Genomic DNA, 92,195 nt, shown 5'->3' on the forward strand with positions numbered 1-92,195 from the left:
GCGGGAGGGATAAGCGCTGAAAGCATCTAAGCGCGAAGCCCGCCTCAAGATGAGATTTCCCAATTTAGTAAGACCCCTGGAAGAACACCAGGTTGATAGGCTCGGGGTGGAAGCGCGGCAACGCGTGCAGCTGACGAGTACTAATCGGTCGAGGGCTTATCCTAATAAGCACACAGGTATCGATGATGTTTATATCAGCAACTGTTTCGTTTCGCATCCGGTTTTCAAGGCGCAATTTTTAAACATAGGCATCCCGCGTGAATTCATCACGTGGGATGTTTTTTATTTGCGCAAACTAAGCGTTGAGGTTCCTTTCTACAAAGCAGCACAGGCGCAGTTTCCACCTTCCGCATGTCCTTGACAGCCCCCAGACGCCTCTGCTAATATTGCCTTTAATCATCGGCAGACAATCCCGGCAAGCGGCCGGTTAGGAGGGTATACACTGTGTGGCAGAACAAATTCGCCAAGGAAGGTCTCACATTCGACGACGTGCTGCTCGTTCCCCGGAAATCATCGACACTTCCGAGGGACGTCGACGTTTCCACAAGACTGAGCCCTACCATTAAGCTGAACATTCCGTTGATCAGCGCGGGCATGGACACGGTCACGGAATCGGCGTTGGCAATCGCGATCGCCAGAGAGGGCGGCATCGGTGTCATTCACAAAAACATGTCGGTCGCGCAGCAAGCGGAAGAGGTCGACCGCGTCAAAAGGTCGGAAAGCGGCGTCATCACGAACCCCTTCTCGTTGACACCGGATCACCACGTCTACGACGCGGAAGAGCTCATGGGCAAGTATCGGATCTCCGGCGTTCCAATCGTCAACGAAGAAGGCAAGCTGGTCGGGATTATCACCAATCGCGATTTGCGGTTTGTCCATGACTACTCCATTAAGATCAGCGAAGTCATGACACGCGACAATCTCGTCACCGCACCGGTGGGCACGACCCTCCAACAAGCTGAAGGGCTGCTGCAAAAACATAAGATCGAGAAGCTTCCGCTCGTGGATGAGACCAACACGCTGAAGGGCTTGATCACGATCAAGGATATCGAAAAAGCGATCCAGTTCCCGAACGCGGCCAAAGACAGTCAAGGCAGATTGCTTGTAGGTGCTGCCGTTGGCGTCTCGAAAGACACATTCGAACGCACCGAGGCAATTGTGAGCGCGGGAATCGATATGCTGGTTGTAGATTCCGCTCACGGTCACCACATGGATATCGTGACGATGGTACGAAAGCTGCGTGATACCTATCCGGACCTGCCGATCGTGGCCGGCAACGTCGCGACAGGTGAAGCTACCCGCGATTTGATCGAAGCTGGCGCCTCCATCGTAAAGGTGGGCATCGGCCCAGGTTCGATTTGCACGACCCGGATCGTAGCCGGTATCGGCGTTCCTCAAATTACGGCGATTTACGACTGCGCTTCTGTAGCGAGAGAATACAACGTTCCGATCATCGCGGACGGTGGAATTAAATTTTCCGGCGATATCACGAAGGCGATTGCTGCGGGAGCCAACGCAGTCATGTTGGGCAGCTTGCTTGCAGGGACGGAAGAAAGCCCGGGCGAGTCGGAAATTTTCCAAGGCCGCCGTTACAAATCCTATCGGGGAATGGGATCCATCGGCGCCATGAAGGAAGGCAGTAAGGACCGATATTTCCAGGAAAACGAAAGCAAACTGGTGCCTGAGGGTATTGAAGGGCGTGTGGCTTACAAAGGCCCCCTCAAGGACACCATTCACCAGCTTATCGGCGGGTTACGCTCGGGAATGGGGTACTGCGGAACCTCGACGATCGAAGAATTGAACAATGAAACCACGTTTGTACGGATTACAGGCGCTGGCCTTCGTGAAAGTCATCCACATGACGTCCAAATTACCAAGGAAGCACCGAACTATTCACTGTAGCCCCCAACACGATAAGCCGCAGGCCCGATCCGTCGCGCCTGCGGCTTTTTCATTTGGAAATAAAAACATCTTAATAAAAGCGCAAATTACTCCGTTAGACTTTATTTTAAGACGAATTCGTATGTTACAATAAAGTACGAAATTTATCGTAAAAAGGGAGAGAACGCGTTGAGCCGCCATCATTTGTTGTTCCGTCGTTTGCCTAATCTATCGAAACGGTTTCTGGCCATGATGCTTGTGCTGGGGTTGCTGTACTCCACGCTGCTCGCCGGAGTCGGAGCCGCAGAAGCCGCGCCTGCCGTCGATACTATTAATCTTCAGGGTAAAGCCGGTATTTTGATGGATGCGGAGTCGGGCCAAATCCTCTATCAAAAAGATGCGGAGACCCCTTATGCGCCGGCGAGCATGGCGAAAATGATGACGGAATATTTGGTTGAAAAGGCCGTCCAAGACGGAAAAATAAAATGGGATGAAGTCGTAACCGTGAAAGAAAATGCGGCCAAACAAATCGGCAGCCGTGTTTTTCTCGCGGTCGGCGACAAACATACAGTGAAGGAACTTTACGTAGCGATGGCCGTTGCATCCGCGAATGACGCCTCGGTGCAGCTGGCGGAGTTCATTGCCGGATCGGAAGAAGCGTTCGCGCAGCTTATGAACGAGACCGCAAAGAAACTGGGCATGAATAATTCGCATTTCATCAATGCCACCGGCCTCGATCGTGCTGATATGCCGGCGGATTACCGGCCGAAATCGATTGACGGAGAAACCAGGATGTCGGCGAAAGATTCCGCCATTTTGGCTTATCACATTTTGAAAGAGATGCCTGAGTTTTTGGACGTGGCAAAAATTCCGAGCCTGAAATTCCGGGAACGAGACACTACGGAGACGCCGAACTGGAACTGGATGCTCGAGTCCAACAAAAACGTGCCGAATTTCCGTAAGTTTGCCTATCCGGGTGTCGACGGCTTGAAGACCGGACACACGAGCAACGCGGGCAACTGCTTTACCGGAACCTCCCTTCGTAACGGCACACGTCTCATCGCGGTCGTGATGGGGGTACCGGGAGGGCTCCGCGACGGCAAACGGTTCTTGGAAACCGCGAAGCTGTTCGATTACGGCTTTAACAATTTCGGCAAGCAGACCATTGTTGAGGGCAAAGCAGCGGTCAAAGATCATGAGACGCTGAAAGTGAAAAAAGGGAAACAAACGAGCGTTCCGGTTATTACCGCGTCGGATGTGTCCATTCTTGCTCCTAAGGGAACAACAATCGAGATCACCGAAACGACAGTGAAGAGCAATCAAGAGCCGCTTATGGCACCGATTAAACAAGGCGATAAGGTCGGAACGGCAACCTTTAAGTATAATGACCCCTCCACAGGTGAAGCGAAGACGTTGACCGTGGATTTGCTGGCTGCCGAGGACGTGAAAAAGGGAAGCTGGTGGAGACTGATGTTCCGAGCGATCGGCGGCTTCTTCTCCGGGCTGTTCAACGGAGTCGTCAACCTGTTTTAATTCCGACCCGTAAGATTGCCTATTTCCATCCCTTGTTGTAAAATTTATGGTTAGTATCTTCGGGAGGCATAGAACTATGGAAACGGGAACTTCGAGAGTCAAACGCGGTATGGCGGAAATGCAAAAAGGCGGCGTCATTATGGACGTCATGAACGCCGAACAAGCCAAAATCGCAGAGGCCGCAGGCGCGACCGCCGTTATGGCGCTTGAGCGCGTGCCGGCCGATATCCGCGCTGCCGGCGGAGTAGCACGTATGGCGGATCCCACAATCGTGGAAGAAGTCATGGCGGTAGTCAGCATCCCCGTTATGGCCAAGGCGCGGATCGGACACTACGTGGAAGCGAAAGTGCTGGAAGCGCTCGGCGTCGATTACATCGACGAAAGTGAAGTGCTGACACCGGCGGATGAAGTTTTCCATATCAGCAAATCCGAGTTTACGGTACCGTTCGTATGCGGCGCCAAGGATTTGGGCGAAGCGCTTCGCCGCATTCAGGAAGGCGCATCGATGCTTCGCACGAAAGGCGAGCCGGGAACCGGCAACATCGTCGAAGCCGTTCGCCATATGCGGCTGATTATGGGTCAAATTCGCAAGGTGCAAAATTTGTCCAAGGACGAACTTTTCCATGAAGCTAAAACCCTGGGCGTACCTTACGAGCTGCTGCTTGGCGTGCACGAAACCGGGCGTTTGCCGGTCGTGAACTTCGCTGCCGGCGGCGTGGCCACTCCAGCCGACGCGGCGCTCATGATGCATCTTGGCGCGGACGGCGTGTTCGTGGGTTCCGGGATTTTCAAATCCGACAACCCGGAGAAATTCGCCCGTGCCATCGTGGAAGCGACCACGCACTATGACGATTACAGCCTCATCGCGCGCGTTTCCAAAAACTTGGGAACCCCGATGAAAGGTATCGAGATATCCAAGCTGGAAGCGTCCCAGCGCATGCAGGAGCGCGGAATCTAAGCCGCAGCGCCTGCCGAATCGCAAATTCATGCCATCGGGCGGCTTTCCGGCAGCGTTCAGCGCGCTTGACGGGGGGCCGCCCCGATTGGTTTCACTTGAAGTCGGAGGGAAGATCGGTTATGAACATCGGAGTGCTGGCGCTGCAAGGAGCGGTTGCCGAACATATCCGCAGTATCGGGTTGGCGGGCGGACAAGGTGTTGCGGTAAAGCAGCCCGAACAGCTGGATACCATCGACGGGCTCATCATTCCCGGCGGGGAGAGCACAACAATCGGCAAGTTGATGCGCAAGTACGGTTTTGTTGAAGCCATTCAGCAGTTTGCCAAAGCCGGAAAACCGCTGTTCGGTACTTGTGCAGGCTTGATCGTACTGGCGGAACGGCTGGACGGCGGGGAAGAGCCTCACCTTGGCCTGATGAATATGACCGTTGCCCGTAACGCGTTTGGACGTCAGCGTGAGAGCTTCGAGACGGACCTGGATGTGGCGGGTATCGAAACTCCTCTTCGGGCCGTATTCATCCGTGCTCCCCTGATTAAGGAAGTAGGCGGAAACGTAGAAGTACTCTCCACTTACAAAGGCGAGATTGTGGCCGCCAAGCAAGGAAACCTGCTTGCTTCGTCTTTTCATCCGGAATTGACCGACGATTACCGTTTGCACGGGCTGTTTATGGACATGGCCCGGCAAGCTCAATAAGGGGGAGCCCGACGTGTTGGATGTCAAACTGCTGCGAACCGACTATGACCGTGTGGCCCGCGCGCTTCAGAACCGCGGAGCTTCGCTGGAATTGATCGAGAAATTTCCATCGTATGATGCGGCCAGACGTGAGAAGCTGACCGAAAGCGACCAGCTCAAAAACCGACGTAACATCGTATCGCAGGAAGTGGCCAAGCTCAAAAAGAGCGGCGGCAATGCGGACGAACTGATCGCCGAGATGCGTGAAGTGAACGACCGAATCAAAGTTTTGGACGATGAGGTCAGGATTTTGGAAGCGGAAATGGACGTTATGTTGCTTTCGGTTCCGAACGTTCCGCATGAATCGGTGCCCGTCGGCGCTTCGGAGTCGGACAATATCGAGCTGCGCCGGGAAGGCACTCCCCGGAAGTTCGAGTTCGAACCGAAGCCTCATTGGGACTTGGGAGCCGAACTTGGCATTCTCGATTTCGAAGCGGCCGGCAAGGTGACCGGTTCGCGTTTTGTGTTCCTCAAAGGGCTTGGCGCTCGGCTTGAGCGGGCCTTGATCAATTTCATGATGGATCTTCATGCGGATCAGCACGGGTATGAGGAGATTTTGCCGCCGTATATCGTGAATCGCGACAGCTTGGTGGGCACGGGGCAGCTGCCCAAGTTTGCCGAGGATCTTTTCAAGCTCGAAGGTACGGACTATTTCTTGATCCCCACCGCGGAAGTGCCGGTGACCAACTTCCATCGTGAAGAAATATTGTCCGCCGGCGATTTGCCGGAACGGTTCGTGGCCTTCAGCGGATGTTTCCGTTCGGAAGCCGGCGCGGCCGGCCGGGATACCCGGGGACTGATTCGACAGCACCAATTTAACAAAATTGAGCTCGTACAGTTGGTTGCGCCTGAATCTTCATACGAAGTGCTGGAGCAATTGACCGGGCACGCCGAACGGGTGCTCCAATTGCTCGGATTGCCTTATCGTGTACTGGCGCTTTGTACCGGCGACATGGGCTTCGCTTCGGCGAAAACGTACGATCTCGAAGTGTGGATTCCGAGCGCCGGAACGTACCGGGAAATTTCCTCCTGCACCAACTTCGAAGATTTTCAAGCACGACGCGCCGGGATCCGGTATCGCCCCGAGAACGGCGCGAAGCCGGAATTCGTGCATACGCTGAACGGCTCCGGATTAGCCGTAGGCCGAACCGTAGCCGCCCTGTTGGAAAATTATCAACAAGCGGACGGCACAGTCGTGATTCCCGAGGTTCTTCGGCCGTATATGGGTGGATTAGAGGTAATCGCACCCAAGGGTTGATGCGGGTTGCCCGCATATGTTATGATTACGGGGCAGTGCCTGCCTATACAGGCTGGATACCGCTGCCCCTATACTTGGAGAGGTACCGAAGCGGTCACAACGGGGCGGTCTTGAAAACCGTTAGGGTGCAAGCCCACGTGGGTTCGAATCCCACCCTCTCCGCCATTACATACTAGAAGTCCGACGCATTGTATCGCTTCAGAGCGGTTCGATGTGTCTTTTTTATGTTCGACCGCCCCTTTGCATAAACCGTCCTGGGCGGGCCAACCTAACAGGGCGGAGGTGCACTTACCATGTCGAATGATCAGTTAAGCGTCCCACAGGATGAATTGGTGCAAGCTTGGAGGAAAGTTCTTCCTGAGCGGCTTCATGGCGGAGACCGTGCGGAAGTTTGGCCCGACGAAGCCGATCCGAAAGCGCTCCGCGTTCATATTCGCACGGCCGGGCGGCAGATGTTGGAGTTTGATTTCGCCGTGCGTTATGCCGACAGCCGGGAGATCGATATTTCTCTGACGGATGCGGAGAGAGACGGGCAGACCGTGGATGAAGGCCAGGATGTGATGCAGGCCTTGATCCATGATTACCGCCGCCATCTGCACGAGTGCGCCCAAGCTCTGCAAGATGTAACGCACGCGTAAAGGAGGCGAGTGACCCATGGCCGACGCCAACGGAATGGCCGATAAAAACTTGAGCAACGAAGTGCAGCAGCTGGCTCAAACGCCGGTAAATTCGCTCCACGCCAATCAACTCAACCAGCAGAAGAAGGACCGCCGTCATGAGAATGCCGTCAACCACGACGATCCGGTGGACCAACAGCATCCCAAATCTTAATTGGAGCTTGGAGGGGATCTTCAGCCGATGAAACCGCGAGCCGTATCCGTAGGCAGGCCAGGCGTCAGCCGCGCGCGCGACAGGGACGATAATAACGCGCCCGAGCCGCTGTCCGGGTCCAAAAAAGTGAAAAATCGCAATCATTCCCGTCACAACAACGGAGAAGGCTGACAGATGCCCGGCGAAAAGCCGGGTTTTTTCTTGCCGTGGGGCGACACGGCGATTGCTTGCTTGGTATAATGAACAGAAACACGCGAAAGGAGGCTGTCGCATGACAAGCCCGGCCAGATCGAGTGACATAGAGTTGCCCCAAGCGGTCATACGCCATCACAGGATGACACCGCTTGAAATCACGATGCGAATCGTATTCATCATTGTAGGCGCCGTGTTGGTTGGTTTCGCACTGGAAACGTTCCTGATTAACAATTCCATTGTAGACGGAGGCATTACCGGTATTTCCATCATGTCCTCCTATCTGTCCAGAATCCCGATCGGCGTTTTCTTATTCTTGTTAAACCTTCCGTTCCTCATCATCGGATACAAAACGATCGGCAAAACGTTCGCGTTGTCCACCCTTTTAGGCGTCACCGTTTTGTCCATCACCACGTCCGTACTTCATTCCTGGAAGCCGTTTACGAACGAAACCTTCCTCGCTGCCGTATTCGGCGGTATTTTACTGGGCGTAGGAACCGGGATCGTCATCCGGGCGGGAGGCTCGCTCGACGGAACGGAAATTGTGGCGATTCTGGTGAACAAGAAAACCCCTTTTTCCGTAGGCGAAACCGTTATGTTCATCAACTTCTTCATTCTCGGAAGCGCCGGCTTTGTCTATTCTCTAAATCGTGCGCTATATTCCCTCATTGCTTACTACATAGCGTTTAAAGCGATCGATCTGATTATCGAGGGATTCGACGAATCCAAGTCGGTCTGGATCATCAGCGACAATTCCAAGGAAGTCGGCAGCACGATCGTCGCCCGGCTGGGCAGAGGAGTTACTTATCTGAAAGGCGAGGGCGGTTACAGCGGGGATGATAAAACCGTCATTTTCTGCGTCATTACCCGGCTGGAGGAAGCCAAGCTGAAGTCGATCGTCAACGAGCTGGATCCCGGGGCTTTTTTGGCTGTCGGCAATATTCACGATGTGAAGGGCGGACGGTTTAAGAAGAAAGATATTCACTGATGTAAGGAAAAAATTGGTATGAAATTATAACATTAAATTAACCTAAAAAGGCTTTATGTCCCCTCAAAAGTAAGATACAATGAACGTTGTTTATCGTAATATCTTTCATTATGAGGGGAGTCATACACTCTTGGTTAAATCCAAAGTTTGGTTGTCGACGATCAGCTTGATGCTTACGGCGGCACTGTTGCTTGCTGGTTGTAACAGCAACAAATCGCCGAAAGAGGCGCTGCAATCCTCGATGACGAAGTCCGCCGAGATGAAGTCCTACAGCTTCCAAGGAAGCATGAAAGTGGAGGACTTGAAGATCCCGACGGCAGAAGGCGAGGATCCTGCCGCGACCGGCATGATCATGAGTATGCTGAAATCCGCCGATATTTCCTGGACGGGCGCATATAGAGCCGATCCGATGCAAGTGGAAATGAAGTTGAATGTAGCGCTCAAAGGCGACATGTCCATCAATGTGAACGTGCCGCTTGTGATGACGAAAGATAAAATGTGGTTCAAAATACCGAATACCCCGTTTTTCCCGGTTCCGGAAAAGCTGAAAGACAAGTTTGTTGAGGTGGACCTGAAGAAGCTGGCGGAAGAATCTGGCCAACCGCTCCCCAACTTGGATCCCGGCAAATCGCAGCAAATGGCAAACGATATGTTGGGCATCGTCTTTAAGCATGTAGACGAGAAGCAGTACTTGTCCGACGTGAAAGCAAAGGATGCAGGACTTCCGCAAGATGCAGACGTGAAACAGGTCATCCAATTTAAGCTGACCAAAGATCAAGTCGAGCCCTTCTTAAAAATGGTCATTGAGAAGATTGCACCTGAAGTGATCGATCTGTTCTCCAAAAACGAAGAATACCGCAAATTGCTGCAGCTGAAGCCTGAAGACTTGGATGCAGCCAAGAAGCAGCTCGAAACTGCCAAAGGCGAGGATTTGAGCAAGTCGATGGAAGAATTCAAGAAGACCGTAAAATCCCTTGAAGTGGTCTCGAACATCGGCATCGACAAGAAGGATTATCCGGCGTATACCGATATTCGTGCGAAAGCCGACTTCGATGTAGCAGGACAAACCGGTACGGCAGCAATCAAAGTCGTATCTGAAATGAAAGACATCAATAAAGACGTGAAATTGGAGTATCCGGACGGACCGAAAGATTCCGTGTCCATGGATGAATTCCAGCAAGAGATGGATACCGCGTTCGGCGGTTCCGGCCTCTAATTCCGTTCATATGCTTACCGCTCCCGCTGCAAATGCGGGAGCTTTTTTTATAGGAGGTTATGTGATGGACGGGGTTCGAGGATCTGCCACTGAAGAAGAACGGTGGAGCGCTAATGGAGAGCTGTCCGACCGCCATTAGGGAAATCATGTACATGTTGCGATCGGTTGCTACGGCTTGAGGTTAGGGTTTTACTTCGGAGCCAATGTTTCCGACCCGAAAGGTCTGTTAGAAGGCACTGGACGGCGGATGCGTCATGTCAAAGTAAGGACAGTACCGGAGGCTGGCACCGGCGAATTGGCAGACCTCATTCAACAGGCCTGGGTCGATGCAATGAGAGGGTAAATTTCCGCTTAAAAAGCAAAAAAATTGCGGCTCGACAGCCGCAATTCCTGATTATGTATGGTCGAGACGACAGGATTCGAACCTGCGACCTCTTGGTCCCGAACCAAGCGCTCTACCAAGCTGAGCCACGTCTCGAGGTTGCCGTTTCCGGTCAACGAATTAGATTATAGCACATCCGTTTTTAAAAGGGAAGTTACTTGAACGTATTGAATATGCGGTATTATATGGGATGCATAATTATACATTACCAGCGTGTTTATTGCAATGTAAGCGGTTAATTTTATTGCCAACATGAATGTTTCCTGTTAGAATTTAATCCATCTGATAAGCTCATGGGAGGGCAATATATGAAAAGATGGGGTCTTCTCGGACTAGCCGTTCTGCTAGTCCTGGCAATCGCCGCCTGCGGCAAGAAAGACGCGGGTGCCGGCGGCAAAGTTTACAAGTTTGCAACCGATGCGGCGTACTCGCCGATGGAAATGATGGACAAGGACAAAATTGTCGGCTTCGACGCCGATTTCCTCGATGCCGTCATGAAGGAAGCCGAACTCGATTACACGCTGACGAACACCGGATGGGATCCGATGCTCATCAGTGTGAAAGATGGCAAGGAATATGACGGGGGCATATCCTCTGTGTCGATCACGGAAGATCGAAAAAAGGATTACGATTATTCGATTCCTTACTTTGAATCCACGAACATGATCATGTCCAAGAAGGACAGCGGCGTTAAATCCGCACTCGACATCAAGGACAAGAAAGTCGCCGTTCAAACCGGAACGACGGCAGATATCATCATGAGCGAGCTGATGGGCAAAAACAACGGCAACCTCAAGCGGTTCGACAACAACACGCTGGCTTTCATGGATATGGACAAAGGCGGCGTGGACGCGGTTGTTGCCGACATCGCGATCGTGCGCGAGTACCTGAAGCAAAACCCGAACAAAAACTATGAAGGCACGCTCGACCCCGAGCACTTCTCTTCGGAGTTTTACGGCATTCTGCTGCCGAAGGGCAGCGAGCTGAAGGCGAAGCTGGATCCGGCCATCAAGAAAGTGCTGGAGAACGGCAAGTATGTGGAGATCTACAAAAAGTGGATGGGCGAAGAACCGAACGTACAGAACGTATTGAACGCAAAAGCATAACCGTTTCGCGTAAACATGCGTAGTGGCGGCCATTACGCATGTTTTTTGTCGCAATAAACGGCAGGAAGGAAGAACGAGATGAATTTTGAGCTTATTTATGAGTGGTCGGACCTGTTTTTGAAAGGAACGCTGATCACCATTGGAATATCCGTTGCCGGTATTTTGCTTGGAGCGATGCTTGGACTCGTGATAGCCCTCGGCAGAATGGCCCGGACGGTTTATGTACGATGGCCAACGGACGCGTATGTAAACTTTTTTCGCGGCACCCCTTTGCTCGTTCAAGTGCTGATTATTCACTTTGGCGTAGTCCCCGCGTTGTATGGATCCTCCAACGTTTATATTGCCGCCATTTTAGCTTTAACCCTCAATTCGGCTGCTTATTGTGCAGAGATTTACCGTGCGGGCATTCAATCGATCGACAAAGGCCAGCGGGAAGCCTCTTATTCGCTCGGTATGACGCATTTTCAAGCGATGCGTTTCGTCATTTTGCCGCAGGCCGTTAAACGAATGATTCCCGCGTTCGGCAATGAATTTATCGTCTTGGTGAAAGACTCCTCGATCGTATCGGTGATCGCCGCGCCCGAGCTGATGTACTGGGCAAGATCAATGGGCGCGGCCGCTTATAAAGTGTGGGAGCCTTATTTGACTGCAGCGCTTATTTATTTCATTCTGACGTACAGTCTGAATAAGCTATTGATTTATATAGAAAGGAAGACGGTGACGCAATGAACCCGATGATTCGAGTCAAGCAACTGTCCAAATCGTTCGGTTCCAACACCGTGCTCCGCGATATCGATCTCGAAGTGATGCCTAAAGAAGTGGTGGTGCTGATCGGTGCTTCCGGTTCCGGCAAATCGACCTTGCTCCGCTGCCTCAACGCTTTGGAGACGGCGGAAAAGGGCGAAATTTGGATAGAAGAAACACCTTTGCTGGCTAAAGATACCAATATCCCCAAGCTCAGAATGGAGATGGGGATGGTATTCCAGCAATTCAACCTGTTTCCGCACATGAAGGTTATCGATAACATCACGCTGGCACCCATTCGCGTCCGGGGCTGGACTCCCGAGCAAGCACGCGCCAAAGGGATGGAACTGCTGCGCAAGGTCGGCTTGGAAACGAAGGCGGACGCTTACCCCGCGTCGCTCTCGGGCGGCCAATCCCAGCGTGTGGCCATTGCGCGCGCGCTCGCGATGGAGCCGAAAATCATGCTGTTCGACGAACCGACGTCCGCTCTGGACCCCGAGATGGTGGGCGAGGTTCTCGCCGTCATGAAGACGCTGGCCAAGGAAGGCATGACGATGATCGTCGTGACCCACGAAATGGGTTTTGCCCGCGAGGTGGGCGACAGGATCATATTCCTCGATCAAGGCGTATTGCTTGAGCAAGGGACGCCGGAAGAAGTGTTCGGCAACCCTAGGAATGAACGAACCAAAGAATTTTTGTCCAAGGTGCTTGCTTAAATAAATGACGAAATCCCTCCTGTAGACCTTCTGCGGGAGGTTTTCTTTTGTTATTTTTCTGTTATACTTTATATATAACAGATGACACAATGGAGGGATTGATGTGTTCATCGAGATCGACATGCAGTCTGAGATTCCTCTCTATACGCAGCTTGCGGATCAATTGATTGAAGGCATTGCGTCCGGCCAGCTGAAGCCCGGTGATCCTTTGCCGTCGGTTCGCAGTCTGGGAGCCGATCTCGGTATCAATTTGCACACAGTCAATAAGGCCTATCAGACTTTGAAACAGGAAGGTTTTCTTGACATTCACCGGAAGCAGGGAGTCATCGTGCGGAGCGGCGGCATGCCGCCCATCACCGACGAATTCCTTCGCAGAATGGGCCGGCAGGTCAAGTCGTTGGCGGCAGAGGCCGCTATTCGCGGGATGAATGAAGAGGATTTCGTCCGGAAGTGCACGGAGACCTACCGCAGTACGATCAACTTCAGTGGAGGCGATGGCTCATGATAAGCTGGTTCATGTTAGGTGTCATCAATCTTGTGGTGATTCTGGCTTTGGCGCTTCATCCGTACATTGCGGCGAAAGCCGTATTGTTCGGGGTTTACGTACCGGAATCAGATCGCAGTGATCCGCTCGTAACGGGCATGAGGAGGCGGTTTGCCCTTTCGGTATTCTTCGCGGCTGTGCTCGGGGATGCGGCCGCGGCCCGGGTCGTCGTTGCATCCGGAGGATCCGACGAAGTTCTCATGCCGGTGTTGTTTGCCATTCAGATCCTGACTGTGGTGATCGCATACGTAAGGTTTCGTAAGGCGGCGCTTCAGCTGAAGAAGGATCGCGGCTGGGAATCACCGGCCCAGGCCGGAAAGCGAGTCGTGAACCTGCAGTTCCACGAAAGGTCAAAATCATTCAACAGCGCATGGTATGCCGTGCATCTCCTCATAGTAGCCGTCAGTGTGATAGGGGCCATCGTCATGTGGGACCGGATACCTGAGACGCTTGTCACCCACTACAATGGCCGATGGGAAGCTGACGGATGGTCGGAGAAGTCGACCGGATCCGTTTTCCAGTTTAATTTCATACAGCTCGGAATGATCGTCCTTTTCCTTCTTATTCATGCCACCGTCCGCCATGCCAAGCAAGTTCTCGATCCTGCCCAGCCGGAAAAATCGATGGCGCGTGAGATCCGGTTCCGCAAACAGAATGCTGTCTTCCTGTGGGCGTTAAGTTTAATGGTTGTGGCCTTGTTCTCGCTGATCCAAGGATCCATCCTCTATAATTGGAATCACGAAACGGTTATCGCTATTTCGATCATTTTTCCGGCGGCCGTCATCCTCTTCTTGATCCTGTTCATGATTTATTTATCGAAACAAGGTTGGGAAGGGCCGAACGATCCTGCTTTTTTGGAAGACAACAAGTGGAAAGCCGGCGGTCTGTTTTATTACAGCAAGGAAGATCCGGCCCTTCTTGTACCGAAACGGATCGGCCTCGGCTACACGATTAATTTTGCACATCCCATAGGCTGGGTGATCTTGGGGGTAATTCTCGCCGCGCCTCTGCTGATCGTGATCATCAGCTTGGCCAACTAAAAAAGTCTTGCCGCGAGCGCAATTCACTCCCACGCGGCAAGACTTTTGCTTAAAGATTACTCTTCCAACTCGACGTTATGGTAAACCTGCTGAACATCCTCTAAATCTTCCAGAGCATCGACGAGCTTTTCAAATTGAGCCTGCGCATCTTCCGGAAGCGTGACATACGTTTGGGGAAGCATGATGATTTCGGCTACCGTAAATTCGGTAATCCCCGCGTTGCGGAATGCTTCCTGCACAGCGTGAAACTGGTCTGGTGCGGCATATACGATGACGGCTTCCTCTTCCTCAAAGACGTCGCGCACGTCAGCATCAGCCTCAAGGAGCAGCTCTATGACGTCGTCCGCCGATTTCCCCGTGATGCCGAAAACGGCAGTCGCGTCGAACATGTAAGCGACAGATCCGTTCACACCCATACTGCCGCCGTTCTTATTAAACGCGGATCGCACGTCGGCGGCGGTACGGTTCACATTATTGGTCAGCGTATCGACGATCACCATCGAACCGTTCGGTCCGAAGCCTTCATAACGCAGTTCCGAGTAGTTGTCGTCCCCGCTGCCTTTCGCCTTCTCAAGGGCGCGGTCGATGATCGCTCTCGGCACGTTGTATGTTTTTGCGCGTTCAAGTACAACCTTAAGCGCCCGGTTGGATTCCGGATCCGGTTCGCCTTTCTTCGCGGCGACGTAGATTTCGACGCCGAACTTGGCATAGATGCGGCTCGTGTTGGCGTCCTTCGAAGCTTTTTTTGTTTTAATATTATTCCATTTGCGGCCCATGATACGCCCACTTTCGTTACAAAGTTTTCTCGGGGTCGGATAAGTTCGACACTCCTACTATCATAACATGAGTGCTGCCAAGACAAAAAGAACCGCATAAACGGTTCTCTCCTGTTTAAGTATGGCGCGCCCGATACGATTCGAACGTACGACCTGCAGTTTAGGAAACTGTCGCTCTATCCTGCTGAGCTACGGGCGCGCGGTGCGATAATCATTTTATCAGAAATTGCGTCTCGTGCAAAGTTGAAATCACTGGGAATGACGGCGTCAGGCATCTTCGCGCAGCTCTTCGATCAGATTGGCTTTGGCCATCTTGCGGAGCGGCCCTTGTACAGACAGCAGTCCGACCCCAAGTGCAAATACGCAGGCGATTAACGCGCCTCCCCAAGGGAAGACGAACGGGATACCCTCTATGCCGGTAAGCTGGCTGTAGAGGAAGTAGCTCAGACCGCCTCCCAGCAAAAGTCCCCAGAAGCCCCCGATCACGCCGAACCACGCGCCTTCGGCTGTTGCCATTCTTCGAATTTGACCCATCGTCATGCCGACCGCTTGAAGGAGACCCATCTCCCGTCGACGGAGCAGCAAGTTGGTTTGAACCGTGTTGATGATATTTAAGCTGCCGATGAGACCGATAACCGCCAGGAACCCATACACGAAAATTTGCATTTGCACGGCGAACTGACGCTGCTCTCGTTGCCGGTCCACAATGTTCACCAATTGCGCGCCGGGGATATCGGCCGTTATTTGCTCAAGAGCAATACGTACCGGTTCGGAGTCCGCTCCATCTTTCAAAGCCACTTGGACACCCATCAGCGCCGTGCCGAAAGGGTCGCCTGTGAGAGGAGGCGCGTCCAGGAGCTTCTGCATCATGTTTTTCGTCACGATGACCGTAAGAGCATCCTGTTCGTACGGCCTGTCAAAAGCGGATTCCGACAGGATGCCGAGGATTTTGACCTGTCGGGCGGTTTTCTCGTCCGTAGGATTGTCGCCCATCTGCAAAGTCAACGTGTCGCCGACCTTGTACCCCGTCAATTCGAAAACTTGCTTTTTTTTGTCGGACCTGAGGTAAGGTTTAACGGTTTGAATGAGGATGACGCCATCGCTTTCGTCCAACTTGGCCGCGTCTGCCGTTCCGGATTTCAGATAGGAAGCGGCTTTGCTCAACCTCGCATCGTCGTATAATTGCACATATGTGGAGACGGCGCGGCGTTGTTCTCCATTCCATTGGATATCGACAAAATGAATGTTCATCTTCTGCTCGAAATTTTCATTGACCATGGTGTCGGGGACGAGAGCGGAAACGACCCGCGTATTGTATCGTCCGTATACCGCTTCAACGCCAGGAAGCTGGGTGATCCGGTCTAACGTTTCCGAATTCAAGAAATCCGCCGCCTTGCCGCCTTGGGCGGTATCTTCCTGCGCGATAATACGCCCGCCGATTTCGAATGCGATTTTGTTGTTTGCCGTCGTATCGACCGTCAGCTTGAACGCTTCCTGGGTGAAGTAATGGAACACAATGAACAAAGTGACACTGACCACGATGGAAAAAGTGGTGATGCGGAATTTGGTCCGGTTACGGCGAATGTTGGTGGAAGCCATTTTTCCCTCGATCCCCAGCAAGCGAAGCGGGGAAGGCAAGCGGGCACGACGGTAGGACTCGCGGACGATGCTGCCTGCTCCTTTTACGGCATCCACCGGCGACACACGGGACGCTTTGCGGGCGGGCAGCCAAGCGGCCAAGTACACCGCGGCAATTCCGACGCCTACGCTTAAGCCCATAATCCACCAATGGAAAGTGAGCTGAAATTGCTCCATCTGCAGAATATGGAATCCGCCTTGAATCATGAGCCACAGCACCAGCCACAACGCGCCCCAGCCGAGCGCCAGGCCGAGCGGAATGCCGATTCCCGCCAGCACGGTGGCTTCCCGAAACACAAGACTGCGAATTTGACGCGGGGTGGCGCCGATCGTGCGCAATAATCCGAATTGACGGATCCGTTCCAGCACCGAAATATGAAAAGCGTTGTAGATGACGGCGATCGTTGATAATACGACCAATCCGACCAATGTGCCGAAAATTACCATGAGCGCGCGGTTTAAGCCGCTGTCCGGCGATTGGCCCATGAGCGCCAGCACCCGGGTATTCGTGCTGAAAGGATCGCCCAGCTTGGAGAATTCGTCCAAATGCGCGCCGATATCTGCCCCCGATTTCAGTGAAACGAACAGTTGATCGTGATACTCGGACTTCGCTCCGGGTGCAGGGGCGGACACCGGCAGCAGGCTGTAGGCACGAGAAGATCGCTCCATTTGCGTGAATTGCTCGTTTTTCAACAACCCGACCAAACGGTAAACATGCGGTTTCCCGTCCGCAGCGTTCAATGTGACTTGATCACCAAGCTTCGGTTTGCCGGGCAGCCGCTGGACGATCCATTCTTCCGCCGCCAGCTCGTCAGGAGATTCCGGCAGCCGGCCTGTGGAGAGATGAATCGGCGTCAGTTCGTAGGCGTCCTTGTTCACTTCATACACATAAATTTTGTATACGTCGTCCAGCTGAGTCTCCGAACCCATTCGAACAACCGCGACTTTGTCCACCAAAGCATGACCTTTCAGCTTGTCGTACAGCTTGGCCTCCGGCTTCGGGTAGCCGAAATGATATGCCCCTTGTTCATAGATTTGCTGATCCAGCATATTATCCTTGAGCGCCTGTCCCATGGTCAGGAGGGCGCTGATCAGCGCAACGGACAGCACGATGCCGAGCACCGTAAGCAGGGACCGTCGGCGCTGCTGCTTCAAATAACGCCCTGCCAGCACGCCATAGCCCCTCATACCCGTGTTCCTCCCCGAGTATCTTCAATGAGCCGTCCGTCCTGCAGCCGGATGACGCGATCGGCTTCGGCGGCCACGTTCATGTCGTGCGAGATAACGATGACCGTCTGATGAAATTGCTTCACCGCGAGCTTCAATAGCTCTAGTACTTCACGACCGTTCGCCGTGTCCAGATTGCCCGTCGGCTCGTCGGCGAGCACAATGGCGGGGCGATAAGCGAGTGCCCGTCCGATCGCGACGCGCTGCTGTTGTCCGCCGGACAGCTCGGAAGGAAGGTGTTTCCGCCGTGCGTCCAATCCGAGCGTACGGATCAGATCGTGAACATAGGCTTTGTCCGGCTGCCTATGATCGAGCAGCAGCGGCAGCTGAATGTTTTCCTCCACATTGAGCACGGGAATCAAATTATAGGATTGAAAAATAAAACCGATTTTGCGGCGGCGGAACACGGCTCTCTCTTTCTCTTTCAGCCCGTACAAATCTTCTCCGTCGATGTGGACATGTCCGGAGGTCGGCTTATCCAAGCCGCCGAGCAAATGCAGCAGCGTGCTTTTGCCGGAGCCGCTCGCGCCGACGACCGCCACGAATTCCCCTTGCCCAACGGCAAAGGATACGTCTTGTAACGCGTGGACCTGCGTACTGCCTTTACCGTATGTTTTGCCGAGTCCGTCTGCAGTAATGACGTTCATCTATCGTACCTCACCTTCAGATGGCCGATTTCCGGCTTTATGAGGACAGTATAGCGCGGCAATCTTACAAATCCCTTGTGTTCCGGCTTACAGAATCGTAAGAATTTCTTAAATTGTATCTGTGTCCGGCAGGGAATGGAGGGGCAGCGTCAACACGAAACGGGAGCCGCCCTCTTTCCGGGAAGACGCAGTCAGCATGCCGCCGTGTCTCTCGACAATCGTTTTGGCCAGTGGCAGCCCCAGCCCGACTCCGCTTCCTGCCCGTGAAGTGCGATAAAATTTTTTGAAAATGTGAGGCAGGTGCTTTTCATCGATTCCTGGTCCTTGATCTTGCACATAGAGCCGGAGGAAAACGGTCGTCGTTTCCCAGCCAATGGTCACTTCTCCGCCGCTCGGAGTGTGTTCCACCGCATTTTTGATTAAATTGGCGAGTGCTTCGGCTAGCCAGCGGGGATCGTGAGGCACCGGCCCATCCGCCGACAAAGCAGGTGGAATCACGGCGACATGCACACCGCGATTATCAGCCAGCCGCTTTACGGCCATTACCGATCTATCGACTGTGTCCTGTACGGGCACTGGGTTTAGGATGAGCTGCAGGGCATCCGCTTCCAGACGGGCGATTTTGAGGAGTGTCTGAATCAGCCATTCCATCCGGTCCAATTCCCGCCTGCACGTGTCCAAAAACTCGGAGGCCGACGCCTGATCCACATTCCCTTCGCGAAGCAGATCGAGATAAATGGTCAGCGAAGCCAGCGGCGTTTTTAACTGGTGCGAAATATCGGCTACCGTATCTTTGAGAAAATCTTTTTCCTGATGAAGCTGTCCGATGGTCTCCTGCAACCGAATCGCCAGCTCCTGAACGGCGTTCGCCAGGAGGCCCAGCTCGCCTTCCTCGTATAACCGGAACGCCATCGGACGGTTGTGTTTCACGGTATCTTCCAATGAAACGGCCAGTTTGCGGATATCCGCCGACTGTCTGTGATATTCTCGAAGAATCGCTGCCCCAAGCAGGCCAATCAAGAGGAAGAAGCCGGCGGCGAGTGCGATTACCGTACGCTCCGAGTAAGCGGATAAAACGGGAATGAACTGTGCCTCCAAATTGGGCGTCAGCCCGTACTGTTCCGCCAGTCGCTTTCCATTCTCCTTATCTTCGGGCGATAAGGATTCCGGATGCGCGAGAAGGCTTGCCCATTGGGCTGTCAACCCGGGATCGGCAGCCGACATTTTGCCGATCATGGCCGCTTGCTGTTCCAGCCATTGCCGCTTCAGGCGTTCGGAGGAATCCAGGGAGAACAGCCATATGAAAAGGGCGGCAGCGGCGAATGCGGCAGTGAGCAACAGAGCGAGCCGCCGGACCGCCGGATTCCTCCACAACCGACCAGCGTGTTGTTCTATCCGTTCCATCGGTAACCGGCTCCCCGTACGGTCGTGATCAACAGCGGATTTTGCGGATCGTCTTCGATCTTCTCGCGGAGGCGCCTTACATTTACCGCTACTGTATTATCATCCAGAATTTCCACGCCGTCCGGCCAAACCTTTTGAATGATATGATCTTTCGATAAGACCGCGCGAGGGTTGGCCAAAAAGAGAGACAGCAGCCTGAACTCCGTCAAGCTGAGCGGGATGTCCTGCCCGTCCTTTACGACCCTCAACTCTTTGGGATATAGCGTCAAGGACGAGTTCGGAAGCAGGTGCTGTTCCTGCTGAACGGCTCCGGGTACGGACCGCCTTCGCAATACGGCGTGAACCCGCGACAAAAATTCCCGCAGCCGGAATGGTTTGGTGATGTAATCGTCACCGCCCAGATCCAGGCCCCTCACCACATCCAATTCCTGATCGCTCGCTGTCAAAAAAATAATCGGAACGTCCGACGAGCGCCGGATTTCCGAGCACAAATCAAATCCGTTGCCATCCGGCAGCTGCACGTCAAGCAAAATAAGCCCGAACGTCTGCCGGGCAACGGCAGCGCGGGCTTCCGCGACAGAGCGGGCGCCGGTCGTCTCGAAGCCTTCTTGCCGCAGCGTGAATGCAATGCCGCGGTGCAAAGATTCGTCATCTTCGACCAGCAAAATTCTCTTGGTCATGGCGGGCTTATACCCCTTTCCAACCTAAATGAAACAAATATTTCTGAAAAGGTCTTTAATTTAGGTCATTTTACCCGAATTTTGCAAAAAAAATTGAAAAGAAAAGCAATGTTCTCGACAGCGTTCTACAATAAGCTCAGATTATTTGTCTTATAATGAAAGCATATAGACAAAGCTATCGCTGAATGGCGAAATCAAGGAAAGGAGCGGTCGGGAGAGCCGCATGGATACTGCCCAACTTGTTCATCGACTCCATATGCTTCAACGTCGGCTGTATGAAATGGCCGAAGACCTGGGAAATCTGACCGATCCGGAAATTGTAGCCGTGAGTGAAGAGGCGGACCGGCTTATCGTCCAACTTCAGCGTCTGCGCATGAAAGACGCGAGCGGTAGTCGAAAGCCATATTTGTCCACAGCAACTTCACTGTCGCCCCCTCAGCCGCCTGAAGAAATTCGTGAGCAGAGAGGCGCATTCGTCGTGAAGCACTCCTGAAGTCCAAGGGGACCGGTGATTAAACCGGTTGTCTTGGAGAAGGTCCATCAACGTACCGACACATCCCGCCTTGGGATCCGATGCGCCATATACGACACGTTCGACCCGGGATTGCAAAATCGCTCCCGCGCACATCGGACAAGGTTCCAGCGTGACATAAAGCGTGCAGTCCAGGAGCCTCCAAGCTTCAAGCCGTTCGCTCGCCATCCGAATGGCGATCATTTCCGCGTGAGCCGTCGGATCTTTTTGCGTCTCCCGCAAGTTATATCCGGTCCCCACCACTTGATCCCCTTGTACGACGACGGCACCGATCGGCACCTCGCCCAATTCTTCGGCGAGACGGGCTTGCCAGATCGCTTCCCGCATCCATCTCTCGTCTTCCAGCACGCAAAATCCCCTTTCTTGTCCACCGAACACGCATTCGTTGTTAACATGCTGTGCATAGTTTTGTGGATAACATCACCCTTGTCCACAGACTTATGCACACTTTTTATTTTAGCATGGGTATAAGTCTTTAATATTGTAACAGCTTGGAAAAGAAGTTCAAACCTTGGCAGGCGGGCGAATAGAGTAAAGAGTGGACAATCGCTCAACCAAGGAGGGGATCGGATGAACATCCGTCTTCCGTTCCGGAATCGCCCGGAAATGGGACCTGCCGGCAGAATGACTATTTTAGGAACTTCGCTTTGCGGCGCCGACACAATGAGGAAATACGCTTTAAGGCGAAACCCTGATGCTCCGGATGTGGCCGGCCTGTATGTAAACATCTCCGCCGCATATGGAGTCAGAGGAGATGTCGCCTATTGTCAGGCGATGCTGGATACCCGTACCTGGACGGCGCCCTCGGGGATACCGCCATGGAGGCCGTTTGCTCATACCGTATGGGGGGAAGGGAGAATCGCTTGGTCAGCGGATCGGCTCGAAAAGATGGTGAAGCTCCATATTCAGTACCTGCAAGCTTTCGCTTCCATGGAAGCGCCGGTGCGTGCGGAACCTTTGCCAGAATTACGAATGAAGAGGCTGATCGAGGCGGAATTGCGTGGAAGCGCCGTCTGCTGGGAAGACCTGAACGGCAAGTGGGTGGTGCCCGGTTCCCGTTATGGGCAAGATATCCTGGCGATTTGGCGCAATATGAGAGAGTGGCAGGAAGAGGAGGAAACGAAGGAGCGAAGGAAACAAGCATAAGAAGGAAAAAGGGTTGTCCTTAGGACAACCCTTCCGCGGCAAGCGATGTAATCCGGCTTTGAACTTCGGATAACTTCAACCTGGCCACATAACAATGCTTGCTGGTCGGTCCGGGATCTTCGGTGAAGTAAATTTTACCCCACTCCCGGTCGAGCTTCTTGATTTTGGACAAATTCACGATGTACACGCGGTCGGTGCGGTAAAAGCGGGGATCCGACAATTTTAAAGCCTGCCATAACCGGTCAAGGGAATACCATCCGGTAAATAACTCCTCTTCCAGAGTATGGGCGATAATCTGGTTTTGTTGGACGCAAAAGAACAGGATATCATCGGCGTGTATTGTCCGAAATCCTGCCTGTCCTTCCGAGTCGACCATCAGACTAAAATTGCCGTCCCAATCCATGCATTAACCCTCTTTAGCCTGGAGAAGTTCTTCCGGTACTTCAGGTTGGTGCCAGAAATAAGAGCAAGCTGTCAGTACCAGTCCGGATGCAAGAAGCAAAAGTCCGGACGCCGTGAATTGCAGCAACTTCTTTTTCATTTCCTCACCTCCTCCACTGGATAATGGTCAGGCACTGGATGAAAAAGCATATGCAAATGGTAGTCGATAAAATCAAAAGGTTGGATGCGATATACAGCATGGACAAATATTTGAGCAGCGGATAAAAACGTTTGGGAATTCGGTTCGTTCTTTCCATGTTGCAGGGTGCGAAAAAGAAGGCGATGACGATGCTGACGGAAGTTAAAATGTAAATCGTGGTGTCCGGAAGGTGAAGGAACGGAATGATGTTACTTAAAGCGACGGTCAGAAGCAAGCATCCGACACTGGAATCCAGGTGCCTTCCTCCGGAAATCATCCGAAGGGACAGGAAGGCGGCCAAAGCCAACACCGTGTTTGCAACATGGTCGAAGAAGTAGGCCGCCACAATCGATATCAATATCGTGGCGACGAGATTCAGGATGGACGCAATGGCGTAGCGCATTACTTCAACGCTAGCCGGATGCTCGGGATTGGCTTGCTTGATGTTGACGGCCAGTTTGCGGGAGATTGCGTCAATCAAGATCGGCCCTCTCCTTCCGAATCGCGAGATAGACGAGAATCGCAAACATAATGAAGTCGAGTCCGGCGAGGTAATAAATATCTCTCTTAATGAATGTGATAATCATAGCAACGAATAAGCCGCCCATGATGACGAGCATCACAATATTTTCGGCTTTCCAGCGGAATCTGTCAAAATTAAAAGCAAACCCGATTCCCTTGCGATAAAGATAGCCGGTAAGGATGAAGGTCACGGCGGCAAACAAAGTTTGCTGAATACGGGCGGTGGGACTGAAAGGGTCGATCTCGTGGAGCTGCAAAATGCCGAGGCCGGCACAAACTAACAGAATAATCGTTTGCAGCACAAAATTGCATATATTCCCGATGATGGACACGGCAAAGGACCAGATCAAAGGGATCTTAAGAACATAAAACGCGAAGATGGCAAAGTAAACCAACGTCACCAAGGAAAAATAATTGGACAAATCGAACTCGGATCGCAACACATAAGAGATGAATGAAAAAAAGAAGCTGGAGATTACAATGGCTAAAACGTACTGCCGGACCTCGTATCGAAACAGTCTGAGCAGCATGATATGTATGGCTGACGCTTCTAATACGGAGAAGACAAGGAACCAGAAGACTTCCATTGAAACTCTCCCACTCGCTGGATTAAGTTACCTAGGGTCTATTTCTAATATAGTACAGAAGTCGGAATAATGCCATATGAAAAGCGATGAAACTTGAAATAAATGCAAGCGAATTTACGAAAAAAACTCCCGGACGAGAGAATCCGGGAGTCGTCGTTTTACGGTTGACCGGTATTGCCGGCCGCCGGTGACGGATTCATATCGAGCAGCGTCACGCCGGGATTCGAGGTGTCGAGCGACGCTTGACCGTCCGAATTGCCGTCGGTGTATTTCCGCAGGATGGACACTTCCACCCGGCGGTTCTTCGCGCGTCCGGCTGCGGTAGCGTTCGTGTCAACGGGGCGGAACTCCCCGTAACCGGTGGCGCTGAACAACCTCGGATCGAACGCCTTATTCTCCAGCAGCACCTTCATGAAATTGATGGCCCGTTTAGAGCTGAGCTCCCAGTTGGAGGGGAACTCGGCCGTGTTGATCGGCTCGTTGTCGGTATGCCCGGTGACCAGCACCTCATAGTCGGGATACTGCTGCAGCATTTGTCCGATCGAAACAGCCAGCTTACGGGATTCCGGCTTCAAAGCCGCCGTGCCGGACGGGAACAATGCGTTGTCGCGAATCGTGATGAGCAGCTGTGAGCGATTAAGCTGCGTTTCCAGCTGGGTAGTAAGACCATTTTGTTTAATATACTTATCCAATTGCTGCTTGAGATGCTCGAGATCCTGTTGTTCCTTCTGGCGAAGCTCGGCCCTCTTGGTGGCGTTGTTGTTCAGGCGTTTGCGTTCGTCCGCTTTATCCTGCACAGCCCCCGTATCCACAATCGTCGATTTGTCGAAAATGCTGAATCCGTTGCTGAACGCGGTACGGAAAGCTTTGCTGAGCTCCGTCAGCTTGGACGTGTTCACCGAGCTTACCGCATACAGGACGATAAACAAGGCCAGCAGAAGCGTCATCAGGTCGGAATACGGGAGCAGCCAGGATTCGTCCGCATGCTCCTCATGGGGTTCATGCCGTTTCCCTTTGCTCACTGCCGGATTCCTCCTTCTCATTGAAAGCGGCGCGTTCAGAAGGGGTCAGGAACACCATCAGCTTCTGCTGGATGGCGATTGTCGACACCCCGGACTGGATGGAGAGAAGGCCTTCGACCATCATGAGCTTCAAGTCGGATTCTCGTTTGGACAACCTTTTCAGCTTGTTGGCCATGGGGTGCCACATGACGTAGCCGGTGAAAATACCGAGCAAAGTGGCCACGAAAGCGGCTGCGACGGCGTGCGCGAGCTTCTCCATGTCGTCGAGGTTTTGCAATGCGGCGATCAATCCGACGACGGCTCCGAGTACGCCCAGCGTCGGCGCGTACATGCCGGCCTGGGAGAAAATCAAGGCCCCGGAACGGTGACGTTCTTCGGTCGCGGCGACATCTTCGAGCAGCACGTCACGGACGAACTCTTGATCCTGGCCGTCGATGATCATGCGCATGCCGGACTTCAGGAAGTCATCCTCGATTTCCTCGACTCTCGCTTCCAAAGCGAGCAAGCCTTCGCGCCGGGTGATCGAAGCCCACTCCATGAACATCGTGATGAGCTGCTGCCTGGACATCAATTTGGGCTCGGAGAACAAAATTTTGAACAGCTTCGGCAGTTTCTTCAGGTCGCTCATGGGGAACGCCATGAACACGGAAGCCGCCGTACCCACGAGAATAATGACAATGGCCGCCGGGTTGGTCACCAGGGATGCGAGAGGCGCCTTCTTGAGAATCATCCCGACGATGAGAGAAAATACACCGAGAGCCAAACCGATAATAGTCGAATTTTTCATGCGTACACCTCAGCATTAAGTTGAAATCGGCGTGGCTGTCTGCCTCACATACCGACACTCTATCCCGTTTATCGACACTTCCCGTTCATTCTGTTAGAGCCCCGGGTTCTATTTTCATAAATTCGACATAACGGCATGCCGCCGTCTCGAAGCGGAATATAGACACCGTCTTTCATCCGTGATAAGATGGGCTCACAAATGAATACGGCGGAAAACAGGTGCTCGTAAGAGCTTAATAGAGAAGTTCGGTGCAAAACCGACGCGGTCCCGCCACTGACCATGGGGAGTCCCCGGAACAGCCACTGCAGCGTCCCACGCTTGCGGGAAGGCCCGGGAGACGATGAACCTGGAGCCAGGAGAACTGCCTGTTTTCGACAAACACCCGTTACCTACGAGGAATAGGGGAGGTGTGGCGGCAAGCCTGCGGAAGCTTCGGCGATTGTGATCGACCGGAACCTGCGGCTAAGCGGCCGGCTTATCGCGATCGGCGCCGGAATTCGGAGCGGCCGCGCAAGCCGCTGCCGCGATCGGGTCCAACCACACGGCATTCTCCTGTTACAGGGGGATGCTTTTTTTGTTTGCCGTGTTACATAGGGGAAAAGAGGAGTGTGGACGATGAAACGGGGAACAACGCGCAGCGCTTGGCTGCGGGGGATTATCGCAGGGATGCTCGCGCTTCAATTGGCCATCGGCACTTGGGCAGGCAGCGTATGGGCTGCCGACGCATCGGTGAATCCGCAGCCGGCCGATCCGGCGGCAGCAGCGCCGACGCGCGCGCAATTGGATGAAGCGCTCGGTGCGCTGCAGGCTTCGCTGGCGAATGCGAATCCGGTCAGCGACTGGGTGGCGCTCGGTTTGGCACGCTCGGGCAAATCCGTCGCGGACCGGTATTTGCCGCAGGCCGCGAAGAGCGCGGGTGACGGCAGCCTTCGGCTCGTTACCGATTATGCGCGGCTCGCGCTGGCGGTGAACGCGAACGGCGGAGACGCCCGCAAGGTTGGCCCCAATGGGCTGGATTTACTCGGCAAAATCGCGAATTTCGACAAAATGACCGCACAAGGACCGAACGCACCGGCATTCGCGCTGCTGGCGTTGGATGCGGGCAACTACCCGGCTCCCGGCTCGAAAGACCGTTGGACGAAGGATGCGCTGATCCAGTGGCTGGTCGATAACCGTACGGCCGACGGCGGATGGTCTTTGGTACCGGGCAAGAGCGATGTGGATATTACCGGCATTGTGCTGACTGCTCTCGCTCCTTACTATGATAAGAATGCTGCAGTCAAAGCCGCTGTCGATTCGGCGCTCGGCTGGTTATCCGGCGTGCAGAAGCCGAACGGAGGATTCGGCAGCCCGGAGTCGAGCGAAAGCTCTGTGCAGGTGCTGCTCGCGCTCACTTCCCTCGGGATCGATCCGGTTCAAGATGCGCGCTTTCTGAAGAACGGTAAATCCGCATTGACGCGGCTGATGGAATTCCGTCAGCCGAACGGGCAATTTGCCCACTTGCCGGGCGGCAAAGGCGACGGCTTGGCTTCGCTGTACGCCTTGCTTGGCTTGACCGCGGTAGAGCGGTGGATGGACGGCTTGCCGGGGCTGTATGCCGGTCAGCCTGCCGGTCAGCAGGTTCAAGTGACGGTGACCGGGCCGAACGGCAAGCTGGCGGAAGCCGCGGTGAATGGCCGGTCGGGCATGGAATTGTTTGTTGAAACGGTCAAGCGAAACCATGTCCCTTATGAGGTGGTGCGCGATCCGCAGTACGGAGCGTATCTTACCTCGGTATCGTCGTTCAAGAACGGCCAGTTCGGCGGGTATGACGGCTGGCAATATGCGGTGAAACGCGGCGGCCAGTGGTTGGCCATTACGCAAGGCTTGTCGGCCTTCGTTCCGCAAGCCGGCGATCAAGTGTTCATTTATTACGGCGGTACGACGGCACTCATTCATTCCATTAAGGTAGAACCTGCGGCTGCTCGTGAAGGACAGCCGATCCAGGTAACGATCGAGAAAGAAGTTTACGATTGGGATAGCGGCAAGGCGGATGTGAGTCCGGCGGAAGAAGCCCGCGTCAGCCTGGGCGGCGTTTCGGCCGTTACGGATAAGGAAGGTAAGGCTACCCTTCGAGACGTGCCGAAAGGGAAGCACACGCTGGTGGTCGACGGCTATCGGACCGGCGGCGCTCCCGCGTATGTGGCGGTCGAGCAGCCTTATACGGTTGCATCGTACGTCAAGCAAGTGTCCGTTCGGGTGGAAGGCGACCAACGGACGATCGCGGAAGGAACCGCTCGGGGCGGTACGGCTTTGGAGGCTTTGGAAGCCATGCTGAAAGCCAAACAAATCGGCTATGAAGTGAAGGAAACTTCCTTCGGCAAATATGTGTCGTCCATCGGCGGCATTCAAGCCGGCAAATTCGGCGGATACGACGGATGGCTGTTTGCCGTGAAGGACGGCGGCCAATGTATGGTACCGGCTGAAGGAATCGGAACTTTCCTGTTGGATGACGGGCAAGAGCTTGTCGTCTATTACGGCGATAACACGAAGCTGGCTGAGCCGGCAGCGGTAACGCCTCAGCAGCCGAAGCCGGGACAGCCGGTTACGGTGAAAGTCACCTATCGCGATATGAATTGGGAAACCGGGAAGCTTCAAGATCCGAAACCGCTGGCTGGCGTCAAGGTCTCGGCGGGCGGTGCGGCCGCTACGACCGACGCCGACGGAAATGCGAAGCTGAGCGCGCTGCCAGAAGGTGTTCACACGGTTTCCATAACGGGTTATACAGACGGAAAAGCGCCTTTGGTCGTTCGAACCGTCAGCAAGCTGACCGTTGCAGCGAGCTACAACGATCAAAACGCGGTCTCGGTTTGGGCGGCGGATTCGGTGCGCACAGCGCGCGCGGCCGGCATCTTGAATGGGCCTGCGGATTCGCTTACCGCATTTCAACCGAAAGAGGCCATTACACGCGCGGAATTCGTGGCCGCGCTGGTGCGGGCGATAGGGCTAAAGCCGGCTGCCGGATCGACTTTCGGGGATGTGTCGCCGAAAGCTTGGTACGCGAAGGAAATCGAAGCGGCGGCAAAAGCGGGCTTGGTTTCCGGCGTCGCTCCGGGCAAATTCGCACCGGATGCGAAGCTGACTCGGGAGCAGGCGGCGCAATTGCTGACGAAGGCATTAAAGCTTACGGCCGCAACGTCGACAGCACTGGTTGACGGGCAGCAAGTGTCCCGTGGAGCAATGCCCGCCGTTCAGGCCGTGTTGGATAGCGGCTGGATGACGGCCTATGAAGGCAAATTCGCGCCCAAGCAATCGATGACCCGGGAGCAGGCGGCAGTCGTAACGGTTAAAGTGCTGTTGAAGCCTGGCATTGGAAAACTGGGCGCATAAAGACAGGAATGAATAAAAAACGAGAGGAGGGAACGGTTGTGGCCAAACGTTGGCGTGCGATTGTGAAAGCGGCGGGAATGGGAGTGGTGTTCCTGTTCCTGATGTCGGCTTGCACGGAGCAGGGGCAAGTCCCCTCCGACGTGCCGCCGGCAACACCCGCTGTGCAAAGCGGTGGGGAATCTTCCGCCAGCCCGCATGAGACGAACCGTTCCCGAATTTCGGAACCGGGTCCTTCTCCTTCGGCTGTATCGCCGGACACTCCGCAGCCCGCGCAGTCTACGGCGACTGCATCTCCAAGCGAGCGGCCTTCCGATTCATCACCGGCCAGCGGAAGCGAGGCTTCCAAACCGAAGCCTGAGCCGTCTGCTTCGCCTTCGCCGGCGCCCAAACCGGCTTCGCCTTCGCCTGCCCCGGCCGCGAAGGAGATTACGCTGTCGGTGGCCGGCAACGCCGAGTGGGGAACCATCCTCACACCGGAAAAAGTCGCTTTGAAGACGAAAGATACCGTCGCCGACTTGTTAATTCGTACGCTTAAGGCGCATAAGCTGGCGTATGAGAAGCGGGGAAGCGGAGCTTTATTTTATGTGGTGGGCATTGATGGGCTTTATGAGTTCGACGACGGTCCGACAAGCGGGTGGAAGTACCGCGTGAACGGCAAGGAACCCGGAGAGGGTGCCGGATCCGTCGAACCGAAGCCGGGTGACCGAATCGAGTGGTTCTATACATCCGAGGATGCGGACGCCTTGTCCGGCGGCAAGGGGTCGGCGCCATGAACGAAGGCTTCGGCGTAAGGTCGCTTCATCCGTCGGTTATGCTTATGTACTATGCCGGAGGCATGACCTTCGGCATGTTGCTGTTTCATCCGGTCATTTTGCTGTGCGGTTGGGCGGCGTCTATCATCTTCAACCTTCACATGGACGGCGGGAAGGCATGGAAAAGATGGGCGGTACCCGCACTGTCGGCGCTGTTGTTTCTGCTGGTCCTCAATCCGCTCGTGTCCCACCGCGGGCGGACCGTGCTGTTTTATTGGGGGGATATTCCGATCACGCTGGAGTCCGTCGTTTACGGGGTGACCATGGCGTGTTCGCTGATGAATCTGGTGACGCTTTTTATCTCTTACCGGATTTTGATAACCGAACATAAATTTCTGTATCTGTTCGCGCGGGTGTCTCCCAAGGCCGCTCTTCTCACCATGATGGCCTCCGGTCTGGTACCGCGGCTGCGCAGGCGGATGCAGGAGCTGATGATCGTGCAAAAAACGCGCGGGATCTCGGTCACGCAAGGGTCTCTCGTGCTTCGTGCGCGGCATGGAACCCGGCTGGTGGGCAATCTGTTGTCTTGGGCGCTCGAGGATGCCCTGCAGACCGCAGACTCCATGCAGGCGAGAGGATATGGCACCGGGCCGAGAAGCGCTTACCCGGCGTTCCGGTTTCGTGTTCGGGATGGAGCCGCCGCTGCGGGTTTACTGATCGCCGCCGCCGTTATATTCTTCTTGTGGTCGCGGGGGAATGGGTATTTAACGATTTATCCGAGGCTTGGATCCGTCTCTCTAAGCAACGGAGACATATCGGTGCTGGTGGTTTATATCTTGTTTTTGCTGCTGCCGCTGGGCTGGGAATGGAGGGACCGGAAAACATGGCAAGCGTTGAACTACAAAACCTGACTTTCCATTATCCGGACTTGCGGACCGCGGCGTTGTCGAATTTGAGCTTATCGGTGCGCGGCGGGGAATTTGTCGTGCTGGCCGGCCCGTCCGGCAGCGGCAAGTCGACTTTGCTCCGCCTGCTGAAGCGGGAAGTGTCGCCGGGCGGCCGGCTTTCCGGCTCCATCCTGCTCGACGGACGGCCGCTGGAAGCTTGGCCGGCACGCGAAGCTGCTTCCGCCGTCGGACTTGTTATGCAGCACCCGGACAATCAGCTGGTTGTGGACTCGGTGGAACATGAGCTCGCGTTCGGCATGGAAAACTTCGGCATGGAACGAAGCGCCATGCGCCGGCGTATGGCCGAGATCGCCGGGTTTTTCGGCCTGGAGCCGCTGTTGTCCCGGCGGACAGACGAGTTGTCCGGAGGGCAGAAGCAGACGGTCAATTTGGCTTCCGTGCTCATGCTCCAGCCGCAGCTGCTGCTGCTCGACGAGCCGCTGGCTCAGCTGGATCCGCTGGCGGCGCGGGATCTGCTCGGGATGATCAAGCGGTTGAACGACGAGTGGGGTATTACCGTCATTATGAGTGAACACCGGATCGACGATCTTCTGCCGCTTGCCGACCGCGTGGTGCGGCTCGAGCGGGGAGGATTGGCATTCGACGGCCCGCCCCGCGGGTTCGCCGAAGAGGCTTGGCGGCGTCAGGAGCCGTCGTGGGTGGAGGCGCTCCCGGCCGTCACGCGCTGGGCGCTTTCGCAGCCGCATAGCGAGACGATAAGGGACAGCGGCCCGCCCCCTTTGTCCGTCAAAGAAGCCAGGCAGCTTCTCGACCGGGGACACCTCGCGGCCGAATCCGGGTCAACCCGGCAAAGCCCTTCATCCGCTGCAGCCCGAAAACCGCTTTTGCAGGCCGATGGTGTCTTCTTCGCCTACGACAAGCGTTCGCCCGCGGTGATGAGCGGGCTTGAATGGACGATTCGGCAAGGGGACCGGATCGCCTTGTTCGGCGGCAACGGCAGCGGCAAATCAACGCTGCTGCGCTTGCTGGCAGGACTTTTTCCGCCGCAGCGGGGCGAGGTGCTGCTGGAAGGCGTGAAGCTGAAACGCTTGCCTGAAGCAGAGCGCTATACGCGTATCGGTTATTTGGCGCAAAATCCGCTGCTGCATTTTGCTTACGACACGCTGGAAGAAGATTTGTTTCAGGCGGCGAGAAGGGCCGAATGCCCCGACCCGGCGGCTGAAGTGCGGAGATCGGCCGAGCGGTTCGGCCTGCAAAGGTTACTGGATCGTCATCCGCACGATTTGAGCGGAGGCGAGCGTCAGCTCGGCGCCCTGGCCATGGCGCTGTTCGGGCGGCCTCAGCTTCTGCTGCTGGATGAGCCGACCAAAGGCGTCGATGCGGCGGCCAAAACGCGGCTCGCGGCCCACTTGCGCACGGTCCACGAGTCCGGCACCACGATGGTCATCGCCACGCACGACGTGGAGTTCTCCGCCGCATACGCCAATCGCTGCTCGCTGTTGTTCCAAGGGGAAATCGTGGCGGACGAAGAGCCCGAAACCTTTTTCCAAGGCAACCTGTTTTACGCCACGCCGCTGCACCGGCTGCTCAATTCCCTTACGTCTTCTCCTGCAGAGGAGGCGGATGTGCGATGAAAAACGCGATCCGCCGCCGTGTGGACGCCAAGCTGCTGGTGCTGCCGATTGCCGTCATCTACCTGTATGTGGCTTTTACGGCACTGCAGCGTGGAAATTCGCTGCTGATCGGCATCGTGCTCGTGCTGTTGTCCATGGCGCCGTTCCTATGGCGATTCGAACGCCGCGAGCGCCAAGCGAGGGAACTGGTGCTCATGGCGGTCATGGCTGCCGTCGCCTCGGTGGGCCGCATTCCGTTCGCCGTCTTGCTGCCGAATTTCACGCCGGTAACTTTCATCGTCATCATATCCGGGGTTGTATTAGGCGCGGAAGCGGGCTGGATGGTCGGAGCCGTTACGGCGCTCGTTTCGAACTTTTTTCTCGGGCAAGGCCCATGGACCGCCTGGCAAATGTTCGGCTGGGGCATGGCCGGCTTCACCGCCGGACTGATGGCGCATCACCGACCGCTCTTCCGCAGACGCCTTCCGCTTCTCTTGTTCGGCGCCTGCTGGGGGTTCTTGTATGATTGGATTCAAAATATTACGCTTGCCATAGATATATGGGTAAGGGAGCAATCATGGGCTTCCATCGCCGCGATGTATGGCTTGGGATTGCCTTTCGATTTCATCCACGCAGCCGCCAATGTGTTTTTCCTCGGCGTATTCGGTCCTTCCTGGATCAAGCTGCTGGAACGGTATCGCCGGAAATACGGGGCGTTGGAGCGGGAGTCCGCCCGCTCATCCATCCGAATGGAGGAGGTCGGCTGATCATGGCCAAAGAACCGATTCTCACCGAGACGGAAATTGCGGAAGGCTTGCAAGCCTTGTCCGGCTGGCAGGCCGAGGAAGGCAAAACGATCGTGAAAAAATATTTGTTCCCGAGCTTCCCCGAAGCCATCACCTTCGTGAACAAGGTGGCGGACATTGCGGAACGTTTGAATCACCATCCGTTTATTTCGATCGATTACCGGCGCGTGACGCTTCGGCTCACGACATGGCACTCCGGCGGGCTGACGAGGCTGGACATGGAATCGGCCAAAGCTTACGATGAATAAAAAGCCGTTCGCCCGGCGCGACAGCTTGGAGGGGCTTATTTGATTCGTCGTTTTTTATCGTATTACCGACCTTATAAGAAACTTTTTCTGCTGGATTTTGCCTGCGCCGTGCTGGTCGCCTTGCTCGAGCTGGGCTTCCCGGTCGCCGTCCAATGGATCATCGATACCCTGCTGCCCGACAAGAACTGGTCGGCTATCGCCTGGGCCGGAGCCGGTCTTTTGGCGTTGTATTTGATCAGCATGGGTATGCAGTTTGTCGTAAACTATTGGGGCCATATGCTGGGCATCAACATCGAGACGGATATGCGTAAACAGCTTTTCCATCATGTACAGAAGCTTTCGTTCCGTTTTTTCGACAATACCAAAACCGGCCAAATCATGTCCCGGCTCACGAACGACTTGTTCGACCTCGGCGAGATGGCGCACCACGGACCCGAAGACTTGTTCATTGCGCTCATGACGCTGGCCGGCGCGTTCGGCATCATGTTCATGGTGAACTGGGAGCTTTCTCTCATTACGTTGGTCGCAGTCCCGATTCTCGCATGGCTCATCGTCTTCTTCAACGCCAAGCTGAACAAAGCGGACACGTATATGCTGGAGAGCATCGCCGACGTGAATGCCCGCGTGGAAGACACGATATCCGGGGTCCGCGTCGTGAAGTCGTTCGGCAACGAGGAGTTCGAGCTCCGGCGTTTCGAGGAGAACAACCGGAAATTCCGTTCGGCGAAGCTGAGATCGTATAAAACGATGTCGTTCAGCTGGTCCAGCATCTACATGCTCACACGCGTCATTTCGCTTCTCGTCCTTATCGGCGGAGCCTGGTATACGTACCAGGGAAAGCTCACCTACGGTGAACTGATAGGCTTTCTTTTATATGTGAACATCTTTTTGCGTCCGATCGAGAAAATCAACGTGCTGCTGGAGATGTATCCGAAAGGAATGGCGGGATTCCGGCGATTGTGCAGTTTGCTGGACACCGAGCCGGATGTGAAGGATTCGCCGGATGCGGTCGAGGTGCGAAACCTTAAGGGGAATATTGCGTTTCGCAGCGTGACGTTCGGCTATGAGAATCACGCGCATGTTCTGAAAAATATCAATTTGCATATACGGGCCGGTGAAACGTTAGCGCTTGTCGGGCCTTCCGGGGCAGGCAAGTCCACGTTGTGCAGCTTGATCCCGCGGTTTTACGAAATCGACGAAGGCGAAATCACGATCGACGGGATTGATATTCGCCGGATGACGCAGCATTCGCTGAGGAATCAGATCGGCATCGTGCAGCAGGACGTGTTCCTGTTTAACGGAACGATCCGGGAAAACATCGCGTACGGCAAATTGGACGCGACCGAGGAACAGATTTGGGAGGCGGCGCGGCAGGCGCATCTGGAGCCGATGCTGCAGGCTTTGCCGGACGGGCTAGACACCCTCATCGGCCAACGCGGCTTGAAGCTGTCCGGCGGGCAGCGCCAGCGGCTGTCGATTGCGCGGATCTTCTTGAAAAACCCGCCGATTCTCATCCTCGACGAAGCGACCTCGGCGCTCGACACCGAGACGGAGCTTGCGATCCAGCAAGCACTCGAGCGCTTGTCCCGCAATCGTACGACACTGATTATCGCACACCGGCTCGCCACGATCCGGCATGCGGACCGCATCGTCGTCGTGACCGAGGAAGGCATAGCGGAGGAAGGATCGCACGAAGCGCTGCTGGCCTCCGGCGGCGTCTACGCCCGCCTCAGTGCCGCGCAGTTCGGTACCGCATTGGTGCCTTAACAACGAAAAATCCGAAGCTCCGGCAACCGCCGCGAAGCTTCGGATTTTTCTTGTTTCCTCCAGTTAATCGGTATCGGACACCTTTCCAAAAAACGACAGCGCGTATAGAGCCGCAACACCTACAACGATGTAAACCACCTTGGAGCCGACTTCCGCGGAACCGCCGAAAATTTCGCTTACCACATCGTACTCGAACAATCCGACCGACAACCAGTTCAAGCCTCCGAGAATGACGAGAATCAGGCTGATCACATTGAGGGCCTTCATCGGGCAAACTGCCTCCTTCGCTTGGTGAAATCGCACTTTCGCCAAACCTTTCGGACATTCGCCGCCAAATCTTCGTTGTTCACTACAGTTGTATGTGCTGCGGCTTCCCGTTATTCCACGTGTACTCCGCTGTTCTCCGGTTCACCCTGCCATACCATACAGAGCACGCGGACGGCGCCGTGGCCTGCCTGCCGTTCATATTCGTCTTGGGCTCTGAAGCCCGCCTTTTCGTAAACGCGAATCGCACGCCTGTTCCAGGTTTCCACTTCCAGATCGATCTCCGCCCAAGGGCGCCGCTTCGCCGCTTCCCGTACCGCCAAAAGCGTCACTTCCTTGCCGTATCCGCGATCGCACAAGTCGGGCCTCAGTCCGAGCCCCAGACGGATCGCCCGGTCCAACGCGAACAATTGCACGTAGCCGGCAAGCTCGCCCCGCTCGTCCCGCACGGCGAGATACTGGGCTTTCCGGATATCCGGATCCGCGAACTCCTTCCGCTGGCGAACCATTTGCTCCCAAGCCGGCCAGCGGTATCGGTCGTAAGGCTCGGGATATAACCAGCCGCAAACCTGACGCCCGTCCTCTTCGGTCATGGGCGTCAGCCGGAATCGAGGCCGCTGTGGAAGACTGGGCGCCGGGTCTGTTAACCGTTTATCGTTCACCTCAGTCCGCCTCCTTCGCAGTATCTATCCTGATATTATCATGTTCCAAAACTCGAAAGCGGCCATTTTTCAATATTCTCGTGGTATGATAGGGAAGTTCATAAATGGGATTCGGATGAAAGGAGAACAATCGATGGCCCGGCTTGTCTTCTTGGGTTGTATCGTCTACTTGGTAACCGGGTTCGGACAGGTGGTACTCGGAACGGTAATGGAACCGATGGTTCACGCTTACGGCGTGCAGTACGGAGACGGCGGCCAGCTCGTCATGAATCAGTTCCTGGGCGGGATGGTTGGCATTATGTGCGCACCCTGGCTCATGGCCCGGATCGGTAAAAAAGGCATTATTTTGTCCATGCTCGCACTTATCGCGGTATGCGAAGCCGTCTATCTTTTGCAGCCTCCATGGTTGACTATGCTTCTAGTTTCTCCGCTGGCAGGATTAGGTCTCGGCACGGTGGAAGCGCTCGTCGGTTCTTTCGTGATCGCGGCGGCGGCCGGCAATGCGAATAAGGCGATGAGCCGGGTCGAGATCTTCTTCGGTCTCGGAGCGCTCCTGATGCCGTTCGTAGGTTCGCTGCTCATTTCTCTCGGCATTTGGAAGATCTCGTTCGCCTTGGTCAGTATATTGGCCGCGGCCGCATGGCTGCTCTGGCTGCTGTTTTGGCCGAGCCTTCTGGACAATCCGGTTGCACATGGGGAAGAGGAGCGTCATGAAGCTGCAAGCCCCATGCCCAAAGCGGCCAGAAGCCGCCTCGTGCTTTCGGTGTGCATGCTCTTTTTCCTCGTGTATGTCGGGCTGGAAATGAGCTTCATTCATTATCTTCCGTCTTTAATGGTTCAAAACAACCATTTGGCGGAATCCACCGCCTCATTGTCGATCAGTTTATTTTGGGCGACGATGACAATCGGGCGGATGGCGGCCGGACATGCGGCGGACCGGTGGGGCGGAGCGGCCTATTTGGTCGCGATGTGCTCGGCGAATGCGGTGCTGTTTGCGCTCATGGTCGGACTGGACGGAACGACGGCAACGTTCCTGCTGGCGGCCGGCTCCGGTTTGGTCATGTCCGGCATGTTCGCGATCGCGCTCGTGTTCGCCAACCGGACTGTTACCGGGCTGACTGAGCGGACCACCAGTCTTCTCATTGCCAGCGGCGGCGTAGGCGGCGCATTGTTCCCGAAGCTAACCGGCTGGTGTCTCGACCAGTTCGGCGCCTATGGTACGCGATGGCTGTTCGCCATTCTGGCTGTCGTGCTGCTGAGCGTGCTGGTATGGGCCTTATTGGCCGCTAAGCCGAGAAGAAGCCCTGTGTTACTGGTTACCGAAGGAACGCACGGTTAACAACATCTGCGGCAAGAGAGGTGATCGGTCCATGACCGCATATGAAAAGCCTGAACTGGACTCAACGGCAGTAGGTAAGCTGCTGGAGGAACTTTACGGTCATCCGGTGCAGGACCTGCAGTTGTTAACGGGGGGCAACCTGAGTGCTGTATATTCGTTCGGCATGGACGAAGAAGGGTGTGTGATCCGGTTCAGCGACTTGGCGGGGGCGTTTCGCACGGAGAGCTATATCTCACAGCTTCTTTGCTCTCAAGGCGTTCCCTATCCCCGGATGGTGAGCCTGGGGCAAGCCGGACATCTGGCATATGCCGTCTCGGAACGCGTACAGGGCCAAATGCTGGCGGAACTTCCCGTCGAGCGGAAAAAAGCCCTGCTGCCGGATTTGATCGAGCTCATTTCGCGAATCAATCACGTCAATCTGGGCGATACGAGCGGTTATGGATGGATTCAGGCGGACGGCAACGGAGTCTACGGCAGCTGGATGGAGTACTTGATTTCCTTTTATGGCGAAGATCAGACCGGGAACTTCTGGGGGAACTGGACCGAACTGTTCGATACCACATTTTTGGAGAAAGACGTATTTGACGAATGCTACGCCCGATTGATGGAGTTCGGCTCCTACAATGCTCCGCACCGTCATTTCGTACACAATGATTGCCACGCGTGGAATATCTTGTCGGATGGCCAAAAGATCACCGGTATTTTGGACGCCAACAGTGTATATGGGGATTTTCTGATCGATGTGTCGATCGCGGAGAACATCCTTTCCGGCGAAAATTTGGCGGGTCGCATTCGGGAGTATCAGGAGCGACAAGGCATCGAATTGCCGTTTTTTAAGGAAAGGATGCTGGGAGCCCGATACTACAAAGGGCTGGATGGGCTCCGGTTTTACGCTAAAATGGGCAGGAAACAGGACTACGACTATTTGCGTCATTTTCTGTTGAATTTAACGCGCTGAATGCTATGCGGAGTTTGTCCTGGCCAACCAGTCCTGAAAATCTTGAATACGATAGAATACCCCGTCCGGCTGAACGTCATATTGGGTGCTTTGCGAAACCGACAGCCATTGCACGGCAAAGGTGCGTACTCCGGCGTCTTTGCCGGCCTTGATGTCCGCGTTGCTGTCGCCCACGAATACCGCTTCCTCAGGGGATGCTCCCAGCTGCTTCAGCGCAGCCAACACGCCTTCCGGATCGGGTTTCGGCTGCTTCACGTCGTCCCCGGTAATGGCTGCATCGAAGAACGCCTTTAGCTTCAGAGCTTCAGCCGACAGCTGGAACGCTCTGTCGCTTTTCCCGGTCACGACGCCGATGAGGATGTCGTTTTTTTTCAGCTTAGCCAACAACTCGATCATCTCCGGGTGATCAGGCACCAAATCGGCATGGCTTTGTTTGTAAACCTCATAGTACTGTTCAACGGCCTCGGAAAATGCGAATCGGTTCTTCAAATATTTCCCCAGGATCCCCTCTTCCGTCGGTCCGAACATGGCCACAATTCGCTCTTCGGTTAGCGACATCCTGTCGTATTTCTCGAACACCGACCGGAACGCTTTAAACGAAGCGGGCAGCGTATCCGCCAACGTTCCGTCGAAGTCGAACAACACGGCTTTGACCGGCATTCCCCACACCCCCGTTTCTTTTTTCAATAAGCTCATTATACGATGAAAGTTGTTAAAAAACGCCGCTCCCCGCAATGTCACAGGGGAACGGCGTTTTTTCGGGACAAACTTACACGATGCCTTGAGAGAGCATGGCATTGGCGACCCTGAGGAATCCGGCGATGTTGGCACCGACCACCAGGTTGCCCGGATGGCCGTATTCTTCGGCTGCCATCACGCTGCTCTCATAGATGTTCTTCATGATTTGGTGCAGCTTCGCGTCCACTTCTTCGAACGACCAGGACAATCTCATGCTGTTCTGGGACATCTCCAGTGCGGATACCGCAACTCCGCCTGCGTTGGCCGCTTTGGCCGGTCCGAACAACACATGGTTGTTCAGGAACACTTCGATCGCTTCGAGGGTCGAGGGCATGTTGGCGCCTTCTCCAATCGCTTTGACTCCGTTGGCCACTAACGTTTTCGCGGCTTCCTCGTTAATTTCATTTTGCGTGGCGCAAGGCAGGGCGATATCGCATTTGATCGACCAGATGTCTTCGCACCCTTCGCTGTACACGGCGTGCGGATGCTCTTTCACATATTCGCTGATCCGATTGCGTTCGACTTCCTTAAGTCGTTTCACGGTTTTCAGGTTGATCCCGTCCGGATCGTAAACGTAGCCGTTGGAGTCGCTGCATGCGACGACTTTGGCGCCGAGCTGCTGCGCTTTCTCGATGGCGTAGATGGATACGTTGCCTGAGCCGGAAACGATCACCGTGCTATCCTCAAAGCTCAGCCCTTTGAACTTCAGCATTTCATTCACGAAATAAACGCAGCCGTAACCTGTCGCTTCCGTTCTCGTAAGGCTGCCGCCGTACCCAAGGCCTTTGCCCGTGAGAACGCCTGCCTCGTGGCCGCGAATCCGCTTATACTGGCCGAACATATAGCCGATTTCCCGGGCGCCCACGCCGATATCGCCGGCCGGCACATCGATATCCGGACCGATGTATTTGTACAGTTCGGTCATGAAGCTCTGCGTGAAGCGCATGATTTCGTTGTCCGACTTCCCTTTGGGATCGAAGTCGGATCCGCCCTTGCCGCCGCCAATGGGCTGCCCCGTCAAAGAGTTTTTGAAAATTTGCTCGAAGCCCAAAAACTTGATGATGCTCGCGTTGACGGATGGATGGAACCGGAGTCCGCCCTTGTATGGCCCGATCGCGCTGTTGAACTGAACCCGGTATCCCCGGTTCACTTGGACTTTGCCGCTGTCGTCCACCCAGGGGACCCGGAAGGTGATCGCCCGCTCAGGTTCGACGATGCGCTCCAGAATGCCGTGGTTCATGTATTTCGAATGCTTTTCAAACACCGGGATCAAGGAATCTAAAATTTCTTTCACGGCTTGGTGAAATTCGCTTTCATGCGGATTTCGCCGGATCACCGTATCGTAGACCGATTGAACATACTGTTTGGCTGTCTGCCCGGCGCTCGAAGTCGTCATGGTTTCCTGCACTCCTTTATCTTTTTCGGTTCGCACAATCTAGCGATAAGTTTGTATTAAAACATTTTACGGGAAACAGGGGGGGATAATCCAATTAATAAAATTTTATAGACCGATTAAATTACTTTATCGCTTTAAAGTGATATTCATGCAATGTAAAAAAGACCCTGCCACCGGCACGCGGCGACAGGATCTTAACCATACGATGAGAGGTTACAGCAATTCGCGGCGAAGCTCCTCCGGCGACTTAGGCGACAGATAGCCAAGCGGAATATCGAACACGGTTTTCGCGCCGGTCTGTCCTTCGCTGCTGAGGCGGACAACCGCTCTCGCATAAGCGACCAGTACGCTGGCCGTAAACTCGGGGTTGCTCTCCAGCTTCAGGCCAAACTCCACAATTTGTTTGGTGCCTTCGCCCGTAATGCCGCTGCGAATGACGAATCCGCCGTGAGGCATCCCTTGGTGGTCCGCTTTCAGCTCCGCCTCGGAAATAAAGTGCACGGTGGTGTCATAATCCGAGAAGTAGTTCGGCATGGAGACGATGGCCTGACGAATCTGTTCTTTGTCCGCGCCTTCTTCCGCGACGACGAAGCATTCGCGAAGGTGTTTGTCGCGGGTCGTCAAATCCGGCGTCTCGCCGTTACGAATGCGGTCGATCACACTTTGCACCGGAACGGTGTACTGCACGCCGGCTTTCACGCCCGGCACCCGGCGAATAGCGTCCGAATGCCCTTGGCTCACGCCTTTGCCCCAGAAGGTGTAATCTTTTCCTTGCGGTAAAATCGCTTCCGCGAGCAGCCGGTTGAGCGAGAATAGACCCGGATCCCAGCCGGTGGAAATGACACTCAGCGTGCCGCCTTGTTTGGCTGCTGCGTTCACGGTCTCGAAAAATTCAGGAATTTTCGCGTGCGTATCGAAGCTGTCCACCGTATTGAACGTTTTGGCGATGACCGGCGTCTGTTCCGGAAGATCCGTTGCGGAGCCTCCGCACAGGATCATGACATCGATTTTTCCCTTATATTGCTCGGCGGCCGATATATGCTCGAAGCGCACGCCGGATGCGGACTGCAGCTGATCCGGCTGCCTGCGGGTGAACACCGCAACCAGTTCGATGTCGGAGTTTTGCGCGATCGCTTTTTCCACGCCTTTGCCCAGGTTTCCGTAACCGACAATGCCGGCTTTGATTTTTTGTGCCAACGAAATTCCTCCTTCTATTTGCAGCACAACGATAGTTGGTGCCTATAAATATAAGTATAGAGATGTAATAGAGAATGTAAAATTTAATTTCTGAATGTCCTAGAACATGGCTGCTGTAATTCGGCAAAATGATCTTACAGCGCATAAGATGGCTGCTGACGACTCTGTAATTTGGCTCAATGTCGTTAGGGAAGACTAACCTCGAAAGCCCCAAATAAAAAGCCGATGCCCGCAGGCATCGGCCAGTGTCGCGTTAATTGATAAACTGCAAATGGACAAGCAAGCGCTTGAGAATCGATGCGCTTTGGCCGCGTGTCGCAAAGTCGGCGGCACGGAATTCATTCGGTTTCATGCCGGTCATAATCCCCGCTTGGACGACATTCGATACAGAATCCAGCGCGTAGGCGCTGATGGAGGACCGGTCCTTGAACACGCCCAACCGGGAGCGGTCCGCCTGATCGGCCAGCGGTTGGCCGGCAAAACGCGCCGCGTTATTGATCATCGCGGCCATCTGTTCCCGGGTGATTCGGTCATTGGGCCGGAAACGGCCGTCACTGAATCCTTGGACTAACCCGGCTTGCACGGCCGCGCCCACATATCCGGCGTACCAATCCGAAGCTTTAACGTCCTTGAAGGATGCTGCGGCCGATGTCTCGCGCAAGCCTAAAGCCTGTACGAGCATCGCGGCGAACTGCGCGCGCGTGACCGCTTGATTCGGTCCGAAGGACGTATTCGACAGTCCTTTCAGCAGCGATTTCGACGCGAGCAGTTCGATGTCATCGCGGGCCCAGTGAGTGCGGATGTCCGCGAATGACTTTTGCGCTAGCGCCACAGTGTAAATGCTGTTGCCGGTACGTTGAAGCGTCACGACCGTTTTGCCGCCCGATACGCTAAAGGTGGCGGGAACGAACGAGAAGCGGCCGGTATCCGGATCGTACATCACGACCGTGGCGCTCGACGGGTTTACCGCTTGTTCAAGCACAAGGGTTCTGGACACATAGGTACGGCCAAAATCACGGAGCTCTTCCGTTTTGCCGTTTCCTGCAACGGTGACCGTGTACTCGACAGGCGCGCCGACGAAATGGAGTCCGGCGTACGACCCATGCCCCTCCATTTCATCCAGCAGCCTGCCGCCCACTTGCGCGATTTGCACCTGAACGACAGCGTCCTTCAACGAGACGCCGAGTTTTTGAGCGATCGCGGCAAGGTCTATCGCGCGAACCGGTAATTCATAAGACGCGCTGTCGGATGTCACGGAGATTACCGCGTTCGCGTCCGCCCGAGCCCCTTTCACCAGTGCATCCGCCGCCAATTCGACGATGGCCGGCTGTCCGTCGGACAACGAGACCGGGATCCGGATTTTACCGGCCGACGCTTGCCGGGATTGCAGCGCTTCGAAGGCTTGGCCCAGCAGGCCTGCATCGATCTTCCACACGTTCGCGCCGTTGACCGCTTCCGGCGTCAATTGCTCGAAGATCACTTCCCGATCTCCAGCCGACTTGACTTGTGGTCCCGCTGGCGGAACCACTGTAGATCCGCCGGTCGGCGGAACAGCCGGAACGACCGGAACCGCCGCATTGCCGCCTGTCGAAGGAATAGCCGGAACGACCGGAACCGCAGGAACAGCTGGAACCGCGGCGGTCGGCGGTATGACCGCAGGCACAGGCGTAGAAGGCGGTAAAGCCGGCGGGCTGGTCGTGAAGCTTTGGATATCCGACATCCCCAGATGTCCGTTTGCATCCACACCGAGCACATAAAAATCGTACGACGTGGAAGCTGTCAATCCGCTCAACGCAATCGTCCCCGGCTTGCCGCCAGTCACGGAGAACCGGCCGGCGAAGGCGGCGGTGCGGCCGGCGCTGTCTTGTCCACGCATGATCTGGACGACACTCGGCGCTTTAGAGCCGGAAGGGACGGCCTCGTAATATAATGTCGCGGCTTCATCCCATTGTGAAGCATAGGTGAAACTGTCGGCTGTCGAAGCCAGCTTCGGTGCAGCCGCGATAGCGGGGCCTTTTCCCGCCAGGAACGGCATGCTGTAAGAAGAGCTAGCGGGCACGACGACGGAAATACCGGTTTCGGTTCCGTTGTGGCTTGTGCTTCCCGGCGGATGATAGCGGTCAAATATATCACCGTCATGGTAAAACGGGTCATCCGGAGAGATGTCGAAGCTCTCCAAGTCCACGCCTTTCGGATTGACATCATTCACGGCGTTGAAATGATTGCGGATGACATTGGAATCGATATGCCATATGGCGATGCCGCTCTGTGCGGTGTAATCGCGCAATCCTTGGTCGAATCCGCTTCTCGCGCCTTGCTGGCGGTTTTCGAGCAAGAAGTACTCGTCGGGATTCCCGGTTTTCACTTTGTAAATTTGATAGGCGCCGGGATTGGTCGTATCGAATGCTTTGAGAGTGGCCGAGACATCCGTACCGTAAGGCACCTCAACCGGCGAAGCGAATCCTAGAAATATTTTGGACCAGGCATCCAAATGTACGGGCGTCGTCCCGGCATATTCGCCCGGAATCGCGGACCAGTTGCCGGCCCCCATGACGCTGAAGCCGCCCACTCCGTTCGTATCCCCGCTGTTATTCGGATCGACGTCATACAAGTCGGGAAGATCCAGGTCGTGTCCCAATTCGTGCACAATGATCCCGATCGTCGCTTGATGTCTGCCCTGCAGCTCGCCGAATTGCGTATAGCTGCCGCCGCCGGCGGCGCTGAGCAGCTTCACTCCGTCGACTGTGGGAGAAGACGAGTCCGGCATCGCCCAATGATGTCCCCATACGCTCGGCAAGCTTGCGTTGTAGGAGGAATCCCGGTACGAGGCCTCTTGTCCGGCGATGATCGTCACAATGTGCAGTTCATCGGCCGAAATATAGCCGTTGTGGTTCGTATCGTAAGAAGAATAGTCGATTTGAGAATCCGCCGCTTTCAACGCATCCGCCACCAATTGACGGTTGAGCTGATTCGGATTGCCGCCCGTATTCGGGTGATTTTGATTGAGCGTCACCGTCACGATTCCGTCATTCGGCGTGCCGGCGGTCTCTTGAGCCGGTGTGAAGTAAAAGCGCTGCGCGGAGTTCTCCTTGTAATATTGATTCACGGTTTTGCCGGAATCGCCAAATACAAGCTGCCGCCATTGCGATTCGGCAGTGGACATGGAAACGTTGTTGAAGTTGACGAGCAGTACCAGCATCGGGTGAGGCTTCGAAAGACTTTGCGTCGTGCGGAGCTCTCCGTTGGCGTACGCCGCCGATTTGGACGGACGGTCTTCTTCGAGCGTCGATGCCTCTCTAAGCCGGCTGAAGTAGAGATGAAGCGGGGCCATATCGTCGGCAGACAATACGTGCGCAGGCCGCGGCTGAGCCGCGTATTTCACGGGACCGGCCGCGAGGCGGTTGTTTCTGATTTCGGCGTAATACCAATAACCGTCTTTGTTTTGGACAATGACCGCACCGTCTTGCGCCGCGGTCCAGTTGAATATGTCATCGCCTTGCTTTTCCGCTTGAAATACAGCTCCGTCAGGCTGAGTGTAAGCCGTGATGATCGGTGCGGCGGGAGCTGCCTTCGCGGAATGGCCGGTGAAGAAAAACAAGGCGGCAAAAGCGAGGCTTACCGCATAACCGGTATTTTTTTTTCTATTAAAATGCAAAAAAAGCAACCTCCATGTATGTGAAATAACCAAGGTGCGACGGGCTGCTGCGAATAGAACCGATTCCCTCCCTTTCATTGAAAATGGGCTGCATCTATAAATCTCTTATACTCGGTTGAAACTGAGAAGTTTTGGCAGACTTGCAAGGCTTATAAAATTTTAATGAAATAAGGCGGGGACGACAGCCGCACTAGCTGGTTTTCTGCTTCCGGCGTCCGGGTAATGAAGCACAAACGTAACATAAGGAGGCGCAATCGATGAATAAAATGACGGGCGACAAAATCCGTAACGAAGAGGACCGTGACGACAATTCTCCGGAGCAGGAACGGAAGATCAAGCAGGGACAGGATATCGAACCCCAAGCGGAAAAATGGGACGACGAGACGTCCGATCGCGAAGACCAAGAGAAATAACTTCATCGTAAACAGACTGCATCCGCGGATGCAGTCTCTTTCGTGTGCACGCTCATAATAGGGAGGAAGGGGGTGTAACCGCGCATGTGGGGAATTCAAAGCAAGTTCGCCGAAAATAAAATCATTTCGCCGGATGGCACGCCGATCAGCTTTTTCTCCTCGGGACAAGGTCCGGGTCTGCTCATCGTGCACGGTGCGCTCGGTACCTCCAGACACTATCTGCGTTTGGCGATGGCGCTTTCCGACACCTTCACCGTTCATGTCATGGATCGCCGGGGGCGCGGCAAAAGCGGGCCTCAAGGCGAAGCGTACGACATGGATAAGGAATGTGAGGACGCCGCGGCGATTCTGCAGGCGACCGGCACTTCCTTCTTGTTCGGCCACAGTTACGGGGGATTGGTCGTCCTCGAGACGGCGCTGGTGTACCCGGTGCGGAAAATCGCTTTGTACGAGCCCGGGTTATCCGTTCATCAATCCATTCCTCACGGCTGGTTAAAGGAATTCAGACAGGCTTTGGACCGTCGGGATTATCCCGAAGCGCTGCTCCTCTTCATCCATGGCCTGCGGCTGCTGTCTCCGTTCGATAAAATTCCGAAACCGCTTCTCCGGCTGTTTTTACGGTGGGCGATGACAGGCGGGGAAAGAAACGAGACCGTCCAGCTGTTACATTCGTTGGAATCGGAAATTCGTGAAGTGGCGCGTCTGGACTCGATGGAGGACAAATATCGGGGCGTCTCCGCACGCACCTTGGTCATGATCGGCAGCGACAGCCCCGCGTATATGATGTATGCCGCCAGTTCGGCGGCAAAGTCGGTACCGAACGCCACGCTTACCGAGCTGACGGGACTTGACCATATGGCCCCGGTGGCCAAAGATGTTCGAGAGCTGAGCCGGCACCTGAAAAATTTTTACATAGATGAGGATTCGGTTAAATCGTGTGATAACAAATAAAATCCAAAATAAAACCACACGATGACTTGTTTTCTGTTGGATATCGGCGTGGGATGTTGTTGACCATTCAAAAAGTAAGCGTTTATAATTTTGGTATCCCACAAGAAAACAACACCATCGTACAGGCCAACCGATCCCATGAGGAGGATGTCGAATGTTGAAAGTGTTGAGCAGGGGGAACAAATGGATAACCGTTGCTGCGGTTGTCGTACTGGCGCTGAGTGTCGCGGCGTGCGGCAAATCCGGCGACAAAGGCGGGAGCGGAGCATCGGGGGGTACCGAATCCATCGAGGAGCTTGTGTCCGCCGCACAGAAAGAAGGGCAAGTTGTCAGTGTGGGCATGCCCGATACGTGGGCCAACTGGAAAGACACTTGGGATCAACTGAACAACAAGTACAAACTCAAACATACCGATACCGATATGAGCAGCGCCGAAGAAATCACCAAGTTCGACGCCGAGAAAAACAAACCGACCGCGGATATCGGAGACGTCGGCATCGCCTTCGGAAACCTGGCGGTCCAGAAGGGTGTGACCCAGCCGTTCAAAACCCAATATTGGGACGAAGTGCCCGATTGGGCCAAAGATAAGGACGGCCATTGGATGGTCGCCTACACCGGCAGTATCAGTTTCTTCTGCAACAAGGACCTCGTAGGAACGTGCCCGAAAAGCTGGGCCGATCTTGAGAACGCAAGCGGCTATAAAATTTCCGTCGGCGATGTAACGAAAGCCGCGCAAGCTCAGCATGCTGTATTGGCGGCAGCCCTTGCGCACGGCGGAGACGAAGGCAACATCCAGCCGGGCCTCGATTACTTCAAGAAGCTCGCAGACAAAGACCTCATTTCCAAAGTAGACGTGTCCGTCGCCAATATTCAGAAAGGCGAAGTGGCCGTCGCGCTGTTATGGGATTTCAACGCACTCGGATATCGCGATCAATTCGGCAAGGACAAATATGAAGTGAACATTCCTTCCGAAGGCAGCGTCATCAGCGGATATGCCACGATCATTAACAAGTGGGCCCCTCATCCGAACGCGGCGAAAATTGCCAGAGCGTATATTTTCAGCGACGAAGGCCAGATCAACCTCGCCAAAGGCTACGCCCGCCCGATTCGCACGAGCGTGAAGCTGCCGGCAGATGTGGAAGCGAAGCTCATCCCGCAGGACCAGTACAAGAACACGAAGCCGATCAAAGACTTCAAAGTGTGGGAAAACACCGTAAAGGAGCTTAGCGTCAAATGGCAGGAAGAAGTACAAGTCGGCATAAAATAATGCTTCTGCTGCTCGTTCCTTTCTTCCTGTGGATTTTCGCCTTTCTGCTGTTACCGGCCATCATGATGCTCATCTCCAGTTTTCAAAACGAAGGCGGCCAAGGGTTTACCCTTGGCCAGTATGTTAAAGGGCTTACCCACCCGCTCTATACGGCGGCGATTAAGAACAGCGTGATCTTGTCGCTCGTGTCCGCGCTTGTTGGTTTGGCCGTCGCCGCAATCGGCGCTTATTCCTTTACGACCTTTTCGGAGAAGGCCCGCGACCGGATGCTCAGCCTTTCCAACATGATGACGAACTTCGCCGGCGTGCCGCTTGCTTTCGGGTTTATGGCGCTGCTCGGAACCAATGGGATGCTCACGCTGCTGTTCAAGCAGCTGGGCCTCTCTTTTTTGGTCTTTGATCTCTACTCCTGGAAAGGCCTTGCCTGGGTCTATATTTATTTTCAAATCCCGGTTGCGCTGTTGATTGTCTATCCTTCGCTTTATGCCATCAAGGAGGAGTGGAAAGAATCGGCATCGCTGCTCGGAGCGAGCGCGGCGCAATTCTGGCTGCGCATCGGCGTGCCGGTGCTGCTGCCCGCCCTTGTGGGCACGTTCAGCGTCTTGTTCGCCAACGCGATGGGTGCCTATGCGACGGCTTACGCTCTCGTTACGAATAACTTCAATTTGCTCTCCATTCAAATCGGCGGCCTTGTCGCCGGCGATGTGTTTCCACGGGTGGAGCTCGGCAGCGCGATGGCGGTTATTTTATTTGTGATCTTGGTCATCGCTCTTTGGATCAATGAAAAGATGCTGCGTCTCGCCAGGAAGGGGGGCGGGTTGCCATGAACGGCGTATCCGGAAAGAAATCGGCTGCTTCCCGCATCGGGCATCTCTTCGTGGTGATCGTCATTCTTACCTTTCTGCTGCTGCCGCTTCTGGTCACCTTTTTGTTCTCGATCAGCACGGTATGGGACCATACGATTTTGCCGAAAGGTTATTCGTTCGATTCCTATGCAGCCTTGTTTTCAGATGACCGGTTCCTGCTGGCTTTGGGGCGCTCCTTCCTGGTCGCCTCGGTCACCGTCGTTTTGTCGCTGATTGTGATGGTGCCAACGATCTTTATCGTGTCGCTCTATGTTCCGAAGCTGGAACGATGGCTGCAATCGGTTGTGCTGATGCCTTTTGCCGTCCCCGGAGTCGTCGCTGCGGTAGGCCTCATCAAGCTCTATTCGTCGCCGCCGTTCGCCATTTCGGGCACCATTTGGATTTTGATCGGCGTGTACTTTATCATCATTTTGCCTTTCGTGTACCAAAGTACGCGTAACTCGCTCCGCTCGGTAAACGCGGCGGAACTCATGGAAGCGGCGGAGGTGCTCGGAGCGGACAAACCGGCCGCATTCGCGCAGGTCATTTTGCCCAATATCATGCCGGGAATCATCGCCGCCAGTCTGCTCTCTTTTTCGATTGTTTTCGGAGAATTCGTGCTCGCCAACATGCTTGTCGGAGGCAGCTACGAAGTGGTGCAAGTGTACTTGTATCATATGCTGGGTACGGACGGACATCGTTCCAGCGCCACGATCGTTACCTTTTTTCTGCTGGTGTTGATCCTTTACGTCCTCGTGTTGAAATTCGGTCAGCGTAAGCCTCGGACTGCCGTAACGTCTGATGCCAAGGAGGGGAACCCGTTTGAGCTTCGTCCGGATTCAAAACGTGTCGAAAAGTTTTAACGATAACAGAGTGCTGAACCAAGTTTCCCTGGACATCGAGGAAGGGGAATTCGTCACTTTGCTGGGTCCGAGCGGCTGCGGCAAAAGTACGCTGCTGCGGGCGATTGCCGGCTTGAACGCGATTGATGAAGGAAGCATTTCCGTCGGCGGCAAAGACATTACGAATCTGCCCCCGAAGAAAAGAAATGTGGGGATGGTATTCCAATCCTACGCTCTGTTTCCGAATATGAATGTGTACGACAATATTGCATTCGGATTAAAAATGGACGGGTTGAAAAAGCACGAAATACGTCCTAAAGTGGAACAAATGCTTTCCATTATCGACCTGAAGGGCAAGGAAGCCAGCTACCCCAGCCAATTGTCCGGCGGACAGCAGCAGCGGGTCGCGCTCGCCCGCTCGTTGATCAAGAACCCGACGGTGCTGCTGCTTGATGAACCGCTCAGCGCGCTCGACGCCAAGATTCGCCGCTCGCTGCGCAACGAGATTCGTCTCATACAGAAGCGGCTGAACATGACCACCATTTTCGTGACGCACGATCAGGAAGAAGCGCTCACGATCTCCGACCGCATTTTCGTCATGAATCATGGACGCATTGAGCAGGCGGGCACGCCGAATGAAATCTATATCGTCCCTGCAAGCGAGTATGTGGCCCGCTTTATCGGCAACTACAACGTTTGGAGCCGCGAGCAGCTCAAGGGCTTGCCCGTTCATGGCTTGCCCGAGCAAGGGGACATGTTCGCGGTCCGCCCGGAAGCGATCCGGATGGACACGGCGGCAGGTGATAACGAAAACGGTGTCGTTGCGGACGGAAAGGTGTCATACGTCTCGATTCTCGGAAACGTGCTTCGCTTTGAGGTGGATGTGGCGGGTTTGCCGGTCACGGTGGATATGCTGAGCGGCCAGTCGATCGAGCACTTGAGTACGGGAACGCCGGTGAAGCTGTTCATCCCGCGCGATGAATGGAAAAGTATACAGAAATCGTCTTAAGGGAGTACCCGAATGTCATCTCTTTCTTTTGAGAAACGCAAGAAAAAAATTATGGAGATGCTTGGCAAATTCGGCCGTGTTGAAGTTCAGGCTCTCGCGGATGAATTCAGCGTGTCCTCGGAGACGATCCGCAGAGATTTAGAGCGGCTCGACAGCGAAGGAAAGCTGAAGAAAGTGTACGGCGGAGCGGTCCAAACACGGGCGGATTCGCTCGAGCTCCCGTTCGACGAGAAGACGTTTCTTCACGCGGCCGAGAAAGCGGCCATCGGCAAGTACGCGGCGTCGCTGGTCAAAGACGGAGATACCGTCATGCTGGGCAACGGCACGACGACGATTGAGATTATCCGAAATTTGATGAAGCATCGCGATGTGACGATCGTGACGCATTCGACCCCGACGATGCTGCTGGCGATGGAGATTTTTCCGGGCAAAATCATTTTCGTGGGCGGCGAGGTCAATGTTCGTCAGAAATCCACGGCCGGCCCGCTCGCTGAGCTTGTGCTCAGCCAGCTGAGAGTGAACAAAGCGTTCATTTCGGCGGGCGGAGTGTCTTTGACGGACGGGATTACCGACTATGAGCTGTCCGAAGCGAACATATCCCGAAAAATGATGGAGCGGGCGGATGAAACGATTTTTTTGGCGGATTCGTCCAAGTTCGGCAAGTCCACCTTCGCGAACGTTTGCTCGCTGGATGATGTATACACCTTGATCACGGATCAGCATTGTCCGGATGAATGGAAGCAATATTTGACGGAACGGGATATCGTCGTATGGACGGCGCACGAGGAGGACGAGCGGTGAAGGTCGACTTTCATTTTCATCTCGAGGAAGGGCCTTATTCTTTCAACTGGCTGCAGAGAACCGCGCGCGCATTGGATCACACATCAGGCGGGCAATCTGTCTCTGCGCCTGAACATACGCTGGAATGGATCACAGAGCAGACGAAACGGCTGCACAACCGGCTGGAAGAAGGCTGTTTCTCCGATCGCTGGATGGAACGGTACATGGACCATGGCCGCAAGCAAGGGATTGAGCGGTTCGGCATTGTCGATCATCTATACCGGTTTGAAGAATTTCGCGATTACTACGAGAAATATATCGTGATGGACGACAGCGAGCTGGGCCGTTTGCAGCGGTACTGGTTTGACCGGGTACGCATCGGCTCCATCGAACACTATCTCTCTGCGGTGCGCAGCATGCAAAGGAAAGGCCACCCGATTTCGGTCGGCGTCGAAGCCGATTATTTTCCCGGCGGCGAGGAGGAGCTCCGGTCGCTTCTCGCGCGATACGAGCTTGATTATGTGATTGGAAGCGTTCACTTTGTAGACGGATGGGGCTTCGACAATCCGGAAGTTCAGCATATGTATGAGCAATGGGACCTGCTGGAACTGTATCGCTACGGATTCGAGCATGTGAAGCAAGCCGCCCGGTCGGGCATTTTCGATATCATCGCCCATCTGGATAATTTGAAAGTATTCAATTATCGGCCGGACGAAAGCCGAATGAGCGGACTGTATGACGAGTTGGCGGCTGTGCTAGCCCAGACGGACGTGGCCTCCGAAATGAATACGGGACTCGCTTACCGCTACCCGGTGAAAGAGATGTGTCCGAGTCCTTCGCTGCTCCGCCATTTGTACGCGCACGGCGTTCCGATTACACTGAGTTCCGACTCTCATTTCCCGGATGACATCGGGACGATGCTGGACGACGCGGCGGATCTTGCCAGACGGACCGGTTACCGCGAAATCGTGTATTTTAAAGACCGAAAAAGGATCAGCGTTCCCTTAGACTAGAGAAAGGGGGGATCAGACAGATGACCCATCCTGAGGTATGGCAAATTACAGATTGGGAATTAACGCTTCGCATTCTATCGGCGCTTGTGATCGGCGGATTGATTGGACTGGAGCGGGAGTTCGGGGATCATGCGGCCGGATTTCGCACGCATATTCTGGTCTGTCTGGGGTCCGCCCTTATTATGCTTTTGTCGATTTACGGGTTCAGCGCGTTCGTCGGCGAACAGAATGTTCGCGCGGACCCGGCAAGGCTGGCGGCGCAAGTCATCAGCGGCATTGGGTTTTTGGGCGCGGGGACGATCTTGCGCAACGGCACGTCGATATCCGGCTTAACGACGGCAGCTTCTCTTTGGGTTGTGGCAGCGCTCGGCCTGGCGGTAGGGGCGGGGTTCTATTACGGCGCTTTGCTTACGACGCTGCTTGTGCTCATCAGCTTGTTCGTGCTGAATAAGCTAGAGAAAATCTTTTCGAGCAAGAGAAGAATGATTGATCTCACGATGGTGTTGGACGAATCGGCCGGGGGCATTGCCTCCGCGATGGGGTTGCTGAAGCCGTTCGGAGCCGTGATCACGGGACTGACTGCCGTCACGGATCCGGAGGGCAAGGAGACCCCGATTATAGAGCTGCAAGTAAGAATGAAAAATATGTTGCTCGAAAAACATCCGGAATTTCTTAATGAGTTACGCTCCGTAAAGGGAATGAAAAAGGTGAGCTATCAGTTGACCGAGGGGAAAATTCGTAAAAAGGCCGAGGATAGCGCAGGCCATAACGATATGTACAGTTAGGCCGGTAAAAGCCGGAGGCCGGGTCCGCGATGCGGGACCCGGCCTCCGGCTTTTTATTTCGGACATAAAAAATCATAACCTCGGATGAGCCGGATATATATGGAGAGAGGAGTTGTGCATAAGTTTTCAGGAATCGAATTTGATAAAAGGTGGGAATGCGGACATGCCGACCAGTTCGGAAATTCGTGCTCAGGCGAGAGGAATTTTGCAGGGAAGTTGGGGGAGATCGGCCGGGCATATGCTGCTTTTGTTCATTGTGCTTGGCGTGCCGCTGTCGCTGCTCAATTTCATTCCGGTTCTTGGAACGATCGTGTCATTTCTGGTTTCAGGCGCCATCACTTATGGGCTTTATAATTATTATCTGGATTCGGTCCGCGGTGAGCGGCCGGCTTTCACATCGTATTTCTCCGGATTTAACCGGTTCGTAGACACGTTCCTGTTGTATTTGCTGATGTCCATTTTTATTTACTTATGGACGCTGCTTCTGATCGTGCCGGGAATTATCGCCGCCATTCGGTACTCACAAGCCTACTATATCCTTCGCGATAACCCGGGCATAAGCGCCATGGAAGCGATCAACCGGAGCAAACAAATGATGATCGGGCATAAATGGCGATTTTTCGTGCTGGGTCTTTCGTTTATCGGTTGGATCTTGCTGGCGATCATCACATTCGGAATCGGTCTATTATGGTTGTACCCGTATATGCTCACCTCATATGCATGCTTCTATCAGGATCTGAAAGACCGGTCCGCATCGTTCTCCTAATCGGCGGGTTTCCATCCAGCCGGCACCTCTTTCGGGAGGTGCCGGTTTTTTTGTATACATGAAGAGCAGCCTTTCATTTGCTTGCTGCCCGCAAGGCCATCGGGGAAACCTTGTAATAGGTTTTGAAAGCCCGGGTGAACGTGTACAAGTTCGGATAGCCTAGAGACAGAGCGATCTCCGTTATTGTCGCGTCCGTTTCTTTCAGCAGCCGTTTGGCTTTATCCATGCGGATCTTCTGGATGTACTTCAGAGGGGGCATTCCTACCTGGCTGTTGAACACGTTGGAAAAGTACGAGCGATGCACTCCTGCGAATGCCGCGACTTGCTGTACGGATATTCCTTCCGTAGCGTGAAGCTCTATGAAATCCATGCATTCGTGTATCCATCCGGGGGGCTCCTCCGAATGGCTGGGAGCCGTCTCCGGGATCAATCCGGCGAACAGCCCATAGATTAGCCCTTGCAGCTCTAAGGCTGTGGCAGGCTTCCACCGCTCGACGTCCGCTAGCGCCTGAATCACGCGTTCGGCGGATTCCTTGACCTGGGGGGTGATGATTTTATCGCGAAACGGCCTTTCAGGCTTCACTCCCGAGAGTTCCAATAAAGGCTTGACCCTGTCACCATCCAGTGCCAACCAGCTCAATTGAAGCGTTGAATCCGACGGGAGCATGTCATAATAATAAGTTCGACCCGGAAACAGGCAAAATAAATCTCCCTTCTGCAGCTTTGTCCATTTCCCGTCGTATTCAAACCGAACCATTCCCTCCTGCACGAAATGAATGCTGTAGCACTCGATCCTTTTCGGACCTACCTTATAATTGGGTTTCGCGATGCTGCGCCCTGCCCGGACCGGCCACAGCTGTCCCTCTTTATCCAGATAGCCTGGCGTATAATAAATGAATTCAGCAAATTCGTACTCGAATTCCTGCATGATCGCCGCAATTCCCTTCCCACGGTGTTTTCTTCAGAAAAGTTACAAAATGACAACTGAAATATAACACGAGGCTATTTGAAAAACATTGTGGATTCAATATCATCTTACTAGGAGGGGATTATGATTGTCTAGGAAACCTAACATTTTGCTAATTACAAGCGATCAGCAGCATTGGAACACTATAGGGGCTTTCCACCCTGAAATCTCCACGCCGAATTTGGACCGCTTGGTTCGAGAAGGGACGACCTTCGACCGGGCCTATTGCCCGAATCCTACCTGTACGCCCAGCCGGGCTTCTATCATCACGGGCATGTATCCGAGCCAGCATGGCGCTTGGACGTTGGGTACGAAGCTCTTGGAAGACCGCCATACCGTAGGAGAAGATTTCATACAGGCAGGCTACCGGACCGCACTGGTGGGCAAAGCGCATTTCCAACCCTTGAAATCCACGCCGGAGTATCCTTCGGTGGAAGCCTACCCGACGCTTCAGGATTTGGAATATTGGAGAAATTTCAACGGTCCGTTTTACGGATTCGACCATGTCGAGCTTGCGCGAAACCATACGAATGAAGCCCATGTCGGTCAGCATTATGCCTTATGGCTGGAAGAGCAGGGCTGTGCCAACTGGCGGGATTACTTTCTGCCTCCGACCGGAACGATGGATCCCTCGATCACATATAAATGGCCGATTCCGGAGAAATACCATTACAATACCTGGATTGCGGAACGAACGAATTCCCTTATGGAAACCTATCAAAAAGATAACGAACCTTTCTTTCTATGGGCCAGCTTCTTCGACCCGCATCCGGAGTATTTGGTCCCGGAGCCCTGGGATACGATGTACGACCCGGATAAGCTGACGATTCCCGCCCTCGTGCCGGGAGAGCACGACCGTAATCCACCGCATTTCGGGATGACGCAAGAGGATCATCCGGATTTCTCGAGTATGATGGAAACCGGGTACGGCATCCACGGCTACCGCTCCCATCATTACTACGAATATGGCGAGAAAAAACGTTTGACGGAATATGACAAAAAGAAGCTGGTCGCCGTGTATTACGGCATGATCAGCATGATGGACAAGTATATCGGCAAAATCCTCGATAAGCTGGACCAACTGGGACTTGCCGAGGACACGCTCGTCGTCTTCACGACGGATCACGGCCACTTCTTCGGACAGCATGGCCTGCAGGCCAAGGGAGGTTTCCATTACGAGGATTTGATCAAACTTCCTTTTATCGTTCGCTGCCCCGGTCATGTACCTGCAAACCGAAGGTCTCAAGCCATTCAGTCCTTGGTCGATTTGGCGCCTACCTTCTTATCCTTCTGCAACCTTCCAATTCCGCCGGCCATGACGGGGATCGACCAGAAGGAAGTGTGGCTCGGTAAGCGAGAACAAGCCCGGCAGCACGCGATCTGCGAATTCCGGCATGAACCGACGACGATCCACCAGAAAACCTATGTCGATGAACGCTATAAGATCACCGTTTATTACAATCAAACGTACGGAGAAATTTTCGACCTGAAGGAGGATCCCGGCGAGATTCGCAACCTGTGGAACGAGCCGGGATACCAGATGCTGAAGTCTGAGCTTCTACTGAAATACGCTTGGGCGGAGCTCGGCAAGGAGCCGTTGCCGATGCCCAGAATCCATCACGCTTAACAAGCATTGAAACAACGGAGCCCGCGGATAAGCGCGGCTCCGTTTTCATTGCTGTTTATGATGTACGATTGCGAATTTGCGAATATGTGAGCACGGAAGTCTGATTCGCGAAACCGCCGATTAAAGGGTTATAATGGAAAGAAATCTTATCTTATTGAAGCAGGGGAGTTTATGAAGGCGCCGAACATTCCTTCCATGAAGAAACTGGTCTATAACCGGATTGCCGAATATGGCCCACTGTCGAAGGCCGATCTGCAGTCCGCGTTTCAGATCACGTCAAGCACCCTGACGCGATTGTTGGAAGACATGGTAAGCGAAAGTCTCATTCAAGCCGCCAGCCTAGGGACTTCGAGCGGCGGACGGCGTCCGGTTTTGTACCGAATCAATCCGGATTACGGATTCGTATTCGGGTTGGAAATTTCAAGGTTTTCGTCCACGCTGGGCCTGTTCGACATGGCCTTGAACCCGAAATCCTCGATTCGCTGGCGCATGGATGAGACCATGACGCCCGACTGGCTTGTCGAACACACCGTCCGTCACATGAAAATCATTTTAAAAGACCATGATATCGACTCTTCCCGCGTGTTAGGTGTCGGAATCGGAGCGGTCGGACCTTTGGATCGGGACAACGGCATCATTTTGGACCCGATGCACTTCCCGGCTTCCGGGTGGCGGAACGTGGCCATTTGCCGGCTTTTCGAAGAAACGACCGGTTGGAGAACTCAATTGGAGAATGGCGCGAATGCCGCGCTGATGGGTGAGATTTGGGCGATGCGGGATCAAGGGGTGCAGCATGCGCTCTACATTCACGCCGGGGTCAGCCTACGTTCCGCCATCATGTCCCACGGAAGGATCGTGCATGGGAGCGTCGATACGGAAGGTTCCGTCGGCCAAATGATCATCCAGACGGACGGACCGCGTTTATCCGCCTCCGGGAATTACGGGGCTCTAGAAGCCTTCGCCTCCATACGGGCGCTCGAGAAGAGCGCGCAGTCACAGGCTCAAGCCGGCCGGAATCTGGGATCAGCCTTGGGTCGGCTCCCGCCTGACCGGATCGATTTCAACGCCTTGCTCCAAGCCTTGGAATCGGAAGATCCGTTTGCCCGGGAACTTTTCGATCAATCCGCCGTCTATTTCGGTGTCGGGCTGGCCAATCTCATCAATACCTTTCATCCGGAAATTGTGATTCTAGGCGGCCCCTTGATTTCCCGCAACACGCATTATTTGGATCGGGCCATCGAAATCGCCAAAAAAAACATTTTCTATTTCCCCAAATACGAACCTATTTTTTCGAGAGGCTTGCTGAAAGAAGACGCGGTGATCACCGGATCCGCCCTTGAAATTTGGCACATTCAGTCCTTCCCGGAAGAATAACATCCCGCCAAGAGTTCCCTTAAGCAAAATTCGCGCAGATCCCATCTGCACGTATTTTGTTTAAGGTTTTTTTGTTTGCTTGGCTTTGAGAAAAAACCAAATTGGGATTAAAGTGTGGATCTTATAAACGAGATAAGGAATATAATCCGATATTTTAGGTTAACTTTCTTCCATTTTGGAAATAAGACCTCTATAATGGAGTGGAAGGAGAGAGAAGCCATGAACCATAAATTGAAGCTGTTGACGAGCATTTTCATGACGTTTCTGAAAATGGGGCCTTTGACGTTCGGCGGGGGATATGCGCTGATTCCGGCCATCGAAAAGGAAGTCGTGGACAAGAAAGGCTGGCTTCGCAACGAAGAGATCGCCGACGTCTTCGCGGTTTCCGGATCCGTACCCGGTGCGGTCGCGGTCAATTCAGCCACTTTCATCGGCTATAGAATCGCCGGCATTCCCGGGGCGATTGCCGCGTTGCTCGGTATTTTTCTCCCTACCTTTTGCCTAATGCTTCTACTGACGGTATTTTATGTGCAATTGAAGGACAATCCGAAAGTCGAAGCTGCTTTCACTGCGATTCGGGCCACCGTCGTCGCCTTGATCGCATACGCGGCGATTAAAATCGGACGCACCGCCATCGTGGATTTCGCTACGGGAGCGCTTGCCGCTATCGCGTCTCTCCTGCTATATCTCGGTCATCTCCATCCGTTGCTCGTGATCGTTTTCGGAGCAACTGCCGGCGTGGCCCTCGTCAAAATCCGTGAACATGGGGGGCGAACGCCCACGGCGGGAACTTCCAAGCTGCAGGAGAAAGAACCGATATACGATTACATGATATAATCCAGACGAATGGGGAGCCCCTATGCTGATCCAACTCTTTCTAACCTTTTTCCTCGTGGGTCTCGTCTCGTTCGGCGGCGGTTATGCCATGATTCCCCTCATCCAAGAGGAAGTGCTGAACCGGCATCATTGGATGAGCTCCGCCCAACTCTCCGATATTGTGGCTGTCGCGGGGATGTCCCCCGGTCCCATCGCTACCAATATCGCGGTGGCTGTAGGATATCAACAATCGGGCTGGATCGGGGCAGTCGTCGCGTCAATTGCTGTTGTTTTGCCGTCCTTGATCCTGATTCTCGCCGTCGGTAAAGTTTTCGCCCGCCTTCAGGATCACGTGCTCATGAAGTCATCCTTTTACGGAATCCGCCCGGTCGTCGCGGGCATGATCGTCTTTGCGGCGATCATGTTCGCGCAGAATGCCGGCATGTTCGCCCGTTTGTCCTGGTTTACTTGGAGCCAGATCGGCATTTTCGCCGGATCTCTTTGCGCCTTGTTCTTCCTGCATAAGCATCCGCTTTCCGTCATCATCCTTTCCGGTCTCATCGGCATTGCGATATATGGGTAACCGTCATAATCAACCATCAGTCGATTGAAAAAGGAGCCGCCTGCACCATGGATCCGAACCAACAAGCATGTCCTTGCTGCGCTTCACCCAGAAATCCGAGGCCACCCGAGAACGGGATGGAAGCGGCGGCCTCCGAAGGGCCCTACGCCGCCACGCCGGCACGACGTCCTCGCCAGGAATTGCAACATAACATGATTTTCGTTCCCGGCGGAGAGTTTTGGATGGGAACGGACACGAATGAAGGCTTCCCTGCCGACGGCGAAGGACCTTCCCGCCGGGTCCGGATCGACTCTTTCTCGATTTCCGCCCATGCGGTAACGAACGCCCAATTCCGTGCTTTCGTGGAAGAGACCGGTTACGTAACCGAAGCCGAACGTTTCGGCTGGTCCTTCGTGTTCCATCTCTTCGTATCCGACGCCGTTCGGGAACAAGTCAACCTTGTACCGACGGGCGCGCCCTGGTGGTATGCCGTGAACGGCGCCTGCTGGGCCAAACCGGAAGGCCCCGACTCGAGCATCGAGGAGCGGATGGAACACCCGGTCGTCCACGTTTCCTGGAATGACGCCGAGGCCTATTGCCGGTGGTCCGGCCAGCGTCTGCCTACCGAAGCGGAATGGGAATACGCCGCCCGCGGCGGTCTGGAACGGAAAACTTACCCTTGGGGGGATCTGCTCAAGCCTGACGGTCGGCACCGCTGCAATATTTGGCAAGGCAAGTTCCCCGACAAGAACAATGAAAGCGACGGTTATGCCGGGACGGCTCCCGTCGACGCTTACGAGCCGAACGGTTATGGCTTGTACAACATGTCGGGCAACGTCTGGGAATGGTGCGCGGATTGGTTTATCCCGGCTTACCACTCCGTCACCCCGGCATTGAATCCCCGTTTCGACAAGCCCACCGGCAATCGTTCCATGCGCGGAGGCTCCTATCTTTGTCACCGTTCCTACTGTAATCGCTACAGATTAGCCGCACGGAGCAAGAACACGCCTGATAGTTCTACTGGAAACTTAGGATTTCGGGTGGCACAGTCCTCCTATCCAGGGAAATAGGTACCGGTTGTCGATGTGCACTCCATTACGAACAAAAAAGCTCATGAGACACTGTCTCGTGGGCTTTTTCTCAGCAACCATCCGTCGGTTGTTTCGTATGGAAGAGGGAATCATGATTCCTGGAGGAATGAACATGAACTGTCCAGTTTGCGAGAATTCACGCATGAGAGAAATGGAGAAGAATGGAATCTTGATAGAAGAAAAGCGTATTTGATGTTTTCGGAGATCTTTTTGATTAATCGAAGCTGTTAGGTGGTAAAAAATGTTGGATAACAAAACAAAGACCCGCGGGTGCGGGTCTTCGTCCTCGGTTCGGCATAAACGTCCCTCGCCATCCTAAGGACAGCGATAGCCGTTTATGCTTGAGTGAAGTTACTCTACAACGGTTCCGTCAACCGGCGGCGCGGCGGTCAGCTCTACCTTGTCGGCAGGAGCGGGTTTCGCGGCAGCGACGGTTGCGGGCTGTTCGGTTGCAACTTCCTCGAAGGTTCCGGCGTCTAATACACGTCTGGCGCCGAGGTAGCGTTTCGCATAGTAACTTTCACTCAGCGAGGTGATGGTGACACCTTTGCTGGTGGAAGCATGGGCAAATTTGTTCTGACCAACATAGATGCCCACATGAGAAACCCCGCTACCGTTCGTGTTGAAGAACACGAGGTCGCCCGGACGAAGATCGTCACGAGCCACTTTTTTGCCGACGGCAAACTGTTCTCTCGACGAACGCGGCAGTTCTACACCAAGCTTCTTGAACACATACCCCGTAAATCCGGAGCAGTCAAAACCGCTTGTGGTGGTTCCGCCGTAGTCGTAGTCGATTCCGATCAGCTTGCTGATGGTGTTGTCCAATTTGGAGTCCGCGAACGCGCTGCCAACTTGGAACGCAAGCAAAAAAGCGAGGGAAAGCAGGACAACGGAAAACTTACGCAAGACCGGGTGTCTCCTTCCAATGCCTACGAGGTTAGCTGGAGGGTTCGGTTGAAGGTTCCCTATGGTCACTGTGAAGCGAGACCAATTCACCCAGAGTGGTTCCCCCGTTTCCCGGTGCGCGGGAATTCGGCAATTTTTTTGCACACAGCCTTACATATTCGCGTTTTCTGAGGGACTTCCTGCTCCTTTTGGATTAGAATTCCTTAATGTTTGGCCCAATTTACCGGCCTTGCGGGGTATTCCGCAAGGTTTTTTTGTTGTCGACAAAAAATGCGAACCCCGTCCGCAGGCCTGGCTTCGCCTGTCGAACGGGGATTTCCCGGGTAATGAAATGTCGAACGGACACCGGGACTTTAGCTCTCCGTTTCTCTCCACACCGAGAATTGCGCGGCAGCGGTCCAGAGAGAAAGAAGGGCTCGCACGAACTGAAAAGCTTGGTGAACAATGACGGCGGCTAAACCTGACCAAACGAGCGAAACTGCGGTTACGGCGGCGGAGGCTGCGAAGCCGATTCCGATCATGACGAGTGACACCGTGACGAGCGGCAAGGCGCGGAAGTAAGCGCGAAGCGCACCTTTCGCCCAGCCTTCGCGGGTTACAGCCCCGAATTGCATGGACTGAAACAATACATGAAGTACAAATCCATAGACGAGCCAGCCGACCGCATAAAGGAGCAATTCTTGCAGCCAATGAACCGGAGAAACGGCGGACATCAGCCGGTCTTTGGCCATCGGCAACAGCCATACGGCGGGTAGCAGGGCCAGTGCATTTTCCAGCCAGTACAGCAGGGTGACGGGTTTCCACGCGTTGCGGATACCCGACCAAACATGGGTACCCCCCTCCCCGGAGGTGTGATGAAAAGAGTAGTAGACACCGGCATTGAGCAGGGGCGTGAGCACCATCCGGACGAGAAGCAGACCCGTGAGCAGCCACAGCAAATCATCGACCAGATCGGTCCGAAGAAGCCGGAACTCCGCCTCAATGAGGAAGAGGGGTACCGCGTCGGCATTCGGATGCAAGTCGGGATATCGCAGCAAAACGGGCGTGACGACGGAATCCACCAGCCGGAACAGGAAAAATCCCCACAGAAAGCGATAGATAAATAAGAGAACCCATACATACTTATGTCGGACCGTTATGTTCCAACCCTGGCCCATCCATTTTTTCATAATTCTCACCTCACCAAGCCAAGGTACCGAACACGGTTTCCACCAGCTGCGTGATGCCTGCTGTCCAACGGATTCGCTGCTTCTGCGGAATTTCCGCCTTCAGGAAGTTGTTGAATTTCAGGTTATCCAGCACGACCGAAAATCCCGGATCCATGGCCACGTACGCAAGAGAGGAAGCGGAATCCAGTTGGAGCCGAGCGGCGGAAGTGCCCCCGTCCCACACTTTGCGCAGGGTATTTCCGTCGCTGAAGCCGAACAAAATCGTGACGGGCTGCGGACTGCCTCCGTTGCGGCGCAATTCGATCACGCTTCGGTATCCGGCATCGGTTCTCTCCGAGCGGATCGAGCGGACGGCGAAATCGGCCATTTCCCCCTTGTAAACGTGGGCGTTGAAGAAATCTTTCCAACTCGATTTCGTGACGGTTTCCACACTGATCTGAAAATCGGCGGTCGCCGGATGCTTGAACTTGTATCTCTGAAAATAAGTGCGCAAAATTTTGTTCATCGTCTTTTCGCCGACTTGCCGTTCAATTGCGGTCAACACGAGCTTGCCGCGAAGATATACGTTATCCGCATACCGGTCCGCGGAGCCGAAATGCCAGGACGGCTGTTTGAGAGGAGCCGGATCGGTGAGGTAACTGGCCTCCACCGGGGTATTCGCCAACACGCCGTAAACGGCGGCCATCAGCTTATCTTCGGTATAGGAGGTGAACCCTTCGTCCAGCCAGGCTTCTTCAAATTCGTTGGAGGCGACGATGCCGTACCAGTACTGGTGAGCAATTTCATGAACCAGGGTACGTTCGAGCTCGTAGCCGGGATTGTCGTTCTTGGCGGCGGCTCCCGTCACCAGCGTCGGATATTCCATTCCTCCCGCACCGTTGCCTTCGGCCGGCGGAATGACGACGGAAAGCGTGGAATATGGATATTCGCCGTACCAGGCGCCAAGTTTGGCGAGCGCCGATTTCGCGGCGTGCATGTAGCGGTCTTTCAAGTTTTTGTGCTGCGGGTCGAGATAGAGCTTGATCCTTACACCCGGGACACCGGCTGAGGAGAACGAATCCTCGTAATAGACGAAGTCCGGGGAGGCGGCCCAGGCAAAGTCGTGCACGTCGTCGGCATAGTATTGATAGACTTTGCGGCCTTTGTTCACGGAAGAAGGTCTGGTCTGAAAACCGGTGGCCGCCACTTTATATTGTTCGGGGACGTCAATCCGGACGTTGTAGAGGCCGAAGTCAGAGTAAAATTCCGAGTTGCCGTGGTACTGGTGGAGGTTCCACCCTTCGGAGGCCCGGCCTCTGGTGCCGGCCGTTTCATACACGGCAATTTTGGGAAACCATTGACCCGCCATGACGAAATCGCCGGCCTTGCCCATCCGGGCGAATATGGGCGGCAGCTTCACGACGAAGCTGAGACGCAAGGTCACGGACTGGCCCGGCTTGATCGGCTCGGGAAGACGAAACGTGACGAGCGTCCGGTCGGCCTTGTTGCCGTCGTCCGGCTGTACGTATCGCAGGCGGGGCATCAGCGTTTCCCCTTGCTCTGTGGTCAGCGAGGTCAGTTCCATCGAACCGGAAGTTCCCGGAGGCATGGCATCGGAACGAAGCTTGCCACCGGATTCCATAAGGAACGTACTGCCCGGCGAGAAAGCGTTCGGATACAGATGGAAGTAAAGGTCGGAGACCGATTTGAGGCCCGGGTTTTTCCACGTGACGGCTTGCTTGCCCGTAAGCGTTCCGTCGGTTCCGAGGGATACGGAAATGTGGTACTCGGTTACGCGCTGGCTGAGCACGACCGGTTTCGGCTTCATCGGTGCGCCTTCCTCCGATTGAGGCTTGGTCAGGACCGCAGGGGGGCTCTCCGGAAGGGGCAGCGTGCCGGCCGGCAGGGCGAATTGATCCTTCCAGGCGTCGGCAAACCCGAAACGGACCGAAAATACGAGGATCAGCAAAGCGGAGGCAAAAAGCAGAAGGCGAAACGTGCGGCGCTTCGGCATAACGGATAACCCTCCCGTTGACAAGCATCTACGGCATGTATATGTCGGCAGGCCGTAGATTATATCTGCTTGTCTGAGGGAGGGAAGAAAGAGCAGGTTTAGGTGGCGGAGACGAGCGGTGAAGGTGATCCTTGATACAGCAGCGTCAGTTTGTGCAAAGCACGGGTACACGCGACATACAGCAGCTTGGCGTCTTGCGGATCTTGGCTGTAATGCACGGGATCGACATCGGCGGCCAGCACGGCGTCGAATTCCAAGCCTTTGGCCAGAAAGACGGGGACGACCGACACGCCGCCGCGGTACTGGCTTTGACCTTCGGCGATCAGGTGAACCTCCGTGCCTGCGCGGCGGAGTTCTTGCGCGAGCTTGGCGCAAGCCTCGTCCGTACGGCCGATGACGGCGATCGTATTCATGCCCCGCCGCCTGTTCTCCGTAATGAAGGAGACAATGGCGAGAATTCGTTCGTCCGGCGTCTGGACCTCGATCAGCTTTACCGGTTCCCCGCTGCGGAACACCGGCTGTGCCGGCGGAAGAGAGGTGTCCGTGAACGGCAAAATGCGGTTGGCGAACTCGATAATTTCGAAGGTGGAGCGGTAGCTTTGCCTGAGTTCATGGTAAGACCTGCGGTCTTCCGGGAATACCTCGGCCAGTTCTTCCCACCGTCGCACGCCTCGATAGGCATGAATGCCTTGCGCCAAATCTCCTAAGATGGTGAAGGATGGCTCCGTCATCATCGCGCCGAGAAGGGCGATTTGGAAGGGAGACACATCCTGCGCTTCGTCCAGCACGACATGATCGAACGATCCGGACGGACCGTGCATATATTGGCGGACCCACATAAGCGCCGGAAGATCCTCCGGCATCACTGCACCTTTTCGAAGCAAGGCTTTGGTTTGTGCCGCAAGCGTCTCGGGCAGAGACGGATCGGGGCGGTCGAATAAGGTTTTGTAAAAGGAGAGCGCGTCGGCTTCCGGCAGTTTTTTGGCATAGGCTTTCAGCCGGTGTTTCCCTGTTTTGGCCCGGTCTTTGCGAATTTTGGCGTCATGGATCCGCTCTTTGAGCTGCATCTCGAGCCAACGGTTCATCCGGCCGAGCAGCCGCTCACGCCGCATGGCCAGCGGATAATGCCGGTATTCCACCTCGAACCATTCTCGAATGAGGCGGAACGGCAGCACGCACCCCTCCCAAGCTTCCATGTCTTGATGAGGCAAATAAGCGGCTTCGAACTCCCGAAGTTTGGCGTCGAGCCAATCCTTGTAACGCAGCGACCCTTTGAAACGTCCGGGCGTGCTGTCATCGATAGGCGGGCGCTCGCCTCCGAGAGAGAACCAGCGGGCGCCTTCACTTGACGCTTCCGCCAAATGGATCTCCTGGCCCAGCAGCTCAAGCGCCCAATCTGCGAAAGTGGTCTGCTTCACGCTGCCGACTCCGAGTTCCGGAAGCACGCCGGAAATATAATCGAGGAACATCGTGTTTGGCGCAAAAATGATCATCCGCTCGGCCCTGACTTGCCCTTGATATTGATATAGAAGGTAAGCCAGCCGGTGCAGCGCGACGGTGGTTTTGCCAGAACCCGCCGCGCCTTGGATAATGAGAGCCAGATGCCGAGGTGCGCGGATGATTTTGTCTTGTTCCGCCTGAATCGTCGAGACGATGTCCCGCAGCCGGTTATCTTTTTTCTCGCCCAGCCGATAGAGCAGGAACTCATCGCTGAGCCCCATGTTGTCTCCGCCGCGCACATAGCTCTCGACTACGCGCTGCAGTTCTTTTTCCCGGATGGACAGATTGCGTTTGCGGTGCACTTCCCCTTGGATCGTGCCTTCGGGGGCGTCATACGAGACTGTCTCCTCGCCTCCGGTGAACGAGTAGAACAAGCTGGCCACAGGGGCACGCCAGTCGATAATATACGGATCGCTGGTGTCCTTGCGGTCCATGCCTCTTTTGCCGATATATAGGGGCACCGGTGCTTGCTGTTTGCCGGATTCCTGGAAATCCAAACGTCCGAAGTAAGGCTCCGTGCTTAGCAGCGTGAGACGCTGCCGCATTTCCTGCCGTTTCTCCTCGAGCAGCTGCTCTACAAAGTCGTGACCGTAGTAAGCCGGACCGATCTGAGAAAGCTGGTTGTCTATTTCTTGGAACGTTTGATTCAGCCTGCTCCGTTCTTCTTGAAATGCGTCAGTTTTGTCTTGGGGCGTTTCTTGGGTTCTGCGTTCGGGTGTCATCCGAATTTTCCTCCCTATTGCGATCATTGGCGCCAGTACCCATTTTGCACGAAAACGTCTGAAAACAATAGACTTATGTTATTCTTTTTGTTATGATGTTGATTACCGGATTACCTAAAATAAATGGAACGTACGTTCGCGTATGACCAAATAACAAACTTGACGGGTGGGCATCCTTTTCGGAGGATTCTTGACCCGTTTTTTACGGAGGCTGATCGCGTGGAAAGCAACGAACAACCGAAGGAGAAAAAGAAACTCTCCCTTAACGTCGTCAGCAATAAAGAGCATAAAGGTTTCGGAGCGGGAACGATCGATTTGAGCCAAGTGTCGTGCGTGATCATCGACCGGGGCGAAGCTTATCTCGACGTCGGCGCCATGCATGCGAAGAGCAAGGTGGAGCGGGGCATCAAGTTTTCTCCGGACAAGGAGAACGTGCCGAACGGCCGCCCGGTGTGGGTCGTGTGGGTGGCGATCGACCGCAATGAGGAAGGCAGCTATTACGCCGGCGCGACCTCGTGCGAGATGCTCATCGACGAAGAGGCGCGGCGTGGATGGAAGGTGCTGCCCGACCACGTGAACCGGCTGGATGCCGCGCTGAAGCGGAAGTATATGCTCGATAACATCGGCCCGGAGGAGAAAGCTGCGCTGCGCAAGCTGCTGATGGAGCACAACGCCGAATGGTGGGACCGTTCGCCGGAGGCGCTGAAGGAACAGTTGAGCTAACATGTGGAAGACCGTCCAACGGGTTATCGGACGGTCTTTTGTACCGATGAGGTATTCCGCAACTGCATTTTGCCAAATTAGGGCAGCAAATGTGCCTTGAAATACTCTGTAATTGCATTTTGCAAAATTAGAGGACGGTTTGATGGGGTAATTGGCCGGAATGTGTGTTCCAAGTTGGCCAAATGAAGTTAGGCCGCTTCGTAGTGTTCAAGTGTCCGCTGTAAGTTCGTGAAATGCAATTGCAGAGTAGTGTGGCGATAGTGTTTTCTAGAAACGTAAAAAATTAACGCAGCCAAAAACAAAGGCAGGACATAACTTGGGAGCCAAGTGGTGTCCTGCCTTAATGTTTAGGCAGGTAAAATACGTTAATTAAGCGGATGAATAACCGGCGCGCTAACCACCCCACCAATGGCGGAGCCGTTTCAACCAAGAGCCGATGCCGTGGCCGGGTTCGGTCGGTGCCGCGTTTTCCGGCGTCTTGTGCAGCGAGCAGCTTTCGGTCGGTTCCGTTCCGGCGAGGAACGATTCGAGGACCGGGTTCGGACAGCCAGGGCCAGCAAGCAAGCCGTTCTCCGGATCGATGTGCACGCTGACGACGTCGGGAGGAATCGGAAATGCAGCTGGGTAACGATCCTGAAGAGCCGTTTCCGTAAAATTCGCGAAAATCGGCGCCGCCCGGTGAGCCTCGCCCGAGGTCACGGCGCGGCCCCGGTCATATCCGACCCACACGGCTGTCGAGAGCTCCGGCGTATAGCCGACGAACCAGGCATCGGTGTTGGTCGTGCCCGACTTCCCCGCCGCCGGCCTTTTCAAAAGCTGCGCCACGCGGTGTGCGGTGCCGCCCCGGTCGAATACGCTCTCCAAAAGCCGCGTGGTCACATAGGCCAACGCCGGAGAGATGACCTGCTCGCCGCGGGGATGCGCCTCGTATAGGATGCGGCCGGCTCGATCCTCGATGCGCAAAATCGCCAAAGGCTCGTATTTGCGGCCGCCGGACGCGAACACCGAGAAAGCCGACGCCATCTCGAAAGGACTGACGGGGTACGTGCCGAGAGCTAGCGAGGGCACCGCTTTGAGTTGCGAGGTAATGCCCAGCTTGCGCGCCATTTTGACGACCTCTTCAGGGCCAACTTGCATAACGGCATTAACGGCATAAATGTTGTCTGAAGAGGCGATCGCTTGCCTCAGGCCAATTTCGCTGTGAAAGTAACGGTCGTTAAAGTTGCTCGGCCGATAGATCTCCCGGTAGTTGTCATAGTAAAAAATGGTCGGTTCGCTGCGGAAGCGCGTGGCGGGCGTCAGAACTCTTTGATCCAGTGCCGCTGCATAGACGAACGGTTTGAAGGAAGACCCCGGCTGTCTCGTAGTGGCGAACACGCGGTTGAACTGGTTGTGCTTATAGCTGCGTCCGCCTACCATCGCCTTGATGTAGCCGTTGCGCGGGTCGACGGCCACTAGTGCGGCCTGCAGGTTGGACTCGCCGGGAAGTCCGTTTTTGACGGCGGTCTCGGCCGCTTTCTGCATTTTCGAATCCAGTGTAGTCGTAATGATCAGCCCGCCGTCGGCCAGCAGCCTCTCGTCGATGCCAAGCCGTTCCACCGCGACTTTCCGCACATAATCGGAGAAGTAAGGCGCGACGCGGTCCGGTTCATCCGGGAGAGGAATGACCGCCGGCTTGTCCCGCATCGCCTTCGCCGCCTGTTCTGCGGTGATGACGCCGGTCTCCCGCATCGCTTGCAGCACTTTGTTGCGCCGGGCCTCCGATTGGGCGGCATGCAGATGGGGTGAATAATAGCGAGGGCCTTTCGGAATGCCGGCCAGCAGCGCGCTTTCAGCCAGCGACAATTCCTTCGCCGGCTTCCCGAAATACAGCCTCGCCGCCGCTTCCGCACCGTAGGCACCGTGGCCGTAATAGATTTGATTGAGGTACATTTGCAAAATTTCATTTTTGGAATAGGTATTTTCCAGGCGTGCTGCATACCAGGCTTCCTTCATTTTGCGAGTCCACGTGCGCTCATGTGTGAGATAAAGATTGCGCGCCAACTGTTGGGTGAGCGTGCTGGCGCCTTCTTTTTTGGACAAATGCCGGAGATCGACCCAAGCGGCGCGGATCAGCCCTCGTGCGTCCACCCCGCGGTGATCGTAAAAACGGCGGTCTTCCACAGCCAGCGTGGCCTTGGACAGCCAGGGAGAGATGTCGCGAAGCGCCACGGGCTGTCGGTTCACTCCTCCTTGCATCACGGAGATCGGAACGCCGGCCGCATCCATAATTTGCGTCGATTGCGGGACGGCGGCGGCCGGCAGTGTGCCGAACCACTGCAGGACAAGCGCTCCGCCGGTCGACAGCAGCAGACAGAACAAGATGAACCAGGCGAGTTTTTTCCGCATCGAGGCCGCCGGAGCAAGGAACCCTTTCTTCTGCGGCCGGTTGTCGGTGTGCTTATCCATGGTGAGTCCAGCCCCCTTGCTTCGCGCCGTAATTCGCGGACGGCAGCATTTTCCTTTTAGTATGGAAAAGGGGAGGGCGGCGTATTCCGGGGAGCGGCGGGGAATGTTGCTTTTTGTGGTCGATATCTTATAATACAACTTGTCCGAACTCACGGAAGTATACATAAGAAAGAAGGGATCCCATGTCCTCCATGGATTTGTGGTTTACCGAGAAGCAAACCGAAAATTACGGCATTACGATGAAAATTAAGCGGACGATGGTGCACGAACAAACCGATTTTCAAGAGCTGGCGATGATCGAGACCGAAGAGTGGGGCAACATGCTCGTGCTCGACGGCATGGTCATGACGACGGTCAAGGATGAATTCGTCTATCACGAAATGATTACGCATCCCGCGCTTTTTACCCATCCGAATCCGAAACATGTGCTGGTGGTCGGCGGCGGAGACGGCGGCGTGATCCGGGAAGTGCTGAAGCATCCCAAAGTGAAAAAGGCCGTGCTCGTCGATATTGACGGCAAGGTCATTGAATATTCGAAGCAGTACTTGCCCTCCATCGCAGGAAAGCTGGATGACCCCCGTGTGGAAGTGATCGTGAACGACGGGTTCATGCACATTCATGATCACAAGAACACTTACGACGTCATCCTGGCGGACACGACGGAACCGGTAGGTCCTGCGGTGAATCTGTTTACCCGCGGTTTTTATCAGGGAATTTACGAGTCGTTGAAGGACGAAGGAATATTCGTTGCGCAGACCGACAATCCGTGGTTTAAAGCGGATTTGATCCAAAGCGTCAATCGCGACGTGAAGGAAGTGTTCCCGCTGGTCCGCGTGTATGGCGCGAACATCCCGACGTATCCGAGCGGCTTGTGGACGTTCACGATGGGCAGCAAAAAGCACGATCCGCTCGCGGTCGACGAGAACGCCATTCCGGAGATGGACACGAAATACTACTCTCCCCGCGTACACAAAGCGGCCTTCGTGCTGCCTAAGTTCGTGGAGGATTTGACGAAATAAGGAGACTGTTATGCGTTTACCTCAAACCTATTCCGGCAACGTATTCATTTACAGCTCCGACGACTACGCTTCATCCAAAGCGGTGATCTACGGCATGCCGATGGATTATACCGTATCGTTCCGGCCCGGTTCCCGCTTCGGTCCCGGCCGGATCCGCGAGGCGTCGGTCGGACTCGAGGAATACAGCCCGTATTTGGATAAAAGCATCGAGGATCTGGTTTACTTCGACGCGGGCGATTTGCTGCTTCCGTTCGGTAACGCGGCCAAGAGTCTCGACATCATTGCGGACTATGTACGCGGCTTGTTGAACGACGACAAAATCCCGGTCGGGCTCGGCGGAGAACATCTGGTGAGCTGGCCCGTGATTCGGGAAGTGTACAAAAAGTACCCGGATCTTGCGGTTATTCATATCGATGCGCACGCGGACTTGCGCGAACATTACGAGGGCGAGCCGCTGTCCCATTCGACGCCGATCCGTAAAGCGGCCGAGCTGATGGGCGGGGTGAACATTTACCAGTTCGGTATCCGTTCGGGCTCCAAGGAAGAATGGACCTATGCCAAAGAGAAAGGCATCCATTTTCACCCGTTCGACGTGGCGGAACCGCTCAAGAAGGAGCTCCCGTCGCTTGCCGGCCGTCCGGTGTACGTCACGATCGACATCGACGTGCTGGATCCGTCCGCGGCACCGGGCACAGGAACGACGGAAGCCGGCGGCATCACGTCCAAGGAGCTGCTGGAGGCGGTCCACGCGATTGCCCGTTCCGGCGTGAACGTAGTGGGCTTCGACCTCGTCGAAGTAGCGCCGATCTACGACCCGACCGAAATGACGCCGATCGTCGCTTCGAAAATCATTCGCGAAATGCTGCTTGGTTTCGTGTAATAAACGGCAAAGCCCCGACTTTTATCGGGGCTTTTTTGCGCTCATTTTTGGCTTGCCTCGAGACCTTCGCCTTCTACAGTTACATTTTTCCAAATTACAGTGGACAGAGAAGGCAAAGATTCACTGCAGTGATATTTTGCGAGCTTACAGAAGCAGTTTAACGACCTGACTCTGCCGGAAGGCTCTCTAATTTCGCTAAATGTAGTTAGGGAGAGTTTACGGACATGGTTAGCGGCTGTAATTCGGCGAAATAACATTACAGTCCCGCGGCAGGTCAAATTGGAGAAGGTTTGAGCCTGATGAGTTAGATCTGCTCCGGTGCTTTCATGCCCAACATCAGCAAGCCCTGCCTCAGCACCTTGCCCACCGCGGCCGCAAGCGAAAGCTTGGCGTACGTTACGTCCTGCGTCTCCGTAATGATCTTCCCTTCGTTGTAGAAGCGATTGAAATCTTTCGTCAACTCCAAAAGGTACCGCGCAACATAGGACGGTTCGTTTTCGTGGACGGCGTCCAGGATCGAGCTCTCGAATAGCGAGACGGTTTTCAACAAGCTCCACGCCGCCGGCGTAGAGAGATGCTGTCCGTCAAGCGCCGCACCCTCAGCCGTTAAGCGCTCATAAGATCCTTTCCGCAGCAAACTCGCAATTCTCGCATACGTGTACTGCAGATAGGGTCCCGTTTCACCATCGAAGCTGATCGCCTCCTCCAAATGGAAATCGACCGAGAGCAGACGGCGGTTTTTGAGATCCCCGAACACAATCGCCCCGGTGCCGATCGCCTCGGCCACCGCTTCCTTGTCGGGCAGCGAAGGATTTTTCGCTTCGATCACGCTTAGCGCCTTGGCGGCTGCTTCATCCAGCACCTCATCGAGGAACACGACCTTCCCCCGGCGGGTGGACATTTTCTTCCCCTCATATCTCATCAAGCCGAAGGCGACATGGCGGCAGTCGGCCGCCCAATCCTCGCCCATTTTGCGAAGGACGGCGAATACCTGCTGAAAATGCAGCGTCTGCTCCGCGCCCACCACATACAGAAGCTGATCGGCTCCGAGTACCTTCTTCCGGTAAACGGCGGTGGCCAAATCCCGCGTCGGGTAAATCGTCGTTCCGTCCGATTTCAGAATGAGACAGGGAGGCATCTGCTGCTCCTCCAGACGTACAACCTGCGCTCCGTCGCTTTCCTCCAGCAGCCCAAGCTCCGACAACCGCTCCACAACCGCGCCCATTTTATCGTTATAAAAGCTTTCGCCCAGAAGCAAATCAAACTTTACACCCAAACGATCATAGACACGGTTGAACTCCTTCAAGCTTTCTTCCACGAAAAACCGCCACAGTGTCTGCGTTTCGGCATCGTCGGTCTCCAGTTTCCGGAACCATTCCCGGGCGTCGTCTTCCAGCTGCGGTTCCTTCTCCGCTTCCTCGTGAAATTTCACATATAAACGCAAGCTCTCCCGAATCGGTTCCGCTTCGAGCCTGATGCGATCGCCCCAGCGATGATAGGCGGATATGAGCTTGCCGAATTGCGTGCCCCAATCTCCGAGATGGTTCACTGTTGTGACACGGTACCCGGCGGCACGGTACAAATTCGCGAGCGCATTGCCGATTACGGTCGAACGCAAATGCCCGATTCCGAAAGGCTTGGCGATGTTCGGCGAGGACAAATCGATCACCACATGACGGCCGGCGCCTGCATCCGATGAGCCGAAGCTTTCGGCCATGACGGCATCCAACAGGCGGCCGGCCCAGACCGCGGGATCGAAAAACAAATTCACATAGCCGCCGGCCGTCTCGGCCCGCACGCCTTCCGCCGTCTCGTTCAACGCATCAGCCAGCTCGCGCGCGATGACCGGCGGAGCCTTCCGCAGCTGCTTGGCCAACGCAAAACACGGAAAGGCTACATCGCCAAGCTCCGGTTTCGGCGGAAGCTCAAGCTTTGCGGCGATTTCCTCGGCCGGCAGCGAGAGGCAAGGGGCAAGCCATTGAGACGCTGTTTCCTTCAACATGCAGGAATCCCTCCTGGAATTAAAATAAAAAACCCCCGTCTCATCAAAGAGACGGAGGTTAGTCCGCGGTACCACTCTTCTGGCATTCCCGTTCACGGGAACCCGCTCAATCGGATAACGGCCGGCCGCAGCCGACCGGATTTCCCTACGCCAAGCTTCGGGAAACCGACTCCCGGGCCCGCTTCCCCGACCGTCCGTGCCGGCTCCCACCCTCCCGGCTCTCTGCATACGGTGTCGATCGGATACTCTCCCGTTCATGATCGTTCGTGTTATTTTCAAACAGTATAGCAAGCGGCCGGCACCCGGGCAAGCCGTTTTTATTTGAATTGCCGGGGCGTTCTGTATATAGTAATTAAAAGAATAAACGAACGACGGGAGACGCGCAGATGCCGGATAGAACAAGCGTGTCGGTCGGTTTCCGGATCCGTCGCCCGGATGCGGAAGACCAGCTGCTCAGCGCTTCCGGCCATCTTTACCGGATGGCAACAGGCTGGGCCCTGACTTGCCGATTCCCGGATGAAGCCGGCGTATCGGATATGACCCTGGTGGTGCGGAATTCCGAAATCCGGATGAACCGCAAAGGAACGGTCGCTCAGGAGCAATTATTCCTCGTGGGGGAATGGAAGCCGGGAACGGTCGGCACTCCTTTCGGCGCGATGGCCGCGGAGACGTGGACCCATCGGATCGATCAAGATTTAACACCTGCGGGCGGAAGCGTGGAGTGGGTTTACGACTTGAAAATGATGGGCACAACATTCGAATGTTGTTCGATTAAGTTGGAGATACGGGAGGAACAAACGTGAATAACGCGCTGGGACAACTTCAGACCGCCATCCGCAATGCGCTGGCCGACGCCGCGCTGAATGCGGGTCTCGCGGAAAACCGGGACGAGCTGCCGGAGATCATGCTCGAGGTTCCGAGAGACAAGTTGCACGGCGATCTTGCGACGAACTTGGCCATGCAGTTGACGAAAATCGCGAAACGCAATCCGCGCCAAATCGCGGAAGCCATTGTGGAATATATCGATAAAAGCCGAGCCTTCATCGAGTCCGCAAACATCGCCGGGCCGGGCTTCATCAACTTCCGTCTGAACAAAAGCTACCTGCACCCGGTGATCGGCGATGTCCTGGAGCAAGACGGCAAATACGGTTCCATCGAGACGGGCAAAGGCCAGAAAATTCAAGTGGAATTCGTCAGCGCCAACCCGACCGGAAGTCTGCATCTGGGCCATGCGCGCGGAGCGGCGGTCGGAGACGCCCTTTGCAACCTGCTGACTTTCGCCGGCTATGAGGTGACGAGGGAATATTATATTAACGATGCCGGCAACCAGGTCGCCAACCTCGCAAAATCGATCGAAGCGCGTTATCGTCAAGCCCTCGGGGAAGAAGCCGAAATGCCGGAAGACGGATACTACGGGGAAGACATCGTCGGTTTCGCCCGGGAGCTCGCGGAACGGGAAGGGAACCGCCTGCTGTCGATGCCGGAAGATGAGCGGTTTCAATATTTCCGAGATTACGGGCTGGAAAAGGAACTGGACAAAATCAAGCGGGATTTGGGCCGGTTCGGGGTTCATTTCGACAATTGGTTCAGCGAGACGTCTCTTTACGAGACGGGCAAAGTCGTTGCCGTTCTCGAAGCGCTGCGCGCCAAAGGGCAAGTGTATGACCAAGAGGGCGCGGTTTGGCTCGCCAGTACGCAATACGGGGACGACAAAGACCGGGTGCTGGTGAAAAACGACGGCTCCTACACGTACCTGACTCCGGATGCCGCGTATCATATGGATAAGTATGCGCGGGGTTACGACCGCCTGATTAACATTTGGGGTGCCGACCATCACGGTTACATCCCCCGCATGAAAGCGGCGATGGCCGCTCTCGGCAACGATCCGGACAAACTCACCGTGCTGATCGCGCAGATGGTGAGCTTGTTCCAAAACGGCGAAAAGGTGAAAATGTCGAAGCGTACCGGGAAAGCCGTCACGATGGAAGACCTCATGGACGAAGTCGGCGTAGATGCGATTCGCTATTTCTTCACCATGCGGAGCATGGATTCGCATTTGGACTTCGATATGGATCTCGCAGTTTCTACTTCCAACGAGAATCCGGTTTTTTACGTCCAGTATGCTCACGCGCGCATCTGCAGCATTTTCCGTCAGGCCGAGGAACAAAATATCGCGCTGCAATCGTGGAAGGATGCGCCTCTGCACCGCTTGTCGACCGAGCACGAGTACGACCTGCTGCGCAAAATGGGCGAGCTGCCGGAGGTTGTCGAAGATGCCGCGAGAAACTACGCGCCGCACGCGATCATTCGCTATGTGTATGAGCTCGCATCGTTGTTCCACAGCTACTACAGAGCGGAACGTGTCATCACCGAGGACGCGGAGCAGAGCCAGGCAAGACTGCAGCTGCTCGCGGCGCTTCGGATCGTGATCGCTAACTGTCTTGCGATGGTGGGGGTTTCGGCGCCGGAACGCATGTAAGCTCAGCGCCCGCCCATTTTCTCCGCCGCTTTCAACATTCGCATCACATCCAGCTCTCCGGCTGTCCGGAGGGCTTTTCCTTTTTTAAGAGGAACGGCGGATTCCTTGAGAATCGATTTAATGAGGTGCGGTGAAAGGCCGGGCTTGAGCGCCAGCAGCAAGGCCACGGCGCCGGAAACGTGGGAGGTGGCCATCGAGGTTCCGCTCATTTCGCGGTGCCGGCCCCGGAGCCATGCGGAGACGATTTTGTCGCCGGGCGCATAGATGTCGATATGTTCGCTGCGGTTGGTGAAAGAGGCCACTTTCCCTTCGCGGTTGGTGGCGCCGACCGCAATGGTTTGTCCGTAGCGGGCGGGATAATCGATATCGTCTCTCAACCCGTCGTTGCCGGAGGAGGCGATGATCAGCACGCCGGCATGATACGCGTTGTCGACGGCTTGAAGCAAAGACCGGCTGCGCTGTTTCATCCCGAAGCTCATATTTACGACATCCATGCGGTTGCGTACGCACCAGTCGATGCCGAGAATGATGTCCGACACATAAGCTGTACCGTCATAATCAAACGCCTTCACGGGATGAATTCTAGCCCTCGGCGCGACGCCGATCATTCCCCGCAGGCTGTTGGCGGCGGCGATGGTGCCGGCGATGTGCGTGCCGTGTCCGTTATCATCTTGAGGAAGGTAGGTGCGGTGCAGCACGTTGATGCCTTGTTCCACCGAATGCTTCAGATCGGGGTGAGAAAAATCGACACCCGTATCGATAACGCCGACATTAACGCGGTAACCGGTCGTCCGGCTCCAGGCTTCCGGTGCCCGGATATGTTGAACGCCCCACGGAATGCCGATCCCCGACACGTTTTTTCCGGGAGTGAACGCTTCAACACGGATCACTGGATCTTCTTCACAGGCAAATTCCATCCAGGGCGGCGGAATTCCTTCCGGCGGAACGGAAACGGAAACCGCGTGGATCAATCCCAAATTGCGGATGTCCGTCCGCTTTGTCGTACCCGGGAGGGCTGTTCGAAGTGCGAGCAAAAATTGGCGGTGATCGTCGGGATCGGCGAAGCGGAGGATCGATCTTTGTCCCCGAGTTTCGGCGGCGTACGGCGAGCGGCGCACCCTTTCCAGCAATCCGCGAATGTCCAATACGGGTTCCCTCCCGCCGAATATGCTTCCTCATTGTATGAGGACACCTCGGGGTCCGCATGGGAAACCGGCCTTTTTTGGCTGGAAATGGGCGTCGTTCCGTGTCATTTCTGCGCTGCGGGCATAGGATGAATGGAGAGTTTCGCGGGTGAGACTCTTGCCCATTCCGGTTCCTCCGCCCGCGGAGTTGCCGGAGGGATACAGTCGAAAAGCGAAGGAGCTTCCTCCCGGAGGCGCCTTCGCTTTTTCGATTGTTGCAGAGCGAAAGTTTGCGGCCGCACAAGTTGACTCAGGCTCCCGATCGCGTACAATAGGGATAAGAGAAAGCGGTTCCACTGTTTAGTCAGCGAATACATAGCGGACGGGGTGCTGTTTACAATGGCGAAATGTAAAGTCGGTCTCATCGGATGCGGCAACATCAGCGCGATCTATTTGAAAAACCTCACGGCTTCTCCGGATGTGGAAGTGTTGGCCTGCGCGGATCTGGACATGGAGAAGGCGGCCGCCCGCGCTTCCGAATTCGGCCTGCCGAAGGCTTGTACCGTGGAGGAGCTGCTCTCGGATCCGGACGTCGAGCTGATCGTGAACTTGACGATTCCGGCCTCCCATGCGGAAATTTGCAAGCGCGCGGTTGAAGCGGGGAAACACGTTTACGTGGAAAAGCCGCTGGCCGTACGTACCGAAGATGCGAAGGAAGTGCTGGCGCTTGCGAGATCCAAGGGTATTCGAGTGGCATGCGCGCCCGAGACGTTCCTAGGCGGCGGCATCCAAACCTGCCGCAAGCTGCTCGACGAAGGAGCGATCGGGCAGCCTCTTTCGGCGACGGGCTTCATGATGGGATCCGGTCCGGAATCCTGGCATCCCGATCCGGCGTTTTTCTATAAAGTCGGAGCGGGTCCACTGTTCGACATGGGTCCGTATTACTTGACCGCGCTGATCTTCCTGCTCGGCGGGATTACGCGCGTAACCTCTTCGGCCGTTATTCCGTTCCAAGAGCGGAAAATCACGAGTGCTCCCAAGTTCGGCACCATGATTTCAGTAGAGACACCTACGCATATTGCGGGTGTGCTGGACTTCGCTTCGGGCGCTGTCGCGACGCTTGTGACGAGCTTCGACGTGAAGGCCGGGACGGATTTGCCGAATCTCGAAATTTACGGTACGGCTGGTACTCTTCGCGTTCCGGATCCGAACACATTCGGCGGACCGGTGAAGATCCGGTACGCGGGCACGGACCAATGGGAAGAAGTGCCGCTTGCTTTCGGCAACACCGAGAACTCGCGTGGAATCGGCGTAATCGATATGGCAAGGGCCATCCAGGAAGGCCGGCCTCACCGCGCTTCCGGAGATTTGGCCTATCATGTGCTGGAAGCGATGGAGGGCTTGTTGAAGGCGTCGGTGGAAGAACGGCACATCAAGCTGTCCGGATTAGAAGGACGTCCCGAACCGATGCCGCAGAACGGCTTTACTGTCTAAGCGAATCGAAGGATGAACGCTGCGGGGTAACGGTCCCGCAGCGCTTGCATTTTAGCTGGAAATAAGGTTTACTAAAGGTTGACATTCAACAGGCAGCAATTAACGGTTCTATATAAAGAGAGGATGGGAAGTTGCGTGAGCGCCGAGTATGTACTGAAACTCGACTCCGAGAAAATCCGGGAGATGCCGATGGTCGACCTCGCTTTCGAGGTGCTGAAAGCGTCCAATACCCCGTTTTACTACCGCGATCTCATGAACGAAATCGCCAAGCTCCGCGGGTTTTCCGAGGATCAAATCAATGAAGTCATTGCCCAGCTGTATACCGAAATCAATATTGACGGCAGGTTCGCCTGCGTAGGCAGCAACGTATGGGGATTGAAGCGCTGGTACCCTGTGGAACGCGATTCGGACGGCGTGGCCGCCGGCACCAAAGGCCCGCGCATCATCAACGACGACGATGACGACGATGAGGATTTGTACGGAGACGACGAAGAGGAAACCTTTACGCCGGAAGACGAAAACTTCGACCTGTTCGACGAAGACCGAGAGGAGATTTTCGACGAAGGCGAAGAGTCGGCTGAAGTGGATGAAGAGGTCGCCCTGGAAGAGGACGAGGACTCGGACATCGAGGAAATCGACGAAGAGAAGGACGAAGAAGCCCTCGCGGACGGCGATCTGGACGATCTCGACGGCGACGCTTCCGATGATGATGAGGACGAAGACGACAAGTAACATTTTGCCGAAACACGGCCGATTGTGCCTTGACACCGTTCAGGTGAGACGGTAAACTTATGCTTGGGCTTTTGAAGTATGCTTCAACATAGGATAATTTTGAAAAAAGTGCCCCCATTTTATGGGTGTCACTTTTTTGTTTTTTCCGCACTTTCGGTATGAAAGAAACGGACAACTGGGCAACGATAAAGAGGATGCCGAAAGGCATGCGGTGGGAGGTTCGGATGAGCGTGACCAAATATATTTTCGTAACCGGCGGCGTTGTTTCGTCGCTCGGGAAGGGCATTACGGCGGCGTCACTCGGACGTCTGCTCAAAAATCGGGGGCTCAAAGTCACGATCCAAAAATTTGATCCCTACATCAACGTGGATCCGGGCACGATGAGCCCTTATCAGCATGGGGAAGTCTTCGTGACCGACGACGGCGCGGAAACTGACCTGGACCTCGGGCATTATGAGCGTTTTATCGACATCAATCTGTCGAAGAACAGCAACGTGACGACGGGCAAAATTTATTCTACCGTCATCAGCAAAGAACGCCGCGGCGAATACCTTGGCGGAACGGTGCAGGTCATCCCGCATATCACCAACGAGATCAAGGATCGCGTGTTCCGCGCGGGACGCGAAGCCGGTTCCGATGTCGTCATCACGGAGATCGGCGGTACGGTCGGCGATATCGAGAGCCTCCCGTTCCTCGAAGCCATTCGCCAAATCAAGAGCGATATCGGCCGGGAGAACGTCATGTATATTCACGTGACCTTGATCCCTTATATCAAGGCGGCCGGTGAAGTCAAAACGAAGCCCACGCAGCACAGCGTGAAGGAGCTGCGCAGCATCGGCATTCAGCCGAACGTAATCGTATGCCGGACCGAACATCCGCTGGCAGACGATATGAAGCGGAAAATCGGTCTTTTCTGCGATATCGATCCGGAAGCCGTGATCGAATGCCGCGACGCTTCGACTTTGTATGACGTGCCGCTCATGCTCAGGGAGCAGGGGCTGGACGATTATGCGGTGAAGCATTTGAAGCTGTCCGTAGGCGCGCCGGATATGAAGGAATGGGAATCGCTCGTACAAAGGGTCAAATCCTTGACGAAGACAACCGAGATTGCCATTGTCGGCAAATATGTCGCCCTTCATGACGCTTATTTGTCCATTGTGGAATCGCTTGGACATGCCGGCATCCACTCCGGATCCCAAGTCAAAGTCCGCTGGGTGAACGCAGAGGAAGTGAACCCGGGCAACGTAAAAGAGAAGCTGGACGGCGTAAGCGGCATTCTCGTGCCGGGCGGATTCGGGGATCGCGGGATCGAAGGCAAAGTGACGGCGATCCGGTATGCGCGTGAAAACCTCATTCCGTTCTTCGGCATTTGCCTGGGGATGCAGGTGGCTGTCGTCGAATACGCCCGCAGCAAGTGCGGGCTGGACGGGGCGAACAGCTCCGAAATTCATCCGGCCACGCCTTATCCGGTCATCGATCTGCTCCCTGAACAGAAGGATGTCGAGGACCTCGGCGGCACGATGCGCCTCGGCCTGTATCCTTGCAAACTTGTGCCGGGAAGCCTCGCGGCCGAGTGCTACGGGGAAGAGCTTGTCTATGAACGCCACCGCCATCGTTATGAATTCAACAACGAATACCGCGAGCGCATTGAAGAGGCGGGTCTCCGCATTTCGGGAACGTCCCCGGACGGCCGTCTCGTCGAAATGATCGAGCTGCCGGAGCATCCTTGGTTCCTGGCCGTGCAATTCCACCCGGAATTCACTTCGCGCCCGAACCGTCCGCAGCCTCTGTTCCGGGAATTCGTCAAAGCGGCGCTCACGCATTCTGAGGGCTGATCCGAATGTCCGCCGCGCCGGCTTTAGCCGGTGCGGTTTTTTTATTTTCATGGAAATGGAAGGAATTTACCCCTTCGAGCGCGAATAAGCAACGATACGGCTCCAGAACAGTTCGCAGACTCGGAGGGAAGGTCATGGAGAAAAAAAAGAAGCTGCTGATCGTGGACGATCAGGTGGGCATCCGCATATTGCTGCTCGAGGTGTTTTCAACGGAAGGCTATGAAACGTTTCAAGCGGCGAACGGCCGCACAGCCTTGGATATCGTAAGAACGCATTCGCCTGACCTGGTCCTGTTGGATATGAAAATTCCGGGCATGGACGGACTGGAAATTTTAAAGCAAATTAAAGAAATCAACCGCGACATTAAAGTCATCATGATGACCGCTTATGGAGAGCTCGATATGATCAAGGAAGCGACCGACCTCGGCGCTCTTATGCACTTTACGAAGCCGTTCGACATCGACGAGATGAGGATGGCCGTCAACCTCCAGATGGGAGAAGGTCCTGCGTCCCGATTCGCCTCGGGGTCGTAAGACCTTTTTTTATTGGACGAGTTTTTGTGTTATAATATCGCAGTATGCAGTACGGATTGGGAAAATGATTTGATAAGCAGGAGGAATTCCATCATGCCACTCGTATCGATGACTGAATTTTTGCCTAAGGCGAAAGCTGGTAAATTCGCAGTAGGTCAGTTCAACATGAACAACCTCGAGTTCGCGCAAGCGATCACCGAGGCCGCAATGGAAGAAAAATCCCCGTTCATTTTCGGCGTCAGCGAAGGCGCGCTGAAATACATGGGTATGGAATACACCGTTGCCATCGCGAAAGCGGCCGCCGAGAAGTCCGGCTTGCCGATCGCGCTGCACCTTGACCATGGAAGCACGTTCGAAGTGGCCATGAAATGTATCCGTGCAGGTTTCTCTTCCGTTATGTTCGACGGCTCGCACCACCCGTATGAAGAGAACATCAAGCTGACCAAAGAAGTCGTGAAAGCCGCTCACGCGATGGGCGTCTCCGTGGAAGGCGAACTCGGCACGATCGGCGGCGTGGAAGACGACATCAGCGTCGACGAAGCGAATGCCGCACTTGCGAAGCCGGAAGAAGCGATCCGTTTCTTCGAAGAAACCGGCGTCGACTGCCTGGCGATTGCGGTAGGTACCGCACACGGTATGTATAAAGGCGAAGTGAAAATTCATTACGACATCATCAAGGAAGTTGCTTCCAAGATTCCGGTTCCGGTCGTGCTTCACGGCGGCTCCGGCGTGCCGGACGAAATGATCCGCGAAGCCGTTCAGGCCGGTGTGGGCAAAATCAACGTCAACACCGAGAACCAAGTGGCATGCACGAACGCGATTCGTGAAGTTTTGGCCAAGGATGCCAACGTCTACGATCCTCGCAAATATTTGACCCCAGCCCGCAACGCCATGAAAGAAATCGTCAGAGAGAAAATTCGTTTGTTCGGAAGCAACAACCAAGCTTAATTAGTCCCTGCTGCGCTGTTTCGCCTTAAGGCGGGTAAAGATGATATATCGCTTATTATAGATCGGGAAAACGCCGACGCGTTTTCCCTTTCCGTCATGTCCGGTGGTCCTTCCATCGGCAACAACACGAGGAGGACCCTGCATTCATGGAAAAGTTGATGGTACGAGGAGGCCGTCCGCTCCGCGGTACGGTCGGGATCAGCGGCGCGAAGAACAGCGCGGTTGCCTTAATTCCCGCCGCGATATTGGCGGAATCGGAAGTCATCCTGGACAATCTGCCGAAACTCAGCGACGTGGCGGTGTACGCCGAACTGCTGGAGCAGCTCGGAGCCAAGGTCAGCTGGACGGACGATATGATGACCATCGATCCGTCCAACTTGAAGTCGGTGCCGATGCCCAACGGCCGGGTAAAGCTTCTTCGGGCTTCTTATTATCTCATGGGCGCGCTGCTCGGCCGTTTCGGAGAAGCGGTGATCGGCCTTCCAGGTGGCTGCAACTTCGAACCGAGGCCGATCGATCAGCACATTAAAGGCTTCGAAGCGTTGGGCGCGGAAGTGACCAACGAACAAGGTGCGGTGCGGATCCGGGCCAAGGAGCTGCGAGGCGCCAGAATTTATTTGGACGTCGTCAGTGTAGGTGCGACCATCAACATAATGTTGGCAGCTTCACGAGCGAAGGGCCTAACCGTCATTGAGAATGCAGCCAAGGAACCGGAAATCATCGATGTGGCGACGCTGCTGAACTCGATGGGCGCGAAAATCAAAGGGGCCGGCACGGAAGCGATCCGCATCGAGGGCGTGACCGAACTGCATGGCTGCCGGCATTCGATCATTCCGGACCGTATCCAGGCAGGCACTTATATGGTAGCCGCCGCGGCAACACGCGGCGATGTTCTCATCGATAATATTATTCCGAAGCATTTGGAAGCTCTGACGGCGAAATTGCAGGAAATGGGCGTTCACGTATACGAAATGGACGAGGCAATCCGCGTCGTCGGCCAGCCCCGTTACGAAGCGGTAGATGTGAAGGCGCTCGTCTATCCGGGGTTTGCGACCGACCTGCAGTCTCCCATGACCAGTCTTCTCACGCAAGCTTCCGGAGTCAGCATTTTGTCGGATTACGTGTACAGCAACCGGTTCAAACACGTCCCCGAACTAGCGCGAATGGGCGCGCAAATTCGGGTGGAAGGCCGTTCGGCCATCGTGGAAGGCACACGTCTCAATGCGGCCAAAGTCCGTGCCGCGGATTTGCGTGCGGGCGCTTCACTTGTCGTGGCCGCGTTGACCGTGGAAGACGGAACGACCGAAATTACAGGCGTCGAGTACATCGACCGCGGGTACGATCGTCTCGTGACGCAACTAAGCAATTTGGGCGCGGAGGTATGGCGCCAAGGGTAAGGCGTAACTTCTGGCCCGATCTTGGAGCAAGAGAGGGATTCTATTGACCGATTTTCAAATGTCTGATTTGGAAGATTTGAAGCTGACTGAACTTTACAAGCTGGCGAAGGAACACCAGATCGCTGCCTACGGCCAGATGAAGAAAAAAGAGCTTGTGCTCGCGATTTTGCGGGCCCAGGCCGAGCGAAGCGGCCACATGTTCATGGAAGGCGTGCTCGACATTTTGCCCGAAGGCTTCGGATTTCTCCGCCCGATCAACTATTTGCCCAGCGCTGAGGACATTTATATCTCGGCCTCGCAAATCCGCAAGTTCGATCTGAGGTCGGGCGATGTGGTTTCCGGCAAATGCCGGGCGCCCAAAGAGAACGAACGATACTTCGGACTTCTTCAGGTGAACGCCGTCAACGGAGAACCGCCGGAAACGGCCGCAGAACGTCTCCATTTTGCCGCCCTGACTCCCCTTTATCCTCAGTCCATGCTCAAGCTCGAACATTCTCCCGCCAAGTTGTCCACTCGAATCATCGATTTGCTGTCTCCTGTCGGACTCGGCCAGCGCGGCCTGATCGTCGCACCGCCCAAAGCCGGTAAAACCTTGCTGCTGAAAGAAATCGCCAACAGCATTTCCACCAACCGGCCCGACATCGAGCTGTTCGTGCTGCTGATCGACGAACGTCCGGAGGAAGTGACGGACATGCAGCGTTCGGTGCGGGGAGAAGTTGTCGCTTCGACTTTCGACGAGGTGCCGGAGCACCATATCAAGGTGGCGGAGCTCGTATTGGAGCGGGCGCTGCGGCTCGTTGAGCACAAAAAAGATGTCGTGATTTTGATGGACAGCATTACGCGGCTTGCCCGGGCGTACAATCTCGTGGTACCTCCGTCAGGCCGTACGCTGTCGGGCGGTATCGACCCGGCTGCGTTCCACCGGCCCAAGCGGTTTTTCGGGGCGGCGCGGAATGTCGAAGAGGGCGGAAGCCTGACGATTTTGGCTACTGCGCTGATTGAGACCGGCTCGCGGATGGACGACATTATTTATGAAGAGTTTAAAGGCACGGGCAATATGGAGCTTCACCTCGACCGCAAGCTCGCGGAACGCCGGATCTTCCCGGCGCTGGATATTCGCCGCTCGGGCACACGGCGGGAAGAGCTGCTTCTCGGCAAGGAAGAGCTGGATAAATTATGGGCGATCCGCAAAACGATGAACGATTCGCAGGAATACGTAGAACAGTTTCTTAAAAAGCTCAGCAATACGAAGACGAACCAGGAGTTTCTCGATTCCCTCGACACGTCCGGCGTGTCCGCTCCAAGCGGAGGCGGAGGCCGGCGATCGGCGCCGAGAGGCAGCTCCACCTGACGGTTCGCCGAAAGGAAAGGAGCGATACGCATGCATCTGGTGTATGCAGATGAAAAAGGACAAGTGTATGACCACTCGGAATTGTTCGGAATCGCGCGCAGCGGCGACACTCTCGTGGAGCTGCTGGAGGACGAGTTGATTCCGCTCCCTGCCGGAGCCACGCTCGTCGGGCTGCCGAATACCCGTGCGATCGGCATGGATCCGGCAACAGGGGAAATGCAGGCGCTCCCGGCCGGGCATCAAGCGGTGGGCGCTTTGCTGCCGCAAGGCTTCACGCGCTATTATGTGCCGGGGTATGCGAAGACGGATAAGACGCAGCTTTTTCCGTTGTTCGGCTACACGGCGGTCGTCTGGAAAGACGGTGAGTTCTATGTGGCCGCCGGCCGGACGGACGATCCGGAGCCATGGAATCCCGAGCGGTGCGACCGCAAGGAGCTGGAGGTTCAGGTCGACAGGCTGTTGACGGCGTATCCGGAGAACCGGTTGTATCAACACTTGTCCAACTGTGCGCTGGAATACGAGTGCCTGACGGCTTCAAATACGTTCCTTCAGCGCTGGGAAGGCGCGGTTCCCGTATCCTTCGCGTGCAACGCCGGCTGTTTCGGATGTATTTCCGAGCAGCCCGACGACAGCGGGTTTCCGGCTCCGCAGACCCGGCTGAAGTTCAAGCCGACCGTCGAAGAAGTTGTAGATATCATGCTGGAGCATCTTCGCACGCCTGAATCGATCATCAGCTTCGGCCAAGGCTGCGAAGGCGAACCGTCCACGCAGGCGCCGACGATTATCGAGGCGATCAAGCGGGTACGGGCGCAAACTTCGAGGGGCTACATTAATATCAATACGAACGCCGGATTGACGGATCATATTCGCGGCATCACCGACGCGGGACTGGATCTCATGCGAGTGAGCACGATCAGCGCGCTGGATGAGCATTACAACGCTTATTACAGGCCTCGCGGCTACACGTTGGCGAATGTGGAGAAGTCTCTGAAATATGCGACGGACAAAGGCGTTTACACGTCGATCAATTACCTCGTGTTTCCCGGTGTCACCGACCGCGAAGAAGAGATTGAAGCGATGATCGGCTTCGCGCGCCGTACGGGGCTCAAGCTGATTCAAATGCGGAATCTGAACATCGATCCGGACGCGTATTTGTCCCTTATCCCGAAGGCTCAGGGCGAAATTTACGGCATGAAAACGCTGCTCGAAATTTTCCGCCAGGAGCTGCCGGATGTCGTCATCGGCTCCTACACGCACGTTCCGCCTGCGACTGTCCGGTGAGGGTGGTTATTTTTCATATTGCCACAGCACGGGCACACGTGTTATAATCTTTTCATGTGTCTACCACTCTGGAGCCGACTGTTGTTCCAGGGCAGAAAGAGGTGAACCCCTTGAAAGAAAACATTCATCCGCAGTATCATGTGACGACGGCGACTTGCGCATGCGGCAACACCTTCGAAACGGGTTCGATTCGCTCGAACATCCGCGTCGAGGTTTGCTCCAATTGCCACCCGTTCTTCACCGGCAAACAGAAGTTCCTTGATGCCGGCGGACGTGTTGATAAGTTCAAGAAAAAATACGGTCTGTAAGATCGAACCGCTAGCCAGCGTCGTCAGACGCGCTCGGTTTGAGCTGATCGAACCGCTAGCCAGCGTCGTCAGACGCGCTCGGTTTGAGAAAAGACGTATAGAGACAAACCTCCCTCCGCATCCTAGCGGGAAAGGGAGGTTTTTTTCATGCGCAAACAACGAAAACGCGGCCGATCGCGGCTGGCTGCTCTTATGGCGCTCGTTATGCTGCTCACATTGGCTGCAGGCTGCAATGCCGGCAGGACGAGCTACGGCGAAAATAATCCGCAAGGTGCAAATGGCGATGATAATGTGAGTGCAAAGGGACAACGGTATCCCGATGACGGATATCTTGGCACCACCTACAGCTATCCGAGCATTCCGGGGCATCGGCGTACGGTCGGTGTTCGAACACAAACCAACTCCATGAGGGACGCGATTCGGGATATAAACGGAGTTGCCGGCGCCAATATTACGTATCAAGGGAACGACGCATTCGTCACCGTTAATCTGCATCCGGACGTTCAGCCGATGGACAGGCCGAGAATTGAACGTCAGGTGGCATCCGTGCTTCGTTTTAATTTCCCTCGTTATACGATTCATGTGACCTCGACCCGCTGAAGGGAACTTTTCCCTTCGGTTGCACAAGCGGGTGCAATTCGTTATACTTATCTTTGCCGTGCTAGACGGGGAGGTAGCGGTGCCCTGTAACTCGCAATCCGCTCCAGCGAGGTTGAATTCCTGTTTGAGGTCTTGGAATGCAGGAATCGGCAGGTCACGTATCGTGTTGACGGAAGGGTCCTCCGCGAGGAACGGCCATGAACCCGGTCAGGTCCGGAAGGAAGCAGCCGTAAGTGGTGACGTTCTTGTGTTGGAGGAGTGCTCGTCCTGAGCGGTCTTGCCTGTGCGACTGGATTTCAACGGTCGAGGACAGGTGCACGGTCCTTCATTGAAATTATGCTCAGCTTCATTATATAGACAAACCAAGCACCTATGGCGAACAAGACACGCCAGGTGCTTTTTTTGTTTCAGAACCGGATGATTTTCTTCTTCCGCGGCGGTGGAGCGGGCTGGTCCTATGATGTATAATGGTTGAAACGGCTAACTTACGGGAGAGAAAGACAATGGCCCATTTGGCTTTGTACCGGGCCTGGCGTCCGCAGACGTTTCAGGACATGGTCGGACAGCAGCATATTGTGCAGACGCTGCAGAACGCGATCCGCGAAAACCGTCTGTCCCATGCTTATTTATTTAACGGACCGAGGGGAACCGGCAAAACGAGCGCGGCCAAAATATTGGCCAAAGCCGTGAACTGCGAACACGGCCCCGCACCGGAACCTTGCAACGAATGTGAAACGTGCAAGCGGATTACCGAAGGATCGGTCATGGACGTCGTGGAGATCGATGCCGCATCTAACCGCGGTGTGGAAGAAATCCGCGATATCCGGGACAAGGTGAAGTATGCGCCGACCGAAGTGCGGCGTAAAGTGTATATTATCGACGAAGTGCATATGCTGACCACGGAAGCGTTCAACGCCTTATTGAAGACGCTGGAGGAACCGCCCGCGCACGTGATGTTCATTTTGGCCACCACGGAACCGCACCGGCTGCCGCCGACCATTATCTCGAGGTGTCAGCGGTTCGATTTCCGCCGGGTGTCTTTGCCGGAGCAGACCGCGAGGCTGCGCGAGATTGCCGAACAAGAGGGGATGTCGGCTGAAGAAGAGGCGCTGACGTACATCGCCAGACTCTCCGACGGCGGGATGAGGGACGCGGTCAGCCTCCTCGATCAGATCGCGTCGTTTACGGGCGGCAATGTGACGCTTGAACAGGCGGTAGACGCCACAGGCGGTCTGCCGTCGGAACAGTTCGCCCGATTGGCGGCGGCGATTCGGGACGGCGACGTCAGTGCGGTTTTGCATGAAATCGACGAGATGATGAAGGCCGGCAAAAGCGCGGATAAATGTCTGGAGCAACTGATGCACTATTTCCGCGACATGCTGCTTACCCAGCTTGCGCCGGAAACCGCAGGCACTTCCGGCCGGGTCTCCGATCCTTCGGAGCTTCGGCGATTTGCGGCGGATTTTCCGAGGGAAAGACTGTTTTCGATCATTGACTTGCTCAACCGGTACCAAACGGAGATGAAGTACGCGGCTCATCCGCAGACGATGTTCGAGATCGCCCTGATCAAGCTGTGCACAGCCGTTGGTCAGACCACATCGGCAGAGCAACCCGGCGTTCCGGCATCCGCTTCATCGGCTCCGGCAGGAGACGTGGCCAAGCTTCAACAGAAGCTGGCCGAGCTGGAGCGCAAGCTCGATGCCGCTTTGCAGAAAGGAACGGGTTTATCCGCTGCAGGGAAAGGACAACCGAGCGTCGGTTCCGGACGCGGCTCGTCGGCGAGAGACTCGTCTTCCGCAGCCAAGCCGGTGCGTTCGCGCGTGAAGCTTGAACCGTTCGCTGCGGCCGCACAGTCGCCGGCTTCGAAGGAGCTGCTGGCCAAATGGCCGCAGGTGCTTCAGCGGGTGAAGGAAGAGCGCGTGACCGTTCACGCATGGCTGATCGACGGGGAGCCGGTCGCTTGGGCGGACGGAACGGCGCTTGTAGCTTTCAAAAATACGATGCACCGCGAAACCACCGACAAACCGGCCAACAAAAGCATGATCGAGGGAGTCATCGGTTCCATTTTGGGAGAACCCGCCTCGCTGGCTACGGTGATGCTGAAAGAATGGCAGGATGCGGCGTCCGGAACCGCCATGGCGGAGCAGGCTGCGGGAGAAGAGCTGCGCCTCGTTCCCGAAGACGGAAGCGAACCGGCCCGCGAGCCCCTGGTGGAGGAAGCGCTGCGCCTTTTCGGCGAGGATCTGGTCGTAATCAAAGATGAATGAATCTTAAGGAGGCCATAATCGACATGAACAACATGAACCAAATGATGAAGCAAGTGAAGAAAATGCAGGAGCAAATGATGAAGGCGCAAGAGGAGCTGGGCTCGAAAACCGTGGAAGGCACGGCGGGCGGCGGTGTCGTAACGGTCACGGTGAACGGCCACAAAAAGGTGCTGAATGTTGTCATTAAGCCGGAAGCGGTGGATCCTGAAGATGTCGAAATGCTGCAGGATTTGGTCATGACTGCCGTCAACGACGCAATCACCAAGGCGGACGAGATCGCCAACCAGGATATGGGCAAGTTTACGGGCGGAATGAAAATCCCCGGCCTGTTCTAATCGAAATTATTCGGCCGGCGCATGATTGCGGAACCGGTCCGATTCAGAGGAGCCAAAATCTTTGTTTTATCCAGAACCGATCGCCAAGCTGATCGACGCCTTTTCACGCCTGCCGGGCATTGGTCCGAAAACGGCCGCGCGTCTGGCTTTCTTCGTGCTCCGCATGAAGGAGGAGGAAGTGATCGATTTCGCCAAAGCGCTCGTTAACGTGAAGCGGAATTTGACCTATTGCTCGGTGTGCTGCAATATCACCGATACCGACCCGTGCCGGATATGCTCGGACAAAACCCGGGATCCGTCGGTCATTTGTGCGGTCCAGGAACCCAAAGATGTGGTGGCCATGGAGCGTACGAAGGAATTCAACGGCAAGTACCATGTCCTGCATGGGGCGATTTCGCCCATGGAAGGCGTAGGTCCCGACGATATACGTATCGCGGAACTGGTCAAACGACTGGGCGACGAACGCGTGCAGGAGCTGATTTTGGCCACCAACCCCAACATTGAGGGTGAGGCGACGGCGATGTATTTATCGCGCCTGGTCAAGCCGTTCGGAATCAAGGTAACGCGAATCGCGAGAGGCCTGCCGGTCGGCGGTGACTTGGAGTACGCCGATGAAGTGACATTGTCGCAAGCGTTGGAAGGGCGCAGGGAGCTGTTCTAAACATTTTTATAGTGCCCTAACCGCTTTGTTCTCAAGGTGAGAAAAGCTTTCCAGACCACGCCCTCCGGGGCGTTTTTCATTTTTCTCATCTTCCCCCGTTCTAAATGCCAAAATCCGGGTATACACATGTTAGTGGGTTGTCCTGAATTGAGGGCAGCACCGTGTGACAAACCCGGGAGGGATTTATCGTGCGGAAACGAAAAGATGCTCAGTGGGTCTACTTTAACGAAGACAGGCGGCAAGTCATCGAAGACGTCAGGCAGGCTGAACGTGAGGTGGCATTGGCGCTCTGGCGTTTTCACGATGCGCTTGGAGAAGATCATGTGGATTACGCGATCTATTCTCTGGAAGCGGCGGAGAAAAAGCTGGATATGCTTCTAAGAAAGGCAAAGGGACTTTGGAGCATCACCCCTAGAGAAGAAGAAAGCCGGGGCAAAATCGGATGAAAACCGTCTGGATGGCGACGCTTATCGGCTCGTCGGTTTTATTGGCCGGCGTGCTGCTCAGGCAGAAGCTGCCTGCCGGATGGTGGACCCGTTTCGGCGCTCACTTGGCCTTATCGGCCATGGCGATTTACGCGTTGAACTTCTCCGGGTGGATTACGGGATTTTATATTCCTCTTAACCCCGCCACGATTGGCGCCGCAGCTTTACTCGGATTGCCGGGTATCGCCCTTGTGGCGGGATTGCAAATGACATTCGTGTCCTGAATCCCGAAGCGTTCGCGCTCGGGATATCTCTTTGTTTTCGCTGGATGATAATTCCGTTGACTTGGTTGCTTCGGATATGATACATTAATTCTCGCGCCAAAAACGCGCCAAGCCGAAATCAAACGAGAAAGCTCTTTTCCAAAAAGAGGTTGTTGCATCGGATGGTTTGGCTGTGATATATTATAAAGGTCGCCGTTGGGCGGCAAGCAAGAAAAGCGAGGCCGAAAAGTTATTCGAAGCCAAGCTGAATTGCTCCTTGAAAACTGAACATCGAGCGTAATACGGACCCTGTCGTTTCATTTGAGACGATGGACAACGATTTAAAATTGAG

General features: G+C 55.0%; 87 protein-coding genes, 3 tRNA genes, 1 rRNA gene, 1 other RNA gene, 2 riboswitches and 1 other annotated feature. Of the genes, 64 read left to right on the forward strand and 28 right to left on the reverse strand.

Translation table 11 applies throughout. The features are described from left to right. From E5161_RS18940 to E5161_RS18990, 12 genes are all read left to right on the forward strand, one after another. A 23S ribosomal RNA gene (locus E5161_RS18940) occupies positions 1–164 on the forward strand; the annotation flags it as partial. Between the two features lie 280 nt (positions 165–444). Then, positions 445–1,902, forward strand: coding sequence for an IMP dehydrogenase (gene guaB, locus E5161_RS18945; RefSeq protein WP_136779459.1), 1,458 nt, complete (start codon positions 445–447; stop codon positions 1,900–1,902). Between the two features lie 228 nt (positions 1,903–2,130). Next, positions 2,131–3,414 carry a D-alanyl-D-alanine carboxypeptidase family protein gene (locus tag E5161_RS18950; RefSeq protein ID WP_136779536.1) on the forward strand — a complete coding sequence of 428 codons (1,284 nt, stop codon included), beginning with the start codon at positions 2,131–2,133 and terminating at the stop codon, positions 3,412–3,414. 76 nt (positions 3,415–3,490) lie between these two features. Next, the gene (gene pdxS, locus E5161_RS18955; protein WP_136779460.1) at positions 3,491–4,372 is read left to right on the forward strand and encodes a pyridoxal 5'-phosphate synthase lyase subunit PdxS; all 882 of its coding nucleotides are present in this window, start codon (positions 3,491–3,493) and stop codon (positions 4,370–4,372) included. A gap of 119 nt (positions 4,373–4,491) precedes the next feature. Further along, positions 4,492–5,064, forward strand: a complete 573-nt coding sequence (gene pdxT, locus E5161_RS18960) for a pyridoxal 5'-phosphate synthase glutaminase subunit PdxT (protein ID WP_136779461.1) — start codon at positions 4,492–4,494, stop codon at positions 5,062–5,064. Positions 5,065–5,077: 13 nt separating this feature from the next. Beyond that, on the forward strand, positions 5,078–6,361 hold the full coding sequence (gene serS, locus E5161_RS18965) for a serine--tRNA ligase (RefSeq protein ID WP_136779462.1): 1,284 nt from the start codon (positions 5,078–5,080) through the stop codon (positions 6,359–6,361). A gap of 76 nt (positions 6,362–6,437) precedes the next feature. Continuing rightward, a tRNA-Ser gene (locus E5161_RS18970) sits at positions 6,438–6,526 on the forward strand. Between the two features lie 128 nt (positions 6,527–6,654). Beyond that, the gene (locus tag E5161_RS18975) at positions 6,655–6,999 is read left to right on the forward strand and encodes a hypothetical protein (protein ID WP_136779463.1); all 345 of its coding nucleotides are present in this window, start codon (positions 6,655–6,657) and stop codon (positions 6,997–6,999) included. A gap of 16 nt (positions 7,000–7,015) precedes the next feature. Continuing rightward, a complete protein-coding gene (locus E5161_RS20910) occupies positions 7,016–7,192 on the forward strand; it encodes a hypothetical protein (RefSeq protein ID WP_169306765.1) in 177 nt (58 codons plus the stop codon). A 27-nt stretch (positions 7,193–7,219) separates the two neighbouring features. Then, positions 7,220–7,363 carry a small acid-soluble spore protein P gene (locus E5161_RS18980; RefSeq protein WP_136779464.1) on the forward strand — a complete coding sequence of 48 codons (144 nt, stop codon included), beginning with the start codon at positions 7,220–7,222 and terminating at the stop codon, positions 7,361–7,363. Between the two features lie 100 nt (positions 7,364–7,463). Continuing rightward, positions 7,464–8,372, forward strand: coding sequence for a YitT family protein (locus E5161_RS18985; RefSeq protein WP_136779465.1), 909 nt, complete (start codon positions 7,464–7,466; stop codon positions 8,370–8,372). Between the two features lie 130 nt (positions 8,373–8,502). Then, entirely contained in the window at positions 8,503–9,588 is a 1,086-nt protein-coding gene (locus tag E5161_RS18990) for a hypothetical protein (protein ID WP_136779466.1), read from the forward strand. 401 nt (positions 9,589–9,989) lie between these two features. Here E5161_RS18990 and E5161_RS19000 read toward each other — a convergent pair. Beyond that, positions 9,990–10,066, reverse strand: a tRNA-Pro gene (locus E5161_RS19000). 212 nt (positions 10,067–10,278) lie between these two features. Between E5161_RS19000 and E5161_RS19005 the strand changes: the two genes are divergently transcribed. From E5161_RS19005 to E5161_RS19025, 5 genes are all read left to right on the forward strand, one after another. Next, on the forward strand, positions 10,279–11,076 hold the full coding sequence (locus E5161_RS19005; protein WP_136779467.1) for a transporter substrate-binding domain-containing protein: 798 nt from the start codon (positions 10,279–10,281) through the stop codon (positions 11,074–11,076). A 78-nt stretch (positions 11,077–11,154) separates the two neighbouring features. Continuing rightward, on the forward strand, positions 11,155–11,805 hold the full coding sequence (locus E5161_RS19010) for an amino acid ABC transporter permease (RefSeq protein WP_136779468.1): 651 nt from the start codon (positions 11,155–11,157) through the stop codon (positions 11,803–11,805). Between the two features lie 5 nt (positions 11,806–11,810). Then, a complete protein-coding gene (locus tag E5161_RS19015) occupies positions 11,811–12,536 on the forward strand; it encodes an amino acid ABC transporter ATP-binding protein (RefSeq protein WP_136779537.1) in 726 nt (241 codons plus the stop codon). A gap of 103 nt (positions 12,537–12,639) precedes the next feature. After that, on the forward strand, positions 12,640–13,041 hold the full coding sequence (locus E5161_RS19020; protein ID WP_136779469.1) for a GntR family transcriptional regulator: 402 nt from the start codon (positions 12,640–12,642) through the stop codon (positions 13,039–13,041). Then, the gene (locus E5161_RS19025; RefSeq protein WP_136779470.1) at positions 13,038–14,120 is read left to right on the forward strand and encodes a DUF1648 domain-containing protein; all 1,083 of its coding nucleotides are present in this window, start codon (positions 13,038–13,040) and stop codon (positions 14,118–14,120) included. Before E5161_RS19020 ends, E5161_RS19025 begins: the two co-directional genes overlap by 4 nt. A 56-nt stretch (positions 14,121–14,176) precedes the next feature. Here the strand turns inward: E5161_RS19025 and E5161_RS19030 are convergent, their stop codons facing one another. From E5161_RS19030 to E5161_RS19055, 6 genes are all read right to left on the reverse strand, one after another. Continuing rightward, positions 14,177–14,896: a YebC/PmpR family DNA-binding transcriptional regulator gene (locus tag E5161_RS19030; protein WP_136779471.1), complete on the reverse strand. Its 720-nt coding sequence runs from the start codon at positions 14,894–14,896 to the stop codon at positions 14,177–14,179. Between the two features lie 122 nt (positions 14,897–15,018). Further along, a tRNA-Arg gene (locus tag E5161_RS19035) sits at positions 15,019–15,095 on the reverse strand. 68 nt (positions 15,096–15,163) lie between these two features. Then, the gene (locus E5161_RS19040; protein WP_136779472.1) at positions 15,164–17,722 is read right to left on the reverse strand and encodes an ABC transporter permease; all 2,559 of its coding nucleotides are present in this window, start codon (positions 17,720–17,722) and stop codon (positions 15,164–15,166) included. Next, positions 17,719–18,408 carry an ABC transporter ATP-binding protein gene (locus E5161_RS19045; protein WP_136779473.1) on the reverse strand — a complete coding sequence of 230 codons (690 nt, stop codon included), beginning with the start codon at positions 18,406–18,408 and terminating at the stop codon, positions 17,719–17,721. The genes E5161_RS19040 and E5161_RS19045 overlap by 4 nt, the downstream gene beginning before the upstream one ends. A gap of 108 nt (positions 18,409–18,516) precedes the next feature. Then, the gene (locus tag E5161_RS19050; protein WP_136779474.1) at positions 18,517–19,812 is read right to left on the reverse strand and encodes a sensor histidine kinase; all 1,296 of its coding nucleotides are present in this window, start codon (positions 19,810–19,812) and stop codon (positions 18,517–18,519) included. Next, positions 19,800–20,492: a response regulator transcription factor gene (locus E5161_RS19055; protein WP_136779475.1), complete on the reverse strand. Its 693-nt coding sequence runs from the start codon at positions 20,490–20,492 to the stop codon at positions 19,800–19,802. Before E5161_RS19055 ends, E5161_RS19050 begins: the two co-directional genes overlap by 13 nt. 256 nt (positions 20,493–20,748) lie before the next feature. On the opposite strand from E5161_RS19055, the gene E5161_RS19060 reads away from it, so the two are divergent. Then, positions 20,749–20,985, forward strand: a complete 237-nt coding sequence (locus tag E5161_RS19060) for a Spo0E family sporulation regulatory protein-aspartic acid phosphatase (RefSeq protein ID WP_281279893.1) — start codon at positions 20,749–20,751, stop codon at positions 20,983–20,985. On the opposite strand, the gene tadA is transcribed toward E5161_RS19060, so the two are convergent. Beyond that, positions 20,914–21,372, reverse strand: a complete 459-nt coding sequence (tadA, locus tag E5161_RS19065; RefSeq protein ID WP_136779477.1) for a tRNA adenosine(34) deaminase TadA — start codon at positions 21,370–21,372, stop codon at positions 20,914–20,916. The genes E5161_RS19060 and tadA overlap by 72 nt on opposite strands. 222 nt (positions 21,373–21,594) lie before the next feature. Here tadA and E5161_RS19070 point away from each other — a divergent pair, with 222 nt between their 5' ends. Continuing rightward, positions 21,595–22,170: a hypothetical protein gene (locus E5161_RS19070; protein WP_136779478.1), complete on the forward strand. Its 576-nt coding sequence runs from the start codon at positions 21,595–21,597 to the stop codon at positions 22,168–22,170. Positions 22,171–22,189: 19 nt separating this feature from the next. Here the strand turns inward: E5161_RS19070 and E5161_RS19075 are convergent, their stop codons facing one another. The 6 genes from E5161_RS19075 to motA form a co-directional block, all read right to left on the reverse strand. Further along, positions 22,190–22,573, reverse strand: a complete 384-nt coding sequence (locus E5161_RS19075; protein ID WP_136779479.1) for a LytTR family DNA-binding domain-containing protein — start codon at positions 22,571–22,573, stop codon at positions 22,190–22,192. A gap of 3 nt (positions 22,574–22,576) precedes the next feature. Beyond that, positions 22,577–22,711 carry a cyclic lactone autoinducer peptide gene (locus tag E5161_RS19080; protein ID WP_136779480.1) on the reverse strand — a complete coding sequence of 45 codons (135 nt, stop codon included), beginning with the start codon at positions 22,709–22,711 and terminating at the stop codon, positions 22,577–22,579. Positions 22,712–22,715: 4 nt separating this feature from the next. Continuing rightward, entirely contained in the window at positions 22,716–23,231 is a 516-nt protein-coding gene (locus E5161_RS19085; protein ID WP_169306766.1) for an accessory gene regulator ArgB-like protein, read from the reverse strand. Beyond that, complete coding sequence (locus E5161_RS19090) at positions 23,224–23,859, reverse strand: hypothetical protein (RefSeq protein ID WP_136779482.1); 636 nt, start codon at positions 23,857–23,859, stop codon at positions 23,224–23,226. Before E5161_RS19090 ends, E5161_RS19085 begins: the two co-directional genes overlap by 8 nt. Before the next feature lie 158 nt (positions 23,860–24,017). Continuing rightward, complete coding sequence (locus E5161_RS19095; protein ID WP_136779483.1) at positions 24,018–24,881, reverse strand: flagellar motor protein MotB; 864 nt, start codon at positions 24,879–24,881, stop codon at positions 24,018–24,020. Next, a complete protein-coding gene (motA, locus tag E5161_RS19100; RefSeq protein WP_136779484.1) occupies positions 24,859–25,668 on the reverse strand; it encodes a flagellar motor stator protein MotA in 810 nt (269 codons plus the stop codon). The genes E5161_RS19095 and motA overlap by 23 nt, the downstream gene beginning before the upstream one ends. Before the next feature lie 199 nt (positions 25,669–25,867). Next, positions 25,868–26,051, forward strand: a riboswitch (cobalamin riboswitch). Between the two features lie 232 nt (positions 26,052–26,283). Between motA and E5161_RS19105 the strand changes: the two genes are divergently transcribed. The 7 genes from E5161_RS19105 to E5161_RS19135 are packed head-to-tail and all read left to right on the forward strand — an operon-like array spanning position 26,284 to position 35,131. Next, complete coding sequence (locus tag E5161_RS19105; RefSeq protein WP_136779485.1) at positions 26,284–29,037, forward strand: S-layer homology domain-containing protein; 2,754 nt, start codon at positions 26,284–26,286, stop codon at positions 29,035–29,037. Positions 29,038–29,075: 38 nt separating this feature from the next. Next, positions 29,076–29,810, forward strand: a complete 735-nt coding sequence (locus E5161_RS19110) for a DUF4430 domain-containing protein (RefSeq protein WP_169306767.1) — start codon at positions 29,076–29,078, stop codon at positions 29,808–29,810. Further along, positions 29,807–30,700, forward strand: coding sequence for an energy-coupling factor transporter transmembrane component T (locus E5161_RS19115; RefSeq protein ID WP_136779487.1), 894 nt, complete (start codon positions 29,807–29,809; stop codon positions 30,698–30,700). Before E5161_RS19110 ends, E5161_RS19115 begins: the two co-directional genes overlap by 4 nt. Continuing rightward, complete coding sequence (locus E5161_RS19120; RefSeq protein WP_169306768.1) at positions 30,673–32,331, forward strand: ABC transporter ATP-binding protein; 1,659 nt, start codon at positions 30,673–30,675, stop codon at positions 32,329–32,331. Before E5161_RS19115 ends, E5161_RS19120 begins: the two co-directional genes overlap by 28 nt. Beyond that, a complete protein-coding gene (locus E5161_RS19125) occupies positions 32,328–33,077 on the forward strand; it encodes an ECF transporter S component (RefSeq protein WP_136779489.1) in 750 nt (249 codons plus the stop codon). Before E5161_RS19120 ends, E5161_RS19125 begins: the two co-directional genes overlap by 4 nt. Before the next feature lie 2 nt (positions 33,078–33,079). Next, positions 33,080–33,364: a 4a-hydroxytetrahydrobiopterin dehydratase gene (locus tag E5161_RS19130; protein ID WP_136779490.1), complete on the forward strand. Its 285-nt coding sequence runs from the start codon at positions 33,080–33,082 to the stop codon at positions 33,362–33,364. Positions 33,365–33,403: 39 nt separating this feature from the next. After that, positions 33,404–35,131 (forward strand): ABC transporter ATP-binding protein, encoded by a 1,728-nt coding sequence (locus E5161_RS19135; protein WP_136779491.1) that lies wholly within the window; start codon positions 33,404–33,406, stop codon positions 35,129–35,131. Positions 35,132–35,194: 63 nt separating this feature from the next. On the opposite strand, the gene E5161_RS19140 is transcribed toward E5161_RS19135, so the two are convergent. Both E5161_RS19140 and E5161_RS19145 read right to left on the reverse strand, forming a co-directional pair. Beyond that, complete coding sequence (locus E5161_RS19140; RefSeq protein WP_136779492.1) at positions 35,195–35,398, reverse strand: DUF378 domain-containing protein; 204 nt, start codon at positions 35,396–35,398, stop codon at positions 35,195–35,197. Between the two features lie 110 nt (positions 35,399–35,508). After that, the gene (locus E5161_RS19145) at positions 35,509–36,057 is read right to left on the reverse strand and encodes a GNAT family N-acetyltransferase (RefSeq protein ID WP_246042441.1); all 549 of its coding nucleotides are present in this window, start codon (positions 36,055–36,057) and stop codon (positions 35,509–35,511) included. A 133-nt stretch (positions 36,058–36,190) separates the two neighbouring features. Here E5161_RS19145 and E5161_RS19150 point away from each other — a divergent pair, with 133 nt between their 5' ends. Further along, the gene (locus E5161_RS19150; RefSeq protein WP_136779493.1) at positions 36,191–37,396 is read left to right on the forward strand and encodes an MFS transporter; all 1,206 of its coding nucleotides are present in this window, start codon (positions 36,191–36,193) and stop codon (positions 37,394–37,396) included. Between the two features lie 31 nt (positions 37,397–37,427). Further along, complete coding sequence (locus tag E5161_RS19155; protein ID WP_136779494.1) at positions 37,428–38,354, forward strand: phosphotransferase family protein; 927 nt, start codon at positions 37,428–37,430, stop codon at positions 38,352–38,354. A 3-nt stretch (positions 38,355–38,357) separates the two neighbouring features. Here the strand turns inward: E5161_RS19155 and E5161_RS19160 are convergent, their stop codons facing one another. From E5161_RS19160 to E5161_RS19175, 4 genes are all read right to left on the reverse strand, one after another. Further along, positions 38,358–39,014, reverse strand: a complete 657-nt coding sequence (locus E5161_RS19160) for an HAD family hydrolase (RefSeq protein WP_169306769.1) — start codon at positions 39,012–39,014, stop codon at positions 38,358–38,360. 109 nt (positions 39,015–39,123) lie between these two features. Continuing rightward, complete coding sequence (gdhA, locus tag E5161_RS19165; RefSeq protein ID WP_136779496.1) at positions 39,124–40,488, reverse strand: NADP-specific glutamate dehydrogenase; 1,365 nt, start codon at positions 40,486–40,488, stop codon at positions 39,124–39,126. A gap of 213 nt (positions 40,489–40,701) precedes the next feature. Further along, entirely contained in the window at positions 40,702–41,685 is a 984-nt protein-coding gene (locus E5161_RS19170; protein WP_136779497.1) for a diaminopimelate dehydrogenase, read from the reverse strand. 253 nt (positions 41,686–41,938) lie between these two features. Further along, positions 41,939–45,340: a M6 family metalloprotease domain-containing protein gene (locus E5161_RS19175; protein ID WP_169306770.1), complete on the reverse strand. Its 3,402-nt coding sequence runs from the start codon at positions 45,338–45,340 to the stop codon at positions 41,939–41,941. Positions 45,341–45,597: 257 nt separating this feature from the next. Here E5161_RS19175 and E5161_RS20915 point away from each other — a divergent pair, with 257 nt between their 5' ends. The 10 genes from E5161_RS20915 to E5161_RS19220 all read left to right on the forward strand — a co-directional run bounded on the left by E5161_RS20915 (position 45,598) and on the right by E5161_RS19220 (position 54,011). Further along, positions 45,598–45,753, forward strand: coding sequence for a hypothetical protein (locus E5161_RS20915; protein WP_169306771.1), 156 nt, complete (start codon positions 45,598–45,600; stop codon positions 45,751–45,753). A gap of 84 nt (positions 45,754–45,837) precedes the next feature. Further along, positions 45,838–46,704 carry an alpha/beta fold hydrolase gene (locus tag E5161_RS19180; protein ID WP_136779499.1) on the forward strand — a complete coding sequence of 289 codons (867 nt, stop codon included), beginning with the start codon at positions 45,838–45,840 and terminating at the stop codon, positions 46,702–46,704. A gap of 154 nt (positions 46,705–46,858) precedes the next feature. Then, positions 46,859–47,971: an ABC transporter substrate-binding protein gene (locus tag E5161_RS19185; protein WP_136779500.1), complete on the forward strand. Its 1,113-nt coding sequence runs from the start codon at positions 46,859–46,861 to the stop codon at positions 47,969–47,971. Next, complete coding sequence (locus E5161_RS19190; RefSeq protein WP_246042444.1) at positions 47,938–48,798, forward strand: ABC transporter permease; 861 nt, start codon at positions 47,938–47,940, stop codon at positions 48,796–48,798. The genes E5161_RS19185 and E5161_RS19190 overlap by 34 nt, the downstream gene beginning before the upstream one ends. Beyond that, positions 48,795–49,679 (forward strand): ABC transporter permease, encoded by an 885-nt coding sequence (locus E5161_RS19195; protein WP_136779501.1) that lies wholly within the window; start codon positions 48,795–48,797, stop codon positions 49,677–49,679. Before E5161_RS19190 ends, E5161_RS19195 begins: the two co-directional genes overlap by 4 nt. Continuing rightward, positions 49,639–50,667: an ABC transporter ATP-binding protein gene (locus E5161_RS19200; protein WP_136779502.1), complete on the forward strand. Its 1,029-nt coding sequence runs from the start codon at positions 49,639–49,641 to the stop codon at positions 50,665–50,667. Before E5161_RS19195 ends, E5161_RS19200 begins: the two co-directional genes overlap by 41 nt. 12 nt (positions 50,668–50,679) lie before the next feature. Then, positions 50,680–51,468 (forward strand): DeoR/GlpR family DNA-binding transcription regulator, encoded by a 789-nt coding sequence (locus E5161_RS19205; RefSeq protein ID WP_136779503.1) that lies wholly within the window; start codon positions 50,680–50,682, stop codon positions 51,466–51,468. Continuing rightward, positions 51,465–52,460 carry a histidinol-phosphatase HisJ family protein gene (locus E5161_RS19210; protein ID WP_136779504.1) on the forward strand — a complete coding sequence of 332 codons (996 nt, stop codon included), beginning with the start codon at positions 51,465–51,467 and terminating at the stop codon, positions 52,458–52,460. Before E5161_RS19205 ends, E5161_RS19210 begins: the two co-directional genes overlap by 4 nt. 20 nt (positions 52,461–52,480) lie before the next feature. Then, positions 52,481–53,245 carry an MgtC/SapB family protein gene (locus E5161_RS19215; RefSeq protein ID WP_136779505.1) on the forward strand — a complete coding sequence of 255 codons (765 nt, stop codon included), beginning with the start codon at positions 52,481–52,483 and terminating at the stop codon, positions 53,243–53,245. Between the two features lie 163 nt (positions 53,246–53,408). Further along, complete coding sequence (locus E5161_RS19220; protein WP_136779506.1) at positions 53,409–54,011, forward strand: DUF975 family protein; 603 nt, start codon at positions 53,409–53,411, stop codon at positions 54,009–54,011. A gap of 73 nt (positions 54,012–54,084) precedes the next feature. Here the strand turns inward: E5161_RS19220 and E5161_RS19225 are convergent, their stop codons facing one another. After that, positions 54,085–54,939, reverse strand: coding sequence for an AraC family transcriptional regulator (locus E5161_RS19225; protein WP_136779507.1), 855 nt, complete (start codon positions 54,937–54,939; stop codon positions 54,085–54,087). Positions 54,940–55,066: 127 nt separating this feature from the next. Between E5161_RS19225 and E5161_RS19230 the strand changes: the two genes are divergently transcribed. From E5161_RS19230 to E5161_RS19250, 5 genes are all read left to right on the forward strand, one after another. Continuing rightward, complete coding sequence (locus E5161_RS19230) at positions 55,067–56,605, forward strand: sulfatase family protein (RefSeq protein WP_136779508.1); 1,539 nt, start codon at positions 55,067–55,069, stop codon at positions 56,603–56,605. Positions 56,606–56,776: 171 nt separating this feature from the next. After that, on the forward strand, positions 56,777–57,979 hold the full coding sequence (locus tag E5161_RS19235; RefSeq protein WP_136779509.1) for an ROK family protein: 1,203 nt from the start codon (positions 56,777–56,779) through the stop codon (positions 57,977–57,979). Between the two features lie 219 nt (positions 57,980–58,198). Next, positions 58,199–58,816: a chromate transporter gene (locus tag E5161_RS19240; protein WP_211246764.1), complete on the forward strand. Its 618-nt coding sequence runs from the start codon at positions 58,199–58,201 to the stop codon at positions 58,814–58,816. A gap of 22 nt (positions 58,817–58,838) precedes the next feature. Further along, entirely contained in the window at positions 58,839–59,378 is a 540-nt protein-coding gene (locus E5161_RS19245; protein WP_136779511.1) for a chromate transporter, read from the forward strand. A gap of 116 nt (positions 59,379–59,494) precedes the next feature. After that, positions 59,495–60,427, forward strand: coding sequence for a formylglycine-generating enzyme family protein (locus E5161_RS19250; protein ID WP_484032431.1), 933 nt, complete (start codon positions 59,495–59,497; stop codon positions 60,425–60,427). Positions 60,428–60,799: 372 nt separating this feature from the next. Here E5161_RS19250 and E5161_RS19255 read toward each other — a convergent pair whose 3' ends face one another. From E5161_RS19255 to E5161_RS19270, 4 genes are all read right to left on the reverse strand, one after another. Beyond that, positions 60,800–61,354, reverse strand: a complete 555-nt coding sequence (locus tag E5161_RS19255) for a C40 family peptidase (RefSeq protein ID WP_136779513.1) — start codon at positions 61,352–61,354, stop codon at positions 60,800–60,802. Between the two features lie 5 nt (positions 61,355–61,359). Continuing rightward, positions 61,360–61,496, reverse strand: a riboswitch (cyclic di-AMP (ydaO/yuaA leader). Positions 61,497–61,707: 211 nt separating this feature from the next. Next, entirely contained in the window at positions 61,708–62,523 is an 816-nt protein-coding gene (locus E5161_RS19260; protein WP_136779514.1) for a hypothetical protein, read from the reverse strand. Between the two features lie 10 nt (positions 62,524–62,533). Further along, positions 62,534–64,516 carry a M1 family metallopeptidase gene (locus E5161_RS19265; protein ID WP_136779515.1) on the reverse strand — a complete coding sequence of 661 codons (1,983 nt, stop codon included), beginning with the start codon at positions 64,514–64,516 and terminating at the stop codon, positions 62,534–62,536. A 98-nt stretch (positions 64,517–64,614) separates the two neighbouring features. Then, positions 64,615–66,738 carry a HelD family protein gene (locus tag E5161_RS19270; protein WP_136779516.1) on the reverse strand — a complete coding sequence of 708 codons (2,124 nt, stop codon included), beginning with the start codon at positions 66,736–66,738 and terminating at the stop codon, positions 64,615–64,617. 219 nt (positions 66,739–66,957) lie between these two features. On the opposite strand from E5161_RS19270, the gene E5161_RS19275 reads away from it, so the two are divergent. Then, complete coding sequence (locus tag E5161_RS19275) at positions 66,958–67,461, forward strand: YwhD family protein (RefSeq protein ID WP_136779517.1); 504 nt, start codon at positions 66,958–66,960, stop codon at positions 67,459–67,461. A gap of 393 nt (positions 67,462–67,854) precedes the next feature. Here E5161_RS19275 and E5161_RS19280 read toward each other — a convergent pair whose 3' ends face one another. Then, positions 67,855–69,909 carry a transglycosylase domain-containing protein gene (locus E5161_RS19280; protein WP_136779518.1) on the reverse strand — a complete coding sequence of 685 codons (2,055 nt, stop codon included), beginning with the start codon at positions 69,907–69,909 and terminating at the stop codon, positions 67,855–67,857. 191 nt (positions 69,910–70,100) lie between these two features. Here E5161_RS19280 and speE point away from each other — a divergent pair, with 191 nt between their 5' ends. Together speE and speB are read left to right on the forward strand one after the other, a co-directional pair. Next, on the forward strand, positions 70,101–70,928 hold the full coding sequence (gene speE / locus E5161_RS19285; protein ID WP_136779540.1) for a polyamine aminopropyltransferase: 828 nt from the start codon (positions 70,101–70,103) through the stop codon (positions 70,926–70,928). A gap of 10 nt (positions 70,929–70,938) precedes the next feature. Next, positions 70,939–71,808: an agmatinase gene (speB, locus tag E5161_RS19290; protein ID WP_136779519.1), complete on the forward strand. Its 870-nt coding sequence runs from the start codon at positions 70,939–70,941 to the stop codon at positions 71,806–71,808. Between the two features lie 304 nt (positions 71,809–72,112). On the opposite strand, the gene argS (E5161_RS19295) is transcribed toward speB, so the two are convergent. Beyond that, positions 72,113–73,810: an arginine--tRNA ligase gene (gene argS / locus E5161_RS19295; RefSeq protein ID WP_136779520.1), complete on the reverse strand. Its 1,698-nt coding sequence runs from the start codon at positions 73,808–73,810 to the stop codon at positions 72,113–72,115. A gap of 44 nt (positions 73,811–73,854) precedes the next feature. Further along, positions 73,855–74,077, reverse strand: a binding site (T-box leader). Between the two features lie 119 nt (positions 74,078–74,196). On the opposite strand from argS (E5161_RS19295), the gene E5161_RS19300 reads away from it, so the two are divergent. Together E5161_RS19300 and argS (E5161_RS19305) are read left to right on the forward strand one after the other, a co-directional pair. After that, positions 74,197–74,613 (forward strand): YwiB family protein, encoded by a 417-nt coding sequence (locus E5161_RS19300; RefSeq protein WP_136779521.1) that lies wholly within the window; start codon positions 74,197–74,199, stop codon positions 74,611–74,613. Then, positions 74,610–76,289 carry an arginine--tRNA ligase gene (gene argS, locus E5161_RS19305; protein WP_136779522.1) on the forward strand — a complete coding sequence of 560 codons (1,680 nt, stop codon included), beginning with the start codon at positions 74,610–74,612 and terminating at the stop codon, positions 76,287–76,289. The genes E5161_RS19300 and argS (E5161_RS19305) overlap by 4 nt, the downstream gene beginning before the upstream one ends. Positions 76,290–76,291: 2 nt before the next feature. On the opposite strand, the gene E5161_RS19310 is transcribed toward argS (E5161_RS19305), so the two are convergent. After that, positions 76,292–77,434, reverse strand: coding sequence for a S8 family peptidase (locus E5161_RS19310; protein WP_246042445.1), 1,143 nt, complete (start codon positions 77,432–77,434; stop codon positions 76,292–76,294). A 378-nt stretch (positions 77,435–77,812) separates the two neighbouring features. Between E5161_RS19310 and E5161_RS19315 the strand changes: the two genes are divergently transcribed. The 16 genes from E5161_RS19315 (at position 77,813) to E5161_RS19390 (ending at position 91,864) form a co-directional block, all read left to right on the forward strand. Beyond that, entirely contained in the window at positions 77,813–78,907 is a 1,095-nt protein-coding gene (locus E5161_RS19315; RefSeq protein ID WP_136779523.1) for a Gfo/Idh/MocA family protein, read from the forward strand. Positions 78,908–79,042: 135 nt separating this feature from the next. Next, positions 79,043–79,639, forward strand: coding sequence for a DNA-directed RNA polymerase subunit delta (gene rpoE, locus E5161_RS19320; protein ID WP_136779524.1), 597 nt, complete (start codon positions 79,043–79,045; stop codon positions 79,637–79,639). Between the two features lie 230 nt (positions 79,640–79,869). Next, a complete protein-coding gene (locus E5161_RS19325) occupies positions 79,870–81,474 on the forward strand; it encodes a CTP synthase (protein WP_136779542.1) in 1,605 nt (534 codons plus the stop codon). Positions 81,475–81,608: 134 nt separating this feature from the next. Continuing rightward, on the forward strand, positions 81,609–82,007 hold the full coding sequence (locus tag E5161_RS19330; protein WP_136779525.1) for a response regulator: 399 nt from the start codon (positions 81,609–81,611) through the stop codon (positions 82,005–82,007). Positions 82,008–82,100: 93 nt separating this feature from the next. Further along, positions 82,101–82,955: a class II fructose-1,6-bisphosphate aldolase gene (fba, locus tag E5161_RS19335; protein ID WP_136779526.1), complete on the forward strand. Its 855-nt coding sequence runs from the start codon at positions 82,101–82,103 to the stop codon at positions 82,953–82,955. Between the two features lie 146 nt (positions 82,956–83,101). Further along, the gene (locus E5161_RS19340; RefSeq protein ID WP_136779527.1) at positions 83,102–84,352 is read left to right on the forward strand and encodes a UDP-N-acetylglucosamine 1-carboxyvinyltransferase; all 1,251 of its coding nucleotides are present in this window, start codon (positions 83,102–83,104) and stop codon (positions 84,350–84,352) included. A 58-nt stretch (positions 84,353–84,410) separates the two neighbouring features. Then, complete coding sequence (gene rho, locus E5161_RS19345) at positions 84,411–85,703, forward strand: transcription termination factor Rho (RefSeq protein ID WP_136779543.1); 1,293 nt, start codon at positions 84,411–84,413, stop codon at positions 85,701–85,703. A 30-nt stretch (positions 85,704–85,733) separates the two neighbouring features. Next, a complete protein-coding gene (locus E5161_RS19350; RefSeq protein ID WP_136779528.1) occupies positions 85,734–86,984 on the forward strand; it encodes a radical SAM family protein in 1,251 nt (416 codons plus the stop codon). A gap of 110 nt (positions 86,985–87,094) precedes the next feature. Then, positions 87,095–87,292 carry a 50S ribosomal protein L31 gene (gene rpmE / locus E5161_RS19355; protein WP_136779529.1) on the forward strand — a complete coding sequence of 66 codons (198 nt, stop codon included), beginning with the start codon at positions 87,095–87,097 and terminating at the stop codon, positions 87,290–87,292. A gap of 147 nt (positions 87,293–87,439) precedes the next feature. Beyond that, the gene (locus E5161_RS19360) at positions 87,440–87,892 is read left to right on the forward strand and encodes a hypothetical protein (RefSeq protein ID WP_136779530.1); all 453 of its coding nucleotides are present in this window, start codon (positions 87,440–87,442) and stop codon (positions 87,890–87,892) included. A gap of 56 nt (positions 87,893–87,948) precedes the next feature. Continuing rightward, an RNA gene (gene ffs, locus E5161_RS19365) (signal recognition particle sRNA large type) lies at positions 87,949–88,213 on the forward strand. Positions 88,214–88,395: 182 nt separating this feature from the next. Further along, positions 88,396–90,159, forward strand: coding sequence for a DNA polymerase III subunit gamma/tau (gene dnaX / locus E5161_RS19370; RefSeq protein WP_136779531.1), 1,764 nt, complete (start codon positions 88,396–88,398; stop codon positions 90,157–90,159). Between the two features lie 23 nt (positions 90,160–90,182). Continuing rightward, the gene (locus E5161_RS19375; RefSeq protein WP_136779532.1) at positions 90,183–90,494 is read left to right on the forward strand and encodes a YbaB/EbfC family nucleoid-associated protein; all 312 of its coding nucleotides are present in this window, start codon (positions 90,183–90,185) and stop codon (positions 90,492–90,494) included. Positions 90,495–90,555: 61 nt separating this feature from the next. Then, positions 90,556–91,155, forward strand: coding sequence for a recombination mediator RecR (gene recR / locus E5161_RS19380; protein ID WP_136779533.1), 600 nt, complete (start codon positions 90,556–90,558; stop codon positions 91,153–91,155). Between the two features lie 188 nt (positions 91,156–91,343). Continuing rightward, positions 91,344–91,601 (forward strand): DUF2508 domain-containing protein, encoded by a 258-nt coding sequence (locus E5161_RS19385; protein WP_136779534.1) that lies wholly within the window; start codon positions 91,344–91,346, stop codon positions 91,599–91,601. Beyond that, positions 91,598–91,864, forward strand: a complete 267-nt coding sequence (locus E5161_RS19390) for a pro-sigmaK processing inhibitor BofA family protein (RefSeq protein ID WP_136779535.1) — start codon at positions 91,598–91,600, stop codon at positions 91,862–91,864. Before E5161_RS19385 ends, E5161_RS19390 begins: the two co-directional genes overlap by 4 nt. Positions 91,865–92,195: the final 331 nt, after the last annotated feature.

The organism is Cohnella pontilimi (assembly GCF_005049045.1).
Taxonomy (GTDB): domain Bacteria; phylum Bacillota; class Bacilli; order Paenibacillales; family Paenibacillaceae; genus Cohnella; species Cohnella pontilimi.

Excerpts from the sequence above, each read along its gene's own strand:
- E5161_RS19150 (WP_136779493.1), top strand. The coding sequence starts at position 36,191 with ATGGCCCGGCTTGTCTTCTTGGGTTGTATCGTCTACTTGGTAACCGGG.
- E5161_RS19235 (WP_136779509.1), top strand. The coding sequence starts at position 56,777 with ATGAAGGCGCCGAACATTCCTTCCATGAAGAAACTGGTCTATAACCGG.
- dnaX (WP_136779531.1), top strand. The coding sequence starts at position 88,396 with ATGGCCCATTTGGCTTTGTACCGGGCCTGGCGTCCGCAGACGTTTCAG.
- motA (WP_136779484.1), bottom strand. The coding sequence starts at position 25,668 with ATGAAAAATTCGACTATTATCGGTTTGGCTCTCGGTGTATTTTCTCTC.
- E5161_RS19195 (WP_136779501.1), top strand. The coding sequence starts at position 48,795 with ATGAACGGCGTATCCGGAAAGAAATCGGCTGCTTCCCGCATCGGGCAT.
- E5161_RS19390 (WP_136779535.1), top strand. The coding sequence starts at position 91,598 with ATGAAAACCGTCTGGATGGCGACGCTTATCGGCTCGTCGGTTTTATTG.
- E5161_RS19040 (WP_136779472.1), bottom strand. The coding sequence starts at position 17,722 with ATGAGGGGCTATGGCGTGCTGGCAGGGCGTTATTTGAAGCAGCAGCGC.
- pdxT (WP_136779461.1), top strand. The coding sequence starts at position 4,492 with ATGAACATCGGAGTGCTGGCGCTGCAAGGAGCGGTTGCCGAACATATC.
- E5161_RS19060 (WP_281279893.1), top strand. The coding sequence starts at position 20,749 with ATGCTTCAACGTCGGCTGTATGAAATGGCCGAAGACCTGGGAAATCTG.
- E5161_RS19070 (WP_136779478.1), top strand. The coding sequence starts at position 21,595 with ATGAACATCCGTCTTCCGTTCCGGAATCGCCCGGAAATGGGACCTGCC.
- E5161_RS18980 (WP_136779464.1), top strand. The coding sequence starts at position 7,220 with ATGAAACCGCGAGCCGTATCCGTAGGCAGGCCAGGCGTCAGCCGCGCG.
- E5161_RS19245 (WP_136779511.1), top strand. The coding sequence starts at position 58,839 with ATGCTGATCCAACTCTTTCTAACCTTTTTCCTCGTGGGTCTCGTCTCG.
- E5161_RS19375 (WP_136779532.1), top strand. The coding sequence starts at position 90,183 with ATGAACAACATGAACCAAATGATGAAGCAAGTGAAGAAAATGCAGGAG.
- E5161_RS19280 (WP_136779518.1), bottom strand. The coding sequence starts at position 69,909 with ATGGATAAGCACACCGACAACCGGCCGCAGAAGAAAGGGTTCCTTGCT.
- E5161_RS19220 (WP_136779506.1), top strand. The coding sequence starts at position 53,409 with ATGCCGACCAGTTCGGAAATTCGTGCTCAGGCGAGAGGAATTTTGCAG.
- E5161_RS19080 (WP_136779480.1), bottom strand. The coding sequence starts at position 22,711 with ATGAAAAAGAAGTTGCTGCAATTCACGGCGTCCGGACTTTTGCTTCTT.
- gdhA (WP_136779496.1), bottom strand. The coding sequence starts at position 40,488 with ATGACGACTTCGAGCGCCGGGCAGACAGCCAAACAGTATGTTCAATCG.
- E5161_RS19330 (WP_136779525.1), top strand. The coding sequence starts at position 81,609 with ATGGAGAAAAAAAAGAAGCTGCTGATCGTGGACGATCAGGTGGGCATC.
- E5161_RS19160 (WP_169306769.1), bottom strand. The coding sequence starts at position 39,014 with ATGCCGGTCAAAGCCGTGTTGTTCGACTTCGACGGAACGTTGGCGGAT.
- E5161_RS19010 (WP_136779468.1), top strand. The coding sequence starts at position 11,155 with ATGAATTTTGAGCTTATTTATGAGTGGTCGGACCTGTTTTTGAAAGGA.
- speE (WP_136779540.1), top strand. The coding sequence starts at position 70,101 with ATGGATTTGTGGTTTACCGAGAAGCAAACCGAAAATTACGGCATTACG.
- fba (WP_136779526.1), top strand. The coding sequence starts at position 82,101 with ATGCCACTCGTATCGATGACTGAATTTTTGCCTAAGGCGAAAGCTGGT.
- E5161_RS19270 (WP_136779516.1), bottom strand. The coding sequence starts at position 66,738 with ATGACACCCGAACGCAGAACCCAAGAAACGCCCCAAGACAAAACTGAC.
- pdxS (WP_136779460.1), top strand. The coding sequence starts at position 3,491 with ATGGAAACGGGAACTTCGAGAGTCAAACGCGGTATGGCGGAAATGCAA.
- E5161_RS19105 (WP_136779485.1), top strand. The coding sequence starts at position 26,284 with ATGAAACGGGGAACAACGCGCAGCGCTTGGCTGCGGGGGATTATCGCA.
- E5161_RS19185 (WP_136779500.1), top strand. The coding sequence starts at position 46,859 with ATGTTGAAAGTGTTGAGCAGGGGGAACAAATGGATAACCGTTGCTGCG.
- E5161_RS19045 (WP_136779473.1), bottom strand. The coding sequence starts at position 18,408 with ATGAACGTCATTACTGCAGACGGACTCGGCAAAACATACGGTAAAGGC.
- argS (WP_136779520.1), bottom strand. The coding sequence starts at position 73,810 with ATGTTGAAGGAAACAGCGTCTCAATGGCTTGCCCCTTGCCTCTCGCTG.
- E5161_RS19030 (WP_136779471.1), bottom strand. The coding sequence starts at position 14,896 with ATGGGCCGCAAATGGAATAATATTAAAACAAAAAAAGCTTCGAAGGAC.
- E5161_RS19015 (WP_136779537.1), top strand. The coding sequence starts at position 11,811 with ATGATTCGAGTCAAGCAACTGTCCAAATCGTTCGGTTCCAACACCGTG.
- E5161_RS18985 (WP_136779465.1), top strand. The coding sequence starts at position 7,464 with ATGACAAGCCCGGCCAGATCGAGTGACATAGAGTTGCCCCAAGCGGTC.
- E5161_RS19155 (WP_136779494.1), top strand. The coding sequence starts at position 37,428 with ATGACCGCATATGAAAAGCCTGAACTGGACTCAACGGCAGTAGGTAAG.
- E5161_RS19125 (WP_136779489.1), top strand. The coding sequence starts at position 32,328 with ATGAAAAACGCGATCCGCCGCCGTGTGGACGCCAAGCTGCTGGTGCTG.
- speB (WP_136779519.1), top strand. The coding sequence starts at position 70,939 with ATGCGTTTACCTCAAACCTATTCCGGCAACGTATTCATTTACAGCTCC.
- E5161_RS19265 (WP_136779515.1), bottom strand. The coding sequence starts at position 64,516 with ATGCCGAAGCGCCGCACGTTTCGCCTTCTGCTTTTTGCCTCCGCTTTG.
- E5161_RS19205 (WP_136779503.1), top strand. The coding sequence starts at position 50,680 with ATGTCATCTCTTTCTTTTGAGAAACGCAAGAAAAAAATTATGGAGATG.
- E5161_RS19090 (WP_136779482.1), bottom strand. The coding sequence starts at position 23,859 with ATGGAAGTCTTCTGGTTCCTTGTCTTCTCCGTATTAGAAGCGTCAGCC.
- E5161_RS19075 (WP_136779479.1), bottom strand. The coding sequence starts at position 22,573 with ATGGATTGGGACGGCAATTTTAGTCTGATGGTCGACTCGGAAGGACAG.
- E5161_RS18950 (WP_136779536.1), top strand. The coding sequence starts at position 2,131 with ATGATGCTTGTGCTGGGGTTGCTGTACTCCACGCTGCTCGCCGGAGTC.
- E5161_RS20910 (WP_169306765.1), top strand. The coding sequence starts at position 7,016 with ATGGCCGACGCCAACGGAATGGCCGATAAAAACTTGAGCAACGAAGTG.
- E5161_RS19215 (WP_136779505.1), top strand. The coding sequence starts at position 52,481 with ATGACCCATCCTGAGGTATGGCAAATTACAGATTGGGAATTAACGCTT.
- E5161_RS19180 (WP_136779499.1), top strand. The coding sequence starts at position 45,838 with ATGTGGGGAATTCAAAGCAAGTTCGCCGAAAATAAAATCATTTCGCCG.
- E5161_RS19120 (WP_169306768.1), top strand. The coding sequence starts at position 30,673 with ATGGCAAGCGTTGAACTACAAAACCTGACTTTCCATTATCCGGACTTG.
- E5161_RS20915 (WP_169306771.1), top strand. The coding sequence starts at position 45,598 with ATGAATAAAATGACGGGCGACAAAATCCGTAACGAAGAGGACCGTGAC.
- E5161_RS19190 (WP_246042444.1), top strand. The coding sequence starts at position 47,938 with ATGGCAGGAAGAAGTACAAGTCGGCATAAAATAATGCTTCTGCTGCTC.
- E5161_RS19340 (WP_136779527.1), top strand. The coding sequence starts at position 83,102 with ATGGAAAAGTTGATGGTACGAGGAGGCCGTCCGCTCCGCGGTACGGTC.
- E5161_RS19240 (WP_211246764.1), top strand. The coding sequence starts at position 58,199 with ATGAACCATAAATTGAAGCTGTTGACGAGCATTTTCATGACGTTTCTG.
- E5161_RS19300 (WP_136779521.1), top strand. The coding sequence starts at position 74,197 with ATGCCGGATAGAACAAGCGTGTCGGTCGGTTTCCGGATCCGTCGCCCG.
- E5161_RS19050 (WP_136779474.1), bottom strand. The coding sequence starts at position 19,812 with ATGGAACGGATAGAACAACACGCTGGTCGGTTGTGGAGGAATCCGGCG.
- E5161_RS19055 (WP_136779475.1), bottom strand. The coding sequence starts at position 20,492 with ATGACCAAGAGAATTTTGCTGGTCGAAGATGACGAATCTTTGCACCGC.
- E5161_RS19250 (WP_484032431.1), top strand. The coding sequence starts at position 59,495 with ATGGAAGCGGCGGCCTCCGAAGGGCCCTACGCCGCCACGCCGGCACGA.
- E5161_RS19115 (WP_136779487.1), top strand. The coding sequence starts at position 29,807 with ATGAACGAAGGCTTCGGCGTAAGGTCGCTTCATCCGTCGGTTATGCTT.
- E5161_RS19025 (WP_136779470.1), top strand. The coding sequence starts at position 13,038 with ATGATAAGCTGGTTCATGTTAGGTGTCATCAATCTTGTGGTGATTCTG.
- rho (WP_136779543.1), top strand. The coding sequence starts at position 84,411 with ATGTCTGATTTGGAAGATTTGAAGCTGACTGAACTTTACAAGCTGGCG.
- E5161_RS19350 (WP_136779528.1), top strand. The coding sequence starts at position 85,734 with ATGCATCTGGTGTATGCAGATGAAAAAGGACAAGTGTATGACCACTCG.
- E5161_RS19360 (WP_136779530.1), top strand. The coding sequence starts at position 87,440 with ATGCGCAAACAACGAAAACGCGGCCGATCGCGGCTGGCTGCTCTTATG.
- E5161_RS19130 (WP_136779490.1), top strand. The coding sequence starts at position 33,080 with ATGGCCAAAGAACCGATTCTCACCGAGACGGAAATTGCGGAAGGCTTG.
- E5161_RS19225 (WP_136779507.1), bottom strand. The coding sequence starts at position 54,939 with ATGCAGGAATTCGAGTACGAATTTGCTGAATTCATTTATTATACGCCA.
- E5161_RS19005 (WP_136779467.1), top strand. The coding sequence starts at position 10,279 with ATGAAAAGATGGGGTCTTCTCGGACTAGCCGTTCTGCTAGTCCTGGCA.
- E5161_RS18975 (WP_136779463.1), top strand. The coding sequence starts at position 6,655 with ATGTCGAATGATCAGTTAAGCGTCCCACAGGATGAATTGGTGCAAGCT.
- E5161_RS19315 (WP_136779523.1), top strand. The coding sequence starts at position 77,813 with ATGGCGAAATGTAAAGTCGGTCTCATCGGATGCGGCAACATCAGCGCG.
- E5161_RS19260 (WP_136779514.1), bottom strand. The coding sequence starts at position 62,523 with ATGAAAAAATGGATGGGCCAGGGTTGGAACATAACGGTCCGACATAAG.
- E5161_RS19140 (WP_136779492.1), bottom strand. The coding sequence starts at position 35,398 with ATGAAGGCCCTCAATGTGATCAGCCTGATTCTCGTCATTCTCGGAGGC.